Origin of the sequence: Hyphobacterium lacteum, assembly GCF_036330345.1 — a bacterium.
In the GTDB taxonomy this organism is placed as follows: domain Bacteria; phylum Pseudomonadota; class Alphaproteobacteria; order Caulobacterales; family Maricaulaceae; genus Hyphobacterium; species Hyphobacterium lacteum.
This window is the reverse complement of record NZ_JAZDRP010000008.1, coordinates 1-112,433: the sequence shown is the minus strand read 5'-3', so window position 1 is coordinate 112,433 and position 112,433 is coordinate 1. Positions and strand designations below refer to the sequence as shown.

The following is a 112,433-nucleotide window of genomic DNA, read 5'->3' as shown; positions in this document are numbered from 1 at the left end:
TTAGGAGATCAAAAGACTGACCTAAGGTCAGGGAATGCTCGGTGCCGATCAGTGAGAGGTAAATACTCGCGACAGAAAAAATTGCGGCGATTGCCAAGTCAATTGGCACGGCGATCAATAGCCGAAAAGTCCAGAACCGCCCAGCGTGAACCCATTGCATCAAAAATATCGTCACCCCTATCGTCAGGGCATCGAAGGCCGTGTTTACAATAAGTATTTGTGGAGTAAGTGCCAACTCGGAGCTGGCATCAAAATTAAGGCCGACATACAGGCCAATAACAGTCAGCACTGTACCAACTAAAAATCCTGACTGCATAATGTTGAAAAACTTTTTAAATATAAAAAATCTTCGTAGTAACTTATTTGCTTTCTTTTTATGCTTAAACCAGGCCCTGATTTCTGCCTTAAACATTATATCATCTTCGTCGACTTCCTCCCCGATCTCGGCGTTGCTCTCCAGCTCCTCTTGTAGGGTCAGATATTCGTGAAACTCATCATAATCTCTATTCCTCCGCCGTGTATCCCAGTCAAAAATACGGATGAGAGGAAAGACGAGTGCACGCATGTAAGTCCAACGCAGCAACATCATGAGGATTGGCAAATACAACAGCGCCTGCAGAACGGTGAGGTCGCGATTGAACAGGGCGACAAAATTGGCAACATGCAAGAAGGTCGCAACCAAGCTCATCGCGGATAAAATCGCGATCATTGGCCACCAGAGCCAATGCCCTCTTCGGCCGAGATCATCCCGCCAGCGCCCTACGCCGTGTATGCGAAAGATAAAAAAAGTGCCAAATGTTAGCGTGGTTGAAATCCAACGAAGATCCCTGTTGGCGTCTAAGCCGCTATCAAACTGTTCAACGATTAAGACCAGAATTGCGATGAGCGCCGCTACCGAGACCTTCTCGAAAAAGTTGGCGATGGAATTGTTCCAACGCTCAACGCCGTTCAAGAACATCCGCAAAAGAAGCTTCGGCAATCCCCAAACGCTGGAGTTATAAATTTTTGCCCACGTCTCAGCCAGTGGCCTTCGTAGCGCGTCATTCATTTGCTCGCTTGTACGCCCAGCGTCCATCCAAATGAGGGCAGCAGTGCAGAAGCCGAAGGCCAAACCCAAAACAGCCAATGAATACGAAACGTTCATTGACCCGAAGCCCTAGGCCTGTGTTTCTCGTCGGAGACTAAAATGCCCCTCAAGAACCAAACAAAATGACGCGCCAAAACCCAGCCGAGCTTTGGCTCGCCGGCGCGAGACATCCCCAAACGAAACCGCATTGGCTTCAGCCCCGATTAGGTTCGATGTCGGCGCGAATATTTACGACCTCCGTGCGGGCGGTTGTTTTCCGACTGCGTGTTTTGGCCGTAATATAGAAGCCTGCAAAAACGTCTATGAAGGTCAGGACCACGACAAACAAAAAGAGCTGTGACTGCAGAAATTGCAGCTGGGTGAAGGCAAAGGCCGACCCCAGGAAGATGATCACCGAAAATGCATGGTTCTGCATCGAGATCGTGTGATTATACGCCGACCGTAAAATCTCCCACATCAAGATCAGCGTGCTGATGATGAGGAATAAGAACCGCCCATCAATCGTGAAACTATTGCCCGATAGCGGCACGTCGAAAGCATGCGAAGTCAGCCAGGTTTCGAAACCAGCGCCTGTCATAAAATAAGACGCCGCGCCTACCCCTATGACCGGAATGGCCAAAAGCGGAATAGCCTCAAAGAAAGACCCCTTCTCGGTTTCCTGCATAACTCCCCCCAACGCAAATGTTCATAAAAGTTAACGCAACAATTTCAGGCTGCCAATTCCAATTTGGTCACGGAGGTTGTTTTTCTTGATCTAATACCGTCTGGCACCGTCCGGCCAAGCATACCGCTTCGGGTCAAAGCGCAGCATGTAATCGCAGACCTTGGTCTCAGGTGGCGTTGGGGGGATCGTCATCTGCGTGTCAGCTTCACCAGCACCACGGCTCACAATTTCATAGGGCTCGCCAGCCTCTATTACCTGACTGGCCTCAAGCTGGGCGATGAAGGCATCCGCGGTAGCCTTCTGCGCCTCACTCAACCCTGATGGATTTCCCTCAAGAAGATATTCCCGCCAACTGGCAGGCGCTGTGACCACCCAATTTAAAATCATGGCGGCGTCTGCTTGTCAGGTGAGTTGAGATCAGGGTCTGGCCGATCATCTTCGGGGTCCATCACCGCCTCCATATGGTCGAATATGAGTTGCCAAGCCTGCGCCGTAAGGTCCGCCTCATAAAGCGCCTTGGCCTTGATGGCTTCTACCGTGCGTGTCGTGCCGGCGCTCGCTTTCTTGGGGCTATTCATGACAGGCCGCCATTTGTGTGTCTGTTGGAGGAAATCTCGATGACGGGTGAGACATTGACCGCATCGCGAATGATCTCAGCCCAGCGATTGGCGGCGTCGCGTTTTTCTATCGTGTAGGCGTGGCGCATATAGACGCCCGCAGTCACCGTGCGGGCGGTATCACTGGAATGATTGAGGAGGCGGGCCAGGACGGCCTCGGGATAGCCCTCCCTTTGAAGGTGGGTCGCGATCGTGCGTCGAAGGTCGTGCGGTGTGAAGGGCGCCTCAGCAAAGCCGAGATCCTTCAGTTTCCGGTTCAGGGCGCGGGCGGCCGCGTGCGGTGTCAGCGGCTGTTCAGCTCCTGTTTGATCGCCGTGCTTTGGATAGAAGGCAAAGAGGAAGGTCTCGCCAGAGCAATCATCGATGGCTTCGCGGATCAGTTCCAAGGCGAGGTCCGATAGCGGCACTTCGTGTTCGAGCCGGTTCTTGGTTCGCGCGCCGGGAATGACCCAACATGCGCGCGCCAAGTCAAGCTCATCAAGCCGGATACCGCACACCTCGCCAATTCGTTGGCCGGTGATGAGGGCGAGCTTAAGCGCCAGCTTGGTGGAGGCTTGAAAACCGCCCTCCTCCATCCCCCACCAGAGGCGGTGGATTTCATCGAGGGTGAGATAACGCGTCCGCGACAACATCCTCGGTCGGCGTTTGATGCCAGCTGTGGGATCGCGGTTGATGTAATCCTGCGACAATCCCCACCGGAAAATCCCTCTCAGGCACGCATAGACGCGCTCGGCCTGAGTGCGGGCGCGTCTTTCCTCAATTCGGTCGATCACGGAAAGAACGTCGCTACGGGTGATACGATCGATCCTGAGCTCACCGATGGCGGGAAGGATGTCACGGTCCAAATATTCCTGATCGCGCGCCCAGGAGCGTTTCAGCGGCCTTGAGTGGCGTTCCATGTAGAGGTTGGCGAGATCGGCGAAGGATCTGAGGCTAGCGCGGTTGATTTTCTGGGTGGCGGGGTCATCGCCCCGGTCAAGAAGGCGCTTGGCTTCGCGGACAGCTTTGCGGGCATCCTCCGGCAGGAGGGCTGGATAGTGACCGATGAGGAGGCGACATCTGCGGCCTGACCCCGGCTTGTAATAGAGGAAGGACCAGGTCTTGGCGCCCTTGGGCGTGACGCGAAGATAGAGCCTATCTTCTATTGCATCTGCGAAGTCGGCTCGCGCCTTCACGGTGACCGCATCGCAGAACTTTTTGTTGAGACGCGTCTTCATCGTGCGTTCGTCCCTCACGCCTCTAGATCAAAACCAGAACGCAAGGGCGCCGGAGGGCGCTTGGGGTTCCGTTGGGGTTCCGAGTGGCGGCGTTTAACATAGATGCATATCGTAGCGCATAGCGCGGTCTGAGTACATAAGTAATTGTTTTTAATAAGGTTGCAGATCAGCGATACGCTACTATGCGCTGCTATGTTATGCGGAAAAAGTCACTGTTAATCACCGGGTCGGCGGTTCGAGCCCGTCCCAGGGAGCCACTCATTTCTCCGAAAAATGCTGATCAGTTTCGAAAAACACTGATCAAAATCTATATCCGCTCTCGATTAATGCGCCGAAGGCGCGTATCTCGCACCTGCAACACGCCTTCCGGCGATCGAGTGGATTCACATCATGCAGCTCAATGGCCGTTATTTCGCCGCTCTTGTCATCACGTTGATCGTGAGTGCTTTCTTTTTGTTCGGAAGCCTTTTCAATCAACGCGACAACACGCGCTCGGAGCAGGACGGGCAGGCCCCTTCCCGCGCTCCGCGTGTCATTTACGAGATCTACGAAGCCGGTGAACAGCCCGCCCTCCTGGTTCTGCGGGGACGGACCGAAGCCATCCGCGAAGTGGCCGTGCGCGCTGAAACCGGCGGCCGCGTTGTCGAAGCTCCCGCCATTGAGGGCGCCTATGTCGAGGAAGGTGACCTGCTTTGCCGCCTGGATGTCGACGCCCGGCAGGCCGCGCTGGATCAGGCCAATGCCGATCTTCGCGCCGCGCAGCAGGAATATGAAGGCGCCGTGGCACTCGGGGATCGCGGCTATCGCTCGCAGAACTCCATCGCTGCGCTGGAAGCCGCCCGCGATGGCGCCCGCGCACGGCTGGAAGCAGCCCGGCAGGAACTGGACAATATTTACATCCGGGCACCATTTTCAGGCTGGTTTGACCGACGGGCCGCCGAGGTCGGGGACTTTCTTGCTCGCGGCGAACCCTGCGGTGTGGTCCTGGAACTGGACCCGGTGCTGGCAGCCGCCCAGGTCGCCGAACGCGATATCGAATCGCTGGAAGTCGGAATGCAGGGCCGCGCACGGCTCGTTACAGGTGAAATCGTCGAAGGCACTATCAGGCGGATTGCGCGTCAGGCCGATCAGGCCACCCGCACCTTCCGTACAGAGTTGGCGATTGCCAATCCGGACGGCGAACTGCGCGCGGGTGTCACAGCCGAGATCATTATTCCGTTGGCCGCCCGTCCGGCACACCGGGTTCCGACAACGGTTCTGGCACTGAACGATGATGGCAATATCGGCGTGCGGATTATCGGCGAGGATAATCGCGTCCGTTTCGTCGAAGTCGAATGGCTGTCTGACGATGCGGAAGGCAGCTGGGTATCCGGCCTGCCCGATCCCGCGCAGGTCATTATTCAAGGACAGGACTTTGTGGAGGATGGCGCCGTCGTCGACGCCGTTCGCGCAGAATGACCGCCATCGTCGATTTTGCCGTCACCCGGGTCAGGATGATCCTGGTGATCTTCGGCGTCCTGCTGGCCGCCGGGCTGGTCTCCTATCTGACAGCGCCCAAAGAAGCCGACCCGGATATTCCGATCCCCTTCGTGGGCGTGATTGTACCGCTGGAGGGCCTGTCGCCCGAAGATGCCGAGCGGCTGATCCTGCGCCCGGCCGAGACCGAGCTCCGGTCCATTGAAGGGTTGGAGGAGCTCAACTCCACCGGACAGCTTGGTGCCGGCTCCATGGTTCTGGAGTTCGATGTCACCTTTGATGCCAACCAGGCCATTCTGGACGTGCGCGAGGCGATCGATCTGGCCCGCCGCGAATTTCCCGAAGACGCCCGCGAGCCTGTTCTCCGCGAAGTCAATGCTGCACTCGCCCCGGCGATTGTCGTCCAACTCTATGGCGACGTGCCCGAGCGCGCGCTATATCGCCTGGCAAGGGAGCTGCAGGACGAGCTGGAAGCCTTGCCAACTGTACTGGAAGCCAATCTGTCCGGCGCCCGCGATGAATTGCTGGAAGTCGTCGTGGACCCGGCACGCCTGACATCCTACGGCATCTCTTCCGCACAGGTCATCAATGCGGTCCGGTCCAATAACCAGCTGGTCGCTGCGGGCGCGCTCGATACCGGCGATGCCCGATTCCAGGTCAAGGTGCCCGGCCTTTTCGAGACGGCTGAAGATGCACTTTCGCTCGTTGTTGCTCGAAACGAGGATACAGTGGTGACCCTCGGCGACCTCGCCGATGTCCGCCGCACCTTCAAGGATCGCGACGGATTTGCCCGCTATAATGGCCGTCCGGCCTTTTCACTACAGGTGGTGCGCCGCCCTGGCGCCAATGTCATCGACATGACCGCCGAGGTCCGCGATCGGGTCGCAGACGTTTCTTCAGATTGGCCGGAATCCGTCGGCCACGCGTTTTCTCTGGACGTTTCGACCTATGTGCAGGACTCGCTCAACAGCCTGACCAGCTCGATCACGCTGGCAATCGTGCTGGTGATGATCCTCGTTGTGGCAGCATTGGGCCTGCGCTCTGCTCTGCTGGTAGGTATCGCCATTCCCTCCAGCTTCCTGTTCTCTTTCCTGCTGCTCAGCGTGTTCGGCTATTCCGTGAACTTCATGGTGATGTTTGCCATGGTGCTGGCTGTCGGCTTGCTCGTGGACGGCGCCATCGTTGTCGTCGAGTACGCCGACCGGAAGCTGGCCGAAGGCACACCGCGCCGCGAGAGCTACGCCATGGCCGGCAAGCGCATGTTCTGGCCCATCGTTTCCTCGACCGGCACCACGCTGGCCGCCTTCCTGCCCTTCCTGTTCTGGAACACCATTCCTGGCCAGTACATGTCCTATCTGCCGACGACGTTGATCTTTGTGCTGTCCTCGGCGCTGGTCATGGCCCTCGTATTCCTGCCGGCTCTGGGATCGGTAATCGGCAAGCAACCGGCCGAAGGCGATCAGTCTGCCCTGTCCATGCTGTCAGCGGAAAGCGAATCGAAGCCCACAGAACTTCCCGGTTTCACAGGGGTCTACGCCCGCATGATTGCTGGACTGGTCCAGCGTCCGCTGATGGTGGCGGGTATCACCGTGCTGATCGTGATCAGCACCTTTTTCTGGTTCAGCTCAACGCCGCATCGCACCGAATTCTTCCTCGATACCGAACCCGAGCAGGTCTACGTATTTGTCCGCGCCCGCGGCAATCTCTCCCCGTCCGAGCAATACCAGTTGGCCGTGCAGGTCGAACAAAGGCTGGAAGACATTGACGGGATCCGCGGCTATTTTACCACCGCCGGCTCCAGCGCCCGCCAGGGCAGCTTCAATGATGGGGTATCCGGTGCGCCGGCCGACGCTGTGGCGCGAATCTTCATCGAATTCTACCCTCATGGCCAACGCCGCGATGGCCGCGAAATCCTTGCAGACATCCGCGAAGCCGTAGCCGACATTCCGGGCCTTGTAACCGAAGTGCGTCCATTCGAAAACGGCCCACCGGTTGGCAAGGACGTCCAGATCGAATTGCGATCCGACAATTTCGCGGCGCTGGACAATGCCGCGCACCTGATCCGCGCCTACCTTGATGGCGTCGATGGTCTTGTCGACATCGAAGACACGCTGCCCCTGCCCGGCCTCGAATGGCGGCTGGCAGTGGATCGCGAGGAGGCCGGACGCTTTGGTGCCGATGTCGCCCAGATCGGCGCGGCTGTTCAGCTGGTCACAAATGGCGCCCTGGTTGGCCGCTACCGCCCTGATGATGCAGATGAGGAAGTCGACATACGCGTCCGCTTCCCGGCCGCCTATCGCGGCATAGATGCGCTCGACCAACTGCGTGTGAACACGCCGGACGGCTCGGTTCCGATCAGCAATTTTGTCACCCGCGAAGCGCACCAGCGCGTTGATTCCATCAATCGACGTGACGGCAAGCGGGTTATCGAAATTCGCGCCAATGCGGATGACGGCTTCGCCGCTAATCTGCTGCGCGATGAATTACGGGCGTGGATTGACGCCGAACAGGCCGCGGGGCGGATTTCCGATGATGTCGATATCCGGTTCCGTGGGGCAGATGAGGAAACCGCCGAGGCGGCCGGGTTCTTTGGTGTCGCTATGATCGCTTCGCTTTTGATGATGGCGGTGATCCTGCTCTGGCAATTCAACAATTTCTGGCACGTTTTCCTGACGCTGCAGGCCGTGGTCCTGTCCGTTGTTGGCGTGATGTTGGGGATTCAGCTCTCCTTCCCCTACATCTCGGTCCTGTTTGTTGGCACCGGCGTGGTGACGCTGGCGGGGATCGTCGTGAACAATAATATCGTCTTGATCGACACCTTCCACCGCATGCGCGAGCTGGGTTATTCGGTCGATGAATCCGTGGTGCGGACCGCCGCGCAACGTCTTCGCCCCGTGATGCTGACCACGATCACCACCATTTTCGGCCTCCTGCCCATGGTGTTCCAGATCAATGCCAATTTCGGTACCGGTGTCATCGGCATTGGCGGGCCGTCATCGGAATGGTGGGTTCAGCTTTCCAGCGCTGTTGTCTGGGGGCTGGGATTTGCCACCTTGCTGACCCTGGTCCTGACCCCTGTTTTCCTCGGCGCACCGCTGCGTATGGGGAATTTCCGCCGCCGGATCGTGCGGCTGATCCGCCAGCGTCTGGGCCTCAGTGTGCCGGATGAGGAGCCGGCTCCAGCAGAATAGTCTCGGCCTCGGCCTGGCGCTGCCACATCCGGGCATACAGCCCGCCTATGGCCAGAAGTTCCGCATGCGTGCCGCGTTCCACAATCCGGCCCTGCTCCATCACCAGAATCTGGTCGGCTCCGGCGATGGTCGACAGGCGGTGCGCCACCGCCAGAGTGGTCCGTCCCTGTGCCGCTTCATTGAGAGCCTTCTGGACTTCTTCCTCAGTCCCTGAGTCGAGGGCCGAGGTCGCTTCGTCCAGAATCAGAAGCCGCGGATTCTTGATGATGGCGCGCGCCACACCCACGCGCTGTTTCTCGCCGCCCGACAGTTTCAAACCTCGTTCGCCAACCAGCGTATCCAGTCCTTGCGGCAAGCTACGGATAAAATCGCCAAGCCTTGCCCGTTCAGCGGCCGCCATCAGCGCAGCCTCATCGGCATCCGGGTTGCCGTACTGGATATTGGCGCGGAGCGTATCGTTGAACAGAACGACATCCTGCGGCACCAGTCCCAGCTGGTCACGCAGGCTTTGCTGTGTGACACGGCGAATATCCTGACCGTCAATCAGTATCCGACCACTGGCCGGATCGTAGAACCGGAATAAAAGCTTCAGCAAGGTGGACTTGCCCGCGCCGGACGGGCCGCACACGCCGGTAAAACTTCCCGGCGGCAGATCAAAGCTGACCTCGTCGAGCGACCGGTCACGGCCTTCATGGGCGAAGGATACGTGATCGAACTTCACCGCACCGCCCTTGTCCTCCAATGCATCGGCGTCTGGCGCGTCGGCTACATCCGGCGAGAGCGAGAGCGTTTCAAACAGACGTTCCATATCCACAGCCGCCTGCCGGATTTCACGATAGGCCCAGCCGAGAATGTTCAGCGGCTGGTAGATATTCATCAGGATCAGCGTCACGGCGGCGATATCACCGGGCTGGAGAACGCCGTTCCAGGCTTTCCAGCCGGCCACCAGTGCCATGGCCAGAAGGCCGAGATTCATCACCAGCGCCTGCAAACCGTTCAGAAGCGCCAGGGAACTGGATGACCGTGAAGCAGCATCGGCATACCGCGTGAGCGCCTCGTCATACCGATCGGTTTCGCGCTGTTCGGCCGCAAAGGACTTCACCGTCTCGAAATTCATCAAGGCATCGACAGCCCGCGCGCTGGCTTCATTATCGGCCTCATTCATGTCCCGGCGCAGCTTGACCCGCCACTCGGTGACCATTGTGGTCGAGATCGTGTAGGCCGCGACCGTCACCACGGCGATGGCCGGAAACTCCCAGCCATAAGCGACGCCCATCACCGAAGCCGCCAGCAGCAACTCCACAACGGTCGGACCTATATTAAAAACAAAGAAGCGCAGGAAAAAATCGATCGCCCGGGAACCGCGATCAATGACCTTGTTCAGCGCGCCGGTGCGCTTGGTCTGGTGAAAGCCGATAGACAGGCGCTGGACGTGACCGAATGCCCTGACAGCCGTCAAACGCTGGGCATCCTGGCTGACCGGCGCGAAGAAGGCATCACGCAATTGCGGCGCACCGACACTCATGAAGCGTGCGCCCGCATAAAGCAGGAAGGCGACCACAAATCCCCAGATGGCCGTATCGGCGGCGCGGCCGGCAATGGCGTTTACGCCCTCACCGAAGGCGACAGGAGCTCCAACGGCAAACAATTTGGCAATCAGAGTCAGGAAGAGCGCCAGCGCCATACGCGGACGCCACTTCTTCATGTCATTGGAAAGCAACAGTGCCAGCAAACGGCTGAGCGCCCGGCGGAACTCACCACTGGGTGGTTTGGGAGAAGTATCGTCCATGGCGGGCTAGATAGGATCGGGAGCGCTCGAATACCAGAACAAAAGAAAACGCCGCCCGGGTCTCCCCGGACGGCGCTCTTTCGGAAAACCGAAAAAGACCTAGATGTCTTTCAGGCTCGCCGCCGGGCGGAAAGCCGCCGACGTCTTGGCCTTGGACATCATCGTCTCGCCGGTGCGCGGATTGCGAACCTGACGCGCTTCGCGATGCTTGGCGTAGAAAGTACCGAAGCCGGCGAGCTGGACATTGTCCTTCTTTTTCACGGCGCCGACGATCGCATCGATCGTGGCGTCGACAGCTTCACCAGCTGCAGCCTTCGACATGCCGGTGGAATCGGCAACGGCTTTGGCGAGATCAGATTTATTCATTACGGGTCTCCCCCAGATTGAGTTGGTGTTAGGCGCATTGGCACAGGGCCGCCGCACGCAACAGAACTGTTGACCAGGCAATTGAGGACCCGGACGCCGCGCAAAGCAAGGGCAAATGGCCGGATTTCGCCTGTGCAGCAGGGAATTTCGGCTGTTTTCCCGGCTTTTTTGCAGCCCGGCACGCCGTTTGCGCAGCATTTCGGGACATGACCCGCAATGAACCACCCTTCAGCGCCCCACGCGCCCTGCACTTGATTCGCCTGATTCCCGGGCCGATTCTGGCAGCCATAGCCGGTTTTGCCGCGATGAAAGCGATCGGCATCACCGGTCCATGGCCAGAGCTCGCTGGCGCCATTGCCGGCGGCTACGTGCTGGGTGTCATCGCCCGGCGCTCGAATTAGCGTCGCGCCAGCGCCGCGCCATAGGCCTCTGCCAGCGGCTGAACATCTTCAGGCGAGTACAATGTGAAAAGGTCTGCGAGCGCCGCGTCAGGATCATCCGCATTGGCGTGATGATGTTCGCAGATCCTGAATCCGACCCAGTATCCGATCTGCGAAGGCCAGTCCGCATGCTCGGGATGACTCCCGCCGAACCAGCCCGGCACCGAGAAAGGCGGCTCGTCGGCGATTTCCTGGAAAGCCGACCAGAGCGCCTGTTCGTTCGCCTCACCATAGACATGCCGGTCGCCCAGCCGCCAGCCGGAGGCCAGATAGGTCAGATATTCGGCACAGCCTTCCCGAACGGCGACGGCCAGCATGCTGCCCGTATCCGGTGAGTAGATGGACCGGTAATTCCCGAGCCCTCCCTGAGAGGCGAGCTGCAAAACGTGTGCGTTTTCATGAACGGCGACCTGCGGCAGATCCTCGACCCGCGCCCGCCCCCCGGTCCCGTTCGGGAACTCGCTCATATCCGTGTCTGGAGAGACCGCGATGACATCCACGGCGACAGCGATCGCGATGAACGGGCCATCATCACCCTGCGCCATAACCGGCGTGCCGCCAGCACGTTGATCGGCAACCATGAAGTAGACCGGTGCCAGTTGGCCGGCCGGCGCCATGTCCTGCAATCGCTCCAGCGCCGAAGAGATCGGGCCTTCCCGCTCGCGGACATATTGTTCGAGGGATGGCAGCGTGCCGTAGTAGATCGGACGCTCCAGCAATTCCTCTGTTATGGACTCCGCTGTTGTTTGATACCGGCCGGCAAAGCCGTGCAGTGCCGGTGAACCATTGTTGAAATAGTTCTCAACCGACGCCAGCGGGTCGGCCCCGGTTTCGATCGCTTCAAGCGCCTCGCCGAAACGCTGAAGGTCATCGAAATGGAATTCCGGATCAGCTAGCGCCATTGGCGCCATCGAACCGGACAGAAAAATTGCCAGCAATTTGCTTTTCACGACGATCTCCTCGCTCAATCCGTTCTTCTTCGACCGGAACAGTGATGCGCGAGGAGACGCCTGTGGATGCAGTTGGTGACCCCGGGGTCTAGAGCTTAACCAGCATCTTTCCGGTATTTTCACCTCTAAACAGGCCAAGGAAAGCCGCTGGCATGTTGGCAATGCCCTCCTTGACGGTATTGCGTGGCCTGACCTTGCCCGCGGCCATCCATTGGCCGAGATCGGCGATGAAATCAGGCATCATGTCGAAATGATCCGAGACGATGAAGCCCTGGATCCGCAGCGACTTGGCAACGATATTGGCCAGATTGTCAGGCAGTGGCTGGGCTGTCGCGTCATTATACCGCTGGATCATGCCGCAGGCCGCGATTCTCCCCTTGGGCTTCAGCACTTCCATCGCCGCCGTCCAGTGCGTACCGCCGACATTCTCAAAATACCCGTCAACACCGCCACCGATCGCCTCGCGAACCGATTTCGCCAGATTGTCGGTCGCCTTGTAGTCGACCGCTGCGTCCGCACCGATCGACAGACAATAATCGACCTTGTCCGGGCCGCCGGCTGTCGCAACCACCTTGCAACCCATCGCCTTGGCAAACTGGATACCGGCAGATCCGACGGCGCCAGCCCCTGCCGACATCCACAAGGTCTCGCCTGCCTTCAGGTCAATGCAGCGCTTGATGCCGACATAGGCGGTCATGCCCGTCAGGCCGGCAATACCCAGATAGTCTTCAGGCGCGATATGGGTGGTATCCAGCTTTTGCAAACCCTTGCCGTTGGTCACATAGGCCTCACGCCAGCCATGCATGGACATCACCCAGTCGCCCGGCGCGAAATCAGGATGGTTGGAGCTTTCCACCTGACCGACAGCGCCACCGTCCATGGCCGCGCCCAGCGCGAAGGGATCGATATACGTCCGGATGCCGCTCATCCGGCCGCGCATATAGGGATCGACCGACAGCCATTTATTGACCACCCGCACCTCGCCTTCCCCCGGCTCACGGATATCAATTTCGGCCATTTCGAAATTGTCTTTTGTCGGCTCACCCTTGGGATAGGCGGTCAGATGGATTTCACGGGATTTCATGACGTAGTCACCTCAATATTGGAACCGGCATTGGTTGCCATCAGTTCGAGAATGGAAAGGTCGTGGAAGGCGCCCAGCGCCAGATGCACAAACACCAGCTGGGCAATGGAAACGATAAGGAAAATGACGGGAACCATGGCCAGCTGGGCCAGGAGCTGAAAAGCAACGACCGTACGGTTTTGCGAGTAAAAACGATAAAGCAGCCGCGCCATGGCAACGAAATACCAGAATGTCGAGACGGCCATGCCCGACCAGAGCAATGCCGGACTGGGGATGAATATCGCGGCAGCATAAAACGGCAACACCAAAAGATAGGATGCATTGGTGGCCGCAAGGTAGGCCAGCAGATGTCCGAATACCGAACGCCGCCAGGCGAAGAGTTTCAGCAATATCAGAAACGGCAGGGTCGATATGAAGACCAGGGGCGCTGACGTATAGGATGCCAGCGTTTGAAGCGTCGATTCAACATCGGTCCGGCAGCTCTGCAAGACATCCGCGCGGGCTGCAGCATAACTTTCGGCCTGCGGATCCAGCGGGGCGAGTTGCGCCTGGCACTGCGGCCCCGCTTCCAGCCAGGCCGCAATGTTTTCCGACGTCTCGCCTGACCTTTCGAGGGAGGCCAGCGTCAGGCCAACCGGCAAGTTGGCGAACGCCATCAGTGCGAATTGCAGCCCGAATAGGACCAGGAACAGCCGGATGATCGGTACATAGGTGTGGCGGTCACCGGCATAAGCCGCCGCCACCACGCGCGGTGTATGCAGAAATGTATCGACTATGGTCTGGAATATCCGCGTATCGACACCGATCGCGGCATCCGCCACATCATCGATATCACCGCGCGACGGGCGCACATCCTCTGGCTTGTCCGGATCGCTCATCGCGTCCCTCCCGGCGGACAAGGTAGTGTCGCAAGCGATTCCCGCAAGGCATGAAACCCGGAAACTCGGCAACAATTCTTGAAGCCGGGTGCTGCAGCGTTTTCTTGCCGGTAACGACCACGCTGCTAGTGACCGCGGATGGCCATTCACGATACCCAACTCAAAGCCGGAGTGATCGGTGCCGGCGTCTTCGGCGGTCACCATGCCCGCAAGTATGCAGGCTCGGGGCGCGCGCAACTGATCGGCGTATTCGACGTCAATGCCGAGCGGGCTGGAGCCCTCGCGCAAGAGCTGGGAACGCAGGCCTACACCGACATGTCAGCCCTGATCGAGGCGTGTGACGCTGTCACCGTCGCCAGCCCGGCCATGGCGCATTATGACGGCGTGAAGGCCGCTCTTTCTGCCGGACGCCATGTACTTGTCGAGAAGCCGCTGGCTGATACGGCCGCACGCGGCGAGGAACTGATTTCCATTGCCCGGTCCCGTGATCTCGTTCTGCAGGTCGGTCATCAGGAACGCTTTGTCTTCAACGCCATGGGCGTCTTCGACATCAAGGATGCGCCACGCCGCATTGCCGCCCGGCGGATGGGACTGCGTTCGGCCCGCAATCTGGATGTCTCGGTGACGGTCGATCTGATGATCCATGATCTGGATCTGGTCATGGCGCTGGCGCAGGCTCCGATGACCGGGCTTGAAGCCAGCGCCCGCAAGATTTTTACCGACCTTCCCGATGCCGCCGAAGCGCAGCTGACCTTCGCTGACAGTTTCGAAGCACATCTGGAATCCAGCCGCGCCGCCGAAGCCCTAGATAGGGTCATGCGTATCGATTTTGACAGCGGTTTCCTGGAAGTCGACTTTGTTGCCAAGACCTTCATCAACGAGACGGGCTACGATCTCAATCCGGATTTCGCCGACGACCCGAAAGCCAAGGATTCCCTCGGCGCAAACGTCAATGCCTTCATTGAATCCGTGCTGGATGGAACGCCCGTCGCGGTTCCGGCCGAAGCCGGTCTGGCGGCGCTGGCTGTGGCCCGTGAAATCGATCGCGCGGCTGGCGTCTGACTTCCCGCTTGAACCGGCCTGCGACCGGGTCTAGATCGCGCCTATGGACAAGCTGCGTATTGCTTCCGCCCAGCTGAACCCCACGGTTGGCGATATTTCCGGCAATCTGGAAAAGGCCCGCCGCGCGCGTTCACTGGCGGCTGCCGAGGGCGCCGATCTCATCGTCTTCCCCGAGCTCTTCATTCTGGGTTATCCGCCCGAGGATCTCGTATTGAAGCCGGCGGCCGTCTCCGCCTGCCTCGAAGCCATCGAGACCTTCGCGAAGGAAGACGGTATCGCCACGCTGATCGGTACACCCTGGCGCGAAGAGGGAAAGCTCTACAATGCTGTCGTCCTGATCGATGGAGGGATCGAGGCCGTCCGCTTCAAACACGATCTGCCGAATTACGCCGTGTTCGATGAAAAGCGCGTCTTCGCCTCAGGCCCGGTGCCACAGCCGGTGCACTGGCGCGGTATCAGCCTCGGCCTGCCGATCTGCGAGGATATCTGGCTGGAAACCGCGCCACGCGCCCTTGCCGCAGCGGGCGCGGAGTTTTTCATCTCGATCAATGGCTCGCCCTGGCGCCGCTCGATCGAGGCCGAGCGCAATTCCGCCTTTTTAAAATGGACCGATCTCGGCGTGCCGCTAGTCTTCGTCAACGAGGTCGGTGGACAGGACGAGCTGGTCTTCGATGGCGGTTCCTTTGCCTGGGATCCCGACGGTAGCGAAATTCTCCGCCTGCCCGCCTTCGAGGAAGCGATCGGATATTCGGACTGGGAAAAAACCGCAGACGGCTGGCGCGGTTCGAGTGAGACGAAAGCCCCGCTGCTCACCGGCTTGGAAGCTGACTGGAAAGCGGCCTGTCTGGCGCTCGGTGATTATGTGAACAAGAACGGCTTTCCCGGCGTTGTGCTGGGCATGTCGGGCGGCATCGACTCGGCGATCTCGGCCGCGATGGCGGCGGACGCGCTCGGCCCGGACCGCGTCTGGGCGGTGATGATGCCGTCGAAATACACGTCCGGTCACAGCCTCGAAGACGCGAAAGCCTGCGCCGAGGCGCTCGGCGTGAAATACGACATAATCGATGTCGAACCGGCCATCGAGGCAGTGGGCGGCATTCTCGCCAACACGTTCAAGGGCCGCGAACCCGACACGACCGAGGAAAACATCCAGTCGCGCATGCGCGGCGTGGTGCTGATGGCGCTGTCCAACAAGTTCGGGCCAATGGTTCTGTCCACCGGCAACAAGTCGGAAATGGCGGTCGGATACGCCACCCTCTATGGCGACATGAATGGCGGCTATAACGCGCTCAAGGACATCTACAAGACCGAGGTCTACGAGCTCGCCCGCTGGCGCAATCAGCAGAGCGTCTCGCCCGGGCTTGCGCCGGCCGGCGAAGTCATTCCGGAGCGGATCATCACCAAGGCGCCGTCGGCGGAATTGCGCGCCGACCAGACCGACCAGGACTCGCTACCCGAATATGATGTGCTGGATGCCATCCTCACCGGCCTGGTGGAAAACGAACAGGGCCCGCGCGAACTGGCCTCGCAGGGCCATGATCCGGCGCTGATCGCCCGCATCGAGAACATGCTCTACCGCGCCGAATACAAGCGCCGCCAGGCCCCGCCGGGGGTGAAGATCGGCCGCAAGAATTTCGGCCGCGACCGCCGCTATCCGATTACGAACAAGTTTCGCTCGGTGAAGTAGCCCAACCGCCCCTTCCCCTTGCCGGAAACGCGCATCAGCGGTAAGCCGCGCGCTCGCATATCAGCAGGCTTTTACCCATGACCACCAAAGTCCGTTTCGCCCCGAGCCCGACCGGCAAGCTGCATGTCGGCAATGTCCGCACCGCGCTGACCAATGTGCTGTATGCGCGACAGACCGGCGGCATCGTCGTGCTGCGGATCGACGACACCGATCTGGAGCGCTCCACAAAGGCATATGAGGACGGGATCCGGCGCGATCTGGAATGGCTGGGGCTGAACTGGGACGAGACCTTCAGCCAGTCGGACCGTTTTGCTTCCTATGATGCCGCGGCAGAAAAGCTGAAAGCCATGGGCCTGCTCTATCCGGCCTATGAGACCGAGGACGAGCTGGACCGCAAGCGCAAGATCCAGCGCGCCCAGGGCAAGCCGCCGGTCTATGACCGCGCCGCGCTGGACCTGACCGAAGCCCAGAAGGCCGCATACGAGGCTGAAGGCCGCAAGCCGCACTGGCGTTTCAAACTGTCGGGCAATCCGGTGAGCTGGAATGATCTTGTCCGCGGCGAGACTACAATCGATACGGCATCCCTGTCGGACCCGATCCTGATCCGCGAGGACGGTTCGTATCTCTACACATTGCCCAGCGTGGTGGACGATATCGAGGCCGGCATCACCACGATTATCCGCGGCGAGGATCACACCACCAACTCCGGTGCCCAGATCGAAATCTTCCACGCCCTGGGTGGAAAAGCGCCGGAATTCGGCCATCAGGCTCTGCTCGTTGGCGCTGATGGCGGCAAGCTGTCCAAGCGCCTCGGCACGCTGGCGATCAGCGATCTGCGCGAGGAAGGTATTGAAGCCATGGCGATCCTGTCGCTGCTGGCAAAGATCGGCACCTCCGATCCGATCGAGGCCTTCACCGACATCCAGACGCTGATCGACGGCTTCTCCTTCGAGAAATTCTCGCGGGCACCGGCCCGCTTCGATCCGGCCGAGCTGCAGCGCATCAATGCCGCCATCCTGCACCAGCTGGACTATGCCCAGGTGAAAGATCGGCTGCAGGCCATGGGCGCCGATGATGGCGAAGCCTTCTGGCATGCAGTTCGTCCGAACCTTGAAAAGCTGTCGGATGCCACCGAATGGCATGCCCTGATTGCCGGGCCGGTCGAGACAGTGATCGAGGATGCGGGCTATGCCGCACAGGCCGCCGAACACCTGCCGGCAGGCGAACTCACCGGCGCAAGCTGGGGTGAGTGGACGAATGCGCTGAAAGCCGCGACCGGCCGCAAGGGCAAGGATCTCTTCCTGCCACTACGCCTCGCCCTGACCGGACAGCGCCATGGCCCCGACATGTCCGAATTGCTGCCGCTGATCGGCCGGGACCGGGTTCTCGAACGCCTGAAGGGCTAGTCCTGCATCAGCCGCGCGACGGCTTCGGCGGCATCGTCGTGAACGCTGACATGGTCGTGAAATCCGTCCGGCGTGAAGCCTTCCTTCTCGGTGCGGTAAAGCAGGGTGAAGAAAGGGTCCCAGAAAGCCTCGACATCGAGGAAGGCCACAGGCTTGTCATGCTGTGACAGGCGCTGGCGGGACAATACGTCAAAAATCTCTTCCAGCGTGCCCACCCCGCCCGGCAGGATCAGGAAGGCGTCGCTTTCCTCGATCAGGATATTCTTGCGGATCGACATGGTGGTCACGACGCGGGTTTCGGCTTCTTCCAGAAGTCCTTCACGGCGAATCATGAATTCCGGAATCACGCCCAGCACCTTGCCTTTGGCATCCAGAGCGGCCTGCGCAGCAATTCCCATGAGGCCAACATCGCCGCCGCCATAGACCAGACGCACGCCGGCATCTGCAATCGCCTTGCCTGCCGCTGCAGCCGCTTCACCGTAAGCCGGATCCCGGCCTGCGGCTGAACCGCAAAAGACACCGATCGACCGCACTTTTGCCATTTCTTCCTGCCTTTCTGATCTACATAAAGATCATAGAGCGGGTTTGCACCGCTTGCGACCACCGATGGCCGTGATACACCGGCTAAAAAGGAGTTTCGGCATGACCGCCATGCGGTCCCTCATAATGGCAGCCATCCTCGGCGCACTGGCAATCGGTGCAGCCGCTGTTTTCGTACTGACGCGAACGCCTTCGGAACCGCCTGCGGTTGATACGGCAGAGACCGTCAACACCTCCCCTACGACTGATACGGAGATACTGCCTACAACGCCGCCACCAACCTTCGACGTTGTGCGCATCGATCCTGCGGGGACAGCGGTCATGGCGGGCCGTGGCATGCCGGGCTGGCAATTGCGCGTGCTGGGGAATGCAGAAACCATAACCGAGACACCGATCGATTCCGGCGGCGATTGGGTGGTGATCATTTCCGAATCCGATACGCCACTGCCTGTCGGCCCGCTTGAACTGACGCTGGAAATGGAAAGCGAGGCCGGAAACATCATCGCTTCAGAACAAAGCGTGCTGGTCTCCATTCCGCCGTCGCGTGACGAAATTCCACTGGTTGTCATCAGCCGGCCGGGCCAGCCCAGCGAGGTCCGTCAAGGCCCGATGTCGGGCATATCCATGGGCCCGCTCTCGTTGGAAACTGTGGATTATGACGATACCGGAGCGGTGATTTTTGCCGGCACAGCGACGCCTGGCAGCCGGGTCCGCGTTTTCGCCAATGGCGCCATTGTCGGTCAGACCGCGACCGATGTGGACGGCCGCTGGTCGCTGCGCGCCGCGGAAAGCCTGGCGCCGGGCGTCTACGATCTCCAGATCGACATGCTGTCGGTCGATGGTGAGGTGGAAGCCGTTATTGCGCTGCCCTTTGAACGCGTCGCTCCTGAAGAAATCCAGCTCGGCGAAGGCCGCGTCATCGTCCAGCCGGGAAATAGCCTCTGGCGAATTGCCCGCAGGGTTTATGGCGAGGGCATGCAGTATACGGTGATTTATCAGGCCAATAGCGACCAGATTCGCGATCCGGACCTCATCTATCCGGGACAGGTCTTCTCAACACCCAGCCAGGGCGACCAGCCCCAGGAAACGGAACAGGGCGGCTAGGCTGCGTGAGACTTCCCGTCACGCGCGGCGCTTAGCGCCTCGGCAATCCGGAACGCCATATCCAGCGCCTGGTCCGCATTCAGGCGGGGATCGCAATGCGTGTGATACCGGCTCGACAGGTCGGCTTCGGTCAACGCCTTGGCCCCGCCAACGCACTCGGTGACGTCCTGCCCGGTCATCTCGAAATGCACGCCACCGGGATAGCCGCCTTCGCCCGATACAGCGGCCATGAAACCTTCCAGCTCTTTCAGCACACGATCGAAATCGCGGGTCTTATAGCCGCTGTCGGTCTTCACTGTATTTCCGTGCATGGGGTCACACGACCACACAACAGCGCGTCCGGCCTCCTCAACAGCCCGCACGAGCGATTGCAGACGCTGAACGACATTATCGGCACCCATACGGGTGATCAGGACGATGCGTCCCGCTTCGTTTTCGGGGTTAAGAACGTCCAGCAGGGCGAACAATTCGTCAGGCGTAATGGTCGGGCCGCACTTCACGCCGACCGGATTCATGATTCCGCGCATGAACTCCACATGGGCGCCATCCGGCTGCCGGGTCCGTTCGCCGATCCACAACATATGCGCGGACGTCGCAAGCCAAGCATCGCCGGTTGAATCACGCCTGGTCAACGCTTCTTCGAAAGGCAGGTGCAGCGCCTCATGGCTGGTGTAGAAGTCCACGCTCTCCAGACTGCGCGCCGCATCACCCGTAACACCACACGCGCGCATGAATGCCAGGGCCTCGGATATCCGATTCGCCAGTTGCGCATAGCGGTCGCTGGCGGGCGAATCCTTCACGAATTCCAGCGTCCAGCGGTGCACATTGCCAAGATCGGCATAACCACCTGACGCAAAGGCCCGCAACAGATTGATCGTCGCCGCCGATTGTTCATACGCCCGGATCAGGCGCTGCGGATCCGGCAATCGCGCCGCATCCTCGAACGCCATGTCATTGACGCTATCGCCGCGGTAACTGGGCAACTCAATGCCGCCCATCGTTTCTGTCGGCTGCGAACGCGGCTTGGTGAACTGGCCGGCAATCCGCCCGACTTTGACCACAGGTTTGGCGGCGGCAAAGGTCAGGATTACCGCCATCTGAAGGATCACGCGGAAAGTGTCGCGAACATTGTCGGCGGAAAACTCCTTGAAACTTTCCGCGCAGTCACCGCCCTGAAGAAGGAACGCCTTGCCGGCCGCCACATCGGCCAGCTGACGCCGCAATCGCCGCGCTTCCCCGGCGAAAACCAGCGGTGGCTTGGCACCCAACTCGACCTCGACGCGCTGCAATTCAGACATGTCGGGATAGTCCGGCAGCTGGGCAGCAGGCCGATCACGCCAGGAAGACGGCGTCCAGTTCAGGAGATTTCCGGCGGTGTCCATTTTTCTTTCAACGTCACCAATTCTTCCGCGACAGTCGGGTGGACCGCGCAGGTCGCATCAAACTGTGCCTTCGTCAAACCGGCTTTCACAGCGATGGCGACCGCCTGGATGATTTCCGGACTGTCATCACCGGCCATGTGAACTCCGACGACCTGTTGGGTATCCTGCCTCACAACCAGCTTCACCAACATGCGGCTTTCCGACCCGGACAAGGCATTCTTCATCGGTTTGAAGGTTGCCTTGTAGATGTCGACATCACCGAATTTCTGCCGCGCCGCGTGTTCGCTCAGACCCACACTCCCCACGGGCGGCTGTGTGAAAACAGCACTGGCAACATCGGCATGATCGAAAGCGGTCGGCTCGTCTCCAAACACGGTCGCCGCAAACGCCGCGCCTTCGCGGATTGCGACAGGGGTCAGATTGATCCGGTCGGTGACATCGCCAACGGCATAGATGCTGTCCACATTGGTCTTCGAAAAGGCATCGACGATGATTGAACCATTATCGCGCGTTGCCACTCCGGCCTTGTCGAGCCCCAGCCCGTCTGTGTGGGCGACACGGCCCACAGCCTGGATCACAACATCCGCCTCCAACTCCTCACCGGTGTCGGTCTCGACCTTGCGCCGGCTATTATCCAGTTCGGAGATACGGCTGATATTGGCATGTGTCATGACGCGCACGCCGGAGCGTTTCAATTCCTCATGGACATGCGATCGAACGTCGTCATCAAAACCGCGCAGCACTGTATCGCGGCGGTAGATCTGACAGACTTTGGACCCGAGGCCCGCAAAGACTTGCGCAAACTCGCAAGCGATATAGCCGCCACCCTGGATAACAACGTGGTCCGGCCGCTGTTTGAGATGGAAAACCTCATTCGAGGTAATGGCCAGTTCTTCTCCTTCGATGCCGAGCTGTGCCGGCGTCCCGCCGACGGCGATAAGAATGTAGCGGGCGCTGACCGTCCGACCCTCTTTGACGAGCCTCACCGTGTTGGCGTCCTCCAGCACGGCACGGTCATGGATAATCTCGACACCGGAGTTCGAGAGGTTTTTCACATATATGCCCGATAGCCGATCGACTTCGTCATGCAGATTGGCGCACAGGGTTGGCCAGTCATGACTGACATTCTCAGCCGACCAGCCATAGCCTTCTGCTTCCTTGAAGGCCTTGCCATAGGCCGAGGCATAGACAAGAAATTTCTTGGGCACACAGCCGCGTATGACACACGTTCCACCCACGCGATATTCTTCGGCAATGGCGACGCGCGCCCCGCGCATGGCTGACATGCGCGCCGCTCTTACGCCACCAGAGCCAGCCCCGATGACAAAAAGGTCGTAATCAAATCCGGACACGATTGTTTCCGCTAGCGGTTTTCGAGCAATTCGGTGATCCGCGGCATGGCATTCATCATCGCCTGCTCGCCAAGACGCTCGCCGATAACTTGTCCCTGGCTTGAGAGCACGGGCTGCAAGCTGTTGAGTTTCTGGCCTGTCGATGAACGGAAGAAGGAAAGAATGTCTTCCAGTTCCTCTTCGGTGAAATGCTCGACATAGATTTCAGCGACATCGTTGATGAACTCGGGCATCAGGACCCGGATTTCATCCAGGAAAAATTCCATGATGCGGTCGCCCTCGGGTTCGGTGAGGTCGGGAATGCTGGCGCGGAAAGACTGGGTCAACAGCGGCCCCATGGATCCGATCAGCTCGATCATCATTTCTTCTGCGCCGGATTCCTGGACAACAGCCACCGCCAGTTCATGGTGGCGGTCCTGCGCATGAAGGGCGGGCGCAGTGGCCAGCATTGAAACGGCGAATACGAGGCTGGTGAAAAGTTTCATTTAGAGCTCCATTACACGTGCGCCGTGATCTTCGCCGACAATGATGACGCGGGCCAGCCCTATGAACAATCCGTGCTCGACCACGCCGGGGATATGCAGCAAGCGATCCGAAAGGGCCGCGGCATCCGGGATCGAGGTGCAGGCACAATCCAGTATGTAGTGGCCGCCATCCGTGACAAAGGGTTCCAGACCGTCGCCGCGACGGCGCAGCTTGACATCACCATGCGCAATTCCACTGGCGCGCAATGCGTCAAATATCTTCTTGGCCGTAATCGTGAAGGCAAACGGATCGACTTCCACCGGCAAGGGAAACTCGCCCAGCTGCCCCTTAAGCTTGGTCTCGTCGATGACGACCACCATCAGGTCCGAAGCATGAGCGATGATTTTTTCGCGTAACAGGCAACCACCGCCACCCTTGACCAGCTGGAAACGGCCATCCACTTCATCCGCGCCGTCAACGGTGACGTGAATCCGGTCCACATGATCGATCTGGCGCAGCGTAATCCCGCTTTCCTCTGCAACCCGGGCCGTCTGTTCCGAAGTTGGAACGCCGACAATTTCAAGCCCTCCACGAACGAGCTCACCGAGCTGCCGGATAAAAACTTCCGCTGTAGACCCCGAACCCAGCCCGACGGTCATACCGCTGCTCACATACTCCAGAGCGGCGGCAGCAGCGTGTGTTTTCTGTTCAGCAGCACTCATGAGTTTACTCCTGCCAGCAGGACATATTTGAGTTCGGTGAACTCCTCCACGCCCCACTTTCCGCCTTCGCGCCCGATCCCCGATTGCTTCATACCGCCAAAAGGCGTCGAGGCGGAGCCGACCATCGGCGCATTCACGCCGATCATTCCATAATCCAGGCCTTCAGACATCCGGTGCACACGTCCGATATCACGTGTGTAGAGGTAGGCCGCGAGGCCATAGGGCGTGTCATTGGCCAGCTGAAGGATCTCGTCCTCGTTCTGCGCCCGATAGACGGATGCCACCGGTCCGAAAATCTCACTGCGCGCAATCTCCAAATCGAAATTGCCGCCATCGATCAGCGTTGGTGCGTAGAAAGAGCCGCCCAGTTCATCCGCCAAAGGCTGACCACCGACCACGACACGCGCTCCTCCAGCGACCGCCTTTTTCACCAGCGCATCAACCCGCGCGACAGCCTCGTCATGGATCAGCGGGCCGATATCACTATCCTCCGCGAAACCGTCACCGGCCTTGACTGAAGAAATCTTGGCTTCAAGGCGCGAGACAAACTCGTCTGCAATGCTGGCCTGGACAATGATCCGGTTCGGAGACACGCAGGTCTGCCCACCCGAGCGGAATTTGGCCTGAGCGACTCCGGCAGCAGCCGCGTCAAGATCGGCATCATCCATGACAATGAAGGGCGCATTCCCGCCCAGCTCCAGTGCCACGCGTTTGATCCCGTCAGCCGCCTGACGCATCAGCAGCTTTCCGATTTCGGTCGACCCCGTGAAACCGATCATCCGGACCTCGGGCGCCCCCGTCATGACTGGCCCCAGCTTCGTGGCATCGCCGCAAATCACATTGAAGACCCCATCCGGGAAACCGGCACGGTCAGCCAGCTCCGCCAGCGCCAGGGCCGTCAGCGGCGTTTCCGGTGCCGGCTTGATTACGATGGGGCACCCGGCTGCCAGAGCCGGGGCTGCCTTGCGGGTGATCATGGCGGCCGGAAAATTCCATGGCGTAATACATGAGACGACGCCAACCGGCTGCCGGATCGTCCATCCCCGTGCACCTGGTGCCGGAACCGGCAGCGTTTCGCCATGTACCCGCGCGGCTTCATGAGCAGACCATTCTACAAAGCCTGCGCCATAGGCGATTTCACCCTTGGCTTCGCGCCAGGGCTTGCCCATCTCGGCGGTGATCAGAGTGGCAAGATCGTCGGTATTATCCTGGATCAGCTGATGCCATTTCAGCAATACGCGCGCCCGCTCGAAAGGTGACGTCTTGCGCCACACCTTCAATGCTTCCGACGCTGCGGCAATAGCGGCTTGCGCCCCGGCTTCGCCGACATCAGAGACATCAGCAATTTTCTCGCGGTTGGCGGGATTATCGACCGCAAAGCTCGTCTCGCCGCCGGTCCATGCGCCACCGATATAGGATTGGGTCCTGAATAAGGCCGGGTCGTTCAGCCGGTTGGACAATTCCATGTCTCAACTCTCCGATTTGCGTTTTTCCATCGCCGCGCGAAAACGCGCCGCCCAGCCTTCCTTGTTCACCTGCTTGGCTCGCCCCAGAGCCAGCGCATCGTCGGGCACATTATCGGTCACGACGCCGCCGGAGCCCGTATAAGCCCCTTTGCCGATGCTGACCGGCGCCACCAGCGAGGAATTGGAACCGATGAAGGCTCCCTCGCCAATATGGGTCTGATGCTTGCCGAATCCATCATAATTGCAGGTGATGGTGCCCGCACCGATATTGGCTTTCGAGCCGACCGTCGCATCCCCGATATAGGCCAGGTGGTTGGCTTTCGCCCCCTTGCCGAAGGTGGATTTCTTGACCTCGACGAAATTGCCGATCTTGGCCCCCTCGCCAATGTCGGCACCAGGCCGCAGGCGCGCGTAAGGACCGATCACGGCTCCGCCATGAACCACGCAACCTTCCAGATGCGAGAAAGCATGAATATGCGCGCCGCTCTCCACAGTAACGCCCGGACCGAAAACCACATTCGGCTCCAGAATCACATCCGGTCCGATCTGCGTGTCATGGGCAACAAAGACGGTTTCCGGTGCGGTCATGGTGACACCATCACGCATTAGTTCGTCGCGGCGGCGGCGTTGCCAGCTGGCCTCTGCTTCGGCCAGATCGACGCGGGAATTGACGCCCAGCACCTCCGCCGCATCACCCTCTACGGCCACAGCCTTCAGGCCACGCGCGCGGGCCAGCCCCACGACATCCGTCAGATAATATTCGCCATTGGCGTTGTCATTGGTGACTTCACCCAGCAGCTCGAACAAAAGCGGCGCCGGCGCTGCCAGAACACCGGAATTCACGAAACCGATGGCGCGTTCTTCCTCGCTGGCATCCTTGAACTCGACGATGCGATCAAGGAGCCCGTCTTTCACAACCAAACGGCCATAAGCGGCCGGGTCATCCGGTGAGAATCCCAGGACAGCAACAGACGCGCCGTCTTCCAGGGCCGTAAAAACCTTCTCTACCGTCGCTGCGGTGATCAATGGCGTATCGCCATAGAGGACAATCGCATTGCCGCCGAAACCGGACATCGCATCCTGCGCGGACTGCACGGCGTGGCCGGTGCCCAGCGGCGGATCCTGAAGGGCCGTCGCGGTTCCGTTAGCCTCGCCCAGAGCCCCGATCTGCGGTGATTGCTGCCCGTATACCGTAACGATGCTTTCCGCTCCGACCTGCCGCGCGAGATCGATGGACCATTCCAGCATTGGCCGGCCACCCACCTGATGCATGCATTTCGGCAGACCGGACTTCATCCTTGTGCCAAGGCCGGCAGCGAGAATTATGGCGGCGCGGGGCTGGGTCATCAACGGCTCCTCATCGGATACGCATTGCAATTGAGACCCCGCGCTATAGACCATCCCCCACAAGGATGCGACCGCTTCTTTTGGCGAATTTGCGGGTTGGGAGATCAGCTTTCATGTCGGACTGTTTCCAGGGCGCGGGTATAGCCTTTGATCTCGACGGAACACTGGTGGATACCGCGCCCGATCTGGTCCGCGCGTTGAACGCGGTCGTCGCGGAGGACGGGCTGCAGGGTGTCGCGCTGGCCGATGTACGTATTATGGTCGGACGCGGCGCACGGGTGCTGATCGAACGGGCCTATAGTGCCCAGGACCGGCGTCTCGATCCCGACATTGTGGATACCAAGGTCCAGCGTTTCATCGACGTCTACAAGGCGGGAATAGCCAATCTCAGCAGCCCATTTCCCCGCTGTATCGAAACACTGGATTTTCTGGCTGGAAAAGGCGCGCGGCTCTCGGTCTGCACCAACAAGCCCAGCGTTCTGGCCGATGCGCTGCTTGATGCGCTGGGCATGACGCACCGCTTCGAACGCGTCATCGGACCGGACCGGACATCCGCCAAAAAGCCGGACGCCGCGCATTTCTGGAGTGCGGTCGGGGATGCCGGGCCAAATCTCGCGCTGATTGGAGATTCGATCACCGATTCGGCTTGCGCCAAGGCAGCCGGAATTCCGTGTGTCATCCTGACTCACGGATACAGCGAGATACCGCATCAGGCTTTGGGCGCTGATGCGGTTCTCGATAGCTTTGAAAGCTTGCCCGATAAGCTGGCAGAGCTCTGGCAGGGCCGGTCTTAGGCCGAGCGCAGCTCCGGCAGACGATCATTGGCGGTACGGCTGGGGGCCGTATCATTTGCAGCGCTCTGACGGCGCGGCATGCCATTGACCATGTTCGAGCGGACATCGGTCCGTGCGGACCGCATGGCCGGCATGAAACCGGCATCAACAAGTTCAATATTCACATCATAGCCACGGTCTGCCCAGTAGGCTTCAATCCGTTGCTTCAGTCGACGCGCGCCTTCCGGCGTGCAGAGGTCATTGCTCATAGCGATACTCCGAACCGGCGGTTCATTCCGCCTGGGTTACGTGCGCTCCCCTCTTGGAAAGTAGGAAACCGATCATCGATGACCACGTTTCCAACACCACCTGTTAACAGGCTGGCGCGCTCTATGACGAGTTCATGACGTCAGGTCAAGGCGTGATCCAAAAAAATTTTCGAAAATTTAGAATCCAGCCATGCGATTGCGGGCGACGCTTGACCTCAAATACCTTTAGCCCCTATACGCCGCCGCTCTGGAATGGGCGATTAGCTCAGCGGGAGAGCACTGCCTTCACACGGCAGGGGTCGCTGGTTCAATCCCAGCATCGCCCACCATTCCCCCCCTTCGATTGCGAATCAGGCTGCCGTCCCGAAGCCGGACAAGTCAGCTGCCGGTCATTCCGTCGCACACAAGCTACTTGCGAAAGGTTCTCAAAAGTGTCAGTGAAGCGGCGAACCAAACGGAGCGCCCCGATGAACCGCCTTTTTGCCATCGCGCTAATCACTGTGACGGCCGCAGCCTGCAACCAATCCAGTGGAGATGACAATGTCGTCAACATCTACTCGGCCCGGCACTATGACTCGGACGCCTATGTCTATGATGCCTTCACGGCTGAGACCGGCATAGAGGTCAATCTGATCGAGGCAGGCGGTGATCTGTTGATCGAGCGGATCCGGACCGATGGTGAGCGCAGCCCGGCAGATGTGGTCATCACGGTCGATGCCTCCCGGCTGCAACGCGCCGAAGAGGCCGGGCTTTTTGCACAAACCGATTTTTCCGCCCTCGCTGACGGTGTCCAGGCGCACGTCATTGACCCCGACGGATATTGGGCTGGATTCGCGCTGCGTACCCGCGTGATTGCTTACAACCGTGAAACCGTCGATCCGTCCGAAATCAGCTCCTATCTCGACCTGGCCGACCCCCGCTGGCAGGGCCAGATCTGCATCCGCTCGTCCGACAATGCCTATAACCAGTCGCTGCTGGCTTCGATCATTGCACACCATGGCGAACAAGCTGGCGAAGCCTGGGCCAGAAGTGTTGTCGCTAATTTTGCTCGTGCCCCGCAGGGGGGCGACACCGACCAGATCCGCGCGATCGGAGCCGGTGAATGCGACATCGCCGTCGTCAACCATTACTATTATCTGCGCCTGGCTCATTCCGGCGACCCGGCCACCGTTGAGCTGACCGACCGGATCGGCTTGATCTTCCCGTCCGGCAACACGGGAACGCATGTGAATATTTCCGGTGTCGGTATCGCTGCCAACGCTCCACACGGAGAAAATGCGGAAGCTTTCGTGCGTTTCCTGTTCAGCCCCGAAGCCCAGCGCGCCTACGCTGAAATTGCCAACGAGTTTCCGGCCGTTACGGGTGCGGCCTACGACAATGCCGACCTCAGAGCTTTCGACGGCTTCGAGGCCGATACGCTGAACATTTCGGAGCTGGGTGATAATGCCGAGACAGCGCGCCGTGTTTTCGACCGCGTCGGTTGGCCCTGAGCCTGAATGACGTTTTTCCGGCCAGGACCCGCACTGCTTGGAAGTCTGGCAGCCCTGGTGGCGGCCGGCCCAATTCTGGCTGTGGCGTGGCTGGGTGTCACCTCGCCCTGGGATGATTATCTCACCCACCTCGCCTCGACGCGCCTGGCCGGATATATCGCCAATACCTTGATTGTTTCAGCAACCGCAATGTTGCTGGCGGGACTGATCGGAACGCTCGCCGGCTGGGCCATCGCCCGTCTCGAATTTCCCGGCCGCGGACTGCTGGAATGGGCACTGGCGCTGCCTTTGGCTGTACCGGCCTATGTCGCCGCCTATGGCTGGCTGGACCTGACCCAGGCGGCTGGCCCCCTTCAAACGCCTCTGCGCGAATCCGGACTGGCGGTCCTGACCAGCTGGATGCCGGTAGTTCGCGGACCAGTCGGCGCCGGCTTTGTTTTCGCCGTTGTACTCTATCCTTATGTCTACCTGATCGCCCGCCAGGCTTTCTCCGAACAGCATCCGGACCTTCAACATGCGGCGAGAACGCTGGGCGCATCGAACTGGCAGTCCGCAATGCGTGTGACCTTTCCTCTGGTTCGTCCGGCCGTAATCGCGGGCCTGGCACTGGTGGCCATGGAATCGATCGCCGATTTCGGCGCCGTCGCGCATCTGGGCGCCCCGACTCTGACCGTTGGTGTGGTCCGCGCCTGGGCCGGCGCCGGCTCGGTCGCCGATGCCGCACGGCTGGCGATCGTCCTCGCCTTCTTCGCCTACATTGCCTTTGCGCTGGAACGCCAGAGCCGTTCACGGGCCCGATACGGACAGGCCCAGGGTCAGCAAAGACCGACCGAGCGGCACGCCCTGTCAGGATGGCCGGCAGGACTGGTCAGTCTGGCCTGCCTATTGCCTATCTTGCTGGGGCTTGTCATCCCCCTGGCCCGCCTTGGCTATCTTGCCGTAACCGAACCGGTCGCACGCGGCGTTGTACCGGCATTGTTGAACTCGCTCCTGGTGGCATCGATAACAGCCGTAATTGCGGCTGCGCTCGGTCTGGGTGCTGCCTACGCCATTCGCAGCGGTACCCGCCTTGGCGCCTTCTCCGCGAGACTGGCCAGCCTTGGTTATGCGGCTCCGGGCGCCGTCGCCGCTGTCGGCGCTCTGGTGTTGTTTGCAGGCCTCCAGATGGCGCTCGACGGCCTCTGGGGCGGACAATTCCCGATCCTTCTGTCTGCCACGGCTGGCGCGTTGGTGTTCGCCTATCTCTCCCGGTTTGCCGCTGTCGCCATTGCGCCCAGCGAGACCGCACTCGCCCGTGTGAATGCGCGTCTGGACGATGCGGCCATGACGCTCGGTGCCAGCCGCCGGCGGATTGCTACCGAAATCCACTGGCCACTGATATTCACCGGCATCGCAATCGCTGCATTGATGGTATTCGTCGAGGTGATGAAGGAATTGCCTGCCACCATGATTCTGCGCCCGTTCAATACCGACACACTGGCGGTGATAGCCCACAATTACGCTGCGGATGAACGCCTGGGCCAAGCGGCGCTGCCCTCGCTGATCCTCGTTCTCGCTTGCCTGCCCGCCATGATACTGGCGGCACGGTCGCAATCGTCGCGGCGTTCAGTTTGACGGCCCCTGTCCTGACCATACGCGGCGCTGAAAAAGCGCTGGGCGGACAGCCCATCCTGAAAGGCGTCGATCTCGACCTTGCGCCCGGCTGCATCATGGCGGTGCTTGGCCCGTCAGGAGCCGGCAAGTCGACCTTGTTGCGCGTCATTGCCGGCCTCGAGAAACTGGACGCCGGACAGCTGGCAAGCGGCAGTCAGAACTGGGATGGCAGCAGCCGTTTCATTCCCGCCCAGCAGCGGCGGATCGGCTTTGTGTTTCAGGATTATGCGCTGTTCCCGCACCTGACCGTGCGCGACAATATCGCCTTCGGCCTCCAAGAGCTGCCCAGAGAGGAGCGTGCGGCTCGAACAGAAGAATTGATGCAGACCGTCGAGATCAGCCGCCTTGCCGGTTCGTATCCGCATGAATTGTCCGGTGGCGAACAACAACGTGTTGCCCTGGCGCGCGCATTGGCACCGCGCCCGGAAATCGTCCTTCTCGATGAACCCTTTTCCAGCCTCGACAGGCGCTTGCGGTCGGAACTCCGACAACAGACCATCGAGGCGATCAAGCAGTCCGGTGCCGCTGCCCTGATCGTCACCCATGATGCAGACGAAGCGTTCGAGACGGCCGACCAGCTCGCCCTCATGGAAGACGGGAAGATCGTTCAGACCGGCGCACCGCTGGACGTCTATATGCGTCCCGCTTCACTGACCTGTGCCCGGCTTCTGGGCGATCTGAATGTTTTGCCGGCCAGAGTGAAATCCGGAGCGATTGCGACACCGTTCGGCCCCATCCCTTCCGGCAAGTTTGCCGACGATACGACTGTTTACGTACTGGTCCGTCCGGAAGCCCTGGTCCAGAACGGGGAAGGCGCAGAATGTGTCGTGCAGAGTGCGTCAGTGCGGCAGGGCCGGTTGCTGGCCCGCGTATCTTCACCAGATGAATCCATCTGGCTCAGCGACATGCCCCTAAGCGCAGGCATGGAAAAGGGCGAGACTGTCAGCCTCGCCCTTGACCTGGAAAAAATTTCGATCCTGCCGGTCTAGGCAGCGGCAGCCTTGGAGGCGGCAGCTTCCTCGATCCGGGCGCGCGCCATCTCGTCGGCGATAACGTTGGACGGACGGCCTTCATTCTCGGCACGGTCCAGGATTTCACCCAGCGTAGCTTCCAGATTGACCAGTTTCTGCTTCACCCATGCCGGATCGTAATCGCCGCGGATTTCGCCTGTCACATTGATGATACCACCGGCATTGATCACATAATCCGGCGCGTAGAGGATGCCGCGGCGTTGAAGCTCGGCGCCCATTTCGCGGGTTGCCAGCTGGTTATTGGCAGCGCCTGCCACCATGCGGACCTTCAGGCGGTCAATCGTATCTGGATTGATGATCGAACCCAGTGCACACGGTGCAAACACATCGACTTCCTGATCGTAGATCGCGTCCTTGTCGACGATGGTCGCGCCAAATTCCTTCACATGCTTCTGCAGGGCATCGACATTCATGTCGGCGACAATGATTTCGGCACCCGCGCGGGAAAGATGTCCACACAGATAGGTGCCGACATGACCGGCCGCGCCCTGAACAGCAACGCGGATGCCTGTCATGTCATCGGACCCGGTCGCGCGCTTCACGCAAGCGCGAATGCCACGGAACACACCCTCGGCCGTCACCGGAGACGGATCGCCGGACGCGGCTTTCCCTTCCGGCAAGCCGGTCACATGCCGTGTCGCCTTGTAGACGCTCACCATATCGTCAGGGCTGACGCCGACATCTTCGGCGGTAATGTAGTTGCCGTTCAGTGCATCAACTGCACGGCCGAAGGCCTGGAACAATGCGTCGCGATCGAATGAGCCCTGCGGCTTCATGATCACGCTCTTACCGCCGCCGATCGGCAGGTCGGCCATCACATTCTTGTAGCTCATGCCCTGAGAGAGACGGAGGGCATCGTCGAGCGCGTCAGCAGAGCTGTCATACGTCCAGAAACGGCAACCGCCGCAAGCCGGACCGCGCGCAGTCGAGTGCACACCGATAATGGCCTTCAGGCCCGTTTTTTCGTCGGTGGCAAAGAGAACTTTTTCATGATTGTCGAATGACGGGTGTTCGAGAACACTCATATTTGTATCCGTTTCCTGGCCGTGGCAGGGGAGGCGCGCTTTACCTTTACGGCACCTGCGCGCGGCGGCGTGGGGATAACCGCTCAGCAGCCTCGGGACAAGCCAAACAAGCGGCTATTCGCAAAGCAATCTCATATTGCGCTGCACCATCGGAAGCAGCTCCTCGGAAAACCAGGAATGGCGTCTGATCCAGCCATTGTTCCGCCAGGACGGATGCGGCAGTGGAATGATGTCTGGTCCGTATTCCCGCCAGGCGGCGACCGTGTCGGTGACATTACCCTTATAGCGCTTGCCCAGAAAGAATTTCTGAGCGTGGCCACCAACCAGGATCGTGAGCCGGATATGGGGAAGTGCCGCATCCAGATGGCGTTGCCAGAGCCTGGCACATCGTGGCCGTGGAGGCTTGTCGCCGCCTTTTGTATCAAGCCCCGGAAAACAGAATCCCATCGGGGTGATCGCCATGAAGTCCGGATCGTAGAAGCGCCGCTTGTCAATTCCCAGCCATTGACGCAACCGGTCACCCGATGGATCCGTGAAAGGCTTGCCGGACGCATGAACCCGTGTTCCAGGTGCCTGCCCGACCAACCGCACTTGTGCCCTCCTGCCGGCCTGGATGACCGGGCGCGGCTGCGGGATCTCACCGACACAAGCATGGCAGCTGCGGATTTCGGCCAGCAAACGATCCAGATCGCTCATGTGTGCAATGAGATGCGGTAAACGCCTTTGAAATCGGTCGGATCAACAGGCTTGCCCTTGCGCAAAATATCAACTTTGCCAGCCAGAGCCAGACGGACTGCCGCCTGCTTGACGGCACCCAGGCGGCCACGCCAGTGCTCCGCATCGAGTTCACGCGCTGCATCAGTCGGGCAGATTGACTTGCCTGCTCCCCTCGCCTCTACAAGAGTCATGATGACGGCTTCAACAGTGTCGTTATCCATAACGCCTGTTTAGCGGCTGGATTCGAAGATGCGAAGAGACCATCGCCCTTATTGGATGCACGCGGCCTGGGAGCGCTTCGAAAATGCGTGGGCCCGGCATTTCCTGTACCCGCATTTCGAGCAGATCGGCCCTGCCGCGAAGCTGACCCAGCCCTGGCACATCGAATTGTTCGGGCCGAACATTTCTGCTGGCACCACGCTTAATATCGTTGCGACGCGGGACAACAATGTCCGGCTGACGGTCTGGTCGCCAGCTGACCAGGCAGGGAAGATCGAGATTGGTGACGCCGTCTTCATGGCGCCGGGCACACGTATTCAGGCAACGAAAGCCATCCGCATCGGTCATGCTTGCCTGTTTGCGTCAAACACAACGGTTACCGACAGCGACTGGCACGGCTTGTATGATCGCGTCGACCCGGAACCGGAGGGACGGCCTGTCGTGCTGGGGGATAATGTCTGGGTCGGCGATGGCGCCTTCATCGCCAAGGGCGTGACAATTGGCGATCATGCCGTAATCGGCGCGAGATCAGTCGTAACCCGGGATGTCCCGGCCTATGCCGTGGTCGCAGGCTCCCCGGCCAGGGTCATCAGAATGCTGGATCCGGTCCATCCGATGAAGACACGTCTGGATATGGTCGGAGAAATCCGGGGAATCTCCCGTTTCATGGATGATGCCTACCGGAAAGAACTGGCGGGAAATTCCACCCTTGGCTGGCTACGGTCGAAACTGTTCCCCCAACGCGGCGATTGACCCATGAAACGTCCTCATGGCGAAACCTGTATTGGATAATCTCATGAGCGTCTGGACACCCTGCAAGAAAGTCTGCTTCGTCGATCCGAAAGTCGGCCTTTGTGTGGGCTGTTTCCGGTCGCTGGAAGAGCTCGGGCAGTGGACGGCCTACACGGACGAAGAACGCAAGGCGATCAAGCGAGACCTGCCAGTGCGCGAGGAGAACTACCGGAAAATGAAGGAGAAAAAAGCGTGAACCGTCTGATTGTCTCGCTAGCTTTTTTCACTGGCACAGCCGTCTTGCTCGGCTTTTTCATTCTGCCCGCACTGGCCAACTCCGCAGTCGGCTACCGGGTGATCTTGCCGGGCGTCCTTTATTTCATCTTCGGGTTTGGACTGCTCGCCGGCGCGTTCTGGACTTGGCGACTTGTACGTCCGGCATCACGTCCCGAACAGATTGTTCTTGGCATAAGTGCGTTATCAGGTCTGGCTTTCGGGGTTCGGATGGTGCTGGTGACGTTCGGTTAGCCAGCCAGGAAAGCCTCGCGCAAAAGGCTGAAAGCGGTCACGACCAGGCCGACCGCGAACAGGCGCCGCAAGAGTCGTTCAGGCATGGTGTGGGCCAGGCGCGCACCTACGGGTGCGACGAAAAAGGCGGATGCTGCGAGGATCAGAAAGCCCAGACCATCAACATAGCCCAGCGCCGTTGGCGTGCGGCCGGGCTCGTCCCAACCGAAAACGATGAAGCCGAGAGCGCCCGGCAAGCCAATCGCCACGCCGAACCCCGCTGCTGTGGCGACAGCCTGGCGGATGGACTTGCCACAAAGCGTCATCAACGTGACCCCGAAAACGCCGCCGCCAATTCCCAGCAAGGCTGAAAGGATGCCGATCAGAGCACCGAAGCCGGCGCGCGGCAGACCGCCGGGCATCTGGTCGGCCAGATGCCAGTCGGGGCGCCCGAAATAGAATTGCGCAGACAAAAGAAGAGCGACCAGTCCGAACAACGCGGTAAGTCCCCGCCCCGGGATCTGGTCAGCCACAAACCCGCCAATCAGCGCACCCACGACAATCCATGGCGTCCATGTCCGCAGGATCGCGAAATCCACCGCCCCGTGTTTCGCATGTGCGGTTACCGAGCGCAGCGACGTGGCAACGATCACAGCCAGCGACGTGCCAACCGCCATGTGCATGCGGACGGCGTCATCATAACCGAGGGCACCAAGCACGAAATAGAAGGCGGGCACCATCACCACGCCGCCGCCAATGCCAAACATGCCGGCGATCAGTCCTGCAAAAAGGCCGGTGGCGACCAGCGCTGCGGCCAGACCGAACAGTTCAGCCGTCATGCGCCCACCCTTTCAACCCGCGTTGCAGCCAGCGCTTCGAGCACAATTTCGAGCCCGGCACCGTCCCTTACCGCTTTTTCCGACAGCGTCCGGCGCCATTGACGCGCCCCGGGGCGGCCATGGAACAAGCCCAGCATGTGCCGCGTGATGGAGTGCAGGCGGATGCCTTTCGCCAGCTGCCCCTCGATATAGGGGAGGTAGGCCTCGACAGCCTCTTCCGGGGTCGAGACAGGATTGGTGTCGCCATAGACGGCCCGGTCGACATCCGCGAGCAGCCAGGGGGTATGATAGGCCGCCCGGCCAAGCATCACGCCATCAAGTCCCTGCTGTTCTGATAGCGCCATTTCCAGCGTTTCCAGACCACCATTGAGGATGATGTCCATTTCCGGAAAATCGCTCTTCATAGTGCGGATCAGGCCGTAATTAAGCGGCGGCACGGTGCGGTTTTCCTTCGGGCTCAACCCTTTCAGCCATGCCTTGCGGGCATGGATGATGACAGTCCGGATACCGCGCGCCCGGACGGCCTCAAGCATGGCCGGAAGCGCTGCTTCAGGATCCTGGTCATCGACGCCGATACGGCACTTCAAGGTGACCGGCGCGTCCACAGCCGACTGCATGGCATCAAGACAATCCGCCACCAGGGCCGGCTCCCTCATCAGGCAGGCACCAAACCGCCCGGACTGGACCCGGTCGGATGGACAGCCAACGTTCAGATTGACCTCGCAATAGCCGAGGTCGGCACCGATCCTTGTTGCACGGGCGAGTTCATCAGGATCCGATCCGCCCAGCTGCAAGGCGACCGGCTGTTCTGCCGGGTCAAATCCGATCAGGCGCTCGACATCACCATGCGTGACCGCAGCACTGGTCGCCATTTCGGTATAGAGCAGCGCATGACGGCTCATGATGCGGTGGAACGCCCGGCAATGCCTGTCGGTCCAGTCCATCATAGGCGCCACGCTGAAGCGGCGGTCGGGTTCGGTTCGCGCTGTCATGGCGGCTCACATAGCGCTCCTTGCGTCAGACAACAAACCGCACATTCCGCTTAACCGGACTCTAAGGCCTCAATGTCATACTGCCCGCTGCAATCAATGGAGCCTCGAAATGGCCAAGGCCGTCTTCCACAAGAATCAGCGCGTCTATGTCCGCCCTGTCGGCACGTGGGCTTTGATCGAACAGGTAAAGCCGCACTGGGTAAAGGGCGTCGAGGAACCGGTCCGGATTTCCTATGATTGCGGTCTGGGACGCGATTTTGTCGCCGACGAACTGGCCGAGGAAGAGCGTCAGGACGCCGACGTCAGCGGATGGCGGTTGATGCGGGCCAGAAACAAGTGGCAATCGCCTGACGAATGCACTCATCACCCGTTTCCCGGGACCTTTCCCATCATTGTGACTGACGAGCAGGATTGGGGCGGATGGCGCGTGCCGGGAGCAGAATATAACCGAGACCCACAATTGATCGAATTCCAGGCGCGTCTGATCGCGACCTGTCCATCGCTTTACAAGCTGGCGGAAAAACTTGCCGAACAGGCCGACCGGGCTGATGACCTGCCCGAGGATTTGAGGGTGATGGTTGAGTTCGCGCGATCGACGGTGAAGAAGATCAAGTCGAAACCGTCAGAAGCACCGCCGGGCACAACTAAAGCAGCTTAACCCACCTCTAACGCTTTCATGCCTAATTGAGTCTGAATCTTTAGTGTGGATCAGGCATGCCGGCAGATTTCAGCAAGCTCTCCTTCCTGGTTGTCGACGACAACTCGCACATGCTCAAGATTGTTCGCACGATCTTGAGCGGATTTGGCGTGACCAAAATTTTCGAAGCCGCATCGGGGAAGGAAGCGCTCGAGATTCTGCGTGGCGAAAACATCGATATCGCCATTCTCGATTACCAAATGGAAGAAATGAACGGGATCGAACTGATCAAGTACATGCGCGATGAGACGCGGATGGAAAATCCCTTCATCCCTATCATCATGTTATCGGCCTATAGCGAGAAAACCCGGGTCATCGAGGCCCGCGACACGGGCGCAACCGAGTTCTGTGCCAAGCCGGTCAGAGCCATCGATCTCTATCGTAAAATTGGTGTGATAATCGACCGGACCCGGCCGTTTGTGCGGACCAGTGTTTTCTTCGGTCCTGACCGCCGCCGGCATGACCCCGACAAATACAAGGGACCCGAGCGCCGTTCCGACGACGAAGCCACACCCAACACAGCCTGATCAGCAAGGCTTTTGCGGTCGACAGGAGGGGCGGAACGTCTCTAACCTGAGCCGAATGATTCGAACGCCGCCAGAACCTTCGAAAGTGACGCCGGGCAAACGCCCTGCGAAAGCGGGCAAGCGTGCGAAATCGAAGCGGAAATCCGGGCCGGCGGAGCCCCGTGGTGTGGTCTGGATTGTCCTTGCCGTTATTCTCTTTACGGCGATGTTCGGCGGCGTGATAGGCTTCAAACTCTATCAGGAAAGCGTCTCGGCGCGCCTGGAAGCCCAATCCATCCATTCCCGCGAAGCGGCTTTCCTGTCCGAGACCGCCACACGATCTCTACAGGAGACTGTGACAGCGCTGAACGTAGCGATCTCCGATCTGGGCGTTGTGGATCCGGACGCCTTCGACAATGCCTTATTGTTGCGGCTCGAGCCGGTGCGGAACATCGAAGGCGTGACCGACGTGAGCTATCTGGCACCGGGCGCCGAAATCCCCGAAGGCCTTCAGCAAATTGCCAGCCGCGCCTTGCAAGCGGAATCCGGGCTCATATCCCTGCCCGCAGCGCCCGGACAGCCGCCGGCAATCGGCATGGCCGTCCCTGTTGCCACACCAGCGGGCGAAGTCGGCGCAGTTATCGTGCAAATTTCACCGGACGCGCTACTACCTGCAGCCGGTTCGGATTTTGTTGCCATTCTCGTCGATGCCGAAGGACGGCCATTGGCAATGCAGCCCACACGCGCCGGCGGGTTATTTTCCGACCCAATCACAGCGCGCTTCGGCCTGCCGCCGGACACAATTGACCGGTTGGCCGGCAGCGGTGAGGCCTTGACCGGTGTACCGGTGGGAGATCAGGAAATGGTGCTGGCCGCTGCGCCCGTGCCCTTTGGAAATCTCGACATTGTTGTGGTTGGCACACCCAACATAAATCAGGGCGCCTGGATGCGGACACGTATCCTTTACGGGCTTCTGTTTATCGCACCGGTGATCTTCGCCATCGGGCTTTCTGCTGCCCTGTCCACGCAGATGAGCAGTCTGAAAACCGCCCGGATTGCCCTGGGTGACAGCGAAAAACGTTTTCGCCTCGCCATCGAGGGCGCACGGTGTGGTGTGTGGGATTGGGACCGGAAGAATGACTCGGTCTATCTGACCGATTCCTTTGCTCGTATTCTGGGCAAGGATGGCGCGCAAATGCTGAGCGGCGCCGAATTCTTGGCCCTGTTCAACCAGCGTGATCGCGAGCGGGTTTCGGCTGCGATCCGCGGCTCTGTGCGCGCTGGCGATATCGATGTCGAAGCCCAGGCCAGCGGGATCCCGATCTGGCTGCATCTCAGAGGCCGTCCCTGGGGCGATATTCACGATGGCGTCACCGACCGTCTTGTCGGTGTGGCGATCGATATTACAGAGCGCAAGGGGGCACAGGCCCGGGTCGCGGCAGCGGAAAACCGGTTGCGCGCCGCGCTTGAATCCATGTCGGAATCCTTCGTCCTGTGGGACCGGCGCAAATGCCTTGTCATGTGGAACCGCAAATTCCGGGACTTCTTCGACTTTCCGGAAACCGCGCTCAAGCCGGGCATGAGCTATTCGGCGGTCGAACAGGGCGCAGCCCGCGCCATCCGCAGCGTCCAGGGCGGAAACCGCGCGGGTGAATCATTCGAGATGGAATTGAAGGACGGACGCTGGCTGCACTATTCCGAACGCGCCACCAGCGATGGGGGCCTTGTCAGCGTGGGCGCCGATATCTCCGATCTGAAAAACCAGGAAAAAGCGCTCAAGGAATCCGAGCAACGCCTGCGCAATACGGTCGAGGACGTGCGCAAGAACCAGCAACGCATTGCCGAGCTGGCCAACAAATATGAGGAAGAGAAGATCCGCGCTGAGGAAGCCAACCGCTCGAAGAGCGAATTCCTCGCCAATATGAGTCACGAACTGCGCACCCCATTGAACGCAGTGAACGGATTCTCTGAAATCATGCTGCGGGAAATGTTCGGCCCGTTAGGCGACAGCCGCTACATTGATTACGTCAACGACATTCACACATCCGGACAGCACCTCCTTTCCCTGATCAACGACATCCTCGACATGTCGAAGATCGAGGCAGGCAAGATGAAGCTCCAGAAAGAGCCTGTCAGCCTGACCGAAATCGTCGAACAGAGCTTGCGCCTGGTGAAGGCGCGCGCCGAGGAGAAATCGATCCGCCTCGCTTCCACGCTCGACGAGAATTTGCCCGATCTGACCGCCGATCCGCGCGCGCTCAAGCAGGTGGTTCTGAACCTCCTGTCCAATGCCGTGAAGTTCACGCCGGAAGATGGGCAGGTCAGCGTCCGCAGCTTTACCTATGAGGGCCGCCTCGCCCTGCAGGTCTCGGATACCGGCATCGGGATTCCCAAGGAGGACCTGCCGCGCCTGGGACGGCCATTCGAGCAGATCGAGAGCCAGCATTCCAAGAGCCACCAGGGCACGGGCCTTGGTCTCGCCCTGTCCAAATCGCTGATCGAGATGCACGGTGGGGAAATGACCATTGAAAGCGAGCTGGGCGAAGGCACGACCGTTACGCTGATCGTTCCATTCGATGGTGGCGAAAGTGAAGATCAGGACGGGTTGGAAACAACCGATCCGGTGAGCGACGAAGCCCCCATTGTCGCGGGTGATGAATCGTCGGTCGAGACCGACGCTGCCTGATCAGTAAGGATCACGCGGTGGTGGACGGCGTCCGCCATTGCCATGCGGCGGAGGAGGACGCCGGCGTCCGGCTTCCAGTGCGTGGACGCGGTCCTCGGCCGGCAGGTCAGCCACCAGATCAAGTACAATCGCCTCGAATGCCGACTCGATTGCAAAACGGCTGGCACGCAGTCGGTCGAGCGCCTGTGCAGCCCTTTCCGGATCATAGGGATCGGCCCGCATGGCGGCTTCCGCATCATGTTGTGCAGACCGCGCCTCCACCATCAATTGACGTATGGCATCCCGCTCCCGTTCGAAACGCTGCCGCGCTTCTTCTCTTTGGGCTTCCGGAAGGCTTCGGACGAAGGCGCGGATATTGAAACCGCCATTGCGCCCTTCGCCACCCCGGGTGCGATGCGGGGGGAGATGGGGATGCCCCATCACATCCGACACGGTTGGGCTTCCGGCTACGCGATGCAGAACAATACCCGTCATCACGCCATTCGCCGTCAGCGAAATCAGCAGCGCGACAATCCAGGGCAGCGCGCGATTCATGCGTCACTCCATTCCCAGGCTGACCAGTCTTCCATCAGACCATCAAAAGCGTCAGCATATTCGGATTCGTAAACGTCACCGGTTTCCGCCGGGACAAACAGCCCACCGGCAAATCCCCCTGCCACACCCAGGACCAACGCCGCGGCGGCGGCAATAGCCGGCCGGCGCCAATCCGTCTCGAATACGGGCAAGGGCGCAGATTGCAGGATACGGCGCTGCAGAAGATCCCCGGCCTGAATCTCGTCTGCGCTGGACAGAAGTCCGTCAAGCACGGCTGCCGAAGCAAGAATTTCTGCGGCGTCTGCATTCGCAGCAGCGAAGTCGTAAGCCTCCTCGCGAACCGCCTCCGGCCATCGCCGGATATCACCGCCCCAGGCATCCGCCAGTTCTTCAAAACGTGTCATATCCATCATAACGCCTCCGACGCCTTGCCTGACGCGACGGTCAGGCTGGACACCAGGTCATCCCGCTGCGGCATCAGCACGGCCTTCAGTTTCCGGCGCGCCCGTGCCAGCAGGGATTCCAGTGCTTCCACGCTGATGTCCAATTGCTCGGCAGCCTCAATATTCGTGAAGTCCTGAAAATGGCAAAGCTCGAGCGCCAGCCGCTGGCGCTCGGGCAGCGTAGCAATCGCGTCATTCACTGTGAGGCTGGCTTCGCTTGCGATCATTTCATCATCAGCCGGCATCCGGCTGTCTTCCATTTCCGGCGGCGAATCCATCGCCGTCTCCCGTTTCTTTCGTAGCCGGTCGAGACAAAGATTTGTCGCAATCCGACTCATCCAGCTTTCCAGGCGCGCGTGCCCGGGCTTCCAACGCGCGGCGGCATTCCAGGCACGGATAAAAGCATCCTGTGCCACATCTTCGGCCTCGGCCGGATCGCGCAACATGCGACGCCCGATAGCCAGCATCAGCGGCAGGGACCGTTCCATCAGCTCGCGAGCCGCACCCCTGTCGCCCGAAGCGATGCGGCGCATCAGCGCCGCATCAGCCTCGATTTGTGTCTCTGCCGGTCCGGAACCGGATTGAGAGAAGGATGGCATGCCCGATCTTCACCCTTTCAGCCCCGGACACTACGAAGCGGAGACTAGTCCCGCCACCAGAAACGCCGCCCCTCGCGGCGATCCCGTGCATTTTCGACGGCTGCATCAAGCTCGTCTGGCGTGATCACATCGTCCTCATTGCTGTCCAGACGGGCAAAGATGGCATTTTCACCACCCATGAACTCGTCCCGCGAAATCTGGCCATCACCGTTCGCATCGCGCGCTTCATGGCGTCGGCCTCCACGGCCACCATGATGGCCACGCCGGCCTTCTCCACCCTCCGACATACGCTCGGCATGGATGGCGGCCATGCGCTGCTGCATGGGCGAACGATCCTCTGACGACAGAACCCCGTCGCCATTACGGTCCATCCACTCAAACATTTCTGCCTGCAGGCTTTCAACTTCAGCACGGGTGATGTTGTTGTCACCATTCGCATCGGCAGCGTGCAACATCATCATGGCGCGATGAGCGCCGCCGTGACGGCCACCATGGCCGCCGGGGCCACGATGCTGGGCATCGGCAGCCGCTGCCATCACAAGAGAGCCAGCCAGGCCGGCAAGGATAAGGGAGGTTTTCATTTCAATCTCCAGGTTTTGATCTCGCACACCAGCTAACGAACCGCGGACGCGTATCCGTCGCTGCTGACTGCAGATTTCCGAGACAATTTTCGAAAACGCTACGAACCTGAATAGCTGACGCCTCTACATGGCGGGAAAGATCGGGAAGGGATTCCTGCCCGGCCAAATGGGCCAGTCGCCGCGAGAATGCATTCGACGCAGATTCCGGATCAAATCCCGAGCCATGGGCCGTGCGAACGATCTGGGACAAACCCGACCAGAGCCGCGCAGCATCCGTAAGCAACTCGGCCTCTTCGGGATGAATCATTGTGGCCTCGCAAAGTCTATCGACCTGACTGATCGTATCGAGCCCGCGTACAAACTGGTTGGTCTGGGCGAGCAGTAACTGGCCGGTCTGCGCGAGGAATTCGATATCGATAATGCCACCAGCGCGCCGCTTCAGATCCCAGGGGCCTTTGGCCGGGCGGTCACGCTCCATTCGCCGGCGCATATCCAGCGCATCGGTTACGATCCCGGCCGGGTCGGCCGGTTGCGACAAGGCGGATTCGATATTCGCGTTGATCCGTTCGATCAGCTCTGCGCTTCCCGTAATGACGCGAGCCCTTGTCAGCGCCATTTTCTCCCATGTCCAGGCGCTGTCCCGATAGTAATCCTCGAAACTGGACAGGCGTACAGCGACGGGGCCGGCCTTCCCGGACGGCCGAAGCTGCATGTCGGTTTCATACATGCTCCCTTCTTCCGTCGGAGAAGACAGCGCGCTGACAAACCGTTGCGCAAAGCGCGTGAAATAGGGCGGCGCCTCATCACCTGCATCCGCAGCCGGATCATAGATGATCATCAGATCGAGATCGGAGTCGGCGGCAAGCTCGCGGCTACCAAGCTTGCCCAGCCCCAGAATGGCAACCTCGCCTGGCGGCTTGCCATAGCGCTCGACGACTTGTGCCAGGGCGACATCCTTCATCGCCGCCACTGCAATTTCAGCGAGTCGCGCAAAAGCATTGCCAGCCACGCCGGCATCCGCGCGCCCGACCAATAATTGAGATCCGATGCGGAAACGTTCCTCCCGTACCAGACGCCGGGCTCTGTTCATCGCATCTTCCGGACCAGTCGATTCAGCCATCTGGAATGCCATCCGCTCTTCGACATCGCCCGGCGGGTCATCCTTCAGCGGTCTGGAAAAACGCGCATCCAACATGACATCAATCGCCGCCGGGCGCTGCGCCAGCGTCGTCGCCATGCGCGGTGCCAGCCCGATGATAGCGACAAGCTCGCGCGCCAGGTCTGGCTCGTTTTCCAGCATGGATAGAGGCTGGACGCCCATCGGCAGGCCTTCGATAAAGGCGGCAAACCGCGTGAAGGCAGAATCCGGCTCTCCGGTATCCGCCATGGCCCGAAGCAATCGTGGAGCGACGCGGGTCAACACCTGCCGGGCGCGCGTCGTCCGGAGGGCGCGGGCTTTACCGGCCAACCAGGCATTCATGCGGGTCCAGGCGGTTTCGGGAAACTGGAATCCCAGCGAGGAAAGCGTCTCTATTGTCTCTGCCGTCGGCTCGACACCCGTAAAAACCAGGCTGCCCAGATCGTCAGCCAGACTCTGGCCCGAAGCAAATTGCTGTGAGAAATGCCGGTGAACACCTTGCAGCGTATCCGAGACCTGCTCATCGAGCGCCGCAACGTCCTTCATGCCCGACAATATCGCTATGTCGCTGCGCTTATCATCGCTTGCCGGCAAGGTCTGGGTCTGCTCATCCGCCACCATCTGGATTCGGTGTTCGACCTTTCGAAGTGTCCTGTAGGCTTTGCCCAGCTCTTCTGCGGCAGGCGTTTCGATGACACCGGCCGCTGCGAGGTCACTGAGCGCGCCATAGGGAGAACGGTTACGTAATTCCGGTAGCCGGCCGCCCATCACCAATTGCGGAATCTGGGCATAGAATTCTATCTCCCTTATCCCGCCGCGTCCGAGTTTCAGGTCGTGACCGGCGGCACGGATCCTTGCGCGATCTCCAATGGCCTGGATCTGCCGCGCCAGCGAGTGGATATCCTCGACAGCGGCATAATCCAGTGTCCGCCGCCAGACAAAGGGCTTCAGGGAAGACAGGAAATCATTGGCCGCCACAGGATCGCCGGCACAGTATCGCGCCTTGATATAGGCAGCCCGCTCCCAGTTCTGGCCGAGCGACTCATAGTAATTCATCGCTGCATTGACCGACATGATCGGCGGCGTAGCCGACGGGTCGGGGCGCAAACGCAAATCCACGCGGAAGACATAACCGTCAGCGGTGACATCGTTCAGCAAGCGCGACAACGACTTGATCAGGCGCTGAAGAACTTTACCGGGATTATCCGCAACAAGCGGGGTCAACTGCTCCGGATCGAAATAAGCAACAAGGTCTATGTCACTGGAAAAATTCAGCTCCTCGGCGCCCAGCTTGCCCAGAGCAAGGATAAAGACGCCGGGAAGAGGGTTTTCGCTGTCCGCGACCTCGTCGAATTTTCCGTCCACAGCCCCGAGGCGGGTCAGGCCGCGAAGCGCCGCACGCACACAGGCATCGGCGATCGCCGACAGACGACGCGCTGCATCCATGACATTCATCGCACCGGACAATTCCGAAAGCGCCAGAACAAGGTGCGCGTCGCCCTTCAAACGGCGAAGTGACTGACCGAGCACGTCTTCCGAGACAGCGTCCTCACCGGCCGCCCGGATACCGGCCTCGAAACGGTCAAGCAGGATCTCCGGCGCTTCGCTGACCATATCCCGAAGCAACGACTCCCGCTGGCGGGCCAGACGCAACAGATAGGGAGAACAGGCGAAGATCGTGTCCAGAAACGCCACATCCGCGACGCCCAGGCTTTCCGGGTATTCCGGACAGGCTGCAGGCGGCTTTTTCTCGGGAAGATCGGCAGTCCGCCGGGCAAAGAGCGTTTCCGAAGTCGGCATACCGCAAGCGTTACCGCTTTGCGTTCAATTTCAAGCGCTCTTTTTGACTTGCGGGAAAATCAGGGCGATCCGCAGGCCCGTGCCCGTTCCGTCATGGCTGCCGGGGCCATCATCCAGCACCAGCTCTGCGCCATGCACATCGGCGATCGCCTTGACCAGGCTGAGACCAAGACCCGATCCGGGCTGGTTGCGCGATTTTTCAAGACGGACAAAACGCTGGGTAACGCGCGACCTGTCGTCTGCCGGAATACCGGGCCCTGTATCTGTCACTGAAATCTCGGCACGCCCGTCGCTGGATCTGCGCAGACGGAGCTGGATCGCACCGCCGTCGGGCGTGTATTTCGCCGCATTATCCAGCATGTTGGCCATGGCCTGCGACACGAGGTTCTTGTCGCCGCGGATCTGGATATCACCCTCGATTTCCATCCCGAATTGATGGCCGGTCTCTTCGCAAACCGGCTCGTACAGCTCGCCAATATCGGCGACCAGAGGAGCCGGGTCGAACGTTTCGAAACTGTCGCGGCGCTCACCCGCCTCGATACGGGAGATGCTCAGAATGGCGTTGAACACTCCCAGCAGCTCATCGGAATCCGCCAGGGCCTGTTCCAGTGCGGCTTGCCGGCTTTGGCTATCGCCATCATCGCGGATGGCATCTTCCAGACGGTTTCGCATCCGTGTCAACGGAGAGCGAAGATCGTGAGCAATGGAATCACCGACATTGCGCATCCGGTGCATCAACTCTTCAAGCCGGTCGAGCATGGAGTTGAAATTCGAGGACAGCTCATCGAGCTCATCACCCGACCCGTTGCGTGGCGCACGGCGGGTCATATCACCGCGCATCACGGTTCTCGCAACGGTATTGACCGCGTCCAGGCGACGGGAAAAGCGGCGGCTGACAACGACGCCCGATATGACGCCCAACGCAATCACCAGGGCAGACGCCAGAAGAATGGCGCGCAGCATCCGGCCAATCAGCCGGTCTTCATCCTCGACATCAACGCCGATAAAAACCGTATAGCCATCGCCGATCGTCACGGCGCGCGCGCGGGCACGGCGGCTGTCGCGTTCAGCTTCCTCGCCATCGACCGGCGACCGGCCATAGACAAAGTCCAGCCACCCTTGCTCGCTGCGCGGCGCATCGGGCATGCCGTTGAGATTGCCAGACAGCAGCCGTCCGCTAGGGTTGATCAGAAGATAGAGAACGTCGCTACCACCCACCGTGCGCTGCAGGATATAGCGATTGACGCCCTCAATTCCGGAATCCTCGAACCGCCGTTCAACGGCCGCCAGCTCGTCATTGATGACAGCATCGGTCCGGCGCAGGGCTGCACCGGCCGATGCCGCATAGACAAAAGCCAGAATGAGGAAACTGGACAGGGCAAACAGCGCCGCCGACAGGAGCGTCAGGCGAAAGGCAGTCGTTCTGACAAATGACGGCAGTCGCCGTGTCATCCCCCGCTATTCTCCCGTTCAGGCCTGAAGCCGGTAGCCCGCACCCCGAACCGTATGCAGGAGCGCATCATCAAACGGCTTGTCGATCTTTGAACGCAGCCGCGAAATGTGAACGTCGATGACATTGGTCTGGGGGTCAAAGTGGTAGTCCCATACCTTTTCCAGCAACATGGTGCGCGTCACGACTTGCCCGGAATGCTTCATGAGAAATTCCAGCAGACGGAATTCCCGCGGTTGCAGCAGGATTTCTTCGCCACCCCGCATGACCTTGCGCGCCAGCAGGTCCATTTCCAGATCGCCGACCACCAGCTTTGTACGAACTGTTTCCGGGTCGCGGCGGCGTGCCAGCGCTTCGATCCGGGCCAACAATTCGGCGAAGGCATAGGGCTTGACCAGATAATCATCGCCGCCGGCCTTCAGCCCTTCAACGCGGTGGTCGACCTCGCCCAATGCCGACAGGATCAGCACCGGAGAAGAGATGCCCTCATCGCGCAGGGTTTCGATGACGGACAAACCGTCGAGCTTCGGCAGCATGCGGTCAACGACAAGAATGTCGTATTCCGCCGAGCGGCCCATTTCGAGGCCTTCTTCACCGTCAGCCGCATGGTCAACCACATGGCCTGATTCCTTCAGGCCCTTGCGGATGTAGTTCGCGGCTTCGCGATCGTCTTCGATAATGAGAATGCGCATATCCCCGCCTTTCCTCGCTAATGCGCCTAGGCGCGTTCCAGTTGAAGCGCCACATAGCGCTGGCCGGCGGCCCCCTGGACCAGCAGCAGGATAGCGCTGCGGCCATCACGGCGGGCCTCATTGATGGCGGCACGGAAATCGTCGACCGTTTCAAGCGTTTCGCCACCGGCTTCACGGATGACGTCGCCCGGACGAAGGCCTTTCTGTGCAGCTTCTCCGGCCGGATCGAGATCGACCACGACCAGGCCTGTAGCTGCACCGTTCATTCCATTGACGCCGAGCCGTTCCATCACGGTTTCATCAGCCGGACGAACCTGCATGCCGAAGAAATTCACCTCGGCCACATCCTCGTCCTCGACCGATTGCATACCATTGAGATCTTCCTCACCGGGACGATCGCCCAATGTGGCGCGGACGACGATTTCGTCCTCATCGCGGATCACATTGAAGGTAACGTCCTCACCCGCGGCGAAGCTGCCGACACGTCGGGTCAGCGCCGCAGATCCGTCAATCTCTTCACCGTTCACGGCCGTGATTACGTCCATCCGGCGGAAGCCGGCCCGGTCTGCCGGGCCGCCAGCAACGATCGAGGACACGATCGCACCGCGCGGCTCTTCCATGCCGAGGCTCTCGGCAATATCCGCCGTCACATTCTGGATCTGTACACCCAGCCAGCCACGAGCCACACGACCATCGTTCATCAGCTGGTCGACAATCCGCGCCGCTACTTCGGACGGAATGGCAAAACCGATACCGACATTGCCGCCTGACGGTGAGAAAATCTGCGAGTTCACACCGATTACTTCGCCATCCAGGCTAAAGGTCGGGCCACCCGAATTTCCTCGATTGATCGGCGCATCGATCTGCAGGAAATTATTGTAGACATTGGTCGGCAATTCCCGGCCGGTCGCCGACACAATACCGGCTGTCGCCGTACCACCCAGTCCGAAGGGGTTTCCGACAGCCACCACCCAGTCACCCACGCGGATGTTCGGGTCGCGGTCCAGCGTCACAAAATCGAATTCCACATCATTCGCCTCGACCCGCAGCAGCGCGAGATCTGTCAGTGGATCGGTTCCCATTACCTCGGCGGGATATTCATCGCCATTCGAGAACGTCACCGTGATCTCGCTGGCATTCTCCACCACGTGATTATTGGTAACGACATGCCCCTCGGACGAAATCACGAAGCCCGAGCCCAGCGAGCGGCCTTCACGCGGGGTCTGGAACTGGCGCGGCTGGTTGGGGAATTGACGTTCGAACCATTCACGGAATTGCGGTGGCACGCCGTCAAAATCAGGCGCGACCTGGCCGTTGGGAACAGGCGCCACAATCCTCGCATTGATGGACACAACGGACGGACTTACTTCCTCGATCAGGTCAGCGAACGACATCGGCGCGCCATTCGGTACAGCCGCAGCAAATCGCGGCGTTTCCGTATCCTGCGCAAATGTCATCGGACTGGCAAAAGCCAGCGATGCGGCAGCGGCGGAAACAACGGAAACAAGACGCAGACTTGAAATCATTGGAATTTGATCCTCTATCGACCCGGTTGACATCAGCCCGCAATGTGGGGCGCAGCGAATATCCTCAGGATGTCCGCTTTCTTACGAAAACATTACGAATGGTAGGATTGCTCGTCTAGTCAACGAGCTGGGTTTCGACCCGGATCTCGCCGTTCAAAGTTCTGTGAACCGGGCAACGATCAGCAATCTCCATCAATCGCTGGCGGTCACTGTCCGACAAATTCCCCTCGAGCCGGACCTCTTTCCAGAACATGTCGATCTGGGCGTCCTCGCCTTCCTTGCAGGAATGGCAATCCTCAACATGAATCTTCTTGTGCAAGACGCTAACGGTGACCCGGTCCAGTTTCATCTTCTTGTGGTCCGCATACATACGAATGGTCATGGAGGTGCAGGCTCCAAGGCTTGCAGACAGAAAACCGTAGGGATTCATGCCGGTATTATCGCCGCCGAAATAGACCGGCTCATCCGCCATCATGACGTGATCCTGGTCGACCACCCAGGTCTGGAATTTACCGAGCCGGGTTTCCTGCACGACAATACCGTGAGGAACGGGTTTTGGCGGGGCTGGCCGGGGATCTGGCGCTGCATATTTGTCTGCCCAGGCTGAAACTATGTCGGCGACATGGTGAGCATCCCCGGCGTTCGACAGCAGATGATCCGCATTGTCGAGGCTGATAAAGCTTTTCGGATGCTTTGCTGCAACAAACAGACGGGAAGCATTATCTATCCCCACGATCTCATCGACCGGCGAGTGGCAGATCAGCAAGGGACGTTTCAGCTTGTCGGCAGCGTCTTCCAGCGAATGACCAGCGATGTCATCGAGGAATTGCCTGGTAACCCGGAATGATCTTCCCCCCAGAGAAACCGTCGCCTCTCCCTTCTGCTCGATTTCCGACACCTGCGCGGAAAATTGCCGGGTGACATGCTCGGCATCGGCGGGTGCACCGATTGTAACCACCGCCCTGACCGAGGATATCCGATGAGCTGCCGCGATCACGGCAGCTCCGCCTAGGCTGTGACCGATCAGGATGACCGGCGACTCGTAACTGCTCTCGAGAAATTCAGCGGCCTTCACAAGATCATCAATGTTCGAGGAGAAATTCGTGTTGGCAAAATCACCATCTGAATCACCGAGGCCGGTAAAATCGAAACGCAGAACGGCAATGCCGTGTTCAGCCAGCCGGCGGGCGATACGTGACGCGGCGTGAAAGTCTTTCGAGCAGGAAAAGCAGTGTGCGAACAATGCATAGCCGCGAGGATTACCGGCCGGCAGTTCCAGTTTCGCCGACAGAATATCTCCCATTGCTCCAGAGAATTCGACCTTTTGCGATTGCGGCATGTTCTTCTCCTCGCCTGAAACAGCGGATCGGCCCATTGGCAATGGTACCGCAAGACAAAGCGGAATCACGCTGTCTTCAGCGCTTTCGCGATGCCAGGCCAATCAGGCCGGCTCCCGCCAGCAATAACAACAGTGGCGCGAGATACAGCGGCAGGGTCTGCGCATTCAGGCGCGGCCGCATCAACACTTCATCACCATAGGTCTGCGCCAGGGCAATGCGAACCGAATCCGGATCGGCTCCGGCGCCAATCTGGTTCCGGACAAAAGCCCGCATATCCTGCGCAAGCGCCGCATCGGAATCGGCGATCGACTGGCCTTCACACACCACGCAGCGTATCTCGCGCATCAGCTCTGCGGCCTCGCGTTCCTGCTGGGGTGAAAGCTGGGCACCCTGAAGAAGCAGGCTGGCCAGCAACAGCTTGATCATGATGGATCTCCCCTGCCCGTTTGATCCAGTGCCCGCGAGACGCTGGCTGCCAGACCGCCCAGAACGATCAGGAAAGCCCCCAGCCCCAGAAGCCAGACCATCGGATTGAACGATGCGCGAATTTCATAGGCGATTTCGCCATCATCCCGCGCCCGCGGCTCGCCCAGGGAAACGTAGAGATCACCGTCGAGACCACTCCGGATGGACACTTCCCGTGTCGTTGTGTCGGCGGCAGCGTAGAAACGCCGTTGTGGGCGCAGCTCGCCGCCCGGCTCCACATCAAGACGCGCTTCATCGGCAAGATAGTTGGCGCCGTCCGCCCTCCGGACACCTGTCAACTCGAGCTGATATTCGCCGACATTCATGCGTTCGCCCGTCGCCAGCGTCGCGACGGTTTCCGGCTCACCCGTGGAATCCGCGACAGCTCCGAGTGCGATGGCGACCACACCTGCATGCGCGAGAATCCGGGCCGCCAGCCCTGCCTTTGCTGACGCCAAGGCGACGGTCCGGTGCTGCCATAGATCGGCAGCCAGCCCGGCGAGCGTCCAACCCGCCAGCGCCGCTGCTGCGATCGCAACCGGGGAGCCGCCAATCCATCCTGCCCACACACCGGCCACGACACCCGGCAGGATCCAGACGCTGGCCCGCAGAGCCAGCGAACGATTCAGTCCATTCTTCTTCCAGGGCAGGAAGGGCGCCAATGGCAACAGGATCAGAAGCGCTGCAAGAAGCGGCGTCGCCGCCAGGTTGAAATAGGCCGCACCGACAGAAATCCCGGTGGCCCCCAGCGCCGTGGCCAGAAGTGGATAGAGCGTTCCGATCAGGACGGTTCCTGCAACAACCGTGAGCAAGAGGTTGTTCGCGCCGATGAAGGCTTCCCGGCTGGTCAGCGCAAACCCGTCGCCCTGCCCCAGTAATTGGGACCGGAAAGCAAACAGGCTCAGCCCGCCACCGGCCAGAATGGTCATGATGGCAAGGATCCAGAGCCCGCGCTCGGGATCGAGAGCAAAAGCGTGCACAGATGTCAGAACGCCCGAGCGAACGAGGAATGCGCCGAGCGTCGACATGGAAAACGCGATGATCGCGAGGAAAGCGGTCCAGCCCGCAAAATTGCCGGACTTTTCAGTAGCAATCGCCGAATGGATCAAAGCGGCCGCAATCAGCCACGGCATGAAGCTGGCATTCTCGACCGGGTCCCAGAACCACCAACCGCCCCAGCCAAGCTCGTAATATGCCCACCAGGCACCCAGCGATATGCCTGCCGTCAACGCCGTCCAGGCGACCAGCGCCCAGGGCCTCAGGGCCGCTGCAATCGCTCGCCCGCCACGCCCCTCAATCAGGCCGGCAACCGCCAGCGAGAATGCCGCCGACAGGCCGACATAACCGATGTAAAGAGTTGGCGGATGTATCGCGAGAGCCGGGTCCTGCAGGATCGGATTGAGCCCGGCACCACTGACCGGGACATCCAGCTCGCGCATGAACGGATTGGACGCAAAAACCAGGAATCCGAGAAAGAGTAACTGCAGTCCACCCTGGATCGAGACGGCACGGATCCTGAGCGCCGGATCGTCTTTCAGCGCAAATCGCGACAGTGCCGCGCCGACGCCGACCAGCAGAAGACACCAGAGCAACATCGAGCCCTCATGTCCGCCCCAGGTCGCTGCAATCTTGTAGAAGAGCGGTTTGTCGACATGCGAATGGTTGGCCACGTAGGCCACCGAGAAGTCCGACTGCAGAAACAGGGTGATCAGCAGAACAAACGCGACCGCGACCCCGGCAAGCGCCGAATAGGACGAGCGGCGGGCAATCGCAGCGGCCATGCCGGTCGGATTGCCAGCGGCCAGCCAGCCGGACACCAGCTGCAGAACCGACAGGGTAAGGCCCAGCGTTATGAGGAAATGGCCAAGTTCGGATATCATTCGTCTTCGTCACCCTGCCAGACACCACTCTCCCGAAGCGCTTCCTCGACTTCCGGCGGCATGTAGGTTTCATCATGCTTGGCCAGAACCGTGCTGGCCTCGAAGAGCTCCGGCGAAACGAAAGCCCCCTCTGCAACAATTCCCTGCCCTTCCCGGAACAGGTCCGGCAGCGAGCCAGCATAGCTCACCCGTATGGTTGCCGCGCCGTCCGTAACAGTAAATCGGGCTCCGCCGCTGGATGGCAATTCGACGCTGCCGTCCTCGACCAGACCGCCAATACGGATCCGCTCACCGATGGCCGGTGGGGACGCTGCGACTTCGGTCGGGCTGTAGAAAAGGACGATCGCATCACGCAGGGCAAACAGCGCCAGGCCAATGGCCCCCGCCAGTACAATCGCGGCCACACCGACCATGATCAATCTTTGTGTGCGAGCTCTCATTCGCTTTCGTCCTCATCGATGGCCAGTGCCGCCAGCAGGATATCGAGTATCACCATGGCGCCCTCATTATCCGAAAACGTCTCCCGCGCCTCCAGAAGAACACGCCCCGCATCCTCATCCTGCCCCATCATCCCGTAGGCGCGTACAAGGCGGAGCCGGTCGGCAAATCCCGCTTCGCCGCTGTCGGTCCGCTCCTGGAGGCGGGCAATCATACCGACAATGCGTGTCCGCGGATCGAAATCCGGATCATCCGCTGCGGCCGCTACGGCTGCAGCATCCACACGCGGCTGGGACAGCATTTGATAAACCTGCTGGGCAATCAGGATGCGGTAAGGACTGCGCGCATCGAGGCGGGCAATCAGATCAAGCCAGCGTGTCTCTGCGCTTTCGACGTCATCCCGCTGGAAATCAGCCAAACCGAGGAAGAAAGCCGGTTCCGGCAAATCTGGATCGAGCCGGTTGGCTTCCTCGAATGCGGAAACCGCCTCGGCTGTCACCTGGCCCTGATTGAGATTGATGAAGGTTTCGCCCAGATAGGACAGTGTGCGCGCGTCCAGTTCCAGACGGAGGGAACGCTGGAAGGCATTGATGGCTTCCAGTTCCCGCTCGGAACGCGCCAGCATTCGACCCAACTGTGTCCACGCCTCGGCATTCGTCTCGTCTTCGCGGATCAGATCACGCCAGCGCTCTTCCCGCTGGGCGGCCGTGAGCATGGACGGGTCGGTCTCCATTCTGGCATTTGCCTGCCGGGCATAAGGGGCCCCGGCAAATCCGGGCTGTCCACTCGCCAGGTAAGCGGTCGCCGCCACGAGCACCACGCCGGCTGTCAGCACCGGCGCAAGCCAGCGGCGCGACTGACCGGCAGCTGGCCATGCCGCGAAAGCGGCCATGGCAAACCCGATCACAGCGGCAAGGACGGCAAAGATGATCATTATTCCGGGCGCCTGAAAACGAGGGACAGATTGTTGGATGGCATCTCTATACGCTCCTCGAGCGCGAAACTATGGCGCTCGAACAGACCGGTCACCGCGTCAAGCGAGCGCACACCCCACTGCGGGTTTCGTTGCTTCAGACTGACATCGAAAGCCAGATTGGACGGCGCTGTAGCCGCCCCTTCGAGAAACGGGCCATAAAGAAAAACCAGTCCTCCCCGAGCCACCAGAGTCTCAGCACCCTTCGCCAATCCCTCTGCGACAACCCAGGGCGAGATGTGGATGACATTGCAGCAAACCAGCGCATCGGCCGTGCCGGGTCCGGTTTCCCATCCATCCGTCGACGCATCGATTTCAACAGCGTCCTGCAAGCCAGCGATTTCACGTGCGCGTGCACTCGCGCTGGCGCGCGCGGCATCATCCAGATCGCTTGGCAACCAGCTGATATCGGGCCGCGCCATACAGACCGCCTCGGCATGTTCGCCGGTGCCGCAGCCGATTTCGACGACGCGAGCGCCTTCGATCAGTCGCGGCGCAAGTATATCGCGTATGGGACCGGCATTACGTGCGGAACTGGGCGCATAAAGCTTGCCACCACTCTGCTTGCGGTCTTCCAGCGCAACGGTCTTTGCGGGGGGTGTCTCTGCCATGCCAGCGGGATAGGCACGGATGACCTGGGACGCAAGGAAATCAGGCGGCGTTCGCGCGAACCGCGACACTGCGCCGCTGGATCAGCTCCGCATTTTCCTCGTCGTTGAAGGCACGCATGTAGCGCACAATCAGTTCAATCGCCTCGGCTGCTCTTTCCGCTTCTTCGCCTTCGGCTGCACGCAGGACTTCAAGAAGGTCGCGGACGCATTCGTCCATTTCAGCCCGGACAAGGTCTGCAGCATGTTTTTGAGAGCTGCCTACGGCTGCCTGGCTCGCCCAATCGGATGTTGCAGCCAGGAAGCAGAGCGAGGCCTCGGCTTGCGCCGCTGCTTCTGGCTTTGGCATGGGGCCGGGCTTGGCAAGGCCGCGCTGGCCCTTCACCGGATGGGGTATGGCACGAGGAACCGTCTTTTCAACCTGCTTGAAGAAATCTTCCAGTGCAGCAGAGGCTTTGGCACGAATGGCAAACAGCGTCTTGCCCCAATGACCATCCTTCCGGATGCCGAATTCGCGGGTCATGCCAACCGAAACCTTGACGAAAGCGGCCACCGCATCACCGGCTTGACGTGCCTCCTCCATGGTCTGGGGAGATTTCAGGAATTTTGAAGCATGGAAGTCGGCATTCGCCAGCACCAGATCGCCAATGTCCGCGAGATCCGTGCGTGAGACCAGAGAATCATCCGCCCGCCCGCCAATCTTGGCCACGATCCGGAAAATCTGGGCGGTTTTCTCCAGCCGGGCTGTCAGAATCTTGAGGAACCAAAGGCTGGCAGACGGCGCGTCATTGCAGATCTCGTCATAGGTGTCGCGGGCGCGATTGACGATCTCCGGCGTAACGTCCCCGATCTGTTCGGGAAACGGTTTCAACGCTGTATGGAGCACCTGATCATTTTGCAGCAGGCAAGCCGCATCTGCCAACAGCGCCTTGAAGCCTTTGCCAAAAGTCTCGTCCAACTGCCGCCGGACAGCTTTTTCGTTTTCGCTGCGTTCAGCAAGACGCTCGACAGCAGCAGCGGCTTCCTCGCGCCAGCGTCCAGCCGCCTTTTGATCACCCAGATCCTTCGGCACCTCGATCTGATCCAGTTCGGCCAGATTGTAGAGGGCTTCCAGATCGGCGGTGGAAAACCGCGCATGGGTCGGCGGCAGGTCTGCCGAGCCGGTTACGTCAGAGAAAATCCGGAACAGCTTGGCGCGGACCTTGTCATCAGGTGCAGCCGGCAATTCTGCATCCAGCAGAGCAAAAACATCTGCCAGCTTGCCCGACGGACCGGCCGCAGCGACAAGCTGCGAACGCAGGGCAGGCGTCAAACCCGACCACAGGGCCGTCAGGCTTCCAAGCTGTTTTTCCGACAATGCGGCCATGGCTACACCAGTGTTGCAGCCTTCAGGTTTAGGGAAACATCGTTAACCGCTATTTATCACGATTTCCCGGGAGGATGAGACGGGCCGACAGGCCGCCAGCGTCTGCAACCCCCAATTCCAGCTCACCACCATAGACGCTCGCCAGATCGACAACGATCGAAAGACCCAGCCCCGTCCCTGGCGCCTCCTCGTCGAGTCGAACGCCGCGCTTCAGCGCCTGTTCGCGCTGAGCGGCATCCATTCCCGGACCGTCATCCTCGACGGATATGAAAATATTGCCGTCATCCCGGACGCCATACTCGATCGTAACAGCCGATGCTGCCCACTTGCAGGCATTGTCAGCCAGATTGCCCACCATCTCCTCAAGGTCCTGGCGTTCGCCCCGGAAATCGAGGCCCGGCATACCCTCTGCCGAAACGCTTTTGCCCTGGCGGGCGTAGATCTTGTTCAGTGTGCGGGAGATGTCATCGACAACACGGTCGACCGAACAGCGTGCGCCAATGGCTTTGGCATGAGCTGCGGCGCGGGCCCGGCGCAAATGATGGTCGACCTGCCGCGACATAGTCTCGGTTTGTCGCCGGACCAGCTTGGACAGATCACCATTATCCATGGAGGTTTCGTTGATCAAAACGGCAATCGGCGTCTTCAGCGCGTGAGCAAGATTGCCGACATGAGTGCGGGCCCGCTCCACGACTTCCCTTGAATGGTCCAGTAGCGAATTGAGCTCATCGCCCAGCGGCTGCAGCTCGACGGGAAAGTCTCCCTCGACTTTCTGGCTGCGCCCCTCGCGGACATCGGCGACGGCTTTCTGCATCGCAAAAACCGGCCCCAGACCGATCCGGACCTGAAGGATCACACCGGCCGCAAGCGCAATACCAAAAACCAGGAATATCCCGATGGAGACCATGGCAAACCGGCGCACTTCGGCGTCTGCCGGGCGCCGGTCCTCTGCGGCGAGGACAAGGATCTGGCCACCATCGCCTGGCAACTCGATTGCCTGGCCTATAACCCTGAGGAGCTGACGATCGGGTCCCTTGACGTCATAGGTAACCGGCTGACCGAAATTTTCGATCAGCCGCGAGGCAAAGCGCGGTTCAACCTCGATAGGTTCATCCCAGACGGAGCGGGAATTACCAACCACAGGCCCCAGCCCTTCCGGGCCAAGGCGATTGATCTGCCAGTAACGTCCCGAAAAGATCCGCTCATACCGGGGGTCAGGCGGCAGGCGCGTAGGCTCAATCCCGCCGTCTTCAGTCGGTTCGGCTGTCGCGACAATATTGGAAACAGCTGCCGTCAGCCGGTCATCCAGCGTCCGCAATACGGATTCCCGGAACAGGGCCGTCAGGCCGAGAGCCGCGACAATCAGGGCAACAAGGATCAGGATTGCCGACGTGGCAACCAGCCGCCGGACCAGCGATCGGCGGGCCGGTTTCACGCGGCCTTGGCGTCAGGATCGATCAGCCGGTAGCCGAGCCCGCGCACGGTCTCGATTCGGTCCGATCCGATCTTCTTGCGCAGACGGCCGATGAAAACCTCGATCGTGTTGGAATCCCGGTCAAAGTCCTGATCGTAGATATGCTCGACAAGTTCGGAGCGGGAAATCACGCGGTCCTGATGGTGCGCCATATAGCTGATCAGGCGGAACTCGTGAGAGGTCAGCTTGACCGGCGCACCTTCAATGAAAACACGCGCGCCACGCGTATCGACCGACAATTGTCCGCAATCAATGCTGGAGGATGCATGTCCGGCCGCGCGGCGGGTCAATGCCCGCAGGCGCGCCAGCAATTCCTCGGTATGAAACGGCTTGGTCAGATAGTCGTCGGCACCGGCATCAAAGCCCGCAACCTTTTCGCTCCAGCGGTCTCGCGCCGTCAGGATCAGAACCGGAAAGTCGCGGCCATCATTGCGCCAGCGCTCCAGCACCGTCACACCGTCAATCTGCGGCAAGCCGAGATCCAGGACCACAGCATCGTAGGGTTCGGTATCGCCAAGGAAATGTCCGTCTTCGCCATCGGTCGCGGAATCGACCGCATAGCCGGCATCCGTCAGCGCACGTTCCAGCTGGCGGTTCAGATCGGGATCATCTTCAACGATCAAGACTCGCATGTGCGGCCTCCCTATCTTTCGTAAAGTATCTGGCCGGTGCGGGCATCAACAACCACGTCGATACGGCGCCCTTCACGGGTCAGAATCTTGATGATGTAACGGGGCGAACCACCGCGCTCGAGTTCGGCATCAAGTACATCGGCACCAGGGTAACGGCTGCGCACGATGGATATGACTCGCAGAGCGGGCAAGACGTCGCCGGAATCACGCGCATCACGGGCCTGACCCGAAGACAGACGGTTCTGCATATTCTGGGTCGTTGCTGCCGCAACAGGGCCACTGATCGCTGAAGCGGCAATAATGGCCCCCGCGAAACCGGCTCGTATGACGTCTCTTCTGTTCATGAAGCGAGTTTTGCCTGTCCGTCACTGAACGCGCGCTGAATGAACAGATAATCAGATTTTTATGTTTTTGCGAGGGTTGTAACCCGTTGGGGGAATCCATGTCCGCAGCCGATCAGCCAGGTCATCATTGTCAGGGACATCAACCAGCAGTCGCACGATCTGATCCCCGGCAGCCTTTCCCGGCTTCTGGATTCCGCGCCCCTTCAGTCGCAACAACGTACCGGACGTCGAGCCGGGGGGAACCTTCAGATCGACATCACCATGCAGGGTCGGCACCCGCACCTTGGCGCCGAGCACGGCCTCCTGGATGGAGACCGGAAGATCAAGCCGCACTGTATCACCATCGCGGCTGAACCAGCGGTGCGGCCTGGTATTCAGCGTGATCAGAAGATCTCCGGACGGCCCGCCATGATGTCCGGGCTGACCTTGCCCGCCCAGCCGCAGCATTTTTCCATCCTCAACCCCTGCCGGAATTTTGACGTCGATCTTGCGGCCGTCCGGCAATTGCAGCCGGTGTGAGCCGCCACGCCCGGCCAGGGCGAAGTCGATATCCAGCGAGGCTTTGAGATCACCGCCCTTCATCGCCCGGCTGCTGGCGCCGAAATCATTGAAAAGGTCGGAGAAGATATCGGTGAACTCGCTGCGCCGCGCATGACGCGAAGACCGGAAATGGTGATGACCCGCCACTTCCTCACCATTGGCGTCAATCTCGCCGCGATCATATCGCGACCGCTGGGCCGGATCGGACAGCAGTTTGAAGGCAGAGCTGACCTGCTTGAATTTCTCCTCGGCCGTCGCATCACCCGGATTAGCATCCGGATGGTATTGCTTGGCCAGCTTGCGATAGGCCTTGCGGATATCGTCTGCTGACGCCGACTTCTGGAGTCCGAGAGTTTTATAGGGGTCGCTCATCACCCCACAGCTGCCGGAATCGGCAGGAATTGGCAAGCTGGCTAGACAATGATGTCCAGCCGTGCAGCCGATCCGGCACCGAAAGTCGGCGACACCTGCCGCACTTCTATCGAAAACGCCGGAACAGCTTGTCCGGCCCTGGCATCCAGATCCTCGATCAGAATGGTCGCACTCGTTTCGCTGGTAAGCCATTCATGGATCACCGCATTGCCGAATTCGACCCGAAGCGAATACAGCTCTTCGTCTTCGCCAAGCGGAATTTCCGATGAAACCCAGTCATCCCAGTCTTTTCGCGACCGGCGTATCCAGCTGATCGATACGCCATCCGCCAGACGGTAATCCTTGAGATGACAGGGCGCGCGCGGCGCCAGATCGGCACCGTCATATCGGTTCGTTTGGAGCGAATGCAGCGCATCATCCGGAATGATTCCCGCGGCCAGCCCGGCAAAAGACATATCAAGCCCCCGCTCCGCAGTTGGCAGCTCCAGCTTCTGCACAGCTTCGTCCAGCAAGACAGCCCGCACGGGAAGGCTCAAGTCGGAAAAATCGATATCGCTGTCAGAAATCAGGCGCGCCAGACGGTATGTTCGCTCTTCCGACAATTCGGCGCGGACGAAACTCGCCACCCGCCACCGCGCACCGTCGAACAGGGCCAGCCGGTCGAGCCGGTCTTGCGCCCGCGTCAGGGCGGTGTCGATCCGCGCCAGCTTTTCATCGAGCAGCGGGTCGGCCGCCGATTTTGCCTCGATCTCGTCGAGCCGGCGGTCATTGGCATCCTTCAACGCTTCGAAAGCGCACAGCACCTCGCCCAGCGCCGCACGCGTTTCCGCCGACGGCGCCGCCATCTTCGTTTCCTTGGTCATCCTAACCTTTCAATTTCAACATGGTTTTCACCGCGCCCGTTCGCGCGTTACGCGAGCAGCGGAAAATGTGTTAACCTCCATTAACCATAGAAAGGCTGGGGAGGTTTTCCGTGCGTCGACGTTCTTTGTTTGCGGCAATGGCCGCACTGTTTCTGGGGCTGTCCGGGGCTGCGCAGGCCGCGCCCGAGATTGCCGCTTCCGTATTACCCAATGGCCGTTCCGTAGCCGTGGGCAGTCCGGCAACCGCCTATGCTGTGATCGCCAACACCGGCGATCAGACCGCCACCGGCTGCAGTATCAGCCTCGCCGGCCATAACCAGGCTCCCGCCACGCTCACTTATCAGACCGCAGACGCCAATTTGCAGCTGACCGGATCGGCCAACACCCCGGTTGATATTGCGGCGTCCACCAACCAGTTTTTCGTCATCTCGGTGACGCCAACCAGCGCTTATAGCGGCCCGGTCGCATTGAATTATGCCTGCAACAATGCCACCGCGCTCGGTCAGCCCGGCGTCAATGATCTGCAACTGGTCGCCGAGACCGGAGGAACCGTAACCGATATCCTGTCGGTCTCGCTGACACCATCGAATGACGGCGTGGCGCGTATCGCCACAGTGGGCGGCTCCCAGGTCATGACCATCGCTGCCGTCTTCCCGGGTCCCGGCTCGGCAACCGCCAATATCCGGGTCACTCCGGAAGTGACCGGCTTTGATGCCACTGTAGCCAATCTCGAAATCTGCGAGACGGATTCTGGCGGCACCTGCCTTGGTGCGCGGGCGGCGAATGTCGACACCACCTTTACCCAGGGCACGGTCAAGTTCTTTGCCATCTATGTCACTTCCCCGGGACAGGGGGGCATTCCGCTTTATCCGGATCTGACGCGCGTTCGCGCCGTCTTTTCCGATCAGCCGACCCCGCCCCTCCCGGGTGTGGATGCACCGCAGGCCAATGAGCCCGTCCGGTCCATCACCAGCTCGGCCCTGACAGCACCGGCGCCGGCCAATGCTGACACCAGCGGTGCCGGATTCTACCGTTTCCGCATTCGCGACATGATCAATGACCCGACCGGCTCCTACATGGACTACGGCGAGCTGGTGGTTCTGCCTGACGGCACAGCCGTCGGCGCCATGACGATCATCGAAGGGGCGACGCCCTACCGGCAGGTATTCACATTGTCGGACGGGGCTTTCGATCCGAACGCTTCCAGCGGTCCGATCTTCGGAGGAACGCTCAATCTGTTACAGACGCCGGATGGCGACGCCGGGCTAAGCGCTCCATTCACGATGACCTATTCACCGGCCACCGGAATGCTCGGCCAGTTCAATGGCAATAACGCTGCCAGCCTTCCCGGCGTTGACGCGCCATTCTTTCTCAAAAGATCTCAGCTGGCCTTCACCGGGCTGATGATGTCGCAAGTCTTCCTGCCGGTGGCTCTGCTCACAACGGCCCAGCTGTCCGGCACCTACAATGCCGTGGACCCGTTGACCCTTGCCGCCATTGGCGATCTGGTCATGACCACAAACCTTTTGACCGCCACGCTGGTGCTTGGCGGACAAAGCTGCAATCTGGAGGGTTCCTATCAGCTGCAGCAGCTGGTTTCTGCCGTCGTGCTGACCAGCCTCGTTGTCACCGGGTGTGCCCTGAATGGTAATTTCGGAGCCGTCGGCGTGCTCGATACGGTCACGCAGTCCGACTACATCCGGCTTCAGCTCTACGTGTACAACCAGCTGGTCGGCTTCATGCTTCTGGCCACGCTTCGCCGCAGTGCGCAGGATTACGGCGAACCCGGCGCCTATGTCTTCATTCAGCCGGAGACCAATTGAGCCTGCCGCAGCCTGGCTTGTGGCAACATCGGGAAGGTGACGATCGAGACCTCCCACAGATCGATCTGCTTCAGATAACGCCCGCCTGACGGGCGTGACGTGAATTGCTCGGTCCGGAATCCGATGGACAATCCATCGACGGCCCCTTCGCGGATCAGCGCCGCGGTGGCTTTTCCCCGTGGCCCGGCGGCCAGAACCCGGCCGCGCACAAAAAGACCCTTGGCGTCTTCCCGGATCTCGTCCCAGACGCCGACCGGCTCGCCGGCATCATGCTGGAACAGCATCCGCACGCCTCTCGCGCCACGAAGCCGCAAGGCGCGCTGGAAGGCGCCAGCCTCCACCACATCCCGGTTCAGATCAGCAAAGCCAAACAGGCTGGCATAGCCTTCAATGCGCAGCGGCTCGCGCCCTGCGGTCTCATCCAACATCACGATCTCCGCTATCAGTCTCTGGCGTCGAGCCGCCGCTCGATGCGGCTCAGGGATTCTCGCGCCTGCTGGATCTGGACCTCCAGTCGCGCCAGGCGTTCGCTCGCCGTGGCGTACAGCGCGGCCTCGGCTTCCAGCCGGTCCAGCCTTTCACTGGCAGCCCCGGCCCAGATCAGCGCACCACCGGTCTGCATGACCAGCGCAAACACGACGCCCAGCGTCACCGAGCGTTCCAGCCGCCAGCCGGTCATGACGCCTCCGGCAAGCCCAGCAGATGGCGCTTCTCGGTATCTGTCAGGAAGCTGGCAACGCTCACCCTCGCCCAGTCGGCTGCCCGTTCTCCGGCCAGCGCCGGGAGCGAGGACATGTCGGGTTCAATCCGGAAATCGGCCGCATACCAGGGCCGCAGCCATTGCGTCAGCGCTTCAGCGGTCCGCCGCACCAGCGGCAATACGGTCTGACGCCAGAAAGCCAGATTGGCTTCCTTGTAGTTCGAATAGGTATTGTCGCCGGGCAGTCCCAGAAGCAGCGGCGGCACGCCGAATGCCTGCGCGATCTCACGCGCGGCCTCGCGCCTGGCCTCGATGAAATCCATGTCCGCCGGCGACAGTGCCATCGGCTTCCATTCCAGCCCGCCTTCCAGCAGCATCGGCCGGCCCGCATTGGCGGGCCCGGTATAGGCCTCCATCAGCTCGGCTTTCAGACGGTCGAACTGGTCTTCCGTCAGATTGCTGCCCTCTCCGGCGTTGAAAACCAGGGCGCCCGACGGGCGTGCGGCATTATCCAGCAATCCCTTGGCCCAATGGCTCCCGGCGTTATGGACATCGACAGCCGCAGCGGCGGCCTCCAGCGGGCTCAGCCCGTAATGATCATCGCCGGGATGAAACAGGCGGGTATGCAGGATCGGCGAGCGGCCACTGGCCCGGTCGCGGGCGAACGTCACCTTCCGGCCATTGGCGGCATATTCCCAGCCGTCCGGCCATCCCCGCTTTCCGGGCAATACCCGCATCCGGTCGGGCCGCAGCGAGAACAATTCACGCGGTTCGCCGTCCAGCGCCGCCAGCTCGGCATAGGCATTCCCGGCAATCTGCAAATAGCCGTAATGGGCCTCCAGGAATTCCTGGGCTGACTGGTCCGGATTGGGCCGCGCCAGCAGCCCGGAAACCGGATGATCGCGCCGGCCCTCTGCGATAATGGAGAGCGGTGTCGAGGCGGCCGCTCCGGCTATCAGCCGCACACAGCGGTGCACAATCGGATTGCGCGCAAAGCCCTCGCGCGTCAGCGCTGCATAGTCTCGTAACGGCGACGCGGGTCGTGATCCGAGAGCCAGGGCGATGAGCGGTTTGGCCGCTGACGTCTTGGTGGTCAGCCCGAACGTCCGGGCAAGTTGGTCCAGCATGAATACCTCTACAGCGGACGCAGACGCGGCAGGCCGCGCGGCGTTATCAACAAGTCGGTGATCGCCCAGACCAGCGCATCCACGCGGTCTGGACTTTGCGATCCGGCCTCCGGCGATCCGAAGGCACACATCTGGTCTTCAAGCGCCGGAAAGCGCCCGGCATGGCGCACGCGGCCCACCGAATAGAGTGCGGCTACCGGTTCGGCCCGGGCGCGCTTTCCCCGGCTTGCGCGGACCAGTTTGACCGGCAGGCCGGGCCGTACGGCTTTCATAACCGCCGCAACCATGTCACCGCCCTGATTGGACTCCGCAACGATGCAGTCGGCTTCAAGCCCGTCATAGGCCGCGACAACCGCCTCGGCCCAGGCGGATGGTTTTGCCGGGCCGAAGGAGCGGTCGGCCAGCACCCTGGCTGTTCGATCACTGCCTTCGCCCGACGCGCCGGCAACAATGATCCCGCATTCATCCGAGCGGTCATGTCCGGTCGCGGGAGGATCAACCGCGACAATGATCCGCTGCGGGTCGACGGGATCGGCCGTGCAGGCGTTTTCGATGTCCCTGCGGGTCCAGAGTGCGCCCTGCGGATCCTCGATCAGCAGGCCTTCCAGCTCCTGCCGGCCCAGTAGCGAGCCGCCATAGGCAGCCTCCATCGCCGGCAGAAAACGGTCTGCCAGATTGACCGCATTGTCGTGTGTGGCCGAACGGGTCATGACCACACCCGGCCGTTTCACCAGTGCTTTCAGTGCCGGTATCGGCCGCGGCGTGGTCGTCATCATCAGGCGGGGGAAATCACCCAGCCTCAGCCCCATCATCAGTGTATCCAGCGTTTCCTGCGGATACGACCAGGCGGCAAATTCGTCCGCCCAGGCAGCCTCGAATTGTGGTCCACGCAGACTGTCCGGATCCTCGGCGGAGAAAACATAACCTTTCGCCCCGTTCGGCCAGGACAGCCGCCGGCGCGAGGCTTCATAGACCGGCCAGCTGTCCTTTGGTCCCAACCGCAAAAGCCCGGAAGGTCCGCTAACCATCACCTCACGTGCATCGCTCAGCGTCGGGGCGATCAGGGCAATGCGGCCAACACCTTTCCCGATCAGCTCTCTTACCCATTCCGCACCGGCGCGGGTCTTGCCCGCCCCGCGGCCGCCGAGAAACAACCAGATGTCCCAGTCACCCTCGGGCGGTAATTGCGGATCACGAGCCCAGAAGTGCCAGTCATGCAGAAGCGCTCGGCACACGCCCGGCTTCAGGCTGTCCAGATATGCTTTTGCCTTCTCTTGCGGCTCTGATGCGATTGATTCGGCGTTCCAGTTCGGCCCGGGGATCGTCAAAATCATCGGCCTCCGCAGGCAACTCCCTGTCCGGCCGGATGGCCCGGCCCAGATCGTTTTCGAGTTTCACAAGCATGTTCAGCGCCCGCATCCGCTTGACCGCGGCATCAACGCTGCCCTCCATCAAGACCGTTTCGGCACGGATCAATTCACGGCGCAGGGCTTCCAGATGGGCCTCCGCCCGGTCGGCCGGACCGGCTTTCCTGTAACGGCCGATCTGATGGCGTACCCAGCTGTCGCTGAGCCCGGTCCGGTCCATGATATCCGCGACGCTGGTGCCGGCTTCATATTGACGAACCAGGAGTTCCCCATCCGCCCTGTCCAGCAGCCTTGCGCCCTTTTTTCCAACCATGCCGGTTTATAGCCCCGGCACCGCGCGCTCCGGATGCTTTGTTGGAATTTAGCTACACTGCATTGAAACAAAAAAGAAAACAGGCCTGGGTGACGCGGATTGACGTTCAGCTATCCCCGCTTTCGCCCGGCCAGTCCCGGATGAAGTCTTCATAATCCTCATCCGCCACGCGCAATTCACTCGTCACCCGACCGCGCACCGACATGTTGGCTTTGAAGGTCGATTGCGGATCACCCGTCACCAGCGGATGCCAGTCTGGCAAGTCACGCCCCTCATCGACCAGCCGGTAGGCACAGGTCTTCGGCATCCAGGCAAGCTGCCCTACATTTTCCGCTGTGAGGATGACACAGTCCGGCACCCGGACAGAACGGTTGGCATAATCCCGGCAGCGCCCGCTGGCTCCGTCATAGAGTTTGCAGGACAGCGAAGTCAGCACCCGTGATCCGTCATCATCTTCAAGCTGGACAAGACAACATTTGCCACAACCATCACACAATGACTCCCATTCCGAGCGTGACATCTCTTTCAGTGATTTCACTTTCCAGAATGGGTCTTTAGACATTATCGCCTGAAACTCGCCATCTTGATCGGGCTAGAAACGCCCCGGACGCCGCCATGACGCCATTCAGAGCTGATCTTCTAGCCGATAAACGGCGCCGCAGGGAACGTTTTGCCTGGATCGTCACGATTGCGTTTGCAGTGATCGTGATCGGTGGCGGCATTGCCGCCGGCACTTTCTGGCGCTGGGCCTTCTCCGACATTCCGGAGCTGCCCGCCAATCTGGAAACGCTTTGGGATGTCCGCCGCGAAAGCTCGGTGACACTGCTCGACCGCAATGGCGAGGTTATCGACGTGCGCGGGCCGCTCTATGGTGCGCCGGCACGTATCGAAGATCTGCCAGACCATGTGGCCCAGGCCTTCATCGCCATCGAGGACCGGCGTTTCTACGAGCATTCCGGCGTCGATATCTGGGGGGCTGCGCGAGCCGTGCTGGCCAATCTTCAGGCCGGGGCCACGGTTCAGGGCGGATCGACCATCACCATGCAGCTGGTGAAGAATCTGGTCCTGACGCCCGAACGCTCCATGCGCCGCAAGTTTCAGGAAATGCGGCTGGCGATCGAGCTCGAGCGGCGTCTCAGCAAGGATGAAATTCTCCAGCTCTATCTCAACCGAATCTATTTTGGTGCCCGCGCCTACGGCATCGAAGCCGCAGCCCGGCGCTATTTCGACAAGCCGGCGGCCGAGCTAACATTGGCCGAGGCCGCCATGCTGGCCGCTCTGCCCAAAGCCCCCAGCCGCCTCGATCCGACCAGTAATCTGGCTGCAGCACAGGAACGCGCGGCCATCGTGCTGGCCGCCATGGAGGACGCCGGTTTCATCACCGCCGAACAACGTGCAGAAGCCGAAGCCAATCCGGCGGCGCCCATCATTCCCGAACCGGAGGAGCTGCGCGATCCGGAAGTCTTCGGACATGTTTTCGATTTTGCTGTTCTGGAAGCCCAGGACGTCCTTGGCGAATTACCCTCGGATGCGATTTTACAGATCTCGATCGATCCGGAATTGCAGGAAACGGCGCATCGCGTTCTGACCGCCCGCATGGAGTCTGAAGGCGAGGCGGAGAATGCCGGCGAAGCGGCTCTGGTGGCCCTGTCACCGGACGGCGAGGTGCGCGCCATGATCGGCGGCCGGGATTATCTGGAAAGTCAGTTCAATCGGGCTGCCCAGGCCCGGCGCCAGCCCGGCTCGGCCTTCAAGCCGATCGTCTTCCTCGCCGCGTTGGAGAACGGGTCCTCGCCCTACAGCGTCTATTATGACGAACCGATTGATCTGGAAGGCTGGCAGCCACGAAATTTCGGCGGCAATTACCGTGGACGGGTGTCCATGCAGGAAGCGCTTCGCCGCTCGATAAACACGGTCGCTGCCCAGATCGGAGCCGAAGTCGGTCCGGAATCTCTGGTCGATGTCGCCGGCCGGCTCGGGATTGAAACAGAGTTGCCGCCTCTGCCGGCTCTCGCACTGGGCGCTGTGGAAGTGACCTTGCTGGAACTAACATCCGCCTATGCCACCATCGCCAATAGCGGGATGCGCCACGATACCGTCTTCCTGACACGTATCAGCAATTCACGTGGTGAAACCTTGTGGGAAGCCCATGAAGGCGAGCCGGAACGCACGGTCGAGGAATCCGATGCCCTGACCCTTTCAACCATGATGCAGGATGTCGTGCTGAACGGAACCGGTGCGAATGCGCGTCTGCCAGATCGGCCCGCGGCGGGAAAGACCGGCACCAGCCAGTCCTTCCGGGATGCCTGGTTCATCGGCTTCACCGCCGATTACGTGGCCGGCGTCTGGGTCGGAAATGACGACGACACGCCGACCAATGATGTCACCGGTGGCGGACTGCCCGCCCGGCTGTGGCGCGATTTCATGATTGCAGCACATGAGGATTTGCCGGCCAGGCTGCTGGCCGCGCCGGCGCCTCGGGAACGCACGGAGTTCGAGGAAAGACTGGCCGCTTTCTATTCCGAGCTCACCAACGCTTTCGAGGCCGAAGCGGAAAGCATTCCCTAGCGGTTGGAGAGTTCCGCCCGCAGGGCTTTCAGTTCATCCCGGATGGCTTTCAGCTCGGCCTGCATATCGTCCCGGTCAGCGGCTGCTTCCGCTTCCATCTTGGCATTGCGCTCTTCTTCTTCGTCGAAATGTTTCGACTGTAGCGAATCCACGATCACCGCGATGAACATGTTCAACACCGCGAAACTGGTGAGAACGATGAAAACCAGGAAGAACAGCCAGGCAAAGGGGTATTGCTCCATTGTCGGGCGCGCGACTTCCATCGCCCAGCCTTCCAGCGTCATCACCTGGAACAGGGTGAAGGCCGACGCCCCCAGCGTCTCGAACATCGGCTGGGTTGCGCCAAACAGCTTGGTCGCCATGACGGCCGAGACGTAGAACATCAGGGCCAGGACAGCGAGAATAGCGCCCATGCCGGGAATGGCCTTCATCAGGGCTTCAACAACCTTGCGCATGTCCGGCATCACCGAGAACAGCCGGAAGACCCGCAGGATCCGCATCGCCCGCAAGACGGTGAAGGCGCCGGCATCCGGGAAGAGTGATATCGAGACAATGATAAGGTCGAACCAGTTCCAGCCGCCTTTGAAGAAGCGCGGACCATAGGCGACCATCTTCAACAGCAGCTCAAAGACGAAAACGGTGACGATAACGGTATCGATCACCGGAGCCATCCGGGACAGGAATTCGTTTTCGACCGGATAGGTATCGAGCCCCAGTGTCACGGCGTTCAGCAGGATGAGACCGGTGATGAAATTGACGAAGAATGGTGCTTCGACGAAATCGACGAGCTGGTCTCGCCAGCTATTCACCGCCTGCGTGGACATGGATTCGGCCCCCTTTGTTGCGCTCTGATTATCGCCGTGCGCGCCCGAGTGCAACGCTGCACTGAACTGCCGAAATTAAGCAAATACCGCCACCGTTTCTTTACGGGTTTGATGCAATCTGCGGTCATTGAATTTCTGGCGGGGTCCATGGCAGTCCAAACAAACCTCACGAAGCTGGTCGATCTGGCCAAGGAAAAGTCCAGCGAACGGCGGCGGGAATTGCTCCGTGAGGTGACGGACCACTTCTTCGAGGCGCCGCCTGAATCAGCCTCTCCTGCGTTCGCGGAATATGATGGCGTGCTCTCCCGTCTTGCTGCCGACACCGCCCAGGACGCCCGCGAAGAGCTGGCGCGCCGTTTCGCCGACGCTCCGGAAGCTCCACACGGCCTTGTCATGCAGCTGGCCCGTGATGTCATCGAGGTTGCTGCGCCGATCTTGCAGAAATCGACAGCGCTCACCGAAGCCGATCTGCTGGCAATCGCAGAAGAAAGCGGTGGCTCTCACCTGAAAGCGATATCCGAGCGCGAAACCGTGTCTGCTGCGGTATCCGACACGCTGGTACGGCGCGGAGACGACGAGGTGGTTGCCACACTGGTGAAAAACCGGGGCGCAAATATCTCGCGGAAGGCCTTCGAGACCATCACCGAGCGCGCGGAAACCAATCCGGATCTTCATGCACCGCTGGTCGATCGCCAGGAAATGCCGGCCGATCTGTTGAATGACCTGATGACCGTGGTCGAGACCCGGCTGCGCGATCGCATCCTGCAGCGGTTCGACGAAATCGATCCTGAGGAATTGCAAAAGGCCATTGATGCGTCTCACAGCCGTCTTGAAGCGCGCATGTCCAACGACAAGGATGTCGATGAGGGCAAGCGCTACATCAATGCGATGAAACTCCGCCGTCAGCTAGACGGGGCGCTTCTTATCCGCTTGCTGCGGGAAAATCAGATGGTCCGCTGCGCCGCCGGTCTGGCCGCGCTGGCCGAAGTCGACTTCATGACCGCGAGGCGAGCTCTGGAAAGCCCCAGTATCGATCCGCTCTGCCTGGTCTGCCGTGCCGGTGGCCTGGACCGCACGCTATTCGTCACGCTGGCCGTGCTGAGAAATGCCGGCAAAGGCGATGCCTTGCGCGATGCCAAGGAATTCGGCCGCATTTTCGACGAGCTGTCCGAACATGAAGCCCAGCGCGCCATGCGGTTTATGATGCTCCGCAAGAACGCCAAAGCCGCCTAGTCTCCGGTGCTACCTTCCGGGTGTTTTTTCTTTCGGGTATAGACGGCGCCTTTTCCCTTTTTCGCCGGGATCGGACCAGCTGGCCGCGGCCGTGATCTCAGCCCCTTGGCGGCAGGGTTTCGTGAATTCGGTTTGTCCGGACTCACCGGTTGCGTTCCTTGGCCCGCAGAAATTTCAGATCCGGCCACTTCTCTTCGGAATAGCTGACCTCCCAGGCGGATTTGGCAAGGAAAACCGGATCGCCGTCAATGTCTTCGGCAATGGCGCTCTTGTGGCGATCAGCAAACTTTTCGATGTCGGCATCACTGCCGGATATCCAGCGCGCGGTTTCGTAAGGAGCAGCCTCGAACGTGACATCAATCCCGTATTCAGCTGCCACCCGCTCGGCCATGACCTCGATCTGCAGCTGACCCACCGCACCGACGATGAAGTCGCCACCGATCACCGGGCGGAACAGCTGGGTTACGCCCTCTTCTGCCAGTGATTCCAGCGCCTTCTTGAGATGCTTGGCTTTAAGCGGGTCAGCCAGACGGGCGCGGCGAAGGATTTCCGGCGCGAAATTCGGAATACCTGCAAACAGGATATCGCCAGCCTCGCTCAGGCTATCTCCGACACGAAGAAGTCCGTGATTGGGGATCCCGATAACATCACCGGCGAAGGCTTCGTCGGCAATTTCCCGGTCCTGCGCAAAGAACATGATGGGCGAAGACACTGTCAGGGATTTACCCTTGTCGGTCTTCAACTTCATGCCGCGTTTGAAACGTCCAGAGGCCAGTCGGACAAACGCCACCCGGTCGCGGTGGTTCGGGTCCATATTGGCCTGCACCTTGAAGACAAAGCCGGACACCTGCTTGTCACCCGGCGCGATCTCGGCCTCGGCTTTCCTGACCACCGCCTTTTCGACCTGCGGACCAGGGGCCACCTCTGCCAGCGCGTCCAGCAATTCAACGACGCCGAAACGACGCAGCGCCGACCCGAAATAGACCGGCGTCATATGACCTTCTTCATAGGATTGCTGATTGTAGGCCGGACAAAGCTCGCGGGCCATGTCGATGCCCTCGACCAGCTCGCCATGCACATCATCGCTCAACAGGCCGGCCATTTCGGAAGCTGGAACGGGCCTGCCTGACGACAATTCTCCGGCGTCGGGCCGGAACGGAATGAAGGCGTCGCGTTTCAGGTCCATGACCCCGCCAAAGCGCTGGCCTGAGGCCGCAGGCCATTGCATCGGCGCGGTATCCAGCGCCAGCTTGTCCTGGATATCATCCAGCAATTCCTCGGGCGCCAGCGCTTCCCGGTCGAGCTTGTTGATGAAGGTCAGGATCGGAATGTCCCGCAACCGGCAGACTTCCACCAGTTTCAGCGTCCGTGGCTCCACGCCGCGGGCCGCATCCAGCACCATGATCGCGCTGTCAGCCGCAGTGAGCGTGCGATAGGTATCCTCGGAAAAGTCTTCGTGGCCCGGGGTATCGAGAAGATTGAAGGTCAGGCCGCGATGTTCATAGGTCATCACCGATGCCGAAACCGAAATCCCACGATCCTGCTCGATCTTCATCCAGTCCGAGCGGGTACGACGGTTTTCACCCCGCGCGCGGACCTGTCCGGCAAGACGGATTGACCCTGCGGCAAACAGCAGGTTTTCGGTGAGCGTAGTTTTACCGGCGTCCGGATGCGAGATGATCGCGTAGGTGCGGCGCGTCGCCCATTCAGCGCTGGGAGGTGTCGTGGTCATGATGGATCAATGCTTCGGTTTATATGGCGCGGAGGTATAGGTCCCGGTGGCGGGATGCAAGCGCTGTTGGCCTATTCTACCGGTTCAGTCAGGAAATGCCGGCCTTTCGGGTCCTCGATCTCGACAACCCAGATATCCGGATCATCGTCCAATCGTTTGCCGGTGTACTGCGCGATATCGGCCTCGCTGACCGGTTCGGTACCCAGCGGCCTTATCCATATCCTGTCACCTTCAAAATCCCGAGCTGGAACATAGAGATAGCCGGTTCCATCCAGCAACATCACCTGCACCAGAACCGCGCCGGCATCGGTATCGCCCTTGCGCACCACCCCGCCCATGACGCCCGCAACCTCAGCGCGCCGAAGCAAAGCCTGCACCCAGATTTCTGACTTTAATCGATTCATTTCCATTGATGGCAAGGCAATTGCTTAATAAAGTGTGAATGGGTGGGGAGCGTATCATGTCAGTACGAGTTGTGCGTTGGGTTCTTGCGGCCATGGTCGGCTTGTTGGCGGCCCGTGCGGCTGCGGATATGCCGGAAACGGCGATTTACGAAACACCGCTGACCAATCTTGTGACAGCTATTGACGAGATCTACGTCGATCCCGAAAGCGGCGATGGTCTTGTAAGGTTCGCGATCTCCCCCATTGCGACACCGGGCGAAGGACGCCTGATCCTGGGCCTGGAACCGATGGGCCCCGACGCACCCGCCCTGATTATTGTTGTTAACAACAGCCGTGCAGTTCGCATCCCGTCGAGCCAGGAAGCGGTATCGGCCGAGATCGAACTTCCGGGTCATGTACTGAGGCGCGGCACGAATATTGTCACGCTGGCTCTGGAAGATGACGAAACCACCGGCTGGCGGCTGGATGGCGCCCATTCCCGCCTGCGGGTCAGCTACACGATGGACCGCGAACTGGCGTCCCTCGGCGATGTTGAAGCCGCATTGGCCGCCGATGTTCCGCAAGCCGGCGCCATTTTCATCGAGGACCGCCCGAACGATGTAATGGTGGAGGCGGTCGCTGCCCAGGGCATCGCATTGCGCATGGGCCGTGTTCCCGAGCTCGTGACTGATCCGGCCAGTGCCAGCATTCGCGTTACCTACGAACTGGATGCCGAACTTTCCGGCGCCGAGGTCCGCTTCAGCGATAATGGAACCCCCGGTGTCATTCTGGCAGGCCGCCACCAGCAGGATCTGGAATCCGCTGCGCGCCTGTTTGCCAGCCGCTCTCTGCGCCAGGCTGATACCGTCTTTACCGTCGTTGACGCACTTCACGCAGCCGCCATTGGCCGGGAAAACACCCGCGTTGAATCCTCGCAAGCCACCTTGCGCGAGTTTACCGAAGCCCGCCTGCCCTTCGGCGACGGCCGGGGTGCGGAAACCGCTGTCATCCTGACAGAAGGAGATGGCGACCGCCGTCTCGCCGGCCTTTCGATCATGGCGCGTACAGCGATCGCCCATGAGACCGCCTGGATCTATGCCTGGTATGGCAGCAACAGCCATGCCGCCCCGGAAAACCGCCATGTCGTCTTCGTCGGGACCGGCGCCCTGGCTGACCGCCAGCTCCTGGACGGCGCGCCGGTCGAATTCCGCACGGCTCTGCGCCAGGCGGCCGATCATAGCGGTGGCAGCGGTCTGCGGCTCTCATCGGCAGCCTATGCAAGCGAAGGCGTCCCACCCTCAGGTGTCGCTACGGTCTTCACCGATCCCGATAATCCTACACGCTGGATTGCCGGCTTTACCTCGCCGGAACCGGCGGGTTTCAACCGTGCGTCGGAGATCCTGTCGCGCTCTGCGCATTGGGGCGCTCTGACAGGCCGGGCCGCTATCTGGGATGAAGACGGGGTCACCGGTTACGACTATTCGCTTGAGGGCACGCCGACGTTGGCCCAGCGCTATGGTCTTCCCGATCTCAGCCTGCGCGAGATTGCATTGATCCTTTTTGTTCTGACCATGTTGTTTATTCTGCGTGGAATCTGGCGCCGTCGCCGGGTAAACGACAAATCAAGAGGTTGGCGCTAGCCTCTCCGGAAATAATCGGAGTCATGCATGCGCTTCTTGATAGTGGGACTGGCCTTTTTGAGTGCCGGTGCCCATGCCCAGACCCACCAGGACAGCTTTGCCCAGCGCGCACTAGCGCGTGCGCTGGATGACCGCTGCGCGCTGTTCAGCGATACAGAACGCCTGGCCCTGGACGGAGCGTATCTGCAGACGCGCGGCGATCTGCTGCGCGAGGGATATTCTGCAGCCGAGATTGACCAGAGCTATCAGCAGGTCACCCGTAATGTCTCCAATCGCCCTTGCGACGATGACAATGTGATGGCCATTGCCGCCGATATCAGATCCGCTTTCACGGCATGGCAACGTGAACGTTTTCAGGACTTTGTCAGCGCCCCGTCGCTATGGCAGGCCAACCGGCCCTATGCTTATGACAGCTGGGTGATCTCGGCAGGCCTGGATGGAGACATTCCCCTGCGTGCCGGCGCCTATAACCGGGAAGGAGAGATCGCGCTGACCATTGCGGCGGCGGACAATTCCGGTCTGGCCTCCATAGCGCTGGTCATGCGCGACAGCGAAGCCATGCCGGGCCTTCATGACCCGACACTGGGGGGGCTCCTGCAATTTGACGGACTTCCGGAATGGACCCGGTTCGTGCCGCCAAGCGAAGGTGGAATGCGCGTTCTGCCGGTCTCGCGTTTTTCCGCCGAGGGGATCGAGTATTTCCGGTTCAGCGAAGCGGCGCTGGACACTCTGCGGTCCCTTGACCCGCGCGAAGCTGTCCGCATCGAGGCGTTCGACCGGCAAGGCCGAATGGTCATTTCCCGTTATCTGGGGGTTGGCGATTTCGCCGCCGCGCTGGCCTTTGTCAGATCGTCACCGGATCTATCAGCCGGCCGATGAGATCAGCCCCTGCCCGGCTGTCTGGGCACGCTCGATACGCGAATGCACCTCCAAAGGCTCAGCGGGCGCACCATCGTCCTTGGCTGCGGTCATCACCGGCATGGAGACCGATACAGTCGTGCCTTCGCCGACCTTGCTGTCGATGGCCATCTGACCGTCGTGCATTTCCGCCAGGGCTTTGACCAGCGAAAGTCCCAGACCGGACCCCCGCTCGCCTGACGCATTCGCAGTCGAGGCCTGCTGATAGCGCTGGCCGAGCCGATAGAGCTCGTCCTGCGCAATGCCGGGCCCGCTATCGCCAACGGCCAGCGTCAGCTGATCACCCTCGACCGCCGCCAGCACGACAATTACGCCATCTTTCGGTGTGAATTTCACAGCATTCGAGAGCAGGTTCAGCAGGATCTGGCGGATCGCCTTGCGATCAGCGTGCACAGGCAATGCTTCAGGCATATCGATCTCGATCTCGATACCCGCTTCACTGGCACGCTGTGACATCATCCGGGTGCACAACTCGATTACATCAACCGCGTTGAAGTCCTCTTTCATTAGCGAATAGCTTTCGGCCTCGATGCGCGAGAGATCGAGCACATCGCCAATCAGCTCCAGCAGGTGACGTCCGCTTTCATGGATCAGGTCGGCGTACTCGGCATATTTCGCCGGGATCGGCCCGAAGAGCCGCGACTTCATGGCATCGGAAAACCCGATAATGGCATTCAGAGGCGTCCGGATCTCATGGCTGACGGACGCCAGGAATTCAGACTTGGCGCGCGTTTCAGCCAGCGCCAGATCGCGTTCTTCCTGCAACCGGCGTGTGGATTCCGAATTGTCTTCAGAGACGGCAGACGGCACCAGCGCAGCCGCCCGCGTGGTCTTGTAGAGCGTGATGTCTTCAGCCCGCCCTCTGGCCCCTCGAATTCGCGAATAGGACAAATGGGTGTCCGGGGTCTCAAAGGCCGTCCGGTCTGCCAGGTCGAAGGCCAGGTCCGCCAACGGCAATCCGACAATGTCACCGGGCAGGCCCGGCATCATGTCACCCACCGACTTCGACGTGGCGGTAATTTCGCCATTCCGCGTGGCGATCAGAGGAACAGGAGCATCCATAAACGCCCGGCTGCGATTTTGATGGCGCCGCGCTATGGAGCGCAGCAGGGAACGACGGCGCAAAACGCGCGCAGCAGAGAAGGCAGGGCCGGCAAACGCGACCGCCAGCACAGCGAGGAAGGCCGGTGCGAACACGTCAATCACGGCGCTGGACACAGTCAGAAGGCCTGCCAGCTGCAATCCGCCGATCAGGATGGCTGTCAGACCTGTGAGAGCGGCTGTTTCGATGATGATCCGCCGGTTGGCAAAGGATGCCATGGCGGCGACCGGCAGAATGAACACCATGGCGCCGGGGCCCATCATCCCGCCGCTGACAGCAACGGCAGATGCGGCCAGGGAAACCCACAGCAGCATCAACACCAGCTTTCCGAGCGGAGGCGCCTTCCGGTGAGCCAGGAAAAGGCCGGCAATCCCGGGCAGCAATGCGCCCGCTATCCCGGCTATCGCCAGAGACAGTTCGACCGGCGCGGCATCAATGATGACTGGTGCGACGGCAGCGAGCACGGCAACCCAGATCAAATGGGTCAGCCGCCCGCCATTATTGAGAACCCTGTCAGCTAGCCGCATTGCCGGGCAAACCTCCATTAGCCGCGACTCGGTAAAGCACCGCACAACGAGCCTTTCCGGCCCCGCTTAACAAGACGTTAATTCAAGCCGTAAAATCGTTAACGCAACACTTCATCAAGCCTTGATGCAAGAAGTTGAGATGCCGACTGGCGCTCTCGCCTTACTCGCGCCAGAATAAGCGGAATGGAGCCCAAGGGCATAGGAGAGTTGGATCGTGCTTAACGCCTTGTTGTCAGCGCTCGCACTCATGACCGCCACACAGGATGACGGCAGCGGAGCGACGCCGCCGGAACAGCCTGTGCTGCGCCTTGACGCCGCGGAATCCACATCAACGGTCGATGAAGACGATATCGTCCTCCGCTCGGCAAGCCAGTACGCCGGCTTTCACCGCACTCTGGGGGAGATCCGCGAACGCGAGATCACGTCAGGTGCCGTGCTCGACCAGTCCATGGATGAGATCGCCGTCTATCTGGCGCGCGAACGCCTTGTACGGGCCTGGCTGGCCTATTCCTCTCTGATCGCAGAGCAACACCCGCAATTCCTCGACGATGTCCGGGATGTGGCCGATTATTATGGCCGTGACGCCGCTGTCGCCGCCCTGGCCAACGACCCGGCCTATGCCGGTGCCTTCCGCTATGCGGATCAGGCGAGCGAATCCGTGCTTCTGGCGATTGACGAGGACGCAGCAGAGATCGAGGCGATCGGCGAACAATTCCGCCTGTCTGCCTACGATTTGCAAAGTGAGCGCTGGGCCAACGCTGTCGCGCGCGACCGCCAGAACCGCCTCGCCGCCCTTCGGGCCGCCGACCAGATCGCCGCGCCGCTGGCCACCGACATGTTCTCCACCAGCTTTGTCAGCGAAACCGATATCCGTTCAGCGTCCAGCATGTTCGCGCACGATACGCCGCCGCCTTCCCTGCCCGCCAACACTCCGGACCTCAGCCTCAACGCCGACGTCCCCTATGAGCCGGACCGGGTGCGCGTGGGGCGCATCCTGTCGATTGCTGCTTTACGGGCGATTGGCAGTGATAACCGCTATACCGAGGATTCTCTGCAATCCTTGCTGGCCGATCCGCTCGCCCAGCGCTGCATCGAATGGGCCCGGGTCAACCTGTCCCAGTGCGTCGCCGCAGCCCATTTCGAGTATGAGGATTCCTTCTGTATCGCCCAGCACGCCCTGATCGAGGTCTCTCAATGTCTCGAAGCGGCGCAAAACCGGCGCGAATAGGCTGATTTCCAGTCCGTTTGTTCCGAAGCGGCACATGGTAAACACAAAGTAAAAAGACCGGTTCGTTTTCTATTTGTTAGAATTTGTCCGAACTGTTTGTTTCTCTATTGTCCATTAACTCGGGAATCCGTGGAAATTCCGGATTGTTTTGGCTAGCCTCCATCTTGCACAGGGACGAGTGTGCATAAAAGTGAGGACCTGCCGTGCCTTTTGGATTTGTGTTTCGCGCCGCATTCTGGATAGCCGCCGTATCTGCTTTCGCACCCATGAGCGTCTTTTCGACCGATGGGATGGAAGCGCCTGACGATATTGCGCAACTGGTTGAACAGGGCCAGCGCCTCAACGAGGTCTGCTCGGATCTGCCAGCGCTCTGTGACATGGCTGGTGAAGCTTCCAGCCTTGTCGCGATTGCCGCTGATGAAACCCTTCTGCGAGTGGGCAACTGGCTCGACGAGCGGGAAGCCGCTGCATCCGAAGGTGCCCGATAACTTGTCCTCTGCTCCGCGGCATTATATTCGCCGCGTATGACGCCTGACGTAAAAGCCGACATTGACGAACTGGTCGAGGAGTTTGATTTCCTCGGCGATTGGGAAGAGCGCTACCGCTATCTGATCGATCTCGGTCAGGCCATGCCGGCACTTTCCGACGATGAAAAATCCGAAGACAACCGTGTGAAAGGCTGCACCAGCCGGGTCTGGCTGGTGATCGACGATGCTGCGGGCGATGCCTTTCGTTTCCGTGCCGATTCCGATGCCCACATCGTCAAGGGTCTGGCAGCCCTGCTGATCCGGCTTTATTCGGGGCGTGGCAAGGACGATATCGCCGCTATCGATCCTCGCGAGGTGCTCACCCGAATAGGGCTGGCCGAACATCTGTCTCCGCAGCGCTCCAACGGGCTGAATTCCATGATTGCCCGCATTCGCAAGGAAGCCGGCGTCAGCACCTGATTATCCTGGCATGGCCATGCCGTAATGGCGGCCCAATTGCTGCAGAGCGAGCTTGAGCACGATCTTGCCAGACCGCCGCGGCCAGCTTTCCTCGGTTTCAACAACCTCAAGCCCCTTCTCGCGCAGACAGACCGCCGACAAAATCCGGTCCATGCCGGGACCGACGGCCTCAAGCGCAGACCTCACGCGTTGCTGAGCTGCCATCGCAGACGCCGGGGCATCCCCCCGGCCAGCCCTCGAACCGGTAGCAGCCGGCGCCAGATAGCTATTCCAGTCGGAGGTCACACGTTCGGTCATCATTGAGCGGTGATAGTCCGCTCTCAAACGTTCTCCGGCCTCAAACTCGTCATCCGTCAGCCAGGATTTGCCGGTTTTTGCGTCAGGGCGCATCCAGCGGGCCAGAGGAGAATCAGAAATATCGGACGTGATCCGGCGGATGCATTCACCCTCCATCACCGCTTGTTCCCGCACCAGCTGGTGAGGCGCCTTGAAGTTACCGGACTGGCGCGCGCGGATGTCGTCCAGCTTATGTGTCAACTCGTAGACGCCGTGAGATCGGGCTGACAGCCAGCCCTCGCCGAGGGCCTGGCGCACCTGGGCACCTGACAACGTCACCGACGGGCGCCGTCGCAAATCCCCGCCGGGATAAACGCCGAACCGGTCCGGACATCCCGGTACGGCTCTCAGAGCCGCCCCCGGTGCTGACAGGCACTTCATCCAGCGCGCCGGCCTCATGGCAGGGCCATGCGATCGGCCCTGGGATCCGGCGCGGTCCGCAGACAATCCTCAAGGCCGTCCAGCCAGGCATCGAATTGCGGGTCATCGCGGCGGTCCTCGACAATCTGACAAGCATGAGAGGCCGTCGAACGGTCGCGGCCAAACGCCTGTCCGACCCGCGCCAGATTCAGCTCGAAAGCCACATGCGCCAGATACATGGCCACCTGACGGGCAAACGCGACGCGCGAGGACCGCCGCGTTGGCGCCGAAATCTCCTCGGCAGAAACATCAAAGGCAAAGGCGACCGCTTCCCGGGCCAGGCGAGCACGCGCCCGGTCGCTGTCAATCAGCTCTTGTCCACACATCACACCATCCATCACTTGCTAGACAACGCATCCTAGGCGCCAGCCAAAAAGGTGAGGATAACATTCCTATCTTTGTGGCAGAATATCCAGTTACACGTTTAACGTGTTATGATGGGTGCGTGGATAGAGATCAGCCTGCGAAGTAGGCAATCACCATGACAAGGCCCAACAAGACGCTGGTCCATATCGCCAGCAATCCGCTTGGAACATCGCGGCTCAGGGCCCCCGCCGGGCTGAACAGGTTGAACAGCTTGCCGGAAACATTCCGGCCGGCCTCGCCAAAACGATTGCCGATGGTTGCCATCAGCCGGTCCGTCATCGCCCACACCCACCGGAAGAGCCCGTCGCCCGCTCGCCGGTAGAACCAGTCGGTATCAAGGTTCACCGACCGGACTTCTGCCGGATAGAGCTTGAAACGGACCAGGAAGGTGAAGGCGAACAGAGCGGCCAGCAATAGCTGCATCTGACCCACAATATGGTCGTATGTGTAGGGTTCATATTCGACCGGATACGGCAGCAGATTGTAGAGCGCGCCGTAATTGATCCCCAGATAGATGCACAGGAAGGAGGCCAGCCCCATGGCCAGCAACATGTTCCAGGGCGCTTCCTTTACGCGGTGGCCATTATCGTGATGGAAGAAAGCGAAATACGGAATCTTGATGCCGGAGTGCTCGAGCACGCCCGCAGAGGCAAACACCAGAATGATGAACGGTATCTCGTAACCGCCATAGGCAACCGCCGATAGTGTCAGCGCTTTTGCCACAAAGCCCGAGAAGAGCGGGAAGGCCGAGATCGCCCCCGCCCCGATCAGACAGAAGAAGGCTGTAAACGGCATCGATTTGTATAGCCCGCCAAGGTCCGATGCTCTGGTATGGCCTACCCTCATCAGCACGGCGCCCATGCTCATGAACAGCAGGGCCTTGTAGATGATGTGGACAAAGGCATGAGCAGCGGCGCCATTGAGGCCCAGCTCTGTGCCGACACCGATACCGGCCACCATGAACCCCAGCTGGTTGTTCAGCGAATAGGCCAGCACCTTGCGCAGATCGTTTTCGATCACCGCATAGAAGACCGGGAACGCCACCATGACGGCTCCGATCCAGACCAGAACATCCAGTCCGGCAAAGCCACGCGCCAGTGCGTAGATCGCCAGCTTCGTGGTGAAAGCGGATAGCACGACGGCACCGATCGCGGTCGACTTCGGATAGGCGTCCTGAAGCCAGTTGTGCATCAGCGGGAAAGCCGCCTTGATACCGAATGCTATGAGGATCAGCAGTCCGCCGGGCGCGTTCACATCGATCGCATTGAACTGCCAGCTGCCTGTATGGGTTGCATACATGACCGAACCCGCCAGCAACAAGACTCCCGACAGGACATGGATGGTCAGATAGCGCAGACCGGCCCGGAAAGCGGCCGGATTCCGGCTGGCCCAGATCAGGAAGACCGAGCTGATTGCGGTCAGCTCCCAAAAGAAGAACAGGGTCAGCAGATCGCCGGCGAACACAGCACCCAGACCGGCACCTGAATAGATCAGTGTCGTTGAATCCTGCATCCGGTCGCGATCATGCAGCGCATAGATCGAATTCAGGAATATCGCGAGAATGAAGACCAGCCCCCAGACCCGCGACAGCGGATCAAACCGATAGGTCTCGAAGGTAAAGCCGGCCATTTCCAGAATGCCGAAAACGCCCACATGTGGCGTCATGAACCAGACCGCCGCTGCCGCCAGGGGTGCGGCCAGCATCAGCGCCTTGCGGAAGGCGTAGGACGGCACGACAGCGGCCAGAAGGCCGGCGATTATGACAGGAAGTGCGGGCGACAGGCCGAGGGTGACGAGATCAGTCATTGTCACCCTCCTGATCGTAATAGTCTTCCTTGCGGCCGAGCAAGCGGCGCAGAGGCCACCCCATCAGAACCGCGAGGCAGAAACCAACAAACCCCTCGATCTCGTAAAAGCCGAGAACTTCATACCATTTTCCTGTCCGGTGGAACGGGTTCAGCACCTCGAAGACAAGCATCAGAATGGCGAGTCCGCCAAAAATCCAGAAGGGGGCCTTCTTCGCCCATTTGGAATCCAGCCACAGGAACGGCCGGGCAGCCGGATGAATTTCATCCTCCGCCGGCGTTTCGGATTTCGGTGTCTCTTTACTCATCTCAAAGCTCCGCACCGAAGACAGGCGCGAGGAAGTCCGTCAGCGGCCCGATCAGGAAGAACAACACGGTAATGCCGGCTGCCGTGATCACCGGCGGCAGGATGGCCAGCACCGGTCCGGGCTTTTTCAGCCCTTCCTTCGGCGCCGGGTCAAAGAAGCCGCGCGCCGGGATCGGCAGCAGATAGCCGACATTCAGGATCGAAGACAGGATCAGCGCGGCGATCAGCGCCTGCTGACCGGCCGTTGCGGCGCCCCACATCAGATAGAGTTTGGGCCACATGCCGCCAAAGGGCGGCAGGCCGATGATCGAAAAGGCGCCGACGGCAAAGGCGCCGAACGTCCAAGGCATCAGACGGCCGAGACCGCGCATGTCGGAAATCTCGGTTTTCTTGGTCGCCGTATAGATCGCGCCCGCGCACATGAAGAGCGTGATCTTGCCCCAGGCGTGCATGACGATCTGCAAGGCAGCCCCCAGCAGCGCCAGTGGCGCGGCTATCATGGCGCCCAGCGTGACATAGGACAGCTGGGAAACCGTCGAGAAAGCCAGCCGGCGCTTCAGATTATTGCTCGACATGGCGATGATGGACGCCAGTACGATAGAGATCGCGGCAATCCAGGCCAGCCAGGTCGAGGCCGGCGCTTCCTGGATCAGCTCGGGCCCGAAAATGTAGGTGGCCACTTTCAGGATGGCGAACACACCGGCTTTCACAACCGCCACGGCATGCAGCAAGGCCGAGACCGGCGTGGGCGCCACCATGGCATTGGGCAGCCAGGGGTGGACCGGCATCAGGGCCGCCTTGCCGATACCGAAAGCAAACAGGATCAGCAGGATACTGGCCACCAGAGGCGAGGCCTCGGACGCCAGAAGACCACCGACGGTGAAATCCGTCGAACCGGCGATGAATTGCGTGGCGATGATTGCCGGCAACAACAGGCCGATCGAAGTGCCCAGCAGGATAGCCAGATAGATGGCGGCACCGCGGCGCGCCTTGTCATCCCCCTTGTGCGCGACCAGCGGATAGGTCGACAGGGTGAGCGCCTCGTAGAAGAGGAACATCGTCAGAAGGTTCGATGCCAGCGCTACGCCCATGGCACAGGCGATGGCAATGGTAAAAAAGACGAAGAAACGGGTTTGATGCTTCTCGCCATTTCCGCGCATATAGCCGATCGAATAGAGCGAATTGACGATCCAAAGCCCGCTCGCCACTGCTGCAAACAGGGCGCCGAGCGGTTCCAGCTGGAAACCGAAGGTCAGGCCGGTCTCCCCGATCGCATAGACCAGTTCCGGGCGCTCTCCCGTCACCGAGACCAGATAGGCCACATTACAGGCCAGCAGCACGGCGGCCGTCAGCGTTGCGGCTTCCCGCAGATTGGGCGATTTGCCCAGAAGTCCGACGAACACCCCGCCAATGAGCGGGATCACCAGCGCAGCGATCAGGGCAATTTCGGGAGTCCAGCTCATTGAGAGGCTCCATTCAGGGCAGCCTCGGCCGCAGCATTGGTCAGCGAGACCAGGAAGTCAGGCTGGAAGAAGAACCAGATATTGGCGAAAGCCAGGATCCACATCGGCACCAGCATCAGCCATGGCGCGCGGGCCGAGGCGATCCCGCCGGAGCGGTCATGATGGGGTTCAGCGACCCAGATCGCCGCCAGCATGCGCGCGACATAAGCCAGCGCGATCAGCGAAGAGAGGATCAGGGCGGCAACTGCCCACCACCAGCCATTCTCGAAGGCGGCAACGCCCAGATACCATTTCGACCAGAAGCCGATTGTCATCGGCACGCCGACCAGCGACAGGCCGGCAATGGTAAATGCCACCGAGGTGAAGGGCATTGAGCGGGCAAATCCATTGAGGTCGGAAATCCGGCGTACACCAAAGCGTATCGCAAAGGCGCCCAGCGCCATGAACAATGCGCCTTTCATCAGGGCGTGATTGACCAGGTGCAGCATGCCGGCGGAAACACCCGCTGCCGTGCCGATACCCAGACCCAGCATCATGTATCCGACCTGCGCCACCGAGGAAAAGGCCAGCAATCGCCGGGCATCATCCTGGAAGACGGCCTGAACGGACGCCACGATCATTCCGATAATGCCGAGCACGGCAAAGACCCAGAGGAAGCTGACCTGAACGAAAGGCGCATCCGGCCAGAACACATCGAACAGGAATCGGACCAGCGTGTAGAAAGCCACCTTGGTCGCCGTCGTGGCCAGGAAGGACGTCACGAAATTCGGCGCATAGGCATAGGCATTCGGCAGCCAGAGATGCAGCGGGAACATCGCCGCCTTCAGGCCGAGACCAACAATGATGAAAGCAAACGCCGCCTGGACCACGCGATTGTCCGACATGTCGGGCAGGCGCTCCGCCATATCGGCCATGTTGAGCGTACCGGTCGCCATGTAGAGAAAGCCGACACCGATGACGAAAAAGGTCGCGCCAATCGTACCAAGGATCAGATAATTGTAGGCGGCCGTCAGCGCCCGGCGGTCATTGCCCGCCCCCATACCGACCAGCACATAAGTCGAGATCGAGGATATCTCGAGGAAGACGAACATGTTGAAGGCGTCACCGGTGATCGCAACGCCCAGAAGCCCGGCAAAACAGACCAGGAAAGCCGAATAGAACAGGGCCTGGCGGTTCTCTGCGATCTCGTCAGCCACGCTGGGCAGCGCATAGATCGTGCTCAACAGGCCCAGCGCTGCAATCAGAAGCAACAACACCGCATTCAGATTGTCGATACGGAACTCGATGCCGGCCGGCGGTTGCCAGCCGCCCATGGCGTAGGAAATCACCCCGCCAGTCTGCACCTCGACAACGATCGCAACCGCCAGAACAGCCGAAACTGCCGTCGTCAGCAGGGCCACGCCCCAGCCCAGACGGCCATTGGGCATGATCGCGGCAACCGCGGCCATCAATAATGGCGCCACCACGACAAGCGCAGGTGCATGCTCGGCAACATGCGCCGGCAGAAGGGAAGACAGGAATTCCATCAGGCGCCTCTCCCCGCGCTATCGACAGCGTAGTCAGCCTTGTTGATCGCCTCGTCCTCGATCGTGCCGTAGGTCTCGCGAATGCGAACGACCAGGGCGAGACCGACCGACAGCGTCGCAACGCCCACCACGATCGCCGTCAGAATCAACACGTGCGGCAAGGGGTTCGAATAGAGGACTTCCGCGCTCTGATGCGCTGTGTCAGCGGCATATTCGGCGGCACCGGCAGCATGATCCGTCGACGCGGCCCCATAATCGCTTTCGCCATGTCCGCCACCATATTCCGGCAGGATGGGCGGCTGACCGCCAAAGACCTTGCCGATCGTGATGTAGAGCAGGAAGACCGAGGTCTGGAACAGGGACAGGCCCACCAGCCGCTTGACCAGATTTCCGGTCGCCACAACGGCATAGAGCCCCGTCATCATCAGGATGATGACAATGATGAAGTTGAAGCGTTCTGCGAGAAGCTCGACCATCACCATTCCCCTTCCGGAATATCCGGTGCACGGCCGGCAAAGGCGTAGAAAATCGCCATCATCACGGCGAACACGGTCGACAGCACACCCAGTTCCACCAGGATGATGCCGATATGCTGACCGGTATGATGCGAAAGATCCGGGTGCAGCACGTCATAATCAAGATAGTTCGCGCCCAGCAGCCAGGTTGCCACACCAGTGCCGCCATAGAGCAGAACGCCAAAGGCGGCGAGGAATTTGACAAACCATGTCGGCACGGCGCGCTTGGCGCTGTCGAGGCCGAAAATCAGCGAATACAGGATCACGGCAGACGCCACGATCACGCCAGCCTGGAAGCCGCCCCCCGGGCTGTAATCGCCATGAAAGTGCACATAGAGGCCGAAGACCACGATCAGCGGGATCAACAGTTTGGCAACGACACGAAGGACCAGGTGCGGGTTCATTTCTGCTCCTCCTTCTTTTTCAGGCCGCGCAGCCCCAGAAGCAGCATCACGCCCAGCCCGGCAGCGAAGATCACCACTGTCTCGCCGAAGGTATCAAAGCCCCGATAGCTGGCGAGAACGGCCGTCACCACATTGGGAACGGCGATCTCGTTGGGCGTCGAGGTGATATAATCCATGCCGACATAGGAATTGGCCGGCGAATTCGGGTCGCCATAGACCGGCATGTCGCCGACCGCATAGAACAGAGCCGCACCGGCCACCGAAACGACGACGAGCGCGGCCCAGTGACGCGCGGCTTTGACCGGCTCGGCTTCGCGCGCCGTCAGCAGCATGGCAGCCAGCATCAGCACGGTCGAAATACCGGCGCCGACCGCGGCTTCGGTGAAGGCTACATCGACGGCATCCAGGGACACAAACCAGGCGGCCGACAACAGGCTGTAAACACCCATCAGCATCACCGCTGCAAAGAGGTTTCGCAGGCGGACGATCGCAATACCCACAGCCAGCAACATGGCCATCAGTGCGTAATCGAGCAATTGGGTCCAGTCGAATTCCATTACGGCGCCTCCCCGTTTCCGGCATCACGCGGATGCGGCGGCTGATGGCGCGACAGCAGCGGATTGAGCCCTGCCCTGTGCGCCGCATTGGCAACCGCGTGCGTTGCGGTCGGGCTGGTCAGGAAGAGAATGAAGCCCACCAGCAAAAGCTTGGCGGCCAGCAAGGTGAAGCCGGCTTGCAGGATCAGCGAGAAAACAATGAGCTCCGCCCCCAGCGTATCCGTCACACCGGCCGCATGCATGCGGGTGTAAAAATCCGGAAGACGCACCACGCCGATGGCACCCGCCAGAACAAAAATGATCCCGACCGCCATCAGGGCGATACTGGCGATATCTCGGATGAGCAGAAGGATTTCCATCAATCATCCTCCCCGTCGATAGCACGGCGAAGAGACATCTGGGCCAGTGCGATTTCCAGCGAGCGATAGCGGAAGAATTTCAGGATTGCGATCGTCGCAATAAAATTGATGAGCGCATAAAGCAGAGCAATATCAACGCCATCAGCGCGACCAACCATCAGGCTGAAGATCAGCAGCAAGAGCACCGTCTTGGTGCCGAAAGAATTGGCGGCCAGTACCCGGTCATAAAGCGACGGCCCGGCAAACAGGCGGCCCAGCATGATCGCCATCGCAAGGGCCATCGACAGGATACCGATGAGATTAACCCAATCCATCATGAAGCGCCTCCATCGGTGGCGCGCGCGGCATGCAAATTCATTTCGGCAAAGCCATCAGGTGAAGTGAAAGAGGTATCCAGCGCGTGGACCAGGAACGCATCATCCTCGATCTCGACGGTCACCGTGCCGGGCGTGAGCGTGATCGAATTGGCGAAGATACAACGCGACAGATCGGTATCGGCTTTGACCGGCACGCGGACCAGGCGCGGTGTGATATCAATCTCGGGCTTCAGCGCCGCGCGGATGACATCGAAATTGGCCTTGGCAATCTCCCCGCCCAACCAGATGTAATAGGGAATGAGGGTTGGCAGCCGCACAAACGGAGCCGTCTCGCGATCCAGTATCCGCATCCGGAAGACCAGCACCATGGCAATCACCACGCTGGCTGCGCCGAAGGCGAGCAGGGTGATCTTGTCATAGCCGGACAGCACCCACCACAGCAGTGCCAGAACCAGGCTCAGGCTCACCCCGTAGATCATGACTCCTCCCGAAAGTCGGCCGCGGACGCGTTCGTTGGGGTGCTTTTAACCATGCCTCTGCGGCTTGGCCAGCATTTCAGGTGGATTCATTCACACGATTTGGCAGCGATTATTTGCCGTCGGCTTCCGCGACTTTCGACCAGTCCCAATAGCGTAAAACGGTCTGCGCCTTTTCTACCGGAATGCCGTCATAGACATGCAAGGCGCGCTCCAGCCCCCCGCCGGAATCAAGGCCGAGCCCCTGGCACAGCTGGACCAGGAACTCCCGGTCGGCGCCGGTTGCCTTGCAGAGTATCGCAGCCGGTTCGCCGCCCATATCCCGGCAAATCCGGTTCGCTAGCGAATCGCTGATCCCGGCCAGCAGAGCCAGCTCCTCGATCGCCGCCATATCCGCACCGCGAGTGGAAATCGAGCCGATCAGTCCTTCCAGCGAGCCATAGGCGCTTTGCGTTGCTGCCTCGCGATTGCGTTGACGGCGATCGACAAATTTCAGGGCGCGATTGACCAGAGGATCGCTCCACCCCTCCCCGGCTGCCATGGCAAACACATCTTCCGCCGCCTCGATCATCAGCGAGCGGCCCACGGCGAACCGGCTGAGGATGAGCTTGCGGTTGTCATGGTCGCAGAACCAGAAGAGCTGCAAGGCTGCACGCGGCCGCATTTCCACCCGCTTCAGGAGAGACGGGATATAGGACACCGAATCCTGCGCCAGCGAGACGATGTGATTTACGGTCGGTGGCGCCAGCTGTGCATTCATGTTCTTGAGAAGCGCCATGATGACCGGGGCCTCGCCGATGGAGGCCAGGGCGGCGGAAACCGTCTCGGAAACCTTGTCGCGCCCGGCAATCAGCACCCGGTGATCCAGAGAGCTGAGCCGGCAGATCTCCATAAGATCAAAGTCCGACAGCGCTTGCGATTTTTCAAGCAACGGTTTGGCGATGTCGATATCATCGGCGGCCAGCAGCTTCACGATATTGGCTGGCGCGTCCTTGATTTCGGCCAGCCGGGTCGCGCACCGGCGCCGGATCCGTGCATCGCTGTTGCGCAGTATCTCATAGAGCAGATCGCCAACGATCCAGCGTTCCTGCGGCCCGATCACGCTGGACGGCAGACAGATGATATCGGCGAGACGCTTGGCCAACGTTTCGCGCGCACGGCCAGTGCCGTCTGCGGTCTGGGTCAATGTCAGCGGTTCAGCGTCATTCATGGCCGGTTCCAGTTCGCTGACAAATTGCCTGTGGAGGCGTTAAGCAAGCGTATGCGGTGACTTGCCGCCTTGCACATCGGCAGAAGGCTGCTCTAGTGGATAGGGATATTTCGCCGGGGGGCGGTGTGAATCAAATCGTAGCGCGTAAAAACCCGGCACCCTTCGCAGCCTATCTCGTTATCGTCGCAGGCTGGTTCTTCGGTTTCGGCCTGCAAACCACCCTGTTTCCTGGCGTTGTCTATTTCACGCTGGCAGAATCACCGGAACGCTTGGGCCTCGCGCAGATGGCGCTGACCGCGCCCATGCTGTTCTTTCTGCCCGCGGCCGGTGTTCTGGCCGAGCGCCGCGGGCGGCGGCGCATCCTGATTATTTTCTACGCACTGGCAGCTCTTCTGGCCGCCTTTCTCGGCGGGCTCCTGATATCGGGCACACTCACCTACTGGCTGCTCGTCATCTATGCTTTCGCGGTGGGGTCCTGTGGTGCCTTTGTCCTGCCGGCGCGGGATTCCGCCATCAATGCGGTCGTCCGCATAGCCAACCGGTCCGGTAAGCCTCTGACCCTGCAAAAAGCGGTAGTGATTGCGTCCCTTGTGCAGTTCGCGGGTCAGATTACCGGCATGGCCGTCGGCTATCTCGCCCGATGGACCGGGCCTGGCATCCTGCTTTTCCTGCAAGGTGGCGGCTTCTTGCTGGGTGTGATTGCAACCGTCGGACTGCCTAGGCTGAAGGCCAAGCGGACCGTTGAAACGCACGCCCTGCAGGATCTGGTCGACGGGGTGAAGACCGTGCTGGGTTCTCCCGTGATCGCCTCGATGACGGCGGTCATGGTCGCGGTCGGATTCTTTGTCGTCGGAGGCGCTTTCTTTGTCGTCATTCCTGTATTGGTGAGAGATGTTTACGGCGCCGGTTACGGCACCCTGTCCAGCCTGCTGGTCGTATTCTGGATCGGTGCCTTTATCGCCAACGCCCTTCTAGCGAAAATGAGCCATATCGAGCGACCGGGACTGGCCGTCATGCTGGCCCAGCTGGTCACAGTGATCAGCCTCGGCGGTCTGGCCCTGCCCATCCCGCTGGCGGGGCTTTACGCACTGGACTTCTTCTGGGGGCTTGGCGCTGGCGTGGCCATCTCACTCAGCCGCGCCGTCGTCCAGGAAAATGCGCCAAGCGAAATGATGGCGCGCATCATGTCGGTCTATCAGCTGGGTCTGTTCGGAGGCATGCCCCTGGGCGCGCTGATCATGGGATTTGTTGTGGCGGCTCTGGGCCCGCGAGAATCCGTTCTCATCCCGATGGCCGGGCTGGCCGTCGTGCTGGTCCTGATCGCCATCTTCACACCCATTATGTCGGTGCGCCGCAAGGCCTGATCATCATCATGGCCAAGCGTACCGCGGCTTGTAATAGTGCGTCCGAATCCCGCTTTCCGAGAGTATGATCCATGATCCGCAAACTGACCGTTCTGGCCGCAATCTCGGTGCTCGCTGCGTGCAGTGCGCCCGGAAACAATGCCAACGATCCTGCGACCAACACAGAGGCTGCCAGCATGACCCTGATAGACCGCGCGCTTCAGATCAGCGCGCCTGTTGCCGAGCAACGCCCCGTCACGATCGAACAACTCGGCCGTACCCGCGTCGATGAATACGGCTGGCTGCGAGATGACAACTGGCAGGACGTGATGCGCGACCCGTCGGTCCTGCAGTCCGATATCCGGGCGCATCTGGAAGCAGAGAATGCCTATTATGAAGCCGTCATGTCGCCGACCGAGGCGCTGCAGGAACGCATCTTCCAGGAAATCCGCGGCCGTATCCGCGAGGATGACAGCTCGGTTCCCGAACGCGATGGCGAGTTCGAGTACTACACGCGCTATCGCGAAGGCGGACAATATCCGATCTATGCCCGCCGCCCGGTGGATCCCACGACGCCGGAAGAGGATGTCGAGCAGATTCTCCTGGATGGCGATGCGGAAGCCGAAGGCATCGAATATCTCGATTTCGGCAATGTCGATCACAGCCCGGATCACCGCTGGCTGGCCTATGGCGTCGATACGCGTGGCTCGGAATACTACGAGATCCGCATCCGCGATTTGCTGACCGGTGAGGATGTCGGCGTCCTGACCGATGAGAGCACCGGCGACTTTGCCTGGGCGAATGACTCCTCGACCCTGTTCTGGGTCTGGCGCGATGCCAATGGCCGCTCCAAGCGTGTTTACCGCCAGGAGCGCGGATCGGCGGCCAGCGAACTGATCTATGACGAGGCCGATGACGGCTTCTTCGTCAATGTTGGCAAGACCGAGGGCGACACCTACATCGTGATCGGCACGGCCGGCCACACGACCAGCGAGGTTCGCCTGATCGACGCCGACAATCCCACTTCGGACGCCATTCTGGTGGCGGCACGCGAAACCGACGTCGAATATTCGCTGACCGAAACCGGCGACGGCTTCTACATCCTCACCAATCTGGATGGCGCAGTTGATTTCCAGGTCATGCGCGCGCCCATCGATGCCCCGCAGCGCGAGAACTGGGAAGCGGTGATCCCGCATCGGCCCGGCACGTTGATCAATGGCCTGCTCGGCTTCCGCAACTGGATGGTCCGTTCGGAGCGCGAAAACGCCCTGCCGCGGATCGTCGTACGTAATCTGGAAAGTGGTGAGGAACACACCATCGCCTTTGAGGAAGAGGCCTACTCGCTGGGGATTGATGCCGGATACGAGTTCAACACCGATGTGATGCGCTTTTCCTATGAATCGCCATCCACGCCGGAAGAGACCTATGACTACGATATGGCCACGCGCGAACGCGATCTGCGCAAGCGCCAGGAGATTCCCTCCGGTCACAATCCGGAAGACTATGTCGTGCGCCGTATCATGGCCCCGGCCCATGATGGCGAAATGATCCCGGTGACCATTCTCTATCACCGCGACACACCGGTGGATGGCTCGGCCCCGCTGATGCTGTACGGTTATGGCAGCTATGGCATCACCATTCCGGCCGCCTTCCGCGTCACGCCGCTGTCACTGGTGGATCGCGGCATGATCTACGCCATCGCCCATATCCGCGGCAGTCAGGCGCGCGGTTATGGCTGGTATCTGGACGGCAAGCTGGAAAACAAGATCAACACTTTCCGCGATTTCATTTCGGCGGGCGAGGCCCTGATCGAACAGGGCTTCACCGCTCGCGGCAATATGGTTGCCTATGGTGGCTCTGCGGGCGGGCTTCTGGTCGGCGCCGCTATCAACATGCAGCCGGACCTGTTTGCCGGAGCGATTGCGGCCGTGCCCTTCGTTGATGTGATCAACACCATGTCGGATCCGAGCCTGCCGCTCACCCCGCCGGAATGGCCGGAATGGGGCAATCCGATCGAGGATCCGCAAGCCTATGACACGATCGCGGAATACAGTCCCTACGACAACATCGCCGTCATTGATTATCCGCACGTCTTGGCCACGGCCGGACTGACAGATCCGCGCGTTACTTACTGGGAGCCGGCCAAGTGGACGGCCCGCCTGCGCGCGACGCGGTCTGACAATGGCCTCACCCTGATGCGCACCAATATGGGCGCGGGGCATGGCGGAGCTTCCGGCCGCTTCGATAGCCTTCGTGAAACCGCCGAGAACTGGGCTTTCGCCCTGATGACGGTCGGCCTGGCCGATGAAGAGGTTGCCGAACTGGCGACCGCCGCGGAATAGACAGAAAATTCGGGGGCGGCCGATGAGCCGCCCCCGGTTTCGTCACTCCCTGATCGCGAAATCGATCTGCGTGGTCACACCGCGCTGAACGATCGGTGTGCCATTGTCCATGGCTGGCGAATAGCGCCACCGCTCGACGGAGCGGATCGAATTGCGCTCGAACCCGTTGTTGGAACAATAGCTGGCGCGGATATTGATCGGCGTCCCGTCCGTGCCGACATCGAAGATCATCGAGCAATAGCCCTCTATCCCGCGCTCCAGCAGGCGTGGCGGATAGATTGGCGGTATCCGGACGATAGGTGTCGGATTGGCCGTCCCGGCAAACCGCATATTGCCGGTGTTCAGCCCCGGATCCACGATCGGCGGCAAGGTTCCGATAATCACATCAATACCGGTATTGGGCGGTCCTGATCGCGGAATCTCGATTGCCGGTGGCGGCGGCGGAGGATCGACTGCGTCCACCGGCTCAATTTCTTCGGGCGGCGGCAATCCGATCACTTCCACACGTGGAAACAATTCGTACTGGATCTCTGTAATCGCCGGACCCGACTCTCCCTCGACACTGATCAGATAGGCCATCAAGGCCGCCAGCGATATAGTGATCAGCCCGGCCAGAGGCAGGCTCATCGTGGTGCGTAACAGGCGCTGCATAAGGCGCTCCCCTTCCAAAAGCGCCCCCCTCTTCCCCGAACATGACTGTTTCGTAAGAATTGGGCGAAGGTGTGCCGGGATCGGGATTCTTCAAGGCAAGAAAAAACCCCGGTCACAAGGACCGGGGTTCTCTGTTCAGATCGAGGCGATGCTTATCCGGCGTCGGACTCGCTGTCCTCTTCGGTTTCGGCTGCCGCCTGTTCAAACCCGTAGCCACCAATCTGGTCGCCATACTGGTCGAAATAGTTCTGACAGCGTTCCGGAACGTTGATGATCGCCCGGCCTTCTTCGTCGAAATCGTCTTCGCTACCGGTAATGGTCACGAGGTTGATCGCTTCACGAACCGTGTTGCGGCATTCCTCGGTGTCCACACGAACCCGCAGCTCGGCGCGTTGCGTTTCGGCATTGATCTCGTTCGTAATGAAGGAGATCCAGCCCGTGCAGGTGCGGCGGCTGTAAGAATAGCCGGTGCACTGACGGAAAGCGGCGAGAGCGCCCTGGCGGTTGTCCAGCTCATAGCGGACATTGCCCAGGAGCGCGATGGCATCACCCGGACGCGACAGGCCGCCACGGTTGATCGACGTCTCGAACGCATTCTCGGCTTCGGCCAGACGGTTTTCATTGTAGAGCGCTTCGGCGAGGCGCAGATAATCTTCGCCATCACCCTGCGCAGCCACAGCCTGCAGCACCGGAATGGCACGCTCATACTCGCGGGCCTGGCGCCACATATTGGCGAGGATTTCGAGATTCTCGTTGGTCCGCGAAACGCGGCCGGCATTCATCTCGCGCTCGAGGATGACTGCGCCCCGATAGGGGTATTCGAAATAGCTGTAGTACTGGGCCAGACGGACAAGCTCGCGCTCATCGGTCAGCATGCCGTTCAGATACATCAGCTTGTTGGCTTCGAACGCACCCGACTCATTATTGGTGCGAGCCATCAGCGCCACCAGCGACGTCCAGATATTCCGGTCTCCGGGCCAGCGCTCGACCATGTCGGAGATCAGACGAAGCTGATCCGGCACGCGCTCCAGCTGCTGATAATAGAGCAGCAGCATGTCATAGTTCCGGCGTTCGCGCGGGCTCGCCATGTTGTACTGGGATTCCGCATAGCGCAGGCCGCCACTGTAGCGATCCGCCTGGGCATAGGCCTGGGCCAGCAGCATGGACAGGCCAGCCGTCAGGTCCGCGCCTTCACGCAAGGCCTGCTCGAGGGAGTTGATGCCCTCCGTGTAGCGCTCGGTAATGATATAGAGCTGACCGACATTGGTCCGCAGTGCGGTATTCTCGTCGAGAAGGCCGGCACCGGTATTGATCGCACCTTCGAAGTCGCGGATCGCCGCCGGGATGTTGTCCTGGCTGTAATAAGCCACGCCGCGCATCCGCAGGATAATGAACCGCTCATACGAGTTGATCTCGCGGCCGAGCAGCGGCGTCAGCGTATTCAGCACGCAGGTATAGTTTTCCTCGTCGAGGCAGGCCTGCGCGGCGAGGATCGGTTCACCGATCGCTGCCGACATGGTGCGGTTTTCAGCGTTACTGGCCTGCTCGTCGTCGTTCCGGTTCCGGCGCTGTGCGTCGGCATCCGGTACGGCCACGGCCAGAGCGACCATGGAAGATACTGCCAAAATCAAAAGACGGCTTAGCATCGTCTCACCTCTGTTTTGTCCCAGCCAAGTGGTGCCCTGAGGCACCACCGCTAGCGAAGGCCACTAGTCGGCCAGTTCATACTCGATACGTGTCACCACGCCCCGGCGCATTTGCGGCACCCCGTCCACGATCCGTTGGCTGTAACGCCACCGCTCGACCGCACGAACGGAAGACCGCTCGAACAGGCTGCTGGTGCAATAGGTAGCCTGGATGTCCACCGGTGTACCATCCGGCGACACGTTGAAGGTCATGTCGCAATAGCCTTCCGTACCGCGCTCTGCAGCGCGAACCGGATATTGCGGCGGAATGCGGACCAGCGGCTGTGCATCACGGTCGGACACGTTGAAGCTGACATTACCTGAATTCAGTTCCGGCGTGTCGAACTCCGGAATGTTGCCGACGATCGTCGACAGGCTTTCCGACGGGAGGTCGGCCGCCTGGCGCTCCACTTGCGGCGGAGGGGGCGGCGGATCAACCTGCTGCACGTCGTCGATCGACGTGTCGCGGGTCCGGGCGTTGAGCTCCTCGACTTCCTGAGTGATGTCGAAGGTAAGATCCTCGCCGGCTTCTTCGAACTCGACCTCATCAACGCTGATCAGAGTACGCATCAGCATGAACAGGCCGAAGGTAATGATGATGGCAACCGGAATGCCAATGAAAAGTCGAACAATGCTTCCCATTTCCGCCTCCTAGTTGTTCCGTCCGGAAATCGTCACCGGAACCTCGAGTTCCATCAACATTTCCTGGACATCCAGCACCGTACCGATCGGTGCGCCTTCATCGCCCTGGATCATCGCCTCTGCCCGCGGATTTTCCGCCAGCAGCTGCTCCAGCACCCGGCGGACTTGCGTGATCTCGTAGGGATCGCGATTGATCCAGATCTCGTCCGTGTCCGTCACAGCCACCAGAATGGTCGGCTTCTCGTCATCGAGCAGCGCGATATCCGGACGGACGACTTCCACACCGGGCTCTTTCACGAATACAGCGGTCACGATGAAGAAGATGAGCAGGATGAAGACGACGTCCAGCATGGGCGTCATGTTCAGTTCTACATCTTCTTCTTCGACTTGTACCCGGCTCCCACGTCGAGCCATGTTACTCTCCCGTCCTAGCTGTCTTCAGCGGTCGCCCGCTGAATGGATACCGGAATGCCGTTGACGCGCATGTCGTCCCAGATGGTCGACACAGTGCCGTGAAGGGCTTCGTCATTCGGCTCGATGAGCACTGCACTCTGGGGCGCTTCCGCGCGGATCCGTTGCACAGCAGCAAGAACGCGATCCTCACTGGTAGACCGCTGGTTCACAAAGACGCGGTTTTCCGCATCAATCTGGACCAGGATCACCGGGTTCGGCTCGGTATTCTGCGGCTCATCATTCGGCGGTGGCGGCGTCATGTCGAAGCCCTCTTCCTGAAGGAAGGTGGCCGTGACGATGAAGAAGATCAGGAGGATGAACACGATGTCGAGCATCGGCGTCATGTTCACTTCGGCCTGATCGCCTCCTCTTTGCCTGCGTTTCCTCATCGCTCCTACTCCAGCTCGAGTTGATCAGCGAGCTTGTTGATCCGGTGTTTGGACAACCGCTCGATCTGGTTGGAGAAGATGAGACCCGACAACGCAGCCACCATGCCGGCCATGGTGGGAATGGTCGCGCGGGACACACCCGCGGACATTGCCCTGGCATCGGACGATCCGGCAACCGCCATCACGTCGAACACCGATACCATGCCGGTCACCGTGCCCAGCAGACCGAACAGTGGAGCGACCGCGACAAGTGTCTTGACCAGTTCCACATTATGCTCGGCCTTCTGACGGGCTTCCGAGATCAGCTGGTCGCGAATGGCGTGGGCCGTCCACGACGTGTGATCCGAGCGTGCAGACCATTCCTTGAGCGCCCGTTTCGCATCACCCGCCTGGGCGATGAAGAAATAGGCAAGGCGCTCGAGGATAAAGGCCCACATGACGAACGTCAGAGCCATGATCAGGAGCAGGACAGGCCCGCCCCGATCAAGGAATTCGTTCAGTGGTGTTAAGGCTCCCTGGAAATCCATGGGAAGGACCTCCTTTAGCTAGCGCCGCCGGCACGTTCTTCAGCGTGACGCGCCACGATACCAGCTGCCTGCTCTTCCAGCGTTTGCTGTACGCCGCGCGAATAGCTGGCAGCGAAGCTATGAAGGAACAACAGCGGGATGGCGGAAATAAGGCCCAGCACCGTGGTGATCAGGGCTTCCGAAATACCGCCTGCCATGGTGCGCGGGTCACCGGTACCGAAGATCGTGATCTGGGTGAAGGTCTTGATCATGCCGGTCACCGTACCGAGGAGACCCAGCAGCGGAGCAATACCAGCCGCCAGCTTCAGGAAGTTCAGACCGAATTCCAGCTTCGGCGTTTCCCGGAGGATGGCTTCATCCAGCTTCAGCTCGATGACTTCCTCATTGTGATCCTTGACCGATTCATAGGCCAGCATCACGCGGCCGAGGGAGTTGCCCCGGGACGGCGTAGAGCGGCGTTTCTGACCGGCAACAGCCATCGATTCGAGGATCAGCATCAGCAGACGGAACAGGCCGAATGCCACCGAGACAGCCAGCAGGCCGAGAATGATACGACCAACCAGACCACCTTGTTCGATCCGTTGCTGAAGATCCGGGATTTCGCGATAAACCAGCAGCAGCTGACCCGAGGACGGATCAACCGGACCGGAAACGATTTCGCCCGGCTCTGCATTGTACAGAGCGACAGCAGCCGCACGCAGCGGTCCCGGCGGTTGCGAGCCCAGTGCCGCCAGCGAATAGCTGCCGCCACCGATCTGGCCATCCGGGATCGCCCAGCGGGCATAGGTCGCCGTGCCACCGCAAACAGCGTAGGACACGAACACACCCACGCGGACCACCGAGTAGTCGCCCGAGCAGGACAGGTCAGCCACCGTGCCGTCAAAGGCAGCAATGTCGGCCTGATAGATCATCTCTGCGGTAATACCGCGCCAGATTTCATCCAGCTCCGCACGGGTCGGAAGAACGCGGCTGTTGGACAGTTCCAGCAGGGCGTCTGCACGGCCCGGATGCTGGGCGCTGGCCAGAGAGCCTTCGATCAGCGATCCGAATTCGCCGGCCGTCTGGCGGGCGACACCGAAAAGCTCACCGAATTCACCCTGCGCCTGGCGGAGCTCTTCCGCCAGCTCGTCAATGCGAACCTGGTTGGCGTTGAACTGTTCTTCCAGGCTGTCAGCCTGACGCTCCAGGCCTGCCAGGGTCTGGCGGGCGCCGGCCAGCAGAGAGGTCTGCCGGTTGCGTTCCGACCGGAACTCCTGAAGGCGTTGCTGGTTTTCTGCAGATGCTTCACGCACGTCCGAACGCAGACGGCCAAGAAGCTCGTTAATGCTGGACGCCGGCGCCGATTGGGCCAGCGCGCTGCCTGCAATAGCCGTTCCGATAACGACCGCTGCGGCAATGGATTTGAGATTGATTTTCATCGCAATTACTCCGTCAGGGCCGATTTACTGATCTGCCGAACCAGGCAGCGGAACGGTGAACACTTCCGGCGTCGTCACTTCGCGGGCGATACGGAAAGCGCGTTGCACTTCGCTCGTATAGCTGCCCGGCAGCGAGACCCAGTCGTCGGCACCACGATACAGCATGGACAGGCTTTCATCCGGATTTTCGCGGATCAGAGCCACACGGCCGATCTGCAGATAATCATAGGTGACCGGCTGTTCGTTCTCGATCGTCTCTTCCGAGAACACCCGCATGCCGCGGCCATAAGAGGCTTCGATCTCATAGCGGTTCAGAATGACGCGGTACTTTTCAGCCGCGGAGACTTCCGGATCGTCGATGAGCTCATAGAGCTCTTCGATTTCCGCCAGACGGTCTTCCTGCTGGAAGGGAAGGTCCAGCTCGATGAATTCGCGAAGATTATCGACCATCTCGCGCAGCATCGGGATCAGGTCGCGCTGAATATTGCCAACGCTGTCGATCTGGAGCTGAAGGGAGTCGATCTCGTTCTGCTGCGACTGAACGAAAACCTCTTGCTGAGCGACATAGAGCCGCTGGCTTTCGATCTGCTGCAGAAGAGCGCGATATTCGAGTTCTGCGTTGGTGGCATCATCATCGAGCTGATCGATCTGCCGTTGCGTGCTCGCGCCATCCTGGGTGGATTGTGCGCCTGTATTCAGCGCTGTCTGGATTTGCGCATCCGCAACACCGGCCACGCCAACGGAAAGCACCGCTGCTGCGACTGAAGTGCGAAGCCACTTATTCAAGTTCGCCATGTCTCGCCTCACATTGAACGGCGCGGGTCTTGAACCGCCACGCCTGACTGACTGTTTGTGCTTTGCCGGTGCCCCCGCACCGGTCTCGCCCCTGCTTGTTCTGAGGCCGGACGGCATGCACGCCGGCCCGAACCTGCAGATTCCATATAGAAGTGGGAAGAAACTTGTCTTGACCCCTTCCCCTTCGCTCTGCGGAAGTTGGCCTTCCGTCTCGTTTGGCGAATTACGCCTTCTTAATGCGAGACGCTACCGAACTGGCGCGACTCAATCAATAGACCGAGCCCACCCGAATGCGGTGCGAATAGCAGTTTTATGCCTAATTCTCGCCTCAGAGGGGAAAGCGCCGTAATTACAAGCCGCAAAGCGCGAATGCTCTAAGCGGAAGAGCCGCATGTGGGCAGGCAAAACGGCCGTTCACAAAAAATTGTTGCAGTTGGAGCGCAGTCACGCGCTTTCAAACACGCGCGGAACCCGGGTGAACGGGGTGTTGATTCTTGTCTCGGAAGGATTGGCTGGGGCGCCAGGATTCGAACCTGGGAATGTCGGTACCAAAAACCGATGCCTTACCACTTGGCGACGCCCCAGCAGACGGCCTGTTCGGCTCAGCGGAGGCGCTAGATAGCGGCTCACTGCAGATGATGCAACGGGCTGATGCTGTAGTGATTGAATCCGGCTGTCGATGTGTATATAAGCCCGCGCTCCGGTCGGAGTATAGCTCAGCCTGGTAGAGCACCGTCTTCGGGAGGCGGGGGTCGCAAGTTCGAATCTTGCTACTCCGACCATTCACTACCGCCTCATCCACCCCATCAATGCCGACACCTGTTGCCGATATGCGTCGCGGCGGGACAATCGCGCTGACTTTCCCTCGCCATCTCCGGCACAATATGCGCATTGTAACCTTTAGTGTGTGCAAATCGGGACAGTCCCATGAAACAGTTTTTCGTTACGCTTTTCGGATCGATCATCGGTGTGATTATCGGATCCTTCCTCACGCTTATTCTTGTGATCATGGGGATTGGTGCGATGTTCAGCGCCATGAGCGCAGATGCCGAGCAGTCCGCCGGACTGCCGCAAGGCCGGCTGGTTCTCGAGGTCGATCTCCGCGAACCCCGGCTCGACCAACCGTCCCGTTCACCTTTCGCGTTCGCCGAACCAGCCTCGATTGTCGATCTGGTGCGCCTGCTGGACCGGGCCGAAAATGATCCGCGTGTGGCTGGCCTTTTCATTCGCGCCAATGAATTCGGCATGGCCCCGGCACAGGCCGAGGAAATCAACCGCGCCATCGCCTCTTTCCGCGAATCAGGCCGCCCCGTCATTGTTCACTCGCAGGGGTTCAATTCTACCTCTGTGACGACCTATCTGGCGGTGGCCAGCGCTGACGAGATCTGGCTGCAGGATACAGCCAGCTTCGCGACGGCCGGCCTGGCTGGCGAAGTCGGTTTCTTCGGTGATGCTCTCGAGCGCTTCGAAATCGATGCCGATTTCATCCAGTTCCTCGAATACAAGAACGCGCCCAACACCTATACGGAAAACGGTTTCACACCGGAGCACCTCGAAGCCACCCTGTCCTATTTCAACTCCATCTACGATACCGCCATCGCCAATGCTGCGGCGGGCCGGACGATTGATGCCGACAATATGCGCACGCTGATCGAGGCCTCCCCCTACAGCGCCGAGGATGCGCTCGAATCCGGTCTGGTTGACCAGCTCGGCCATGTTGCGGCTGCCCGGCAGGCCGCCATCGGCCGCGCTGGCGGCGGCGCGACTATTGCCGATATCGAGGACTACCGTTTCAGTGGCGTGCTCGACCAGAACGGCCCCCGCATCGCGTTGATCGAGGGCCAGGGCTCCATCGTTACTGGCGATGCGCTGGCTTCACCTTTTGGCGGCGATCCGATGATTGGCGGCGATGCCATGGCCGAGGCGATCAGCCATGCTGCCGCCACGCCGGGTGTCGAAGCCATTATCGTCCGCGTCGATTCGCCTGGCGGTTCATCCATTGCGTCCGACCAGGTCTGGGACGCCATCCGGCGGGCTCAGGGCAATGGATTGCCCGTGGTCGTGAGCATGGGATCGGCCGCCGCTTCGGGCGGTTATTACATCGCCGCGCCCGCCGATCACATCGTGGCCAACGCCTCGACAATTACAGGCTCGATCGGTGTCTTTGGCGGCAAGATCAATCTGGGTGGCGCATTCGGCTTGCTCGGCGTCAATTTCGAGCAGGTATCGGTTGGCGGTGAGTTTGCCGGCGCCTATTCGGCCAATGAGAACTGGACCCCGGAACAACGCGAGGCCATTGAGGCCGGGCTCAGCGAAATCTATGACGATTTCACGCAGCGCGTCGCCGAGGGCCGTGATCTGTCCGCGGAACGTGTGTCGGAAATCGCGCGCGGCCGCGTTTGGACCGGCCAACAGGCTCTGGAGCTGGGCCTGGTCGATGAGGTGGGCGGCTTCATGGACGCGGTCGCTGCAGCCCGCCGGCTGGCGGGTATCGAAGAAAACCGGACCGTGCATCTCCAACGTTTCCCGCGCGAGCGGACACCGTTCGAGGCCTTCCAGGAATTGTTCGGGGTCAGCGCCGAAGGCGCACAATCCCTCGCCCAGCTGAATGCGCTGATGAACACACCGGAATTCCAGGCGCTCATGGAAGCGCGGCAGGCGAACAGCTCCGGTCAGGAATTGCGCTCGCCAGCTGTCCAGCCACGCTAGATCAGGCGGTAAACACACCCACGATCATCAGGCCCAGCATGCCGATGACGAGCACAATGGCGTAGGTGAAATCCAGTGACAGGGTCCGCAGGACGGACATGATACGGCCATGCTCGTAAACAATCCTGTGCATCCTGTAGACATAGAAATTGCTCCATAACAGGAAGATCAGGATCGCCCACTCATTCAGGAGCGGCCCCAGCAGATTAAGTATGATGAGCAGCAACAGGATGAAGGCGTGGAAATGTAGCGACACGACCAGATGGTCGTAGAAATAGAATCCGCGCCGCCAGATCTGTCCGAATGCCAGAATCAGGGCATGGACAGGCAACAGGATGATGAACAGATATGTCATCGACTCCTGCATGGCATCGAACCAGCGGCTGGGATCGCGGATAATCACTTCCAGCTGGTTGGCCAGCACCAGCCGCAGCGAATAAGGCATTTCGGAGAACCCGCTTAGCTGGACACGCCCGAGCCCTGGAACCTCGACCAGATCACTGACATCCTCGCCCTCCGGCCCGGTCGGGGATGCATCAAACTCCTCGGGCACCAGATAACGCCGCATTTCGCGTATCGCGGCTTCGCGCCGCATTGCCAGCGCTTCAGGCGAGCGTAATGCCTCATTGGCCTGATTTAGCGCGCCGTCCGCGCCGGCGGCCTGTTCCTGTATTTCGGCCAATTCCGCTGCAACTGCCGGGTTTGACTCCTCAAGACGGCTTTCCAGCTCGTCCAGTGCTTCGATTGTGTCCTGGTCCAGTTCGATCGGCTGGGCACTGCGGACGTCGGTTCCGTCGCCGAATCCCCGCCAGAACACCGCGATAAAAATCACGCTGGCCACCAGAAACAGCCTGAAAGGTTGAACGTAACGCGCCCTGACACCGCTCAGATAATGCCGGGTCAACCGGCCAGGCTGGAACATCAGCTTGGGCAGAGTCCGCCAAAGCTTGCCATCAATCGACAGCATCCCGTCCAGAACCTCCCAGAAAAGACTCCAGATCGGACGATGAAAACTGTCTGCATCCTGGCCGCAGCTGTGACAGACGCGGCCTTTCAGCGGCGTTCCGCAATTGCTGCAAGTGCCATCAGCCTCTCGCGCGAAACGGGAACGCGACTGCCTTCCGGCTTCGCGCGCTTCCGCAGCTATCGAGTCCGCTACGATTCCATCAGAAATCGGATCCGACATGAAAAAGCCCTCCCCCTTGCGCGCACATTACGCGCAGGGAGGAGGGCCGCAAAGCCTTATTCAGAAAGGTTTAGTTTGAAGAGGTCTCGTCCGCACTGCCCGCTTCGCCGTCCATATCGGCAAAGCACATGAAGCGGGTCCGGTGAATGTGGACGATGTTGTCTTCCCATCCGGTCACTTCAGGACTGACCACCGCGCGGTTCACATAGAAGACGATCGGCACCAGTGGCATGTCGTCAATCATCATCTGCTCGGCGTCTGCCAGCATGCTGGCGCGGACTTCCATATCCAGTTCCTGGTTGGCCCGGGAGACAAAATTGTCGAACTCCGGATTGCGGTAACGCGAATAATTCATCGGAATCGATCGCGTCTCTGCCAGGAAAAGGAAATTATACGGATCGTTATAGTCAGCGATCCAGCCGCCATCACCGATTTCGTAATCGGCAGACCGCAGATTTTCATAGTGAATCTGGGTTTCGATCTGGATGATGTCGACATTCACCCAGTCAGCGATGCTTTCCCAGTCCTGCTGAACAACGGGAGCGATCCGCGGATTGTCACCGGTGGAACGGTGTGTGTATTCGAACTCCAGCGGATTGTCCGGTCCGTAACCGGCTTCCATCAACAATTCCCGCGCGCGCTCGCGGCGCTGTTCCATCGGCCATTCAGCCCATTCGGCCGAAACACCCCCAGCATAATTCACGACGCCCGGCGGGACGAGCGAATAGGCTGCGGCGCGGCCGTCACGATAGATTTCCTCAGCCAGGAATTCACGATTGATGGCCATGCCCAGCGCATTGCGGACGCGCGGATCGGCAAACGGCTCGAAGTCATTGTTCAGCGAGAAATAGACCGTGCCCATGAACGGATGCACACGAACATACTCGCCCATATCGCGGCGCAGGCGATCGATATGCTGCCCCGGGAATTCATTGTTCAGGTCGAGCTCGCCATTCTGCACCCGGCGCACACCGGCTGCGGCATCAACGGTCGGATAGTAGAAGACCTCGTCGATGCAGACATTTTCGTTGTCATAGAAGGTTTCATTCCGCTCGACATGAACGAAATTATTGGTCGACCATTGTACCAGCCGATAGGGACCATTCACCTGGATATTCTGCGGCTGGATCCATTGATCGCCATACTGTTCAACGACATGCCGCGGCACCGGGAAGGTCGTGTAGTGCGTCAGAAGTCCCGGAAGATACGGGGCCGGAAATTCCAGACGGATTTCAAGCGTCCGGTCGTCTAGCGCCTCGACACCAACAGCGTCCGGCGGCATGGCACCGGAATTGACCGCCTCTGCATTCTCGATCGGATAGAGCAGCGAAGCGTACTGAGCCAGCGTGGCCGGATTCAAAATGCGCTGGAAGGCGTATTCAAAATCACCAGCCGTCACCGGCACACCATCGGACCAGACAGCGTCGTCACGCAAAGTGAACGTCCAGGTCAGACCGTCTTCACTGACATCCCAGCTTTCTGCCATGCCGGGGATCGGCGCGCCCTCAACGTCATCTGTGAAGAGACCGATGAACATGTCACCGATGATATTGTTCTCCCAGGTTCCGCTGGCCTTGTGGGGATCGAGCGTCAATGGCTCAGCGCTATTGCCGCGGTGCAGCACAACGACGTCGGCTGAATTATCGCCTCCACCGCAAGCCGCAAGCGTCAAGGTCGAAGCTGCCAGCAGCAGCATGGTCTGGAATCTGGATTTATTCATCATGGTCAGGACCCTCTCCGTTCCCGATCGGTCAATCTGTAACTCTGCACCTGATATTGCGTCATATGGTCGACAGCGCCATGACGCTCACGCATAGTCTGCGAAACACAAACGTCGATAGCAAGTTAACCATGAACACACGATTACTGGCCATCTTCTTTTCAGCATCCGTCTCCCTGCCGGCTCTGGCCCAGGATGATGCCTCCCCTCTGTCACCGCTTTTCCAGTGCCGGGCGATCACCGATGACGCCCAGCGTCTGGCTTGTCTCGATGCGGCCGTCGATCAGCTTTACGCGTCCGAGAATTCCGGCGAAATCATTGCCGTGGAACGCGCCGAGATCGAAGCTGCGGAGGAAGCCACCTACGGGCTGAACATTCCGCAGTTCAGCCTTCCGCGCCTGCCGTCCGTTGGCCTGCCTTCATTCTCGGGTGGTGAGTCAGACGATCTCGCTGACGCCGCGGACACGGCAGCGCCAGGGACCTCTTCGGGCAATGACCAGACGACGGCACCGACCCGCCGCGTCGAGCGTGATGATGATGGCGCCATTACGCGCATATCCGGTCTCCCGGTCCAGAATATCGAACGGGACGCCTATGACCGGATGATCATTACGCTGCAGAACGGACAGGTCTGGCGGCAGATTGATGACACCCGCGTTCTTTATTCGCGGCGTCAGCCCTTCACGGAGATGTCGGTGGCCGTTCGCAGCGCCGCGCTCGGCTCTCACATGATGCAGCTGAATGACCGGGGCCGCTGGTTCCGGGTCCGCCGCGAGCAATAACCCATCCTGTCTCCCGCGTTTCCAGAGGAAAGCGACATGAAAAAGACCCTTCTGGCTTCGGCCATCTTTGTCTCCGCCACAACGGGCGCCTTCGGACAGACGTCGGATCCGATTGACGATATTCTGGTTTGCCAGCAAATCGCCGATCAGGCAGCCCGCCTGGCCTGTTTCGACGCGGCTGCCGTGCAGCTCGCCGCCGAGCGGGACAATGGTCTTGTTGGTATCTATCGGGACGATATCGAAGCCGTCGAGCGCGATGCTTTCGGTTTCGATCTGCCGAGCATGCCGAGTATCAGCCTTTCCATGTTCAGCGGCCGCGGCAACAGCCCGGACCCGCTGGACCCGTCCACGACACCCGAGCGCCTCGCAGCAAACGAACCGGCTCCCGCCCTGCAACCGGCCACACCAGCCGAACCCGCCCGTCGGGACGCCGAAACCAATGTTGCGGCCAATACGGCCGAGCCGGTGCGGGACGAAGCCGAAGAAGAACGCCGCAGCCTGATCTCGCGCATCCCCGGCTTCGGTGGCCGCCGCGAATCAACAGAGCCCTCACCCGCCGCGCAGACCACCTCTTCTCAGGCGATCAATGGCGTTCAGGTCGTCGAACGCAACAATGAAGGCGGCGTGGAACGTATCGTCATGGAAATCGAGCGGATCCGTGAAATCGCCTATGGCCGCCACCGTTTCTACATGACCAACGGTCAGGTCTGGGTGCAGTCTGGAACGGAGCGTTTCCGTTACGACGAAGATGCCAACAATTTCGCCGAAATCCGCCGCGCGTCCTGGGGCAGCTACTTCCTGCAGATCAATGGTGAAGGCCGCGCCCTGCGGGTGCAGCGGGAGCGCTGATCAACGGTCTTTCGGGTCGATGGCGTCGCGGACGCCATCGCCGATAAAGTTGAAGCAGAAAAGCGTCAGCATCATCGTGGCAGCCGGGATGAACAGCGTCCAAGGCGCCTCCTGCATGTCCGCCGCGCCATAGGCGATGAGCCGGCCCAGCGAGGTCAGCGGTTCCTGCACGCCAAGCCCCAGGAAGCTGAGGAAACTCTCTGCGAGGATCACGACCGGAATGGTCAGAGTCACATAGACAATCACCGGCCCCAGCACGTTCGGAATGATATGCCGGCGGATCGTCGACAGTTGAGACACACCGGCCGCCCGCGCTGCTTCCACGAATTCCATATTCTTGATGGCGATGGTCTGTCCGCGAACAATCCGCGCCATGGTTAGCCATTCAACGGCGCCGATGGCGACAAAAATCAGGATGATATTGCGACCGAAAACTACCATCAGGATGATCACAAAGAAGATGAAGGGAAGCGAATAGAGAACATCGACAATCCGCATCATCACCTGGTCGACACGCCCGCCGATGAAGCCCGCTGTCGCTCCCCAGAACACGCCAATGACCAGCGACACCATCGAGGCCACAACGCCGACCATCAGCGACACACCGAGACCGATCAGAGTTCGCGCAAACAGGTCGCGACCCTGAGCGTCGGTTCCGAAAATGTGCCAATTCTCCAGCGTCGGCTCCAGCCAGACGCGGTCACGATAAATGGTCTCGTGACTGTGCGGCCAGACGAAAGGCCCCACAATCGCAATCAGGACCAGCAGGCCCAGAACGATCATGCTGCCAACCGCTGCCTTGTTGCGGAACAGGCGGGCGACTGCGTCATCCCAAAGCGACCGGCCTTCAATGGCGGCGGTCTCGATCGCTTCAGCGTTCTGTTCGGATCCGATTGTGGTGTTCACTCGAACTTCACCCTTGGATTCAGCGCCGCATAGAGAAGATCGGCCAGCAGATTGAGAAGAATAATCAGCGATGCGTAGAGTATGACGACGCCCATGACGACCGTGTAGTCACGTTGCAGGGCAGCCATCACGAATTGCCGCCCGATGCCGGGAAGCTGGAAAACCTGCTCGATCACGATGGATCCGGTCACCAGAGCCGCCGAAGCCGGACCGATATAGCTGACCAGCGGCAGGATCGCCGCGCGCAGGGCGTGCCGGAACAAGACCGCAGGGCCCGACAGGCCCTTGGCGCGCGCCGTCCGGATATAGTTCGAACGCAGCACTTCGATCATGCTGGCCCGCATGAGGCGCGAGACAATCGCGATTTGTGGCAGGGCCAGTGTCACAACCGGCAGAACCAGTCGTTCCGGTGTCATACCGAGGCGCGGATCTAGACCGCCCATGGGCAGCCAACCCAGATAGAGCCCGAAAACCAGGGCGAGTATTGGCCCCATGACAAAGGGCGGGATTGTTATCCCCCCCATGGCAAAGCCCATAACGGCAAAATCCGTCGCCTTGTTTTGCCTGAGCGCCGCCAGTGAACCGAGTATCGAACCTACGAAAAGAGCCAGCAAAATCGACAATGCGCCAATCGTGGCACTGACGGGGAAACCTTCGACAATGATATCTGACACCGTCTTGTCGCGGAAACGCAGTGACGGGCCGAGATCAGCCTGCGCCAGATCGCCCAAATAGGACAGGTATTGCTCGTGCAGCGGCCGGTCCATGCCGAAATGCTCGAGAATGTTCTGGCGAACTTCTTCCGGCATGGGACGTTCAAGATCGAACGGACCACCCGGAGCCGCCCGCATCATGAAGAATGCGACGGTGATAATGACCAGTATTGTGGGTATGGCGATCAGTAATCGCCGGGCGATGTATCCGAGCATTTACGCACTAACCCTGCTGGCTTTGACCCACCGTTCATGCGGTGCACTGGTAAGTCAATCAATAGCCCGGCGCAGTGTGAGGCCATTTGGCTGCAGGCCCGCCTCCGCTCCGGAGGCCACAAAATAGCCCGGAATTGCCTGAAAGAAAGCAAGAAGCAGCAAAACAAACACAGCACGGCGAAGTCTCGCTGATATAAAATTAATGGTATTTATCCATGCCGGCATGATACAGCCCGTCCTGTTTCGGGGCTTCCCACGCAAGCCTCGGGCCGTTAATCACAATCCGGTGTGCCCGGTATCGGGCGAAGGTGATGGAAGTCAGGCATGAACAGCGCCTTCTGGTGGTCAGACTGGGCATACCGCGACGGGGTGGTCTCGATTAAGAGCACCGGCCACAAATTGCCCCTGCGCCGGAAGTTTATTGCCGTCTGCCTCAACTGGCTGATCTTCTATGTATGTATGGAAGTCTGGCGCGTCCTATCGATGCGCCGGAAAGGTCCCAGGATCGCCTTCACGCCGGAACGCCCGCGTCCGTGGTATTTCATCTGGGCCTGCACCCATGCCATTGGCGGGCGTATCGTCCGCGATGAAGCGAAAGCGGACCTCACCATCTATTTTGAAGATCAGACAGTCTCTGCGCTGCCCGTATTGCCGGATACCAGGGCGCACATGAATTTCGCCTGCTGCGACGTTACCAAGACCCATGTCGCCCGCATATTCGAGGAAACATTCGGCTACTCCATCGGCGTCGATCCGCTGAAATTTGTGGGTCCGGTCGTGGAAAAATCCGAGGTTAATGGCGCCCATGACGGTCAGGTTCGCCAGGCTCCGTTCGAGCCGCTCGCCGACCGCGCCTATCAGCGCCTGATTGATAATCGCTGCCGCGAGGAACAGGTCGCTGACTATCGCTGTGTCATCGTCGGGCGCGAAATGCCGCTGCTCTTCATCAAGAAGCGCCAGATCGGCAAGCGGTTCACCAATATCAATTGTGAGGTCAATCTGGTCGAGACCAGCGAGGCCTTTTCGCAGCAGGAAATGGATCTGCTGATCGAATTTGCCGCCCGCATGGGCCTGGAATGGGGCGCTCTGGACGTCCTTCGCGACCGCAATGACGGGCGGATCTATGTTGTTGACGTCAACAAAACCAATATCGATCCGCCGATCGCCCTGCCGCTGAAAGACAAGCTGAAAGCGACCAAGCGGGTGGGCCACGCCCTGAAAGCATTCGTCGAAAGCCGGGTTCAGGGATAAAGACGGCTCTTCGTCCAGCCCGCGCCTTCCTGATCAAACACCAGCCGGTCATGCAGCCGGAACGGCCGGTCGCGCCAGAACTCGAAATGCATAGGCGAAAGGCGGAAGCCTGACCAGAAGTCCGGCCGTGGCACTTCGCCAATCCCGAAGCGCGCCGCTTCTCTTGCCACAGCCTTTTCCAGTGCGAACCGGCTTTCCAGCGGATGTGACTGCTTTGACGCCCAGGCACCGATCCGGCTATCGCGGGCGCGGCTGGCGAAGTACTCATCCGCGTCCTGCCGGGACACCGGCTCGATCGACCCCCTCACCCGAACCTGACGCCGCAGCGTTTTCCAGTGAAAACAGATCGCGGCCTGCGGATTGGCCGCAAGCTGTCGACCCTTGGCGCTTTCCAGGTTCGTGTAGAAAACAAAGCCGCTGCTATCGAAATCTTTCAACAACACCATGCGGACGTCGGGCAGACCGGACGGGTCTGCGGTCGCAAGCGCCATCGCATTGGGATCATTGATCTCCCTGGCCTTTGCATCGGCAAACCAGTCCGCAAACAGTTTGTAGGGGTCTTCGCGGTCAAAAATCTCGGCGGCATTGGCATCAGCCGCCGCCTGATAGTCTTCCGCGCTCGGGGATGCGGGTATATCGCTGGTCTTCCGGCTCATGTCTTGGCTCCTCACCCCGCCATATAGAGGGTTTGCCCCCGTCAACCAATCGGGAACCTTCCTCACATTAGGTTTCACTTCATGTGGGATGACAGCCCGGATACTCAGGCCGCTCTGGCGCGGCTTGGCCTTGATGGCCGCTCAAGCCTGGCAGACGCCAAGGCCGCCTTCCGGCACAGGGCCAGAGCTCTTCATCCCGATCATACGCCCGCCAGCGAAAAAACCTTGCTTGAACTGGCCGAATGCATCCGCGCGATCCGGCATCTGGAAAATAGCGCACCCGTGGTCTTTGAGATTTCGCTGGACGCAGAAGCCGCCGCAAACGGCGTAACACGGTCGGCTGAATACAAGGGCCGCAGCGGGGTCTTCCGGATCGCTGCCGGAAGCCAGAATGGCGACATCGTTCCGGCGATTGGCGATCCATCCTTCAAGGCCGTGATTGCCGTCGCCCAAACGAATCCGGCATCCGCGAAAGAAACGCCCCGTGGCGGGCTCAGCGCATTTGTCGATGAATTCGCCACCCGCGAACCGGCGGCCCGCTTTGCCGGATGGCTGCGCAAGGCGCACTCCGCGGCGTGACGCGATAGCGGCGCTGTTCTAGTTTGCAGGAAAAGCAGGCGGCAGGTGCATGTCACACAATACATTCGGAAAACTGTTCAGGGTCACGACCTGGGGCGAAAGTCATGGTCCCGCACTCGGCGCTGTCATTGATGGCTGCCCGCCAACCTTGCCGCTATCGGAAGCCATAATCCAGCCATGGCTGGACAAACGCCGCCCCGGCTCCAGCCGCCATGTCTCGCCGCGCCAGGAAACCGATCAGGTGAAAATCCTGTCCGGAGTATTCGAGGATGACCGCACTGGCGGTCCCGTGACCACAGGCGCGCCCATCGCCTTGCAGATCGAAAACATCGATGCCCGCTCGAAGGATTATGATGCCATTCGCGACAAATGGCGGCCGGGCCATGCCGACTATACGTATGATGCGAAATACGGGCTGCGGGATTATCGCGGAGGCGGTCGCTCGTCCGCCCGCGAGACGGCGGCACGCGTGGCCGCTGGTGCTGTCGCCCGGCAAATTCTCGGCGAGACGGTCCATATCGAGGGAGCACTGATCCAGATCGGCGACAAGGCCATCAACCGGGCCAACTGGGACAGTTCTGCCATTGGCGAAAACCCTTTCTTCTCACCGGATCCGGATGTCGTTGGCGAATGGGAGGAATTGCTGGACGCGTTGAGGCGCGATGGATCCTCGACCGGTGCAATTGTCGAATTGAACGTCTCCGGCATTCCTGCAGGCTGGGGAGAGCCGGTCTATGGCAAGCTGGATGCGGAACTGGCCGCAGCCATGATGTCGATCCCGGCTGCCAAGGGAGTCGAGATCGGTGCCGGTTTCGCCGCAGCTGCCATGCGCGGTGAGGACGCTGCTGACCAGATGCGGGCTGGCGAAGACGGGCCGGTTTTTCTCTCCAATCACAACGGCGGTGTCCTGGGGGGCATTTCGACCGGTCAGGACCTCGTCATACGCGTGGCAATCAAGCCCACCTCCTCCATCCGGATCGAACGGCAGACCCTGGATCGTGATTTCAACGAGACCACGATCGAAACGCGCGGGCGGCATGATCCCTGTGTCGGTATCCGGGCTGTTCCGGTTGCCGAGGCGATGGCGGCCATCATTCTTGCGGACCAGTATTTACGGCATCGCGGCCAAATCGGCTGATCCGCCTACCTGAACCAAGTGTTCATGTTAGCGTCATTCCGGCTTCGTTAACCTTCTTGCAATGGGTCGCTCTACGCGGCTATTCCGAGAGGAGAAGCAATCCATGCTCAATTTCAAGACTTCCTGCCTTGTTGCAGTCTCCAGTCTCGCTGTCGCGGTGATCGCCACAGTTGAAGCGCCAGAAGCACAGGCGGCCGTCCAGCAGGCTGAGAACCAGTTGCTCGGCGCCAGCCTCCAATCCCCCGGTGAAATGACCCTTGCCCAGAATGACGGTCGTCGTGGCGGCCGTGGCGATGGCGCGCGCGGTGGCCGCAGGGGCGGCGGCGGTGGCGACGGAGCCCGAGGCGGCCGCAGAGGCGGCGGCGAAGGTGCCCGCGGCGGTCGTGGAGGCCGCGGCGGCGGTGGCGGCGCCAGCGGAGGAGGACGCCGGACGGTCGGTACGCTTCCCAATGAAAGCGGTGGTTTCAGCCGTCATGAAGGCCGTGGCGGTGGCGACGGACGGGG

Annotated in this window: 113 protein-coding genes and 3 tRNA genes (1 of these 116 running past the window's edge); 35 read left to right on the top strand and 81 right to left on the bottom strand. The window is 60.3% G+C overall.

All coding sequences use genetic code 11. The features are described from left to right. The 5 genes from V0U79_RS12120 to V0U79_RS12100 all read right to left on the bottom strand — a co-directional run. Positions 1–1,144: the 5' portion of a hypothetical protein gene (locus tag V0U79_RS12120; RefSeq protein WP_330199780.1), read on the bottom strand. 272 nt of this gene lie to the left of the window's left edge; only the first 1,144 of its 1,416 coding nucleotides appear in the window; its start codon is at positions 1,142–1,144; its stop codon lies off the left edge, out of view. A gap of 136 nt (positions 1,145–1,280) precedes the next feature. Continuing rightward, positions 1,281–1,751 (bottom strand): hypothetical protein, encoded by a 471-nt coding sequence (locus V0U79_RS12115; protein WP_330199779.1) that lies wholly within the window; start codon positions 1,749–1,751, stop codon positions 1,281–1,283. A gap of 90 nt (positions 1,752–1,841) precedes the next feature. Beyond that, the gene (locus V0U79_RS12110; protein ID WP_330199778.1) at positions 1,842–2,138 is read right to left on the bottom strand and encodes a hypothetical protein; all 297 of its coding nucleotides are present in this window, start codon (positions 2,136–2,138) and stop codon (positions 1,842–1,844) included. Next, entirely contained in the window at positions 2,135–2,329 is a 195-nt protein-coding gene (locus V0U79_RS12105; RefSeq protein ID WP_330199777.1) for a hypothetical protein, read from the bottom strand. The genes V0U79_RS12110 and V0U79_RS12105 overlap by 4 nt, the downstream gene beginning before the upstream one ends. Further along, positions 2,326–3,585 (bottom strand): tyrosine-type recombinase/integrase, encoded by a 1,260-nt coding sequence (locus tag V0U79_RS12100; RefSeq protein WP_330199776.1) that lies wholly within the window; start codon positions 3,583–3,585, stop codon positions 2,326–2,328. Before V0U79_RS12100 ends, V0U79_RS12105 begins: the two co-directional genes overlap by 4 nt. 390 nt (positions 3,586–3,975) lie before the next feature. Here V0U79_RS12100 and V0U79_RS12095 point away from each other — a divergent pair, with 390 nt between their 5' ends. Next, entirely contained in the window at positions 3,976–5,043 is a 1,068-nt protein-coding gene (locus tag V0U79_RS12095; RefSeq protein ID WP_330199775.1) for an efflux RND transporter periplasmic adaptor subunit, read from the top strand. Then, entirely contained in the window at positions 5,040–8,252 is a 3,213-nt protein-coding gene (locus V0U79_RS12090; protein WP_330199774.1) for an efflux RND transporter permease subunit, read from the top strand. Before V0U79_RS12095 ends, V0U79_RS12090 begins: the two co-directional genes overlap by 4 nt. Here V0U79_RS12090 and V0U79_RS12085 read toward each other — a convergent pair. Next, positions 8,215–10,041: an ABCB family ABC transporter ATP-binding protein/permease gene (locus V0U79_RS12085; protein WP_330199773.1), complete on the bottom strand. Its 1,827-nt coding sequence runs from the start codon at positions 10,039–10,041 to the stop codon at positions 8,215–8,217. The genes V0U79_RS12090 and V0U79_RS12085 overlap by 38 nt on opposite strands. A gap of 99 nt (positions 10,042–10,140) precedes the next feature. Continuing rightward, positions 10,141–10,407 carry an HU family DNA-binding protein gene (locus V0U79_RS12080; protein WP_330199772.1) on the bottom strand — a complete coding sequence of 89 codons (267 nt, stop codon included), beginning with the start codon at positions 10,405–10,407 and terminating at the stop codon, positions 10,141–10,143. A gap of 206 nt (positions 10,408–10,613) precedes the next feature. Here V0U79_RS12080 and V0U79_RS12075 point away from each other — a divergent pair, with 206 nt between their 5' ends. Further along, positions 10,614–10,808 carry a hypothetical protein gene (locus tag V0U79_RS12075; protein ID WP_330199771.1) on the top strand — a complete coding sequence of 65 codons (195 nt, stop codon included), beginning with the start codon at positions 10,614–10,616 and terminating at the stop codon, positions 10,806–10,808. Here V0U79_RS12075 and V0U79_RS12070 read toward each other — a convergent pair. From V0U79_RS12070 to V0U79_RS12060, 3 genes are all read right to left on the bottom strand, one after another. Then, positions 10,805–11,797 carry a DUF2268 domain-containing putative Zn-dependent protease gene (locus tag V0U79_RS12070; RefSeq protein ID WP_330199770.1) on the bottom strand — a complete coding sequence of 331 codons (993 nt, stop codon included), beginning with the start codon at positions 11,795–11,797 and terminating at the stop codon, positions 10,805–10,807. The genes V0U79_RS12075 and V0U79_RS12070 overlap by 4 nt on opposite strands. 88 nt (positions 11,798–11,885) lie before the next feature. Then, positions 11,886–12,881 carry an NADP-dependent oxidoreductase gene (locus tag V0U79_RS12065; protein WP_330199769.1) on the bottom strand — a complete coding sequence of 332 codons (996 nt, stop codon included), beginning with the start codon at positions 12,879–12,881 and terminating at the stop codon, positions 11,886–11,888. Next, a complete protein-coding gene (locus V0U79_RS12060; RefSeq protein WP_330199768.1) occupies positions 12,878–13,759 on the bottom strand; it encodes a hypothetical protein in 882 nt (293 codons plus the stop codon). Before V0U79_RS12060 ends, V0U79_RS12065 begins: the two co-directional genes overlap by 4 nt. Positions 13,760–13,897: 138 nt before the next feature. Between V0U79_RS12060 and V0U79_RS12055 the strand changes: the two genes are divergently transcribed. The 3 genes from V0U79_RS12055 (at position 13,898) to gltX (ending at position 17,914) form a co-directional block, all read left to right on the top strand. Further along, positions 13,898–14,821 (top strand): Gfo/Idh/MocA family protein, encoded by a 924-nt coding sequence (locus V0U79_RS12055; protein ID WP_330199767.1) that lies wholly within the window; start codon positions 13,898–13,900, stop codon positions 14,819–14,821. A gap of 43 nt (positions 14,822–14,864) precedes the next feature. Then, the gene (locus V0U79_RS12050) at positions 14,865–16,508 is read left to right on the top strand and encodes an NAD+ synthase (RefSeq protein WP_330199766.1); all 1,644 of its coding nucleotides are present in this window, start codon (positions 14,865–14,867) and stop codon (positions 16,506–16,508) included. Positions 16,509–16,585: 77 nt separating this feature from the next. Continuing rightward, positions 16,586–17,914, top strand: coding sequence for a glutamate--tRNA ligase (gltX, locus tag V0U79_RS12045; RefSeq protein WP_330199765.1), 1,329 nt, complete (start codon positions 16,586–16,588; stop codon positions 17,912–17,914). On the opposite strand, the gene V0U79_RS12040 is transcribed toward gltX, so the two are convergent. After that, positions 17,911–18,456 carry an LOG family protein gene (locus tag V0U79_RS12040; protein ID WP_330199764.1) on the bottom strand — a complete coding sequence of 182 codons (546 nt, stop codon included), beginning with the start codon at positions 18,454–18,456 and terminating at the stop codon, positions 17,911–17,913. The two genes, gltX and V0U79_RS12040, sit on opposite strands and share 4 nt — an antisense overlap. Positions 18,457–18,556: 100 nt before the next feature. Here V0U79_RS12040 and V0U79_RS12035 point away from each other — a divergent pair, with 100 nt between their 5' ends. Beyond that, positions 18,557–19,558: a LysM peptidoglycan-binding domain-containing protein gene (locus tag V0U79_RS12035; protein ID WP_330199763.1), complete on the top strand. Its 1,002-nt coding sequence runs from the start codon at positions 18,557–18,559 to the stop codon at positions 19,556–19,558. Here the strand turns inward: V0U79_RS12035 and V0U79_RS12030 are convergent. Genes V0U79_RS12030 through glmU form a run of 6 tightly spaced genes read right to left on the bottom strand, consistent with a single transcriptional unit; the run spans position 19,555 to position 26,295 of the window. Then, on the bottom strand, positions 19,555–20,940 hold the full coding sequence (locus V0U79_RS12030) for a class II 3-deoxy-7-phosphoheptulonate synthase (RefSeq protein ID WP_330199762.1): 1,386 nt from the start codon (positions 20,938–20,940) through the stop codon (positions 19,555–19,557). The two genes, V0U79_RS12035 and V0U79_RS12030, sit on opposite strands and share 4 nt — an antisense overlap. Beyond that, positions 20,916–22,292, bottom strand: a complete 1,377-nt coding sequence (gor, locus tag V0U79_RS12025) for a glutathione-disulfide reductase (RefSeq protein ID WP_330199761.1) — start codon at positions 22,290–22,292, stop codon at positions 20,916–20,918. Before gor ends, V0U79_RS12030 begins: the two co-directional genes overlap by 25 nt. Positions 22,293–22,303: 11 nt before the next feature. After that, positions 22,304–22,777: a DUF2059 domain-containing protein gene (locus V0U79_RS12020; protein ID WP_330199760.1), complete on the bottom strand. Its 474-nt coding sequence runs from the start codon at positions 22,775–22,777 to the stop codon at positions 22,304–22,306. Then, on the bottom strand, positions 22,778–23,479 hold the full coding sequence (rpiA, locus tag V0U79_RS12015) for a ribose-5-phosphate isomerase RpiA (protein WP_330199759.1): 702 nt from the start codon (positions 23,477–23,479) through the stop codon (positions 22,778–22,780). Beyond that, positions 23,476–24,945 (bottom strand): NAD-dependent succinate-semialdehyde dehydrogenase, encoded by a 1,470-nt coding sequence (locus V0U79_RS12010; protein ID WP_330199758.1) that lies wholly within the window; start codon positions 24,943–24,945, stop codon positions 23,476–23,478. Before V0U79_RS12010 ends, rpiA begins: the two co-directional genes overlap by 4 nt. 3 nt (positions 24,946–24,948) lie before the next feature. Next, positions 24,949–26,295: a bifunctional UDP-N-acetylglucosamine diphosphorylase/glucosamine-1-phosphate N-acetyltransferase GlmU gene (glmU, locus tag V0U79_RS12005; protein WP_373696472.1), complete on the bottom strand. Its 1,347-nt coding sequence runs from the start codon at positions 26,293–26,295 to the stop codon at positions 24,949–24,951. Between the two features lie 110 nt (positions 26,296–26,405). On the opposite strand from glmU, the gene V0U79_RS12000 reads away from it, so the two are divergent. Next, positions 26,406–27,086, top strand: coding sequence for an HAD-IA family hydrolase (locus V0U79_RS12000; RefSeq protein ID WP_330199756.1), 681 nt, complete (start codon positions 26,406–26,408; stop codon positions 27,084–27,086). On the opposite strand, the gene V0U79_RS11995 is transcribed toward V0U79_RS12000, so the two are convergent. Continuing rightward, entirely contained in the window at positions 27,083–27,334 is a 252-nt protein-coding gene (locus V0U79_RS11995) for a phosphoglycolate phosphatase (protein ID WP_330199755.1), read from the bottom strand. The two genes, V0U79_RS12000 and V0U79_RS11995, sit on opposite strands and share 4 nt — an antisense overlap. A 254-nt stretch (positions 27,335–27,588) precedes the next feature. Here V0U79_RS11995 and V0U79_RS11990 point away from each other — a divergent pair. From V0U79_RS11990 to V0U79_RS11975, 4 genes are all read left to right on the top strand, one after another. Then, positions 27,589–27,663: transfer RNA gene (locus tag V0U79_RS11990), tRNA-Val, on the top strand. A 138-nt stretch (positions 27,664–27,801) separates the two neighbouring features. Further along, positions 27,802–28,824 carry an extracellular solute-binding protein gene (locus tag V0U79_RS11985; RefSeq protein WP_330199754.1) on the top strand — a complete coding sequence of 341 codons (1,023 nt, stop codon included), beginning with the start codon at positions 27,802–27,804 and terminating at the stop codon, positions 28,822–28,824. A gap of 6 nt (positions 28,825–28,830) precedes the next feature. Beyond that, positions 28,831–30,438 (top strand): ABC transporter permease, encoded by a 1,608-nt coding sequence (locus tag V0U79_RS11980; RefSeq protein ID WP_330199753.1) that lies wholly within the window; start codon positions 28,831–28,833, stop codon positions 30,436–30,438. After that, complete coding sequence (locus V0U79_RS11975) at positions 30,435–31,466, top strand: ABC transporter ATP-binding protein (protein ID WP_330199752.1); 1,032 nt, start codon at positions 30,435–30,437, stop codon at positions 31,464–31,466. The genes V0U79_RS11980 and V0U79_RS11975 overlap by 4 nt, the downstream gene beginning before the upstream one ends. On the opposite strand, the gene V0U79_RS11970 is transcribed toward V0U79_RS11975, so the two are convergent. The 3 genes from V0U79_RS11970 to V0U79_RS11960 form a co-directional block, all read right to left on the bottom strand. Beyond that, positions 31,463–32,533 carry a Leu/Phe/Val dehydrogenase gene (locus tag V0U79_RS11970; RefSeq protein ID WP_330199751.1) on the bottom strand — a complete coding sequence of 357 codons (1,071 nt, stop codon included), beginning with the start codon at positions 32,531–32,533 and terminating at the stop codon, positions 31,463–31,465. The two genes, V0U79_RS11975 and V0U79_RS11970, sit on opposite strands and share 4 nt — an antisense overlap. A gap of 114 nt (positions 32,534–32,647) precedes the next feature. Beyond that, positions 32,648–33,229 carry a uracil-DNA glycosylase family protein gene (locus V0U79_RS11965; protein ID WP_330199750.1) on the bottom strand — a complete coding sequence of 194 codons (582 nt, stop codon included), beginning with the start codon at positions 33,227–33,229 and terminating at the stop codon, positions 32,648–32,650. Continuing rightward, positions 33,226–33,471, bottom strand: a complete 246-nt coding sequence (locus V0U79_RS11960; protein ID WP_330199749.1) for a DUF3253 domain-containing protein — start codon at positions 33,469–33,471, stop codon at positions 33,226–33,228. Before V0U79_RS11960 ends, V0U79_RS11965 begins: the two co-directional genes overlap by 4 nt. 28 nt (positions 33,472–33,499) lie before the next feature. On the opposite strand from V0U79_RS11960, the gene V0U79_RS11955 reads away from it, so the two are divergent. The 3 genes from V0U79_RS11955 to V0U79_RS11945 are packed head-to-tail and all read left to right on the top strand — an operon-like array spanning position 33,500 to position 34,729. Next, complete coding sequence (locus V0U79_RS11955) at positions 33,500–34,222, top strand: acyltransferase (RefSeq protein WP_330199748.1); 723 nt, start codon at positions 33,500–33,502, stop codon at positions 34,220–34,222. A 43-nt stretch (positions 34,223–34,265) separates the two neighbouring features. Then, on the top strand, positions 34,266–34,457 hold the full coding sequence (locus V0U79_RS11950; protein ID WP_330199747.1) for a DUF1289 domain-containing protein: 192 nt from the start codon (positions 34,266–34,268) through the stop codon (positions 34,455–34,457). Next, entirely contained in the window at positions 34,454–34,729 is a 276-nt protein-coding gene (locus V0U79_RS11945; RefSeq protein WP_330199746.1) for a hypothetical protein, read from the top strand. The genes V0U79_RS11950 and V0U79_RS11945 overlap by 4 nt, the downstream gene beginning before the upstream one ends. Here the strand turns inward: V0U79_RS11945 and V0U79_RS11940 are convergent. Further along, positions 34,726–35,547 carry a sulfite exporter TauE/SafE family protein gene (locus tag V0U79_RS11940; protein WP_330199745.1) on the bottom strand — a complete coding sequence of 274 codons (822 nt, stop codon included), beginning with the start codon at positions 35,545–35,547 and terminating at the stop codon, positions 34,726–34,728. The two genes, V0U79_RS11945 and V0U79_RS11940, sit on opposite strands and share 4 nt — an antisense overlap. Then, on the bottom strand, positions 35,544–36,539 hold the full coding sequence (dusA, locus tag V0U79_RS11935; protein WP_330199744.1) for a tRNA dihydrouridine(20/20a) synthase DusA: 996 nt from the start codon (positions 36,537–36,539) through the stop codon (positions 35,544–35,546). Before dusA ends, V0U79_RS11940 begins: the two co-directional genes overlap by 4 nt. A 109-nt stretch (positions 36,540–36,648) precedes the next feature. Here dusA and V0U79_RS11930 point away from each other — a divergent pair, with 109 nt between their 5' ends. The 3 genes from V0U79_RS11930 to V0U79_RS11920 all read left to right on the top strand — a co-directional run bounded on the left by V0U79_RS11930 (position 36,649) and on the right by V0U79_RS11920 (position 40,428). Next, a complete protein-coding gene (locus tag V0U79_RS11930; RefSeq protein ID WP_330199743.1) occupies positions 36,649–37,197 on the top strand; it encodes a hypothetical protein in 549 nt (182 codons plus the stop codon). Positions 37,198–37,253: 56 nt separating this feature from the next. Then, entirely contained in the window at positions 37,254–37,763 is a 510-nt protein-coding gene (locus V0U79_RS11925; RefSeq protein ID WP_330199742.1) for a response regulator, read from the top strand. 166 nt (positions 37,764–37,929) lie between these two features. Then, positions 37,930–40,428, top strand: coding sequence for an ATP-binding protein (locus tag V0U79_RS11920; protein ID WP_330199741.1), 2,499 nt, complete (start codon positions 37,930–37,932; stop codon positions 40,426–40,428). Here V0U79_RS11920 and V0U79_RS11915 read toward each other — a convergent pair whose 3' ends face one another. The 20 genes from V0U79_RS11915 to V0U79_RS11820 form a co-directional block, all read right to left on the bottom strand. Continuing rightward, the gene (locus V0U79_RS11915) at positions 40,429–40,962 is read right to left on the bottom strand and encodes a periplasmic heavy metal sensor (RefSeq protein WP_330199740.1); all 534 of its coding nucleotides are present in this window, start codon (positions 40,960–40,962) and stop codon (positions 40,429–40,431) included. Beyond that, positions 40,959–41,366: a hypothetical protein gene (locus V0U79_RS11910; RefSeq protein WP_330199739.1), complete on the bottom strand. Its 408-nt coding sequence runs from the start codon at positions 41,364–41,366 to the stop codon at positions 40,959–40,961. The genes V0U79_RS11915 and V0U79_RS11910 overlap by 4 nt, the downstream gene beginning before the upstream one ends. 5 nt (positions 41,367–41,371) lie before the next feature. Next, positions 41,372–42,004 (bottom strand): RNA polymerase sigma factor, encoded by a 633-nt coding sequence (locus tag V0U79_RS11905; RefSeq protein WP_330199738.1) that lies wholly within the window; start codon positions 42,002–42,004, stop codon positions 41,372–41,374. 44 nt (positions 42,005–42,048) lie between these two features. Continuing rightward, positions 42,049–42,585 carry a hypothetical protein gene (locus tag V0U79_RS11900; protein ID WP_330199737.1) on the bottom strand — a complete coding sequence of 179 codons (537 nt, stop codon included), beginning with the start codon at positions 42,583–42,585 and terminating at the stop codon, positions 42,049–42,051. A gap of 1 nt (position 42,586) precedes the next feature. After that, on the bottom strand, positions 42,587–45,523 hold the full coding sequence (locus V0U79_RS11895) for a bifunctional [glutamine synthetase] adenylyltransferase/[glutamine synthetase]-adenylyl-L-tyrosine phosphorylase (protein WP_330199736.1): 2,937 nt from the start codon (positions 45,521–45,523) through the stop codon (positions 42,587–42,589). 30 nt (positions 45,524–45,553) lie between these two features. Next, positions 45,554–46,975, bottom strand: coding sequence for a sensor histidine kinase (locus V0U79_RS11890; protein ID WP_330199735.1), 1,422 nt, complete (start codon positions 46,973–46,975; stop codon positions 45,554–45,556). 18 nt (positions 46,976–46,993) lie between these two features. Continuing rightward, positions 46,994–47,665 carry a winged helix-turn-helix domain-containing protein gene (locus tag V0U79_RS11885; RefSeq protein ID WP_330199734.1) on the bottom strand — a complete coding sequence of 224 codons (672 nt, stop codon included), beginning with the start codon at positions 47,663–47,665 and terminating at the stop codon, positions 46,994–46,996. Positions 47,666–47,691: 26 nt separating this feature from the next. Beyond that, positions 47,692–49,191, bottom strand: coding sequence for a Do family serine endopeptidase (locus V0U79_RS11880; protein WP_330199733.1), 1,500 nt, complete (start codon positions 49,189–49,191; stop codon positions 47,692–47,694). A 115-nt stretch (positions 49,192–49,306) separates the two neighbouring features. Next, positions 49,307–50,530: a bifunctional alpha/beta hydrolase/OsmC family protein gene (locus V0U79_RS11875; protein ID WP_330199732.1), complete on the bottom strand. Its 1,224-nt coding sequence runs from the start codon at positions 50,528–50,530 to the stop codon at positions 49,307–49,309. Positions 50,531–50,606: 76 nt separating this feature from the next. Continuing rightward, positions 50,607–50,957 carry a cytochrome c-type biogenesis protein gene (locus tag V0U79_RS11870; RefSeq protein ID WP_330199731.1) on the bottom strand — a complete coding sequence of 117 codons (351 nt, stop codon included), beginning with the start codon at positions 50,955–50,957 and terminating at the stop codon, positions 50,607–50,609. Beyond that, the gene (locus V0U79_RS11865) at positions 50,954–52,876 is read right to left on the bottom strand and encodes a heme lyase CcmF/NrfE family subunit (protein WP_330199730.1); all 1,923 of its coding nucleotides are present in this window, start codon (positions 52,874–52,876) and stop codon (positions 50,954–50,956) included. Before V0U79_RS11865 ends, V0U79_RS11870 begins: the two co-directional genes overlap by 4 nt. Continuing rightward, the gene (gene ccmE / locus V0U79_RS11860) at positions 52,873–53,316 is read right to left on the bottom strand and encodes a cytochrome c maturation protein CcmE (RefSeq protein WP_330199729.1); all 444 of its coding nucleotides are present in this window, start codon (positions 53,314–53,316) and stop codon (positions 52,873–52,875) included. Before ccmE ends, V0U79_RS11865 begins: the two co-directional genes overlap by 4 nt. Further along, the gene (locus V0U79_RS11855) at positions 53,313–54,248 is read right to left on the bottom strand and encodes a tetratricopeptide repeat protein (RefSeq protein WP_330199728.1); all 936 of its coding nucleotides are present in this window, start codon (positions 54,246–54,248) and stop codon (positions 53,313–53,315) included. Before V0U79_RS11855 ends, ccmE begins: the two co-directional genes overlap by 4 nt. Beyond that, positions 54,248–54,898 carry a DUF938 domain-containing protein gene (locus V0U79_RS11850; protein WP_330199727.1) on the bottom strand — a complete coding sequence of 217 codons (651 nt, stop codon included), beginning with the start codon at positions 54,896–54,898 and terminating at the stop codon, positions 54,248–54,250. The genes V0U79_RS11855 and V0U79_RS11850 overlap by 1 nt, the downstream gene beginning before the upstream one ends. 40 nt (positions 54,899–54,938) lie before the next feature. After that, entirely contained in the window at positions 54,939–56,261 is a 1,323-nt protein-coding gene (locus tag V0U79_RS11845) for a hypothetical protein (protein WP_330199726.1), read from the bottom strand. A gap of 49 nt (positions 56,262–56,310) precedes the next feature. After that, positions 56,311–57,696 carry a sensor histidine kinase gene (locus V0U79_RS11840; RefSeq protein ID WP_330199725.1) on the bottom strand — a complete coding sequence of 462 codons (1,386 nt, stop codon included), beginning with the start codon at positions 57,694–57,696 and terminating at the stop codon, positions 56,311–56,313. Next, positions 57,693–58,367, bottom strand: a complete 675-nt coding sequence (locus V0U79_RS11835) for a response regulator transcription factor (RefSeq protein ID WP_330199724.1) — start codon at positions 58,365–58,367, stop codon at positions 57,693–57,695. Before V0U79_RS11835 ends, V0U79_RS11840 begins: the two co-directional genes overlap by 4 nt. A gap of 11 nt (positions 58,368–58,378) precedes the next feature. After that, a complete protein-coding gene (locus tag V0U79_RS11830; RefSeq protein ID WP_330199723.1) occupies positions 58,379–58,711 on the bottom strand; it encodes a PepSY domain-containing protein in 333 nt (110 codons plus the stop codon). Between the two features lie 51 nt (positions 58,712–58,762). After that, positions 58,763–59,623: a DnaJ C-terminal domain-containing protein gene (locus V0U79_RS11825; protein ID WP_330199722.1), complete on the bottom strand. Its 861-nt coding sequence runs from the start codon at positions 59,621–59,623 to the stop codon at positions 58,763–58,765. Positions 59,624–59,664: 41 nt separating this feature from the next. Next, positions 59,665–60,486 (bottom strand): hypothetical protein, encoded by an 822-nt coding sequence (locus tag V0U79_RS11820; RefSeq protein WP_330199721.1) that lies wholly within the window; start codon positions 60,484–60,486, stop codon positions 59,665–59,667. 110 nt (positions 60,487–60,596) lie between these two features. Between V0U79_RS11820 and V0U79_RS11815 the strand changes: the two genes are divergently transcribed. Further along, positions 60,597–62,309: a hypothetical protein gene (locus V0U79_RS11815; protein WP_330199720.1), complete on the top strand. Its 1,713-nt coding sequence runs from the start codon at positions 60,597–60,599 to the stop codon at positions 62,307–62,309. Here V0U79_RS11815 and V0U79_RS11810 read toward each other — a convergent pair. The 6 genes from V0U79_RS11810 to V0U79_RS11785 all read right to left on the bottom strand — a co-directional run bounded on the left by V0U79_RS11810 (position 62,291) and on the right by V0U79_RS11785 (position 66,378). After that, complete coding sequence (locus tag V0U79_RS11810) at positions 62,291–62,737, bottom strand: HK97 family phage prohead protease (protein WP_330199719.1); 447 nt, start codon at positions 62,735–62,737, stop codon at positions 62,291–62,293. The two genes, V0U79_RS11815 and V0U79_RS11810, sit on opposite strands and share 19 nt — an antisense overlap. Positions 62,738–62,751: 14 nt before the next feature. Further along, positions 62,752–62,988, bottom strand: a complete 237-nt coding sequence (locus V0U79_RS11805; RefSeq protein WP_330199718.1) for a hypothetical protein — start codon at positions 62,986–62,988, stop codon at positions 62,752–62,754. After that, the gene (locus tag V0U79_RS11800) at positions 62,985–64,136 is read right to left on the bottom strand and encodes a phage portal protein (RefSeq protein ID WP_330199717.1); all 1,152 of its coding nucleotides are present in this window, start codon (positions 64,134–64,136) and stop codon (positions 62,985–62,987) included. The genes V0U79_RS11805 and V0U79_RS11800 overlap by 4 nt, the downstream gene beginning before the upstream one ends. 8 nt (positions 64,137–64,144) lie before the next feature. Next, entirely contained in the window at positions 64,145–65,371 is a 1,227-nt protein-coding gene (locus V0U79_RS11795; protein ID WP_330199716.1) for a DNA-packaging protein, read from the bottom strand. Next, positions 65,349–65,816 carry a hypothetical protein gene (locus V0U79_RS11790; protein ID WP_330199715.1) on the bottom strand — a complete coding sequence of 156 codons (468 nt, stop codon included), beginning with the start codon at positions 65,814–65,816 and terminating at the stop codon, positions 65,349–65,351. The genes V0U79_RS11795 and V0U79_RS11790 overlap by 23 nt, the downstream gene beginning before the upstream one ends. A 106-nt stretch (positions 65,817–65,922) precedes the next feature. After that, positions 65,923–66,378 carry a YcgN family cysteine cluster protein gene (locus tag V0U79_RS11785; protein WP_330199714.1) on the bottom strand — a complete coding sequence of 152 codons (456 nt, stop codon included), beginning with the start codon at positions 66,376–66,378 and terminating at the stop codon, positions 65,923–65,925. 53 nt (positions 66,379–66,431) lie between these two features. Between V0U79_RS11785 and pbpC the strand changes: the two genes are divergently transcribed. After that, on the top strand, positions 66,432–68,384 hold the full coding sequence (gene pbpC / locus V0U79_RS11780) for a multimodular transpeptidase-transglycosylase PbpC (protein WP_330199713.1): 1,953 nt from the start codon (positions 66,432–66,434) through the stop codon (positions 68,382–68,384). On the opposite strand, the gene V0U79_RS11775 is transcribed toward pbpC, so the two are convergent. Then, positions 68,381–69,208, bottom strand: coding sequence for an ion transporter (locus V0U79_RS11775; RefSeq protein ID WP_330199712.1), 828 nt, complete (start codon positions 69,206–69,208; stop codon positions 68,381–68,383). The two genes, pbpC and V0U79_RS11775, sit on opposite strands and share 4 nt — an antisense overlap. Positions 69,209–69,355: 147 nt before the next feature. Between V0U79_RS11775 and V0U79_RS11770 the strand changes: the two genes are divergently transcribed. Beyond that, positions 69,356–70,441 (top strand): DUF2336 domain-containing protein, encoded by a 1,086-nt coding sequence (locus V0U79_RS11770; RefSeq protein ID WP_330199711.1) that lies wholly within the window; start codon positions 69,356–69,358, stop codon positions 70,439–70,441. A gap of 142 nt (positions 70,442–70,583) precedes the next feature. Here the strand turns inward: V0U79_RS11770 and V0U79_RS11765 are convergent, their stop codons facing one another. Continuing rightward, on the bottom strand, positions 70,584–72,173 hold the full coding sequence (locus tag V0U79_RS11765; protein ID WP_330199710.1) for a peptide chain release factor 3: 1,590 nt from the start codon (positions 72,171–72,173) through the stop codon (positions 70,584–70,586). A 71-nt stretch (positions 72,174–72,244) separates the two neighbouring features. Next, positions 72,245–72,577: a DUF1491 family protein gene (locus V0U79_RS11760; RefSeq protein ID WP_330199709.1), complete on the bottom strand. Its 333-nt coding sequence runs from the start codon at positions 72,575–72,577 to the stop codon at positions 72,245–72,247. Between the two features lie 56 nt (positions 72,578–72,633). Between V0U79_RS11760 and V0U79_RS11755 the strand changes: the two genes are divergently transcribed. Together V0U79_RS11755 and V0U79_RS11750 are read left to right on the top strand one after the other, a co-directional pair. After that, positions 72,634–74,196, top strand: a complete 1,563-nt coding sequence (locus tag V0U79_RS11755; protein WP_330199708.1) for a hypothetical protein — start codon at positions 72,634–72,636, stop codon at positions 74,194–74,196. Positions 74,197–74,223: 27 nt separating this feature from the next. Then, entirely contained in the window at positions 74,224–75,075 is an 852-nt protein-coding gene (locus V0U79_RS11750; RefSeq protein WP_330199707.1) for a hypothetical protein, read from the top strand. On the opposite strand, the gene V0U79_RS11745 is transcribed toward V0U79_RS11750, so the two are convergent. Continuing rightward, positions 75,061–76,743, bottom strand: a complete 1,683-nt coding sequence (locus V0U79_RS11745; protein ID WP_330199706.1) for a sensor histidine kinase — start codon at positions 76,741–76,743, stop codon at positions 75,061–75,063. The two genes, V0U79_RS11750 and V0U79_RS11745, sit on opposite strands and share 15 nt — an antisense overlap. Positions 76,744–76,957: 214 nt before the next feature. Here V0U79_RS11745 and V0U79_RS11740 point away from each other — a divergent pair, with 214 nt between their 5' ends. The 3 genes from V0U79_RS11740 to V0U79_RS11730 all read left to right on the top strand — a co-directional run bounded on the left by V0U79_RS11740 (position 76,958) and on the right by V0U79_RS11730 (position 78,918). Beyond that, positions 76,958–77,971: a hypothetical protein gene (locus tag V0U79_RS11740; RefSeq protein ID WP_330199705.1), complete on the top strand. Its 1,014-nt coding sequence runs from the start codon at positions 76,958–76,960 to the stop codon at positions 77,969–77,971. Positions 77,972–78,237: 266 nt separating this feature from the next. After that, the gene (locus V0U79_RS11735; RefSeq protein ID WP_330199704.1) at positions 78,238–78,459 is read left to right on the top strand and encodes a hypothetical protein; all 222 of its coding nucleotides are present in this window, start codon (positions 78,238–78,240) and stop codon (positions 78,457–78,459) included. Positions 78,460–78,495: 36 nt separating this feature from the next. Then, positions 78,496–78,918: a SufE family protein gene (locus V0U79_RS11730; RefSeq protein ID WP_330199703.1), complete on the top strand. Its 423-nt coding sequence runs from the start codon at positions 78,496–78,498 to the stop codon at positions 78,916–78,918. Here the strand turns inward: V0U79_RS11730 and V0U79_RS11725 are convergent, their stop codons facing one another. The 13 genes from V0U79_RS11725 to V0U79_RS11665 form a co-directional block, all read right to left on the bottom strand. After that, complete coding sequence (locus V0U79_RS11725) at positions 78,919–79,653, bottom strand: DUF6456 domain-containing protein (RefSeq protein ID WP_330199702.1); 735 nt, start codon at positions 79,651–79,653, stop codon at positions 78,919–78,921. Next, on the bottom strand, positions 79,650–80,000 hold the full coding sequence (locus V0U79_RS11720) for a helix-turn-helix domain-containing protein (protein WP_330199701.1): 351 nt from the start codon (positions 79,998–80,000) through the stop codon (positions 79,650–79,652). Before V0U79_RS11720 ends, V0U79_RS11725 begins: the two co-directional genes overlap by 4 nt. Before the next feature lie 130 nt (positions 80,001–80,130). Continuing rightward, positions 80,131–81,846, bottom strand: coding sequence for a Na(+)/H(+) antiporter subunit D (locus V0U79_RS11715; RefSeq protein WP_330199700.1), 1,716 nt, complete (start codon positions 81,844–81,846; stop codon positions 80,131–80,133). Further along, the gene (locus tag V0U79_RS11710) at positions 81,839–82,153 is read right to left on the bottom strand and encodes a hypothetical protein (RefSeq protein WP_330199699.1); all 315 of its coding nucleotides are present in this window, start codon (positions 82,151–82,153) and stop codon (positions 81,839–81,841) included. Before V0U79_RS11710 ends, V0U79_RS11715 begins: the two co-directional genes overlap by 8 nt. A gap of 1 nt (position 82,154) precedes the next feature. Continuing rightward, positions 82,155–83,615, bottom strand: coding sequence for a proton-conducting transporter transmembrane domain-containing protein (locus tag V0U79_RS11705; RefSeq protein ID WP_330199698.1), 1,461 nt, complete (start codon positions 83,613–83,615; stop codon positions 82,155–82,157). Beyond that, entirely contained in the window at positions 83,612–85,141 is a 1,530-nt protein-coding gene (locus V0U79_RS11700; protein WP_330199697.1) for a monovalent cation/H+ antiporter subunit D family protein, read from the bottom strand. The genes V0U79_RS11705 and V0U79_RS11700 overlap by 4 nt, the downstream gene beginning before the upstream one ends. After that, complete coding sequence (locus V0U79_RS11695; protein ID WP_330199696.1) at positions 85,141–85,617, bottom strand: cation:proton antiporter subunit C; 477 nt, start codon at positions 85,615–85,617, stop codon at positions 85,141–85,143. Before V0U79_RS11695 ends, V0U79_RS11700 begins: the two co-directional genes overlap by 1 nt. Next, positions 85,617–86,060, bottom strand: a complete 444-nt coding sequence (locus tag V0U79_RS11690; RefSeq protein ID WP_330199695.1) for a Na(+)/H(+) antiporter subunit B — start codon at positions 86,058–86,060, stop codon at positions 85,617–85,619. The genes V0U79_RS11695 and V0U79_RS11690 overlap by 1 nt, the downstream gene beginning before the upstream one ends. Further along, positions 86,057–86,617 (bottom strand): DUF4040 domain-containing protein, encoded by a 561-nt coding sequence (locus V0U79_RS11685; RefSeq protein WP_330199694.1) that lies wholly within the window; start codon positions 86,615–86,617, stop codon positions 86,057–86,059. The genes V0U79_RS11690 and V0U79_RS11685 overlap by 4 nt, the downstream gene beginning before the upstream one ends. Further along, positions 86,617–86,976 (bottom strand): monovalent cation/H(+) antiporter subunit G, encoded by a 360-nt coding sequence (mnhG, locus tag V0U79_RS11680; protein ID WP_330199693.1) that lies wholly within the window; start codon positions 86,974–86,976, stop codon positions 86,617–86,619. The genes V0U79_RS11685 and mnhG overlap by 1 nt, the downstream gene beginning before the upstream one ends. Then, on the bottom strand, positions 86,976–87,293 hold the full coding sequence (locus V0U79_RS11675) for an MrpF/PhaF family protein (protein ID WP_330199692.1): 318 nt from the start codon (positions 87,291–87,293) through the stop codon (positions 86,976–86,978). The genes mnhG and V0U79_RS11675 overlap by 1 nt, the downstream gene beginning before the upstream one ends. Further along, entirely contained in the window at positions 87,290–87,772 is a 483-nt protein-coding gene (locus V0U79_RS11670; protein WP_330199691.1) for a Na+/H+ antiporter subunit E, read from the bottom strand. Before V0U79_RS11670 ends, V0U79_RS11675 begins: the two co-directional genes overlap by 4 nt. Before the next feature lie 109 nt (positions 87,773–87,881). Further along, positions 87,882–88,979 carry a DUF2336 domain-containing protein gene (locus V0U79_RS11665; RefSeq protein ID WP_330199690.1) on the bottom strand — a complete coding sequence of 366 codons (1,098 nt, stop codon included), beginning with the start codon at positions 88,977–88,979 and terminating at the stop codon, positions 87,882–87,884. A gap of 125 nt (positions 88,980–89,104) precedes the next feature. On the opposite strand from V0U79_RS11665, the gene V0U79_RS11660 reads away from it, so the two are divergent. Beyond that, complete coding sequence (locus tag V0U79_RS11660; RefSeq protein WP_330199689.1) at positions 89,105–90,343, top strand: MFS transporter; 1,239 nt, start codon at positions 89,105–89,107, stop codon at positions 90,341–90,343. 71 nt (positions 90,344–90,414) lie between these two features. After that, on the top strand, positions 90,415–92,664 hold the full coding sequence (locus V0U79_RS11655; RefSeq protein ID WP_330199688.1) for a S9 family peptidase: 2,250 nt from the start codon (positions 90,415–90,417) through the stop codon (positions 92,662–92,664). 42 nt (positions 92,665–92,706) lie between these two features. On the opposite strand, the gene V0U79_RS11650 is transcribed toward V0U79_RS11655, so the two are convergent. The 9 genes from V0U79_RS11650 to V0U79_RS11610 form a co-directional block, all read right to left on the bottom strand. After that, the gene (locus tag V0U79_RS11650) at positions 92,707–93,315 is read right to left on the bottom strand and encodes an energy transducer TonB (RefSeq protein ID WP_330199687.1); all 609 of its coding nucleotides are present in this window, start codon (positions 93,313–93,315) and stop codon (positions 92,707–92,709) included. Positions 93,316–93,467: 152 nt separating this feature from the next. Next, positions 93,468–94,925 (bottom strand): tetratricopeptide repeat protein, encoded by a 1,458-nt coding sequence (locus tag V0U79_RS11645; RefSeq protein WP_330199686.1) that lies wholly within the window; start codon positions 94,923–94,925, stop codon positions 93,468–93,470. A 99-nt stretch (positions 94,926–95,024) separates the two neighbouring features. After that, complete coding sequence (locus V0U79_RS11640) at positions 95,025–95,642, bottom strand: energy transducer TonB (protein WP_330199685.1); 618 nt, start codon at positions 95,640–95,642, stop codon at positions 95,025–95,027. A gap of 9 nt (positions 95,643–95,651) precedes the next feature. Further along, on the bottom strand, positions 95,652–96,056 hold the full coding sequence (locus V0U79_RS11635) for an ExbD/TolR family protein (protein ID WP_330199684.1): 405 nt from the start codon (positions 96,054–96,056) through the stop codon (positions 95,652–95,654). Between the two features lie 14 nt (positions 96,057–96,070). Beyond that, a complete protein-coding gene (locus tag V0U79_RS11630) occupies positions 96,071–96,484 on the bottom strand; it encodes an ExbD/TolR family protein (protein ID WP_330199683.1) in 414 nt (137 codons plus the stop codon). A gap of 5 nt (positions 96,485–96,489) precedes the next feature. Beyond that, positions 96,490–97,011 carry a MotA/TolQ/ExbB proton channel family protein gene (locus tag V0U79_RS11625; RefSeq protein ID WP_330199682.1) on the bottom strand — a complete coding sequence of 174 codons (522 nt, stop codon included), beginning with the start codon at positions 97,009–97,011 and terminating at the stop codon, positions 96,490–96,492. A gap of 14 nt (positions 97,012–97,025) precedes the next feature. Beyond that, positions 97,026–98,429 carry a MotA/TolQ/ExbB proton channel family protein gene (locus V0U79_RS11620; protein WP_330199681.1) on the bottom strand — a complete coding sequence of 468 codons (1,404 nt, stop codon included), beginning with the start codon at positions 98,427–98,429 and terminating at the stop codon, positions 97,026–97,028. 24 nt (positions 98,430–98,453) lie between these two features. Continuing rightward, complete coding sequence (locus V0U79_RS11615) at positions 98,454–99,224, bottom strand: DUF3450 domain-containing protein (RefSeq protein WP_330199680.1); 771 nt, start codon at positions 99,222–99,224, stop codon at positions 98,454–98,456. A gap of 509 nt (positions 99,225–99,733) precedes the next feature. Beyond that, positions 99,734–99,808, bottom strand: a tRNA-Gln gene (locus V0U79_RS11610). A gap of 121 nt (positions 99,809–99,929) precedes the next feature. Here V0U79_RS11610 and V0U79_RS11605 point away from each other — a divergent pair. Together V0U79_RS11605 and sppA are read left to right on the top strand one after the other, a co-directional pair. Beyond that, positions 99,930–100,006 (top strand) — tRNA-Pro (locus tag V0U79_RS11605). A 145-nt stretch (positions 100,007–100,151) separates the two neighbouring features. After that, complete coding sequence (gene sppA / locus V0U79_RS11600) at positions 100,152–101,933, top strand: signal peptide peptidase SppA (RefSeq protein WP_330199679.1); 1,782 nt, start codon at positions 100,152–100,154, stop codon at positions 101,931–101,933. 1 nt (position 101,934) lies between these two features. Here the strand turns inward: sppA and V0U79_RS11595 are convergent, their stop codons facing one another. Next, the gene (locus V0U79_RS11595) at positions 101,935–103,119 is read right to left on the bottom strand and encodes a DUF3667 domain-containing protein (RefSeq protein WP_330199678.1); all 1,185 of its coding nucleotides are present in this window, start codon (positions 103,117–103,119) and stop codon (positions 101,935–101,937) included. A gap of 70 nt (positions 103,120–103,189) precedes the next feature. After that, positions 103,190–104,839, bottom strand: a complete 1,650-nt coding sequence (locus tag V0U79_RS11590; RefSeq protein WP_330199677.1) for a peptide ABC transporter substrate-binding protein — start codon at positions 104,837–104,839, stop codon at positions 103,190–103,192. Positions 104,840–104,970: 131 nt separating this feature from the next. Between V0U79_RS11590 and V0U79_RS11585 the strand changes: the two genes are divergently transcribed. Both V0U79_RS11585 and V0U79_RS11580 read left to right on the top strand, forming a co-directional pair. Beyond that, complete coding sequence (locus tag V0U79_RS11585) at positions 104,971–105,621, top strand: hypothetical protein (RefSeq protein WP_330199676.1); 651 nt, start codon at positions 104,971–104,973, stop codon at positions 105,619–105,621. A 36-nt stretch (positions 105,622–105,657) separates the two neighbouring features. Continuing rightward, positions 105,658–106,470, top strand: coding sequence for a hypothetical protein (locus tag V0U79_RS11580; protein ID WP_330199675.1), 813 nt, complete (start codon positions 105,658–105,660; stop codon positions 106,468–106,470). On the opposite strand, the gene V0U79_RS11575 is transcribed toward V0U79_RS11580, so the two are convergent. Both V0U79_RS11575 and V0U79_RS11570 read right to left on the bottom strand, forming a co-directional pair. After that, positions 106,471–107,376 carry an ABC transporter permease gene (locus V0U79_RS11575; protein ID WP_330199674.1) on the bottom strand — a complete coding sequence of 302 codons (906 nt, stop codon included), beginning with the start codon at positions 107,374–107,376 and terminating at the stop codon, positions 106,471–106,473. Beyond that, positions 107,373–108,305 (bottom strand): ABC transporter permease, encoded by a 933-nt coding sequence (locus tag V0U79_RS11570; protein WP_330199673.1) that lies wholly within the window; start codon positions 108,303–108,305, stop codon positions 107,373–107,375. Before V0U79_RS11570 ends, V0U79_RS11575 begins: the two co-directional genes overlap by 4 nt. Positions 108,306–108,629: 324 nt before the next feature. Between V0U79_RS11570 and V0U79_RS11565 the strand changes: the two genes are divergently transcribed. Further along, on the top strand, positions 108,630–109,556 hold the full coding sequence (locus V0U79_RS11565; RefSeq protein WP_330199672.1) for an ATP-grasp domain-containing protein: 927 nt from the start codon (positions 108,630–108,632) through the stop codon (positions 109,554–109,556). Here the strand turns inward: V0U79_RS11565 and pdxH are convergent. Beyond that, on the bottom strand, positions 109,547–110,212 hold the full coding sequence (pdxH, locus tag V0U79_RS11560; protein ID WP_330199671.1) for a pyridoxamine 5'-phosphate oxidase: 666 nt from the start codon (positions 110,210–110,212) through the stop codon (positions 109,547–109,549). The genes V0U79_RS11565 and pdxH overlap by 10 nt on opposite strands. Positions 110,213–110,293: 81 nt before the next feature. On the opposite strand from pdxH, the gene V0U79_RS11555 reads away from it, so the two are divergent. Next, positions 110,294–110,791, top strand: a complete 498-nt coding sequence (locus V0U79_RS11555) for a hypothetical protein (protein ID WP_330199670.1) — start codon at positions 110,294–110,296, stop codon at positions 110,789–110,791. A gap of 49 nt (positions 110,792–110,840) precedes the next feature. Next, the gene (aroC, locus tag V0U79_RS11550; RefSeq protein WP_330199669.1) at positions 110,841–111,929 is read left to right on the top strand and encodes a chorismate synthase; all 1,089 of its coding nucleotides are present in this window, start codon (positions 110,841–110,843) and stop codon (positions 111,927–111,929) included. Between the two features lie 79 nt (positions 111,930–112,008). Here aroC and V0U79_RS11545 read toward each other — a convergent pair. Then, positions 112,009–112,433 (bottom strand): hypothetical protein (locus V0U79_RS11545; RefSeq protein WP_330199668.1); only part of this gene is annotated, 425 nt, incomplete at its 5' end.

What these genes read in the sequence shown, in the direction of transcription:
- V0U79_RS12115 (WP_330199779.1), bottom strand. Translation starts at nt 1,751, where the DNA reads ATGCAGGAAACCGAGAAGGGGTCTTTCTTTGAGGCTATTCCGCTTTTG.
- V0U79_RS12110 (WP_330199778.1), bottom strand. Translation starts at nt 2,138, where the DNA reads ATGATTTTAAATTGGGTGGTCACAGCGCCTGCCAGTTGGCGGGAATAT.
- V0U79_RS12105 (WP_330199777.1), bottom strand. Translation starts at nt 2,329, where the DNA reads ATGAATAGCCCCAAGAAAGCGAGCGCCGGCACGACACGCACGGTAGAA.
- V0U79_RS12100 (WP_330199776.1), bottom strand. Translation starts at nt 3,585, where the DNA reads ATGAAGACGCGTCTCAACAAAAAGTTCTGCGATGCGGTCACCGTGAAG.
- V0U79_RS12095 (WP_330199775.1), top strand. Translation starts at nt 3,976, where the DNA reads ATGCAGCTCAATGGCCGTTATTTCGCCGCTCTTGTCATCACGTTGATC.
- V0U79_RS12090 (WP_330199774.1), top strand. Translation starts at nt 5,040, where the DNA reads ATGACCGCCATCGTCGATTTTGCCGTCACCCGGGTCAGGATGATCCTG.
- V0U79_RS12085 (WP_330199773.1), bottom strand. Translation starts at nt 10,041, where the DNA reads ATGGACGATACTTCTCCCAAACCACCCAGTGGTGAGTTCCGCCGGGCG.
- V0U79_RS12080 (WP_330199772.1), bottom strand. Translation starts at nt 10,407, where the DNA reads ATGAATAAATCTGATCTCGCCAAAGCCGTTGCCGATTCCACCGGCATG.
- V0U79_RS12075 (WP_330199771.1), top strand. Translation starts at nt 10,614, where the DNA reads ATGACCCGCAATGAACCACCCTTCAGCGCCCCACGCGCCCTGCACTTG.
- V0U79_RS12065 (WP_330199769.1), bottom strand. Translation starts at nt 12,881, where the DNA reads ATGAAATCCCGTGAAATCCATCTGACCGCCTATCCCAAGGGTGAGCCG.
- V0U79_RS12060 (WP_330199768.1), bottom strand. Translation starts at nt 13,759, where the DNA reads ATGAGCGATCCGGACAAGCCAGAGGATGTGCGCCCGTCGCGCGGTGAT.
- V0U79_RS12055 (WP_330199767.1), top strand. Translation starts at nt 13,898, where the DNA reads ATGGCCATTCACGATACCCAACTCAAAGCCGGAGTGATCGGTGCCGGC.
- V0U79_RS12050 (WP_330199766.1), top strand. Translation starts at nt 14,865, where the DNA reads ATGGACAAGCTGCGTATTGCTTCCGCCCAGCTGAACCCCACGGTTGGC.
- gltX (WP_330199765.1), top strand. Translation starts at nt 16,586, where the DNA reads ATGACCACCAAAGTCCGTTTCGCCCCGAGCCCGACCGGCAAGCTGCAT.
- V0U79_RS12040 (WP_330199764.1), bottom strand. Translation starts at nt 18,456, where the DNA reads ATGGCAAAAGTGCGGTCGATCGGTGTCTTTTGCGGTTCAGCCGCAGGC.
- V0U79_RS12035 (WP_330199763.1), top strand. Translation starts at nt 18,557, where the DNA reads ATGACCGCCATGCGGTCCCTCATAATGGCAGCCATCCTCGGCGCACTG.
- V0U79_RS12030 (WP_330199762.1), bottom strand. Translation starts at nt 20,940, where the DNA reads ATGGACACCGCCGGAAATCTCCTGAACTGGACGCCGTCTTCCTGGCGT.
- V0U79_RS12020 (WP_330199760.1), bottom strand. Translation starts at nt 22,777, where the DNA reads ATGAAACTTTTCACCAGCCTCGTATTCGCCGTTTCAATGCTGGCCACT.
- rpiA (WP_330199759.1), bottom strand. Translation starts at nt 23,479, where the DNA reads ATGAGTGCTGCTGAACAGAAAACACACGCTGCTGCCGCCGCTCTGGAG.
- V0U79_RS12010 (WP_330199758.1), bottom strand. Translation starts at nt 24,945, where the DNA reads ATGGAATTGTCCAACCGGCTGAACGACCCGGCCTTATTCAGGACCCAA.
- V0U79_RS12000 (WP_330199756.1), top strand. Translation starts at nt 26,406, where the DNA reads ATGTCGGACTGTTTCCAGGGCGCGGGTATAGCCTTTGATCTCGACGGA.
- V0U79_RS11995 (WP_330199755.1), bottom strand. Translation starts at nt 27,334, where the DNA reads ATGAGCAATGACCTCTGCACGCCGGAAGGCGCGCGTCGACTGAAGCAA.
- V0U79_RS11985 (WP_330199754.1), top strand. Translation starts at nt 27,802, where the DNA reads ATGAACCGCCTTTTTGCCATCGCGCTAATCACTGTGACGGCCGCAGCC.
- V0U79_RS11980 (WP_330199753.1), top strand. Translation starts at nt 28,831, where the DNA reads ATGACGTTTTTCCGGCCAGGACCCGCACTGCTTGGAAGTCTGGCAGCC.
- V0U79_RS11970 (WP_330199751.1), bottom strand. Translation starts at nt 32,533, where the DNA reads ATGAGTGTTCTCGAACACCCGTCATTCGACAATCATGAAAAAGTTCTC.
- V0U79_RS11965 (WP_330199750.1), bottom strand. Translation starts at nt 33,229, where the DNA reads ATGAGCGATCTGGATCGTTTGCTGGCCGAAATCCGCAGCTGCCATGCT.
- V0U79_RS11960 (WP_330199749.1), bottom strand. Translation starts at nt 33,471, where the DNA reads ATGGATAACGACACTGTTGAAGCCGTCATCATGACTCTTGTAGAGGCG.
- V0U79_RS11955 (WP_330199748.1), top strand. Translation starts at nt 33,500, where the DNA reads ATGCGAAGAGACCATCGCCCTTATTGGATGCACGCGGCCTGGGAGCGC.
- V0U79_RS11950 (WP_330199747.1), top strand. Translation starts at nt 34,266, where the DNA reads ATGAGCGTCTGGACACCCTGCAAGAAAGTCTGCTTCGTCGATCCGAAA.
- V0U79_RS11940 (WP_330199745.1), bottom strand. Translation starts at nt 35,547, where the DNA reads ATGACGGCTGAACTGTTCGGTCTGGCCGCAGCGCTGGTCGCCACCGGC.
- dusA (WP_330199744.1), bottom strand. Translation starts at nt 36,539, where the DNA reads ATGACAGCGCGAACCGAACCCGACCGCCGCTTCAGCGTGGCGCCTATG.
- V0U79_RS11930 (WP_330199743.1), top strand. Translation starts at nt 36,649, where the DNA reads ATGGCCAAGGCCGTCTTCCACAAGAATCAGCGCGTCTATGTCCGCCCT.
- V0U79_RS11925 (WP_330199742.1), top strand. Translation starts at nt 37,254, where the DNA reads ATGCCGGCAGATTTCAGCAAGCTCTCCTTCCTGGTTGTCGACGACAAC.
- V0U79_RS11915 (WP_330199740.1), bottom strand. Translation starts at nt 40,962, where the DNA reads ATGAATCGCGCGCTGCCCTGGATTGTCGCGCTGCTGATTTCGCTGACG.
- V0U79_RS11910 (WP_330199739.1), bottom strand. Translation starts at nt 41,366, where the DNA reads ATGACACGTTTTGAAGAACTGGCGGATGCCTGGGGCGGTGATATCCGG.
- V0U79_RS11905 (WP_330199738.1), bottom strand. Translation starts at nt 42,004, where the DNA reads ATGCCATCCTTCTCTCAATCCGGTTCCGGACCGGCAGAGACACAAATC.
- V0U79_RS11900 (WP_330199737.1), bottom strand. Translation starts at nt 42,585, where the DNA reads ATGAAAACCTCCCTTATCCTTGCCGGCCTGGCTGGCTCTCTTGTGATG.
- V0U79_RS11895 (WP_330199736.1), bottom strand. Translation starts at nt 45,523, where the DNA reads ATGCCGACTTCGGAAACGCTCTTTGCCCGGCGGACTGCCGATCTTCCC.
- V0U79_RS11890 (WP_330199735.1), bottom strand. Translation starts at nt 46,975, where the DNA reads ATGACACGGCGACTGCCGTCATTTGTCAGAACGACTGCCTTTCGCCTG.
- V0U79_RS11885 (WP_330199734.1), bottom strand. Translation starts at nt 47,665, where the DNA reads ATGCGCATTCTCATTATCGAAGACGATCGCGAAGCCGCGAACTACATC.
- V0U79_RS11880 (WP_330199733.1), bottom strand. Translation starts at nt 49,191, where the DNA reads ATGATTTCAAGTCTGCGTCTTGTTTCCGTTGTTTCCGCCGCTGCCGCA.
- V0U79_RS11875 (WP_330199732.1), bottom strand. Translation starts at nt 50,530, where the DNA reads ATGCCGCAATCGCAAAAGGTCGAATTCTCTGGAGCAATGGGAGATATT.
- V0U79_RS11870 (WP_330199731.1), bottom strand. Translation starts at nt 50,957, where the DNA reads ATGATCAAGCTGTTGCTGGCCAGCCTGCTTCTTCAGGGTGCCCAGCTT.
- V0U79_RS11865 (WP_330199730.1), bottom strand. Translation starts at nt 52,876, where the DNA reads ATGATATCCGAACTTGGCCATTTCCTCATAACGCTGGGCCTTACCCTG.
- ccmE (WP_330199729.1), bottom strand. Translation starts at nt 53,316, where the DNA reads ATGAGAGCTCGCACACAAAGATTGATCATGGTCGGTGTGGCCGCGATT.
- V0U79_RS11855 (WP_330199728.1), bottom strand. Translation starts at nt 54,248, where the DNA reads ATGATCATCTTTGCCGTCCTTGCCGCTGTGATCGGGTTTGCCATGGCC.
- V0U79_RS11850 (WP_330199727.1), bottom strand. Translation starts at nt 54,898, where the DNA reads ATGGCAGAGACACCCCCCGCAAAGACCGTTGCGCTGGAAGACCGCAAG.
- V0U79_RS11845 (WP_330199726.1), bottom strand. Translation starts at nt 56,261, where the DNA reads ATGGCCGCATTGTCGGAAAAACAGCTTGGAAGCCTGACGGCCCTGTGG.
- V0U79_RS11835 (WP_330199724.1), bottom strand. Translation starts at nt 58,367, where the DNA reads ATGCGAGTCTTGATCGTTGAAGATGATCCCGATCTGAACCGCCAGCTG.
- V0U79_RS11830 (WP_330199723.1), bottom strand. Translation starts at nt 58,711, where the DNA reads ATGAACAGAAGAGACGTCATACGAGCCGGTTTCGCGGGGGCCATTATT.
- V0U79_RS11825 (WP_330199722.1), bottom strand. Translation starts at nt 59,623, where the DNA reads ATGAGCGACCCCTATAAAACTCTCGGACTCCAGAAGTCGGCGTCAGCA.
- V0U79_RS11820 (WP_330199721.1), bottom strand. Translation starts at nt 60,486, where the DNA reads ATGACCAAGGAAACGAAGATGGCGGCGCCGTCGGCGGAAACGCGTGCG.
- V0U79_RS11810 (WP_330199719.1), bottom strand. Translation starts at nt 62,737, where the DNA reads ATGTTGGATGAGACCGCAGGGCGCGAGCCGCTGCGCATTGAAGGCTAT.
- V0U79_RS11805 (WP_330199718.1), bottom strand. Translation starts at nt 62,988, where the DNA reads ATGACCGGCTGGCGGCTGGAACGCTCGGTGACGCTGGGCGTCGTGTTT.
- V0U79_RS11800 (WP_330199717.1), bottom strand. Translation starts at nt 64,136, where the DNA reads ATGCTGGACCAACTTGCCCGGACGTTCGGGCTGACCACCAAGACGTCA.
- V0U79_RS11790 (WP_330199715.1), bottom strand. Translation starts at nt 65,816, where the DNA reads ATGGTTGGAAAAAAGGGCGCAAGGCTGCTGGACAGGGCGGATGGGGAA.
- V0U79_RS11785 (WP_330199714.1), bottom strand. Translation starts at nt 66,378, where the DNA reads ATGTCTAAAGACCCATTCTGGAAAGTGAAATCACTGAAAGAGATGTCA.
- pbpC (WP_330199713.1), top strand. Translation starts at nt 66,432, where the DNA reads ATGACGCCATTCAGAGCTGATCTTCTAGCCGATAAACGGCGCCGCAGG.
- V0U79_RS11775 (WP_330199712.1), bottom strand. Translation starts at nt 69,208, where the DNA reads ATGTCCACGCAGGCGGTGAATAGCTGGCGAGACCAGCTCGTCGATTTC.
- V0U79_RS11770 (WP_330199711.1), top strand. Translation starts at nt 69,356, where the DNA reads ATGGCAGTCCAAACAAACCTCACGAAGCTGGTCGATCTGGCCAAGGAA.
- V0U79_RS11765 (WP_330199710.1), bottom strand. Translation starts at nt 72,173, where the DNA reads ATGACCACGACACCTCCCAGCGCTGAATGGGCGACGCGCCGCACCTAC.
- V0U79_RS11760 (WP_330199709.1), bottom strand. Translation starts at nt 72,577, where the DNA reads ATGAATCGATTAAAGTCAGAAATCTGGGTGCAGGCTTTGCTTCGGCGC.
- V0U79_RS11755 (WP_330199708.1), top strand. Translation starts at nt 72,634, where the DNA reads ATGTCAGTACGAGTTGTGCGTTGGGTTCTTGCGGCCATGGTCGGCTTG.
- V0U79_RS11750 (WP_330199707.1), top strand. Translation starts at nt 74,224, where the DNA reads ATGCGCTTCTTGATAGTGGGACTGGCCTTTTTGAGTGCCGGTGCCCAT.
- V0U79_RS11745 (WP_330199706.1), bottom strand. Translation starts at nt 76,743, where the DNA reads ATGCGGCTAGCTGACAGGGTTCTCAATAATGGCGGGCGGCTGACCCAT.
- V0U79_RS11735 (WP_330199704.1), top strand. Translation starts at nt 78,238, where the DNA reads ATGAGCGTCTTTTCGACCGATGGGATGGAAGCGCCTGACGATATTGCG.
- V0U79_RS11730 (WP_330199703.1), top strand. Translation starts at nt 78,496, where the DNA reads ATGACGCCTGACGTAAAAGCCGACATTGACGAACTGGTCGAGGAGTTT.
- V0U79_RS11725 (WP_330199702.1), bottom strand. Translation starts at nt 79,653, where the DNA reads ATGAGGCCGGCGCGCTGGATGAAGTGCCTGTCAGCACCGGGGGCGGCT.
- V0U79_RS11720 (WP_330199701.1), bottom strand. Translation starts at nt 80,000, where the DNA reads ATGTGTGGACAAGAGCTGATTGACAGCGACCGGGCGCGTGCTCGCCTG.
- V0U79_RS11715 (WP_330199700.1), bottom strand. Translation starts at nt 81,846, where the DNA reads ATGACTGATCTCGTCACCCTCGGCCTGTCGCCCGCACTTCCTGTCATA.
- V0U79_RS11710 (WP_330199699.1), bottom strand. Translation starts at nt 82,153, where the DNA reads ATGAGTAAAGAGACACCGAAATCCGAAACGCCGGCGGAGGATGAAATT.
- V0U79_RS11705 (WP_330199698.1), bottom strand. Translation starts at nt 83,615, where the DNA reads ATGAGCTGGACTCCCGAAATTGCCCTGATCGCTGCGCTGGTGATCCCG.
- V0U79_RS11700 (WP_330199697.1), bottom strand. Translation starts at nt 85,141, where the DNA reads ATGGAATTCCTGTCTTCCCTTCTGCCGGCGCATGTTGCCGAGCATGCA.
- V0U79_RS11695 (WP_330199696.1), bottom strand. Translation starts at nt 85,617, where the DNA reads ATGGTCGAGCTTCTCGCAGAACGCTTCAACTTCATCATTGTCATCATC.
- V0U79_RS11690 (WP_330199695.1), bottom strand. Translation starts at nt 86,060, where the DNA reads ATGAACCCGCACCTGGTCCTTCGTGTCGTTGCCAAACTGTTGATCCCG.
- V0U79_RS11685 (WP_330199694.1), bottom strand. Translation starts at nt 86,617, where the DNA reads ATGGAATTCGACTGGACCCAATTGCTCGATTACGCACTGATGGCCATG.
- mnhG (WP_330199693.1), bottom strand. Translation starts at nt 86,976, where the DNA reads ATGGAAATCCTTCTGCTCATCCGAGATATCGCCAGTATCGCCCTGATG.
- V0U79_RS11675 (WP_330199692.1), bottom strand. Translation starts at nt 87,293, where the DNA reads ATGATGGATTGGGTTAATCTCATCGGTATCCTGTCGATGGCCCTTGCG.
- V0U79_RS11670 (WP_330199691.1), bottom strand. Translation starts at nt 87,772, where the DNA reads ATGATCTACGGGGTGAGCCTGAGCCTGGTTCTGGCACTGCTGTGGTGG.
- V0U79_RS11665 (WP_330199690.1), bottom strand. Translation starts at nt 88,979, where the DNA reads ATGAATGACGCTGAACCGCTGACATTGACCCAGACCGCAGACGGCACT.
- V0U79_RS11655 (WP_330199688.1), top strand. Translation starts at nt 90,415, where the DNA reads ATGATCCGCAAACTGACCGTTCTGGCCGCAATCTCGGTGCTCGCTGCG.
- V0U79_RS11650 (WP_330199687.1), bottom strand. Translation starts at nt 93,315, where the DNA reads ATGCAGCGCCTGTTACGCACCACGATGAGCCTGCCTCTGGCCGGGCTG.
- V0U79_RS11645 (WP_330199686.1), bottom strand. Translation starts at nt 94,925, where the DNA reads ATGGTCGCTCTGGCCGTGGCCGTACCGGATGCCGACGCACAGCGCCGG.
- V0U79_RS11640 (WP_330199685.1), bottom strand. Translation starts at nt 95,642, where the DNA reads ATGGGAAGCATTGTTCGACTTTTCATTGGCATTCCGGTTGCCATCATC.
- V0U79_RS11635 (WP_330199684.1), bottom strand. Translation starts at nt 96,056, where the DNA reads ATGGCTCGACGTGGGAGCCGGGTACAAGTCGAAGAAGAAGATGTAGAA.
- V0U79_RS11630 (WP_330199683.1), bottom strand. Translation starts at nt 96,484, where the DNA reads ATGAGGAAACGCAGGCAAAGAGGAGGCGATCAGGCCGAAGTGAACATG.
- V0U79_RS11625 (WP_330199682.1), bottom strand. Translation starts at nt 97,011, where the DNA reads ATGGATTTCCAGGGAGCCTTAACACCACTGAACGAATTCCTTGATCGG.
- V0U79_RS11620 (WP_330199681.1), bottom strand. Translation starts at nt 98,429, where the DNA reads ATGAAAATCAATCTCAAATCCATTGCCGCAGCGGTCGTTATCGGAACG.
- V0U79_RS11615 (WP_330199680.1), bottom strand. Translation starts at nt 99,224, where the DNA reads ATGGCGAACTTGAATAAGTGGCTTCGCACTTCAGTCGCAGCAGCGGTG.
- sppA (WP_330199679.1), top strand. Translation starts at nt 100,152, where the DNA reads ATGAAACAGTTTTTCGTTACGCTTTTCGGATCGATCATCGGTGTGATT.
- V0U79_RS11595 (WP_330199678.1), bottom strand. Translation starts at nt 103,119, where the DNA reads ATGTCGGATCCGATTTCTGATGGAATCGTAGCGGACTCGATAGCTGCG.
- V0U79_RS11590 (WP_330199677.1), bottom strand. Translation starts at nt 104,839, where the DNA reads ATGAATAAATCCAGATTCCAGACCATGCTGCTGCTGGCAGCTTCGACC.
- V0U79_RS11585 (WP_330199676.1), top strand. Translation starts at nt 104,971, where the DNA reads ATGAACACACGATTACTGGCCATCTTCTTTTCAGCATCCGTCTCCCTG.
- V0U79_RS11580 (WP_330199675.1), top strand. Translation starts at nt 105,658, where the DNA reads ATGAAAAAGACCCTTCTGGCTTCGGCCATCTTTGTCTCCGCCACAACG.
- V0U79_RS11570 (WP_330199673.1), bottom strand. Translation starts at nt 108,305, where the DNA reads ATGCTCGGATACATCGCCCGGCGATTACTGATCGCCATACCCACAATA.
- V0U79_RS11565 (WP_330199672.1), top strand. Translation starts at nt 108,630, where the DNA reads ATGAACAGCGCCTTCTGGTGGTCAGACTGGGCATACCGCGACGGGGTG.
- pdxH (WP_330199671.1), bottom strand. Translation starts at nt 110,212, where the DNA reads ATGAGCCGGAAGACCAGCGATATACCCGCATCCCCGAGCGCGGAAGAC.
- V0U79_RS11555 (WP_330199670.1), top strand. Translation starts at nt 110,294, where the DNA reads ATGTGGGATGACAGCCCGGATACTCAGGCCGCTCTGGCGCGGCTTGGC.
- aroC (WP_330199669.1), top strand. Translation starts at nt 110,841, where the DNA reads ATGTCACACAATACATTCGGAAAACTGTTCAGGGTCACGACCTGGGGC.